Here is a 112,819-nt window from a genome sequence, read left to right as displayed (position 1 = left end):
GCCACTTCACCGATGCGGCCCAGCGCCTGGGTGTCTACACCAGCCAGGATTATACCGACATTCTGGAAGGGCTGATTACCACCTGGAAGATCGACCAGATCAAAGACCTCAACGGTGCCGCCGAAAAGGCCCGTGACTATATCATGGCCCTGCCCGGTCGTCTGCGCCGCGTAGCCGACCGCATGCCCGTGCCCAAGCTGGAGTACAAGTTTAAGTGGATTGAATAATCTGTCTTAGCTTACACAAACAAGGCCCTTGCTCAAGCTGAGCAAGGGCCTTGTTTGTGTAAGCTGGTTGCGAAGCGGGCTAAAATGGCAAGTTATTCCTGCTCGCTGCTTGTTCGGTGCTCCGCTTCGGTAGCCTGCGGCACGCTTACGAGCTGAGCCGCTTCCCAGCCCACCAGGGCCGCCTTACGCGTGGCGCCCCAGCGGTACTGGCCTAGCTCCCCGCCGTTGCGAATCACGCGGTGGCAGGGAATGAGGTAACCCACGGGGTTGGCGCCAATGGCCGTGCCCACGGCCCGCACGGCCGGCCCGTAACCCGCCTGCGCGGCTAGTCCGGCGTAGGTGGTGAGCTGGCCTTCCGGAATCCGCAGCAGCGACTCCCATACCTTAAGTTGAAAATCAGTGCCTTTCAGGTGCAGATTGAGCCGGTCGGTGGGGCCAAATTCGCGGGCAAAGAACCGAGCTACCTGGGCGTGTTCGGGCGAGGCCTGGGCCCGGAGCGTGGCTTGGGGCCATTCCTGGCGCAGTTCGGTTAGCGCCTGGTCCGCATCGTCGGCAAAGTGCAGGCGACAAATGCCTTTGGAAGTAGAGGCTACCAGGTAGGGCCCAAACCGGCTTTCTCCGAAGCTGTAGCCAATCGTGAGGGAGGCGCCGCCCTGGCGGTATTCCCCGGGCGTCATGGCTTCCAGCGTCACGAACAGGTCGTGGAGGCGGCCCGGGCCCGAGAGGCCGGTAGCATAGGTGGCCTCGGCTACGGACGCCTGCCGCTGCAGCAGGTGCTTGGCGTGGGCTACGCTCAGGTATTGCAAAAACTTCTTGGGACTAACGCCGGCCCACTCCTGAAATTTGCGTTGAAAATGAAACGGGCTCCAGTGGGCCTGCTCGGCAATTTGTTCCAGCGTGGGCTGGGCCCGAAAATTATTCTGGATATAGCCAATAGCGGCGGCAATGCGTTGGTAGTCAGTCATGGCAAAGGCAGATTTGTTCTCAAAGCTACGGCCCGAGCCAGCCCCCGAAAACCCGATTCTTGCGCAGGTAGCTGCCGACAAACAAAAAGCCATTGCCCGGCAGGGCAACGGCTTCGTAACAAGGGGCTTGAGGGTTATTGAGCCTGGGCAGCCTCGTTCACCACGCTGACCTGGCGGAAGGTCAGGCTTTTCTCGGGTAGCACATACCGAATGGTGCGGGTGCCGCCGCTGGGGCAGCAGTTGGCGTCGGTGGGGCCGTAAACAGGAAAGGTGCGTACAACCTCCTTACCCTGAAGGCGGAATTTGTCCTGCCCCTGGTAGCCGCGGGCGGCCGGGCCGCTGAGCTTGGGCATGCTCATTCGTTCCCAGTCTTTGCCCCCGAACCAGTAGCCGCGTACCTCCCCATACGAGCCGCTGCCCGCGCCTTCCACGAAAACCAGCAGCTCCGAGCCCGGCCCCGACGTCAGCTTGACCAACTGGGCGTCTTTCACCTCGCCCAGAATCGAATCCTGGGCCGTGGTCAGCTCCTGCCCGTCTTGCTCGGCCCGCACCAGCAACTGGCGCTGGCCCAGCCGGCCGGCCGAGCGGACCACGAACGTATAGGGGGCCGCCGTCAGGGTTTTATTGAAGCCGGGCGGGGGAGCCGGAGTGGCCTCAGGCGCGGCGGAAGTAGTGGGGTTGGGTTGGCCGGTAGTCGTTTCGCGGGCACTGTCGCAGCTGGTGGCGGCCAGCAGGGAAGCCGCCAGCAGCAGGCGGGAAGAGGTACGCATACAAAGGGGTGAAAAAAGGTATAGCTGCCTATACGGCAACGGGAGCGGGGAAGATAGGCTGGCCCGCGGCTTATTCTACCACTTTCACGCCCTTCCAGAACGCTACCCGGTTCTTGATTTCCTTGGCCGCCTCCTTGGGCTCGGGGTAATACCAGGCCGCATCTTTGTTGAGCTCCCCGTTTACGCGCAGGGAATAGTAGCTGGCCCGGCCTTTCCAGGGGCAGGAAGTCTGGGCGATGCTGTCCTCAAAATATTCGCGCTTGATGGCGTCAGCGGGGAAATAATGGTTATTTTCGACTACTACCGTATCGTGGCTTTCCGCAACGACGGTGTTGTTCCAAATGGCTTTCATAGGGGGGTGGTTGGGTTTAACAATCGGCTGCCGTCCTGAAGGCAGGGAAGAACCTTGTCGGATACTGAACGGTTCGGGCTACCGTACCAGGCCCGTTACGGACGCAAAATACCTGACAAAGCACCCCAAACGAACATTGCTGCCGGCCCTATTGTTATCAACGCTCAATCCCTAAGAATATGTCCGCAGGTTTTCGTTTCCGGGATTTCGTGCCCGAAGAGTCGTCCGAGAAAGGCTTCGAGACACTGTTTAAGCTGTTTATGCAACTGGTCACCATCACGTCGGGCGACGTGGCCGAGGCCTTGTCGTGGCTCAACGAGCTCGACAAGCAGTACGGCCTGACCGACAACGAGTACGGGATGGGCAATTTCATCGAGGACCTGAAGAAAAAGGGCTACATCGATGAGAACGAGCAGGAGCGGGGTGCCTTCAAGATTACGCCCAAAACCGAGCAGGGCATCCGCAAAAGCGCCCTGGAAGAAATTTTCGGCAAGCTCAAGAAAGGCAACACCGGCAACCACCGCACCCCCCAGACCGGGCAGGGCGACGAGCTGAGCACCGATATCCGCGACTTCCGCTTCGGCGACTCCCTGGAGCAGATTTCGATGACCGAGAGCATCCGCAACGCCCAGCTCAACCACGGCTTGTCCGACGAGTTCATGTTAGCCGAGGGCGACCTGGAAGTGCGCGAAACCGAGCACAAAACCCAGACCAGCACGGTCTTGATGATTGACATCTCGCACTCGATGATCTTGTACGGCGAGGACCGTATCACGCCCGCCAAGAAGGTGGCCATGGCCCTGGCTGAACTCGTGAAGCAGAAGTACCCCAAAGACTTTCTGGACGTCATCGTGTTCGGCAACGACGCCTGGCCCATTACCATCAAGGATTTGCCCTACCTGGAAGTCGGCCCCTACCACACCAACACGGTGGCTGGTCTGGAGCTGGCCCTGGACCTGCTGCGCAAGCGCAAAACGGCCAACAAGCAGATCTTCATGATAACCGACGGCAAGCCAACTTGCCTGAAGGAAGGCAACGGCTACTACAAAAACAGCTTTGGCCTCGACCGGAAAGTGGTGAACAAGACCCTGAACCTGGCCGCCGCCGCCCGCCGCCTCAAGGTGCCCATCACCACCTTCATGATTGCCTCCGACCCGTATCTGCAGCAGTTTGTGGAGGAGTTTACCCAGGTTAACCAGGGCAAAGCCTACTACAGCAGCCTCAAGGGCCTGGGCCACCTGGTATTTGAAGACTACAAGCGCAACCGCCGCAAAACGCTGTAGATGAAGTCTTGGTAGCGAAAAAATGCCATCATGCTTGCTCTGACAGACGCCAAAGCAAGCATGATGCTCCTTTGCGTTTAGTACCGGCCGAAAAAGAATGATCCGAACCAACCACCCCCTTGGGTAGTTGTACTTTTTGATTGCCTAGCCCTAGCGCCTACCGCCCCGGTTGTTGCGTAGGTACAGCATACTCCCTATCCCCGATATGAAATCAACTGACATCCGTACCCTCGGCGACTTGAAAAAGTCCGGCTACCAGCCCCGTTCCGTGAAGCAGGAGCTACGCGACAACCTGATTGCCAAGCTCCAGGCCAAAGAAGAGGTGTTTCCCGGCATCTACGGCTACGAGGAAACCGTGATTCCCGACCTGCAGCGCGCTATTCTGAGCATGCACCACATCAACCTGCTCGGGTTGCGCGGCCAGGCCAAAACCCGCATTGCCCGCCTCATGGTGGACTTACTCGACGAGTACATCCCCGTCGTGGAAGGCTCCGAACTCAACGACGACCCGCTGGAGCCCCTGAGCATCTACGCCAAAAACCTGATTGCCGAGAAGGGCGACGCCACGCCCGTAAGCTGGCTGCACCGCTCGGAGCGCTACACCGAGAAGCTGGCCACCCCCGACGTATCGGTAGCCGACCTCATCGGCGACGCCGACCCCATCAAAGCGGCCACGCTGAAGCTGCCTTACTCCGACGAGCGGGTAATTCACTTCGGGTTGATTCCTCGCTCGCACCGCGGCATTTTCGTCATTAACGAGCTGCCCGACCTGCAGGCCCGCATTCAGGTGTCACTCTTTAATATTCTGCAGGAAGGCGACATCCAGATCCGGGGCTTCAAGGTGCGCCTGCCCCTGGATATCCAGTTCGTCTTTACGGCCAACCCCGAGGACTATACTAACCGCGGCTCCATCGTGACCCCGCTCAAGGACCGGATTGACTCCCAGATTATCACGCACTACCCCAAAAGCATCGAAATCGGCAAGCGTATCACCAAGCAGGAGGCCCGCATCAAGCCCGAGCAGAAGGGCATGGTGACCTCGAACGAAATCGTGCACGACCTGGTGGAGCAGGTGGCCGTCGAGGCCCGGGGCTCGGAGTTCGTCGATGCCAAGAGCGGCGTGTCGGCCCGCCTGACCATTGCCGCCTACGAAAGCCTGGTGAGTGCCGCCGAGCGGCGCGCCCTGATCAACGGCGAAACGAAAACCTACGTGCGCATCGCCGACTTCCTGGCCGCCGTGCCCGCCCTTACGGGCAAGGTGGAGTTGGTCTACGAAGGCGAGCAGGAGGGGGCTGGTATCGTGGCCGAGAAGCTCATGGGCAAAGCCATCCGCACCTTGTTCCTCAACTACTTCCCCGACCCCGACAAGCAGAAGAAAAAGAAGAACATTCCGAACCCTTACAAGGAGGTACAGGACTGGTTCGGGGCCGGCAACACCGTGGACGTGCTCAACGACGCCTCCGACAAGGACTACCACGCCGCCCTGGAGCAGGTGCCCGGTCTGCGCAACATCGTGACCTTTCTGCATCCCAACGAGGACGCCGACACGACCTGGTTTTTGATGGAATTCTGCCTGCACGGCCTGGCCGAGCACAGCCTGATTTCGCGCAACCGGGTCACGCGCGGTACCCAGTTCAAGGACCTCTTGTCGTCGATGTTCACCATGCCCAGCTTCGGCGGGGAGGATGACGAGGACGAGGAAGACCAGAAGCCCCGCCGCCGCCGGTAGGTATGTTACGGGCGCAGAACAAAACCGGTAATTACCAGTGTCCGTGCTGCGGCTTTTTCACCTTTCGCGTGCCGTAAGAGAATGAAATATGTCAGGTCTGCTTCTGGGAGGATGATAAGTTTCAACTTAACAGCCTTGAGGATCCTGATACAGGTGAGGGTGGTCCAAACACAGTTAGTCTCTTGCAAAGCCGCGTTAATTTCCAAGAGTTTGGCGCGATGGATAGGCAGTTCGTGCGACTAGTGCGGGCTCCCTTGCCGGATGAAAAGCCTGATTAACGCATACTAAGCCCCGCGTGCCGAAAGGTGCGCGGGGCTTTTTGCTATTATGCGTAAGCTTGCAGCTCACCAGCAAGGCGGTTGGATACATGAAACAAAAGAAAATCGGGCTAGTCGGCGGTATCAGCTGGGTTTCAACCCTGGACTATTACCGGCTCATCAACGAGGGCGTGAACGGCCGGCTGGGCGGGCTCAATTACGCCGAGCTGCTCCTTTACTCCCTCAACTTTGCCGATGTGCAGGCCGTCACCTGGGAGCATGCCTACGAGCTGCTGCGCGACGCCTGCCTCAGCCTGAAGCGCGCCGATGCTGAGGCCATTGCTCTGTGCGCCAATACGGCCCACCTGTTTGCCGACCGGCTGGAAGCGGAAGTGCAATTGCCCTTCATCCACCTTGTCACCGAAACGGCCAAGGCCCTGCAGCAGGCCGGCCATGCCACCATTGGGCTGCTGGGAACTAAATTCACGATGGAAATGCCCTTCTACCGGGACCGGTTGGAAGCCTTTGGCATCACCGTGCTGACACCCGCCGCGCAGCACACCCGGGACTACGTGCAGCATACCGTTAAAGAGGAACTGGGCCGGGGAATCATCAACCCGGAAACCAAAGCCCGCTACCTCTCCATTGTGCAGGATTTGGTAAGCAGTGGAGCCACGGCCATCGTCTTAGGCTGCACCGAAATTCCCTTGCTTATTAGTCAGGCCGATATTTCCGTGCCCGTGTTCGACACGGTACAAATTCACGCAGCCGCTATCGTAGACTATATTGTATCGTGAGCGGGCTCGGCCGCTGCTGGTAGTCAAACCGGATGCTGCGTACCGGTTAAGTATAGCCAAGGGGCCTTGCTCCGCTTCGTAGTAGCGTGAACAAGGCTGCCCACCGGGCCGGGAGCTGGTCGAGCAGCCGAAGTGAGTTTATGCTGCTTCTGCGGCAGGGTGCGAAGTAGGGCTTCGTTCTGGTGGCTGAGCCGTTTTCTGGCTGTATTTCAGGCCTCTGTAATCCACTCAGACAGTAAAACCGTTCATTCACCTAAGAAAGGCTGCCATCGGGCGAAACTTTTTCCGCGGCGGGAACCGGTAGTGTTGCTTTGTATCATTCCAACGGCCCAACAGGACTCGGAAAGACTTCGAACAACTCTTCGCTCCAACCTTTTTCTGCCATGTTTACTTCGCTCCTCGCTCGTCTTGCTTCGTTGTTTCTTCTGGTAGCCCTGTTGGTGCCGAGTGCACCGGCCGCAGCAGCGGGTCGTGGACCCTTCGTGCGGAGCGTGAGCAAGGGTCGGCCCACTGTGCACCGGCCCAATTACAAGCAATACAATGCCAACAACACGCGTTGGTTTTTTCAGCGCTGGTAGGCCGCTGCTCTTCTCAAAGAGAAATAACTACCGGTTTTTTTACACACCTGACCTGCGCAACACAGCAAAGCCGACTGACTCCTCAGCCGGCTTTGCTGTGTTTAATAGGGCCCAACCATTACTCGACTAGGCCAAGCCGTCTAAGCCCCGCAGCAGTTGTTCAAGTTGGTGCTGCTCCCGTTGCACGTGGTGGTGGCTGAAGCGGCGAATCATTACCACGGTCAACAACGCCAGACCGGTCGGCAGCACCAGTTGCCAGGCAGGCCGCCCGCGGTAGATGTCCATGAAAAACAGCGCCAGCCCCGTATTCAACAGGATGACGTAGGCTTGGTAAAACGGCAGGCCGTAGCGCTGCTGCCACTGGTAGTAGCGGCGCAGTCGGGCCCCGTAGGCTGGCGGGGTTTCCCGCGCCGGGAAGGTGTAGAATAGGCGCAGGGTCCGTTGCTGCCGCCAGATAGCGCCCAGCAAGGCCCCGCCCGTCAGCAGCAGGCCCGCCGCGCCCAGGGCACCCACCGGGGACGTAAGCCAAACCCAAAGCATCGCCAGCGGTGCTGCCAGCAGGCAGAGCAGGGTAAAGAACTTGCGCAACAGGATATTACGGCGGCGGCTGGCCAGCTGGCGGCGCTGCTCGGCGGCCGGCACTAGGGCTTCCGGCGCGGGCGCGGCTTGCCAGAGGCGGCGCAGGGCCTCGTCGGCGGGGTCAGAGTCGGGAAAGTCAGGCAGCATCGTCTTCGTCGGGTAGGTGGTGCAGGAGCTGGGTGAGGCGCTGGCGGATGCGGTGCAGGCGCACCCGGATGTTGCCCTCGGTCTGGTCGCAGATGTCGGCAATGCGGGCGTAGGGCTGCTCGTCCAGCACCAGCATCATCAGCAGGCGGTCGGCTTCGGGCAGCTGGCCCAGGGCCCGGTGCAGGCGCGCCAGCTGGGCAGCCTGGGGGTCGGGAGGCGGGGCGGGCTGCTCGGGCAGCACGGGCACCGGGGTATCGGGCCGGCGCTTGGTCTGGCGCACCCATTGCAGGCAGGTATTGACCGTAATCCGGTAAAGCCAGGTACTCAGGGCGGCCTCGTGCCGAAACCGGTCGAGGTTGAGCCACACCCGCAAAAAGACTTCCTGCAGCAAGTCGTCGGCCTGCTCGGTGTCGCCGCCACAGTAGCCCAGGCATAGGCGCCACACCCGCCGCTGGTGCGACTGGTACAACTCGTCAAACAGGGCGGTAGTGGCGGCTGACATGCGCAGCAGTTAGGAGAGCCGGGCGGAAGTTAGCGTTTGCTGGGATGAGCGGCCAGATACTGCTCAATGTTGGTCAGCGTCCAGCGTGGGTCGTCGAGCATGATAAACTCCCGGGCCGTGTCGTGGAGGCGAACTTCCCCGCCCGCACCGGCACCGGCGAGTTGCCGCTCAAACAAGGGCTGCACCTGGGCGTGGGTCAGGTCGGGTTTCACGGCTTTGCCGGCCACCCAGATACCCAGCAGCAGCACCGGCACTTGCAGGCGGGGCAGGGCGGGGCGCAGGTCGGTGGTCATGCTCTCGTACACGATGTTGGCCCAGGTGGTGCGGTCGGCCTGGGCAGCCCACCCCAGCAGGCGGCGCTGCTGCAGCGTATCAGTAGCCCAGGTGCTGATAAACATCTGTTGCTGCTGCAGAAACGTGCCCTGAGCCATACTCACCAGGCGGCTGAGCAGCTGCTCCCGGGCCGGCAGCTTCAGTGAATCGGGCGTGAGGCGGGGATTGTGCACGGCAAAGGGCGCGGGCAGCGCTTCCAGCAGGATCAGGCCGCCGAACAGCTCGGGGAAGTCGGTGGCGGCACGCAGCGCCATCATTCCGCCAGTCTGGTGGGCCACCAGCACGGGCTTTTGCAGGTGGTGCTGCTGCACGTAGGCGGCCAGGGCCCGGGCGTAGGTGGCGTAGTAGGAGGCACCAGGAGCCACGGTCAGCGGGGCCATTCCCCCGGTACCGGCCAGCGTCACGACGTGGCACTGGTAGCGCCGGCCCAGCTCAGCGGCTATTTCGCGCCACACTTCCCCCGGGGCCACGTAGCCGGGTACCAGCAGCAGCGGGCGGCCATTCTTTTTGCCCGTTACTTCCACCCGAATAGCCTCGGGGACGTTGGTAGCGGCGGGTTGGGCGGCACAGCCCAAGCTCAGCAACCCCGATAGGCAGGCAAGCAGCAGGAAGCGTTTCATAGCGCAGAAAGGTTTAGTGGTTTTGTCTTTCTGATGCCGGTGGGAGCGGGTTGTTACAGGTAAACTGAAAAATATTTTTCCAGTGGGCCCGCGTGCTTTCCGCTAAAGCGGCCCAGCGGGAGAAGCACCGATCCTGACCACCTAGCCCCGGGCAGTAGCGAGCTTGGCCGGGGCCAGACGCACAAAGCCCCGGCCGTCGCCAAGGACAGCTGGGGCTTTGCTTGAGAAAGGGAAAGCAGGCTTAGGCCTCGTTTACCACAATCTTCTTAATCTCGTCGTTGGCTTTGATCTGGTCGATAATGTCCAGGCCTTCTACCACCTTGCCGAACACGGTGTGGTTGCGGTCGAGGTGGGCGGTCTGGTCGCGGCTGTGCACGATAAAGAACTGGCTGCCACCGGTGTTGCGGCCGGCGTGGGCCATGCTCAGCACGCCACGGTCGTGGTACTGGTTGCCGCCGGTCAGCTCGCAGTCGATTTTATAGCCGGGGCCGCCGGTGCCGGGCATGCCTTTGGCGCCCTCACGGGTGTTGGGGCAGCCACCCTGCACCACGAAATTGGGAATCACGCGGTGAAATTTCAGCCCGTCGTAGAAGCCTTTCTGGGCCAGGTCGGTGAAGTTCTTCACCGTATTGGGAGCATCTTGCTCGAAGAATTCAACTTTCATCACGCCGTGCGTGGTGTGGATTTCGGCAGTTTTCATGCGTTGGAAAAGGGGAATAGGTGGATTGCTTAAAGCGCAAGACCGTGAAAAATGTTTCGGGCGCGGGCAAAGGTAACCAATTCGGCTGCGGGCAAAACATCCGTTCGGGCTCAGGGTTCCGTACAATCCTGCAACAATGTTGGAAGATGAATATTTCGATATTGCCGCAGTACTTTCCCCAGCCACTTCCTAACCCCGTTCACAACCCATGAAAAAGACCCTGAGAAACGCCTCCCTGGCGTTCTGTGCCGCCCTGGCCAGCGCCAGCCTGAGCAGCTGCAACGACAATAAAACCACGGAAAAAGCCACGGCCGAAACCGAAGCCATTGCCACCGTCGACTCGGCCGCCATGCTCTCCGACTCAGCTCGTATGGCCAAGCCCGAAGGCGTTATGGTTGATGGCGTAGCCATGACCCCCGACAAGAACATTATCCAGAATGCCGTGCAGGCTACCAGCGTCAGCACGCTGGTACGGGCCGTATCGGCGGCCGATTTGGGTGGTACGCTTAGCGGCCCCGGCCCGTTCACGGTTTTTGCTCCCACCAACTCCGCCTTTATACAGCTGCCGAAAGGCGCTATGGCCGGCCTGATGAAGCCCGAAAGCAAGGAAAAGCTTAAGGGCGTGCTCACCTACCACGTCATTGCCGGCCGCCTCGTGGCTTCCGACCTGAAAGACGGACAGGAGCTGACGACCGTGAATGGCGAGAAAGTGAAAATCTCGGTGAAGGGCGGTAAAATCATGGTGAACAATGCCACCATCCAGATTCCCGACGTGATTTCCAGCAACGGCGTTACCCACGTGGTAGACCAGGTGCTGCTGCCCCCCGCTCCGAACTTGTAGAGCCCGGGTAATGAGAAAAAAAGCCGTTCTGCTGAGCAAAGCAGGACGGCTTTTTTTGTGCCTGAACGGTCCGCTTACCGTACCAGCCCCGTCCCGGCCGCTACGCGCTGGGCAAAGGAGGTCCAGTCGTGCTGGCCGGGCGGGCGGGCTACGGTGGCCGCCAAATGGTTGCGGATGATGCTGGCAAAAGGCATGCTTACCCCAAGCTCGTGAGCCTCGGTTTGCACCAAGTCCAGATCTTTGCGCAGCACGTAGGGAGCTGAGCCCAAATTCTTGTAGTCCTGCGTCGCTAGTACCTGGCCGTAGCTGCGGTACACCGGGGTGTTGAACAACGTACTGGTGAGCATGTCGTACACCTGCTGGCGGCTCAGGCCACTTTTTTCGGCCAGGCCAAAGGCTTCCGACATGGCTTCGATGGCGGCGCCGAGCAGGAAGTTGCCGCAGAGCTTGACCACATTGGCCGCCCCGGTGTCTTTGCCGAAGTCATGCACGCCCTGGCTAAAGGTAGCCAGCAGCGGCCCCAGGTCCTGCTTGGCCGGCACCGAGCCGCTGGTGCACACCCAGAGCTTGGCTGCCCGGGCCGCCTCGGGCTGGCCGAATACCGGAGCGGCAATCAGGCGGGAGCCCTGGCGGTAATGGGCCCGGGCCAGCTCCCGGGTGGTTTCGGGACCCACGGTACTGCACGAAATGTGCACGGCCTTGGCTGGCATGTTTTGTAGCAGGCCCTCTTTTCCCGTCGTCACCGCCCGCAGGGCCGCGTCATCCGTTACCATTGTGAAGACGAAAGCAGCTTCGGCCACCGCTGCGGCCGGCGTGGCGGCTACTACCGCGCCTCGCTCGCCCAGGTCGGCGGCTTTGGCGGCCGTGCGGTTATACACCGTAAGTGGGTAGCCGGCCTGCAGCAGCTGCTGGGCCATAGCGTGGCCCATGTTGCCGAGCCCAATAAAGGCGACGTGTGGTGTGGCAGTAGGCATGGTCGGGCAGGTTGAGGAGTGGGAAGTAAAAACCCTCCCCGGTATTCGCCGGAGAGGGTAGTTTGGTTGGGTTTTGCGCCGAAAACTTGCGGTTGAGCTAGTGGGGCAAGGCCTAGTGCCGGTTGTCGTCGTCGTTGAGCATGCTCACGTAGCTGTCGTAGCGGGGCAGGGCAATTTTGCCTTTCTCCACCGCTTCCCGCACGGCGCAGCCCGGCTCGTGCACGTGCTGGCAGTTGTGGTAGCGGCACTGGTTGAGCAGGGCGCGCATTTCGGGAAAAAAGTGGGCCAGCTGCCCGGGGGCAATATCGACCAAGCCCAGCTCCTTGATGCCGGGCGTATCAATCAGGTAGGTGCCGGGGCGCACCTCCAGCATTTCGGCGAAGGTGGTCGTGTGCACGCCCTTGTCCGAAAACTCACTGATTTCGGCCGTTTTCAGGTCCAGGTCGGGAACCAGGGCGTTGATGAGCGTGCTTTTGCCCACGCCCGAGTGCCCCGACAGCAAGGAAACTTTGCCATCGAGCAGGGCGTCCACATCGGCCACGCCCTCGCCCGACTGGGCTGAGCAGCGCAGGCCCGGGTAGCCGGTGCGGGTATACATTTTCAGCACCTGGTCCTGGTAGCTGGAAAGGTCCTCATCGAAGAGGTCCGTCTTGTTGAAAATTAGCGTCACGGGGATGCTGTAGGCCTCGGCCGTCACCAGAAACCGGTCGATGAACCCGAACGAGGTAGCCGGCGACACCAGCGTGACGACCAGCAGGGCCTGGTCCAGGTTGGCGGCCACAATGTGGGCGTGCTCGGCCTTGTGCACCGAGCGGCGAATGATATAGTTGCGCCGCGGCTCGATGTGGTGAATTACGCCCGCACCCTCGGTTTGCTCTTCCACGGTAAACTCCACCTGGTCGCCGACGGCCAGCGGGTTGCTTACCTTCAGGCCCTTGTTTTTGAACTTGCCCCGCAGCCGGCAGCGGTGCAACTGGCCCGTAGCCGTTTCGCGCACCAGATACCACGAGCCCGTCGATTTAACTACAATACCGGTCATGGGAATAATGTGCTAATGTGGTTGAATGGGAAGAAAGGGCGGAAGCGGCGCGGGTGCTGGCATGGCGCTGGCTCACCGCTTCACCCCTTGCCCTTCGAGCCAGCGCATGATGAGGGCCGTGGCGCCCGCCTTTTGGTGAACATATTCCAGGCTGAGGTCCTGCACCACGAGGCGGGCGGCTTCGTTGCGAAAGAGGGGCGCAAAGGCGTCTTTCAACTCCTGGGCAGTGCGCACCGGAAAGGCGCACCGCATCTCCACCAGGTCCAGGGCTTCCTGAAACTTGCCGTAGGTTGGGCCAAAGAAGAGGGGTAGGCCAAAGGCGGCCGCCTCCAGCGTATTGTGCAGCCCTTTGCCAAAAGCCCCGCCGATGTAGGCAAAGTGCCCGAACCGGTAAAGCTGGCTAAGCAGGCCCACATTGTCCATCAGCAGCACCCGCGCCTGGCTCACCGTCGCGGCCTGGGCCTGGGAATAGCGCACTACCTGGCCGGGCAGGGCTTCTTCCACCAGGCGCAGGTTGGTTTCACTGATTTCGTGGGGGGCCACGATAAAGCGCAGCTCCTGCTGGTACTGCTGCAAAAGGGGCGTTAGCACGGGCATGTCTTCGGGCCAGCTGCTGCCCACAATGCAAACCGGCACCCAATCATCGGTGAACGCATCGACCAGGGGCAACTCCCGGGGCGGAGCCGAGGCTGTGCGCACTACGGTGTCGAAGCGGGTGTCGCCGGCCACGCTGGCCTGCCCAATACCGGCCTGCCGCAGCAGCTGCACCGAGGCTTCATTCTGCGTGAAAATATGGGTGAAGCACTGCAGCATACGACGGTAAAAACCACCCCAGGGCTGAAAAAACACCTGGCCCGGCCGGAAAATGGCCGATACGCAAATCGTCGGCACCCGGCGGCGGCGCAGGCCGTCGAGCAGGTAGTACCAGAATTCGTATTTCACAAACACGGCCAGCTGGGGCTGGACGGCGTCCAGGAACTCCTGGGCATTGTCGCGGGTATCCAGCGGCAGGTAGAAAACATAGTCGGCGCCCGGCCAGTTGTGGCGCACCGCGTAGCCCGAGGGGGAGAAAAAGGTCAGCACGATTTTATGCTGGGGGTGTTGCTGGGCGTAGGCTTCCATCAGGGGGCGGCCCTGCTCAAACTCGCCCAGGGAGGCGCAGTGAAACCAGACCCGGGGCGCCGGGTCGTCGTGCAGCGTGGTGCGGATGTGTTCCAGCAGGCCCCGGCGCCCCGCTATCCACTGCTCGGCTTTGGGCACGAAGGGTGCTACCAGCCGCAGCAGTAGGGCGTAGAGGTGGAGGCCAATGGTATAGAGAAAACGCAACGGTTTAGCTTAGGTAGAAGGGGCAGCGTGCCGAGGTTGGGAAGGCCCAGCGCAAACTTTCGGCAAAAATAGGCTTTTACCCGCCGACAAACGACAAGAGCCCCAACCGGCTGGTTGAGGCTCTTGCTAGAAGTTGCTTTCGGGCGGCCGGCGCTACCCACTGGAGGTAGCTTACCCGGCCCTGCACTTAGTGGGCCTGCTTGCCCAGGTAGTTTGCCACCCCTTCGCGGGTAGCCTGCATGGCTTCTTTGCCTTCCTCCCAGTTAGCGGGGCATACTTCGCCTTTTACTTCGAAGTACTGCAGAGCATCTACCATGCGCATAGCTTCGTCGATGCTGCGGCCCAGCGGCCCGTCGTTTACGACCTGGTGACGGACGATACCGTCTTTGTCGATCAGGAACAGGCCCCGGTAGGCCAGGGGCGAACCTACGAAGGTCATTTCGCCGGCTTCGTTGTAGTCGTAGTGACCACCCAGCACGTCGTAGTTAGCGGCAATGGTTTTGGTCGCGTCGGCTACCAGCGGGTAGGTTACGCCCTCGATGCCGCCGTTGTCGCGGGGCGTCTGCAGCCAGGCAAAGTGCGAGAAGTGCGTGTCCGTCGAGCAGCCAACAATGGCTACGCCCTTCGCTTCGAAATCGGCCAGACGCTCCTGGAAGGCAATGATTTCGGTGGGGCACACGAATGTGAAGTCGGCGGGGTAGAAGTAGAAGATAACGTGCTTCTTACCCAAGTAGCGGTCCAAAGAGAAATCCTCTTCGAATTCGCCATCAATTACGGCCGTAGCCTTGAAAGAAGGAGCACGCTTACCAACGAGAACTGCCATTGTAGGAAGTGTAAAAATGGAAAAAGGGAAAAGTCAGATAAGAGAACGTAGTGAGGCCACGCTGAGCACAGAATGGGCGAACAAAGGTCTGCCCATCAGCTGCCCGCTCCGGTGCCAAGCACTACTAAGAGGAAGTTCGGGAACCGGCGATATGCAACGAAAAGGAGTGGGGCTCAAAATTGCCCAGGCCGTGGGTCGCAAAGAACTCACGAATCAGCGTGTCCAGCTCGGGGTTGCTGTAGTCAATAATCTCCTTGGTATCGGTGCAGTAGAGGTGATGGTGGGCATTGCAGTCCGAATCGTAGCGGCGGCAGGCCCCATCGGCGGCGGCGACCCGCTTGGTCAGGCCGGCGGCCACAAAGCTGTCCAGGGTCTTGTAAACGGTGCCCAGCGACACCGTGGGCTCGGTCAGCACCACTTGCCGGTGCACCTGCTCGGCCGTCGGGTGGCCCGGTAGCAGCAGCAGGCTCTCCAGAATCAGGATGCGCTGGGTGGTGGCCCGCAGCCCCGCCTTGGCCAAACGCTGCCGTAGCTCGGCCCGGTCGGGCTGGCAGGCAGGGGAAAGAGTATGGTCAGAAAAAGATGTCACAGGTAAGAATGATTCTCCACAAAGGTAATTAGAGAAGCCGTTGCCTGCCAAAAAGGTTTAAAATTGAATTCAAAATCAACTTCTCGCGGCCGGTGCCAGTGTCTAGATCAGGCCCGCAACGGCCGCGCTCCGACACACGAACTGAAAGGTTTGGCGGGTGCGTTGCTCCAGCAGCAGTTCGCGCCCGTCGGTCAGGCGGCGCACACTGGCGCTGTCGTAGTTCTTGATGGTGTACAGCTCCAGCTCCGTGTTGTAGTGAATCGTGAACTGGTCGCGCAGCTGGCCCAGCAGCTTTTCCAGACGGTAGGCCGAAAAGTCGGTGCAGACGGAAAAGGAAATGGCCGAGTTCTGCATCATGTTGATTTTCAGCCGGGCCTGGGCTAGGGCGCCGAAAATCTCCTCCAGGTTTTCCTCCGAAATAAAGGTCAGGTCCTTGGACTCAAACGAAATCAGGCACTGTGCGTCCTTGCGAATAAAGGCCGGGGCCAGCAGCTCGTGCCGACAGTCACCGATGCGGGTGCCCTCGGCCGTGGGGTCGAGAAAAGACTTCACCAGCAGCGGAATGCGCCGCACGGCCAGGGGCTTGATGGTTTTGGGGTGAATCACGGAGGCCCCGTAGTAGGCCATTTCAATGGTTTCCTGGTAGCTTATTTCCGGGTAGCGAACCGTGTCGGCAAAAAACTTGGGGTCGGCGTTGAGCAGGCCCGCCACATCCTTCCAAATGGTCACGGCCTGCGCCTGCAGGCAGTAGGCAAAAATGGCGGCGGTGTAGTCGGAGCCTTCCCGGCCCAGCGTGGTGGTGTGCCCGCTCGGGGTGCCGCCCAAAAAACCCTGCGTCACGACCGGACCCCGCTGCAACAGGGGCGGCAGCTGGTCGCGCACGTTCCACTCGGTAGTTGGCCAGTCGATGCGGCCTTCGCGCCAGGTGTGGTCGGTACGCAGCATGGGGCGGCAGTCGAGCCACTGGGCCTCCAGGGCCCGGGCCACTATGCAGGTCGCCAGCAGCTCGCCGAAGCTGATAATTTGGTCGTAGTGCTGGTCGAAGCTGTCGGCTGGTTGGGGTTCCTGCTGGAGCCTGGCCAGGAGCTGGTCGAGTTGCTCCAGGAGCTGGTGGAGCTGCCTGTGCTCTGCCGCTTGTCCCCCAAACAGCTCCTGGGCGACGCCGGTATGAAAGCCGCGTAGCGCCTGAAGCTGGGGGCCATACTCCTGGGCCGTAAAGGCCAGCTGGAAGATTTCTTCCAGGGCATTAGTGGTTTTACCCATGGCCGACACCACGATGAGCAGCTGGGAGTGGGCCGCCTGCCCGCGCACGATACGGACCAGATTCCGGATAGCCGCCGCGTCTTTCACCGAGGCGCCGCCGAACTTATAGACCTGTAGGGAATGAGGTTCCTGCATGGGCCAAAAGTAGGCAGCAGCCCGCAGATGTGGCGAAAAACCTTAGTTTTGTAGGCCAGAACAACTGCTCACCCACCCACTCTATGGACCACAATAAACTGGCTCTCCCCGTCGGTACCACCCTCGACCGATTCATCATGCGCAAGCAGGAGGACTTCCCCTACGCCACCGGGGAACTCTCGCAGCTGCTGCGCGATATTGCTTTGGCAGCCAAGATTGTAAACCGCGAAATCAACCGCTCCGGCCTGATTGATATTGCCGGGGCCTACGGCAACCAGAACGTGCAGGGCGAAGACCAGCAAAAGCTCGACGTCATTGCCAACATCCGCTTCATCCGGGCCTTGCGCAACGGGGGCGAGGTGTGCACCATCATTTCCGAGGAAGACGAGGACATGATTCAGACCGGCAACAACCAGGGCAAGTACGTGGTGGCCATCGACCCGCTCGACGGCTCGTCCAATATTGATGTCAACGTCAGCATCGGCACCATCTTCAGCATCTACCGCCGCGTGTCGCCCACCGGCACCGAAGGCACGGAGCAGGACTGCCTGCAAACGGGCACCCATCAGGTCGCCGCTGGCTACGTGATTTACGGCTCGAGCACCATGCTGGTATACACGACCGGCAACGGCGTGAACGGTTTCACCTACGAAAACTCTCTGGGCGAATTTTTCCTGTCGCACCCGCAGATCAGCACCCCCAAGACCGGCGCCATCTACTCGATTAACGAAGGCAGCTCGGAGCATTTCTCCGAAGCCACGGCCGCCTTTGTGGCGTATTGCAAGCAGCAGAACTTCTCGGCCCGCTACATCGGCTCGTTGGTAGCCGATTTCCACCGCAACCTGCTCAAGGGCGGCATTTACATGTATCCGGCCACCAAGAAGGCCCCCAACGGCAAGCTCCGGCTGATGTACGAATGCAATGCCCTGGCTTTCATTGTCGAGCAGGCCGGGGGCAAATCCAGCAACGGCCGCAGCCGCACCATGGAAATCGAGCCCAAAGGCCTGCACGACCGGAGCCCGCTGTTTATCGGCTCAACCGAGCTGGTCGAAAAAGCCGAGGAATTTCTGGCCGCTGAGTATTCCGATGCGGTAGCTTCGCTGTAAGCCGCATACCCAACAAAAAAGCCTGGCTGTTGCATCAGCCAGGCTTTTTTGTATTTACCAGCGAAAAACCTACTCGGCTTTCTTCTTGGTTTTTTTAGCTGAGGTAGCGGCCTCTGGGTTGCCGGGAGCAGCTGCCTCCTGTTCCGTTGGAATGATACCGGCGGTGCTCAGGGCTTCGTCAGCGGCTGGTTCTTCCTGCTGCGTACCGGCCTCCGTCGACGCTTTGGTAACCGCTTTCTTCTGGGCCTTGGGCGCGGCTTGCTCCGCCGGTTCAGTGCTGGTTTCAGCGGCGGGCTGCTCAGCTTCGGCAGCCTGGTACTCCAGGCGGCTGCTTACGGCCTTGTACCACGATACGAGCTTCTTGATATCGGACATGTACACCCGCTGCCGGTCGTAGTCGGGAATAATTTCGCCCATGAAAGAGGCCAAATCCCGGTCGTCCGACTTGTTGGTAATGGCCAGATCGGTACCATGCTTCTGGTAAATCCGGTCAAATACTTCAGTCAGCGGAATGGTCTGGTCGTAGTCTTGGGTGTAGATGGAAATCTCCTGCAGCAACGAAACTTTGTTGCGTGCCGAAGCTACCGAGCGGGTGCCGCGTTCATCAAGCGACTCTACAATGACGCCGGCCCGGGTAGGACGCACCAGCCGATAAAGACCGGGCATTCCACTGATAGCGGCAATTTCCTTGAGGTCGTAGGGCATAGAAAAAAGGGTTGGGTAAGAAAATGCAATGTTATTCGGTCGGAGCTGCGGCTGCCTGGCCGGGCGCGGACAGCTTAAAGGTGACGGGTAGGCTGGTCAGCACAGCGTAGTCGGGCTTTTTGAATTTGAGCAGGCGCACCACGCGCAAGGCTTCTTCCCCGCAGCCACCCCCAATGTTCTTCACCAGCTTGATACCCGACATGGTGCCGTCCGTATTCAGGGTGAAGCTGACGATGCAGTTGCCCTGAATCCGGTTGCGACGCGCCATCACCGGGTACTTCAATTCCTTCTCAATGAAGGCATACATGGCTTCCTGGCCGCCTTCGTAATACTCGGCTACCGGAATAGTTTTGACGTGGGCAGGAGCCGCGGCGGCCGGTGCAGCATCGGTGGCTGGGGTCGTAGCCTCGGGCACGGGGCCGTCGGTTTTAACCTTTACTTTCGTTTTTTGGGCAAAGGCCGTCGAAGTACCGGCGAGAAGGCCAAGAGCCAGAATAAATGGGATTTTTTTCATGGAAAAACCAGGGAGAAAAACAGGGAAATGAGAGGCGAATTGTTGGCCGGTGAGCTTGGCAATTACAGGGCCAATCTACGCATTCTCCGCTTGCTGGGCTAATTGCCGGTTTATTTCATCAATAAAACTCAGCAAATCTTCCCGGCCTGTTTTCTCCTCAGCCGATGTAACAAAATGACGCGGCAGCTCGTCCCAAGTTTGCTGCATTTTCTGCAGATACGCACTAATATTCTGTTGGGTGCGGGACGTCGACTGCTTATCGGCTTTTGTGAAAACCATGACAAAAGGAATGCCCTCGGCCCCGAGCATTTCCATAAACTCCAAGTCCGGCGCAAGGGGAGCGTGGCGGGAGTCAATTAGCACAAATACGCAGGCCAGATTTTCCCGGTGCCGCATATAATAGCTAATCATTTTGCCCCAGGTAGCCCGCGACTCTTTGCTGACCTTGGCATACCCGTAGCCGGGCAAATCGACCAGGTACCAGGCATCATTAATTAAGAAATGATTGATTAATTGGGTTTTGCCGGGTAAAGACGAGGTCTTGGCTAACCCTTTGTGGTCGGTCAGCATATTTATTAACGACGACTTACCCACGTTGGAACGGCCAATAAAGGCGTATTCGGGTAGGGTAGGCGCCGGACACTGGTCAACGCGCGAATTGCTCATCAGGAATTTCGCCTCGCGGATAATCATAAGCCAAAAACGTGGGGTACGGCCGCAAAGGTAGCAGATCTGCGCGGGTCCGGCTCAGTCATAAATTTTTACGGGAAATCCTTGTAGTTTACAAAGCACACCTATATTTGCGCGGTTTGCATCCTATTCGGGTACAGTGCTCAGAGAAACGTTTTCTCGCTCGGGATTATGTAAAACTTCTTTACAATTGGATACGGCTAAGGTCGTATTATAAAATTTCTATCTTTGCCCACAACTTGCCTAGTTCCGTAGTGCCAAGCTGGTTCATAAAAAGCGTGAATAGTAATTTTTTAACGCTTTAGGCCAGAAAAATCGGCTGGCAGGCTTAACCCTGGAACAGGTTTTCAGTATAAGAGGCAACTCTTAAAAATTTGCAGCCGCAATTGGCGGTTCCTTTTTCTGCAAACCTCCCTGCAACTCCTTATTCTCAAACCCCCTCCTACAATGGACAACTTAGTCAGAAGGTTATTGAAAGCCTCTTGCACCTTCGCTCTTGCCGCGGCCGTGGCCCAGCCTGCGCTGGCCCAGAGCACCCGCAAGACGCTAAAGACTGCAAACAAGTTCTTTGACCAAGAGAACTACCGGGCATCCATCCCTTTCTACGAGCAGGTGTTGGCCAAGGAGCCGAACAATGCGCTGGCCCTGTTCCGGGCTGGTATTTCTTACATGTCCTTTGACAAGGAAAAGGCCAGCGACTACATCTACAAAGCTCAACGCCTTAAGCCCAAGGTGTCGAAGGACGTGGAGTATTGGCTCGGCCGAGTAGACCACCTGAACTACAACTTCGACGAGGCAATTGCCCACTTCCAGGCCTACAACACGACTCTGGGAAAGAAGGACACCCGTAAAGCGGCTTTGGCTCAGCTGATTCAGCACAGCAAAAACGCCAAGATTCAATTCAACAGCCCCAAGGATATCTTCGTCAAGAACTTGGGCCCCACCATCAACACGGCCTTCTCGGAGCACAGCCCCGTAATCTCGGCCGATGATAAGCTGCTACTCTTTACCTCGCGTGGTGAAAACGTAACCGGGGCTACCGGCTCGACGGCTAACCCCAAGAACAAGAGCGTAGCCGCCGACGGTGAGTACTACGAAGACATCTTCGAAGCCAAGCGCATCGACGACGAGAACTGGGAAAAGCCCCGTTCGCTGAGCGGCGCCCTGAACGGCAAAGGCCACGATGCCTCCATTCAGGTGTTCGACAATGACACCAAAATGCTGATGTACCGTCAGGATGAGAATGGTGACATTTTCTACTCGGAGAAAACCGGTGGTGACTGGACCGAGCCCAAAAAGCTGAACAAGAACATCAACTCTTCTGCCTTTGAGTCGGATGCTTACATCACGCCCGATGGCCTGACCATTTACTTCTCAACCAGCAAGTTCTCGGAGCAGAACACCCTGGATATCTACTACGCTACCCGCACTCCGGGCGGCGACTGGGGCACACCCAAGTCCTTGGGCAACGTGGTAAACACGCCCTACGACGACGACAGCCCCTTCCTGAGCAAAGACGGCAAGACGCTGTACTTCAGCTCCCGCGGCCACAACACGATGGGTGGCTACGATATCTTCAAGTCGGAGTTTGACTCGGTAGGCCGCACCTGGGGCCGCCCCGAGAACATGGGCTACCCCGTGAATACGCCCGACGATGATACGTACTACCGCTTGAGCCCCGATGGCAGCTATGCTTACCTCTCCAGCTACCGCATCGGTGGCTACGGTGAGAAAGACATCTACACCATCAACTACATCAAGAACGCCATCATCCGCGGCAAGGTCTATTCGCAGCGCGACAGCACCATCATCCCCGGCGTGGAGCTGGTATTCTCGGGCACCCAGGCCGACAAAACGGCGCTGAGCTACCGCGACGTGACCAAGCCCGAAACCGGCGACTACCAGGTAAGCGTGCTCTCGGGCCGCACCTACCAGGTAGCCGTATCGAAGGATGGCAAGAGCATCGAAACTCAGGAGTTTGCCGTGCCGATTTCGACCAACGACTCGACGGTAATCGAAAAGAACTTCTACGTGCCGTATATCGATACGACGGGTACGAGCATGTTTGCTTTCAAGAAGATCTACTTCGATACTGACAAGTACAAGCTGCGGCCCGAGTCCATTAAGGAGCTGAACAACATCAGCGGTATCCTGAAGGCTAACCCCGGCGTGAACATCTCGATTGAAGGCCACTGCGACTCGCGCAACACCGACGAGTACAACATGGTACTGGGTCAGAACCGCGCCGATGCGGCCTACAACTACCTGAAGAAAAACGGTATTGCCGAAACCCGCTTGACCACTGTTAGCTACGGCGAGCGGAAGCCTGCCGCCACCAACGATTCGCCGGAAAACATGCAGCTCAACCGCCGCGTCGAGTTCCGCGTGATTCTGAAGGAAGGCGAGGCCATGCCCAAGATGAACGCCGCCGGTACGGGTACATCCGGTGCTGGTAGCACCACAACGGGCAGCAGCACTTCGGGCAGCACCCGCACCAGCGTGCCGCTGACCCCTGGCAAAAGCAAGGTGAAAATGGCCGATGGCACCAAGGTGAAAACCAAAGTGGACGAGGACGACGATAAAGTGAAGGTGAAAACCAAGGGTGCCGCCGGCGAAGAGTCGAAAACGAAGACCAAGGACGGTGCTATTGATGCCAAGACCAAAGACGCCAACGGCGAAAAGACCAAAGTGAAGACGGACAACGACTAAGCCGTCTTCTGACCAGTGTAAAACGGGCCGGGCATTTCGCCCGGCCCGTTTTTTTTCAACATAATGCCGCAGCTAGCGTTATGTTTGGGCAATTCTGCCCTTAAGTCTTCGTTCTTCGTTTTAGAAGTATGACCGTTGTTCCCTACAAAGATGATGCTGCCGGCAAAAAGTCGCAGGTAGCCCAGATGTTTAACAGCATTGCTGGTAAATACGATTTTCTGAACCATTTCCTCAGCGCCGGCACCGACATCTACTGGCGCCGGAAGGCGGTGAACGAGCTGAAGAACCTGCGGCCGGCCCGGATTCTGGACATTGCGACCGGCACGGCCGACTTTGCGATTGAGAGCCTGCGCCTGTCGCCGGAAACCAAGGTGACAGGCGTGGATATTTCGGAAGGCATGCTGGAGGTAGGCCGGCGCAAGCTCCTGGAAAAGGGGCTGGCCAACCGCATCCAGCTAGAGCTTGGCGACTCGGAGAACCTGCCGTTTCCGGACAATCACTTCGACGCCGTAACGGCTTCTTTCGGAGTACGCAACTTTGAGAACTTGCAGAAAGGCCTGGCCGAAATGCAGCGGGTGCTGCGCCCGGGTGGTAAAGTGGTTATCCTGGAGTTTTCCAAGCCCACCGCCTTTCCGATGAAGCAGGCCTATAACTTCTATTTCCGGCATATTCTGCCGGTGTTTGGTAAACTGATTTCCAAGGACCGCGCCGCCTACACCTACTTGCCCGAGTCGGTGCAGGCTTTCCCGGATGGCCAGAATTTCATGGCCATTCTCACGCAGGTTGGTTTTAAAAATCCCTCATGGCAACCCCTCACTTTCGGTATAAGCTCGATTTACACGGCGCAAAAGTAGCGTCGCTGGCCGTGGCCTCTCTGCTGCTGGGCTTGGCCCCCAGTACGGCAACTGCCCAGAAAAAAAGCCAGACGAGTGCCAGCCGAGGTGGCCGCGGACAGGTGAAATCCATTACGGTGAACAACCTGCCGGGCTACGATGATAAATGGTTTCATCCGGGCTTCTACATTGCGCCGAACTTCTCGCGCTACAAGCTCGAACAGTCGCCGGCCTACATTCAGGCCATTCAGAATGGCAGGGGTGTTTCGGCCAATGCGCTGGTGAGCCCGGGCCTGTCGGTAGGCTTTATCGGCGACGTGCGGTTGGCCGATTATTTTAATCTGCGCTTCACTCCGGGCGTTAGTTTTATGACGCGGCGCATCGAGTTTAAACCCTACGGTTACCAGCCCGCCGACTCCATCTTTACCCAGGAAGTGGGCGGCACCCAGATTGATTTGCCCCTGTTGGTGAAATTTCACTCGGAGCGGCGGCGCAACACCCGGGTGTACATGATAGGAGGCGTCCGGTCGAGTGTGAACGTGGGCAACCGGCGCAAGGACCCGTTGCGCAACCGTCTGCAGGCTTCCAGCAACGACTTTGCTATTGAGTATGGCGTCGGGCTCGACTTGTTTTACCCACTCTTCAAGTTTGGGCCCGAGCTACGCTTTTCCCACGGGCTCAACAATCTGTTGCAACCCAATAAGGATGTCTACAGCACCAGCCTGCAGAGCCTGAAAAGCAACACCGTTACGCTGTATCTGAATTTTGAATAAGCCGGCTTTATCGCCGGGGAGCTTTCCTTTATGATCCGTACTGCCTTTGTTACCGGGGCTTCTTCCGGTATTGGCCGCGCCACTGCTTCAGCGTTGGCCCAGGTTGGTTTCCAACTCATTCTCACCGGCCGCCGCCGGGAGCGGCTGGAAGAACTAGCCCGGGAACTGGCCCCGGCTGCTACCCACCTGCTGACCTTTGACGTGCGCGACCGGGCGGCCGTGGAGGCGGCGGTAGCCTCTTTGCCCGCCGAGTTTCAGCAGATTGACGTGCTGGTCAACAATGCCGGTGGAGCCCACGGGTTGGCACCTATTCAGGAGGGCGACCCTGCCGATTGGGACACCATGCTGGACAGTAACGTGAAAGGCTTGCTCAACGTGAGCCACGCCGTGCTGCCAGGCATGACCCAGCGCCGGCAGGGCCATATTATTAATATCGGCTCCATTGCCGGCCACGAGGTGTATGCCAACGGTAACGTGTACTGCGCCTCCAAAGCCGCCGTGGCGGCCCTGACCAAGGCCATGCGCATCGATCTGCTGCCGCTAAACATCCGCGTGGCCGAAGTAAACCCAGGTGCCGTGGAGACGGAATTTTCGCAGGTGCGCTTCAAGGGTGATACGGAACGGGCCGCCAAGGTGTATCAGGGCTACGACCCGCTGAAGCCGGAGGACATTGCCGAGGTTATTCAATTTATGGTAACCCGTCCGGCCAATGTGCACATTGCCGAAATCACTGTCTTTGCCGGGGCGCAAGGTGCCGCTACGCTTATCAACCGCAGCTAACAACCCGATGCGGCCAACAAAAAAAGCCTTCCAGTCGTTGGCAAGGCTTCTTTTGTTAGATAAGGGCTTGATGCAGTCGTTCTAAAACGGGGCCGTTCAGTTCGTGCTTACCGGCAAACCAGATGATTTCCGGCTCGGTCCCCAGGCTTTGCAGAAAGGCTTGTTGCTGGGCTAAGTCGGCGGCGCTGATGAACTCGTCTTGGTCGCCGCACACGAGCGTAACCGGAAACTGATGCAGCAGCCGCGTAGCCACGGTAAATTCCATATCGGCAGGAAAGGCCCCGGCCCACAGCACGAGGCGGGCCGGCCGAAACGGGGCCCGGGCCAACCAGCGGCTCACGGTAGCCGCGCCCTGCGAAAAGCCCAGCACCGTAACCTGCACCTGGGCGCTACAGGCTTGCAGGACGGTGCCGGCTAGCTGGTTGAGGTAGGCAACGTAGTCGTCGATTTCGGCCAGGCGGTCTTCACGCGTCATCCAGGTGGCCCCGATGCGGCCACTGGTGCCTTGCAGATAGAAGCGCGACAAGCCCTCCGGGGCAATAACAACCGTTGTGGGGTCGGCCTGGGTGAGGCGGTGGAAGTGCCGGATGAAATAGGCTGCCAGCTGCCCGTAGCCGTGGCACACAAACCATACCTGGCGCGTAGCCGCGTTTAGCTCGCCAGCCTGGTAGTAGCGGGCCGAGCGGGTAACGGTGAGGTGCCTTTCCTGTGATTCCGGCATACGAGCTAAAAATAGGAAGTGGTGGAGTGGCGAGTTCTTGTTCTAGTGAGGCGCACCAGCGTTAAGCAGGCCATTAACGCACTGTCTCACGGTCTCATGAATTCCCCACCGGAGGCAGGTCGCTGGCCGAGAACTGGAAGGGCAGCAGATCGGCCAGGGAGCGGAAGCGGTAAATGGTATTGTTGGGGCCGGGCAGCAGCAGGGGAATGGGCGTGCCCTGGCGGTTTTCGTACTCGGTCATCACCTGGCGGCAGGCTCCGCAGGAAGTCACGGCCACAAACTCGCCATGGGCGGGGCGGGCGGCCACGGCCATGCACAGAATACGCCGCTCGGGCTGGGAGGCGGCCAGGCCAAACAGCGCCGTTCGCTCGGCGCACAAACCCGACGGGTAGGCCGCGTTTTCCTGGTTGGTGCCTTTGTGAATGAGTCCGTTGTCGAGCAATAAGGCGGTGCCCACGTGAAAGTGGGAGTAGGGGGCGTACGCCTGATCGGTAGCGGCGCGGGCCTGTTGCCAGGTAGCAGCTTCAGCGGCGGATAGTTCGGCTTCAGAGGCCAGCACCTCGACGGTGATGGTGAGATGGAGCGGGTGGGCCATCGGGAGGAAAAAATACAAGATTCGGGTACCGAATAGCGGCCCCGGTGCGGTAAGGGGCGGTGAATGTACTACAATTATCCTTTATCAAATAACATTTGTTGCGTCATGAGCTCCCTGGTTTAAGGCCAGCCCAACGATATTTAGCCCCGGTAGTAGGTTTTTTTACCGATTATTGACCTCGATTCCCACCCCGTTTGGCAGCTGCTCCCAAAATTCCCGCTGCCGAATGCCAATTACTCGCTCTTCCATGGCTCGAATTCTGCTTCTCGGCGCCGGCCGCTCGGCTTCTTCGCTTATCCATTATCTGCTGCGCCACGCGGGTGCTGAAGGCTGGCAACTGACTATTGCCGACGTCGACCCGGCCCATTTGGCCCCGGTGCTGTCGGCCCACGCGGCCTATGCCCAGGCCGTGACGTTTGACATCCAGCAGGAAGTGCAGCTGCACGGGCTGGTACAGCAGGCCGATATTGTTATTTCCATGCTGCCGGCCTTGTTTCACCTACCCGTGGCTAAGGCCTGCGTGCAGTACCGGCGGCATATGGTAACGGCCAGCTACGTATCGGAAGAAATCCGGGCCCTGGATGGGCTGGCTAAGGCCGAAAATATTCTGATTCTGATGGAGTGCGGCCTCGACCCCGGCCTGGACCATATGTCGGCTATGCGGGCCCTGACCGATATCCGGCGCCGGGGCGGACGGCTGACGGCCTTCCGCTCGTACTGCGGGGGGCTGCTGGCGCCCGATTCGGAAGGTGATAATCCGTGGAAGTATAAGTTTACCTGGAATCCGCGCAACGTTGTGCTGGCCGGGCAGAGCACAGCCAAATACCTGGAAAATGGCCACCTGCGCTTTATTCCGTATCAGCAGCTGTTTGCCCGCACGACCCCGATTTCGGTGGCCGGCTACGGTGATTTTGACGGCTACGCTAACCGGGATTCGCTGAGCTACCGCGCCCCGTATGGCCTGGACAATATACCGACAATGCTGCGTGGCACCCTGCGCCGGGCCGGCTACTGCGCCGCCTGGCAGGCCTTTGTGCGCCTGGGCCTCACCGACGACTCCGTGCACCTGAGTAACCCGGCCGACATGAGCTGGGCTGCCCTCATTGAATCATTCCTGCCCGCTGCGGCCGATTCGGCTTCCCTGCCCGAGCGCCTGGCTGCTTACCTGGGTCTGGACCCCGACGGGGCCGAAATGCAGCGCCTGACGTGGCTGGGTATTTTCACGGAGCAGCCCGTAGGCTTAGCCGACGCTACCCCGGCCCAGCTCCTGGAGCGCCTGCTCACCGACAAGTGGCGGCTGCAAGCAACTGACCAGGACATGATAGTAATGCAGCACACGCTGGAGTATGAGCTGGCCGGCGTGCCCCACCGCTGGGAGTCTTCGTTGGTAGTATTGGGCGACGACGCGACCCAGACGGCTATGGCGAAAACCGTGGGCCTGCCCGTCGCCATGGCCGTGCGCCGCCTGGCGGCCGGACTCATTACCCAGCGCGGCGTCGTGATTCCGACCGAGGCCAGCTTGTACGAACCCATTTTGGATGAGCTGGCGGCCGACTATGGTATCCGCTTCGAAGAACACGAAGTAAGCCTGGAGCCCGCCGTACAAGTCTGATCGGGGGCGGGAGTATCTACTGCTTCGAGTCCGGGTCATTGGCCACCAACTCGCTGAACTCGGGTGGGTGCGGCTGCTTCTGCTGGGTACCCTCCCCGAAGCCTGCGACGAAATTACCCTGCTGGTCGAGGGCCGCAGCATTACGTTGTCGCTGAGTTTAGCACACTTACTACCAACCTACTCGATACGCTCTACCAGGATAAGCTGGCCCGGGTAGCGCAGCTCTTGCCCACCACTCAGTAATCTGAAGGCTGCTTAGAAGGCTAGGTAAAAGTCCTGGAGCAAAGCCCGAAACTCGGGGGTATAGGCCTCACTGGTGGCTTCGTGCATGGGCAGGGTGCACTGTTGAGCTGTCTTTGCTTGGCGGCTAAAGCGTGAAATATGGCGTAGAGGCTTGCTACCCGGCCGGTGGCACACCACCAAGCGTGCCTCCGGATACAGGCCGGCCCGGGCCGCTTCCCGCTCAAAATGCTGCATTTCCGGCGGAGGCAACAGGACGGTTAACTTTCCCGCGGCCGTCAGAAATTGCGCTGCAAACCCGGCCAGTTCTCCAAAGGAGAGCGTATCGGCGGCGGTGTGGCGGGCCGTGGTGCGGGCCGCATCGGGGGAGCGGAGGGAGGCCCGGAAGAAGGGCGGATTGCACAGGATATGGTCGAAGGGCAGCGGGAGGGTAGCTGCGTAATCAGCCAGGCTCAGCGGGTGAATCCGGACCCGGTCGGGCCAGGGACTGCGCCCGGCATTGGCCCGTGCCTGTTCGGCCGCCTCGGGTTCCAGTTCCACGGCCTCAATCAGGGCAGTGGGGTTGCGCTGGGCGGCCATCAGCGCCAGCAGGCCGGTACCGGTGCCAATATCCAGAATGCGGCTAGCCTCGGCAAGCTCGGCCGTAGCCCCGAGCACGCAGGCGTCGGTGCACACTTTCATGGCGCAGCGGTCCTGCTCGATGGTGAAATGCTTGAAGCGAAAATAGGAGTTGGCCAAACGGGCGTAGGGCAAAAAAGTAAAGTAAACGGTCTAGCGGCGGGCGGTTTGCCGGTCCCAGTCGCGCAGCAGGCGCTGCAACTCGGCATACTCTTCGGCGTAGGCCCCCTCCAGCGGAAACTTGCTGGTAAACTGCCGGAAGTAGCTGCCGGCCTGTTGGTCGCCGCTGAAGGCGCTAAGTAGCAGCCGGTTGGCCAGCTCAATGCGCTTTTCGGGCTTGGCGGCGCCGGCCGTTTCATAGTCCTTCTTAACGCGGGCTATTTCTTCGGCCGTGTAAGGCCGCAGCTTCTGATTCAGGGAAGACTGGTGTTGCACCTGGCCCTTGGCGGTGAAAAACCGGTCGATACGAAAGGCCACAAACTCATAGGCAAAGTTCTTGCCGGCCGGCAGGTTTTTTACCGACTCGACCGTCAACGTATCCTGGCGGAAGCTCAGGCGGCACTTCTCCCGAATATCCCAGTACTTGAGCACCTTGCGGGGCTGGCAGGTAGAAACGGCGAATTCCGAGAAAAACTCCTGGCGTTTACCCTGCTCCTTATAGCCGCAGACCGACAGCACCGGCCCGGCGGCAAACGCAAACAGGCTGTCGGGCTGGGTGTTGGCCAGGGGCACTTCGGTGGGGCAGCTGCACTGCACGGCCGGCCGAATCGGGACGCTCTGGGCCGTGGCGGGCGTAGAGCTTTCCATCTGCTGCTGGCAGGCACTCAGGAGGCCCAAACCGGCCACCGAAACGAAGAAAAGGAGTGAGTTCATACGTACTACTATACGGCAAGCCGGCCCGCGAAGGCCAGATGTTGATTAGGAAGTTAGGCCGGCTGGGGCTGCTGGCGCCGAGTCGTTGACCGGAGCAGAAACCCGTGAACCGGCTTTTCCACCAGGTAATACAGCCCTACGGACAAAGCCACGGTGAGCAGCCAAACAAGGCCGAACCGAAGCAGGCCGGGCAGCCCGGCCGGCAGCCAGCGCAGCAGCTGGTCGTGCCATACGCCCATGTGGAGCAGGTAAAAGCAGTAGGAGGCCCGGCCCAGCACCTGCAAGGGCGCCGTGCTGAGTGCCCTTCGCAACAAGGTCTGCTCCGAGGCCAGCCCGCTCAGCAGCAGCCCCGTGCCCAGTGGCAGCAGCAGGTTGTTGACCACGACGCCCCCAGCCGTATCGATGCTGACTTTGCCGCTGTAGAGCTGAATGCCGGTAAGGGCTGCCAGGGCCAGCAGCACCAGCAGGCTGCCGGCCCGGGTGGCGCGCTGGGTCACCGCTTCCGCCGGGGTAGCCAGGGCAAACGCCGCGCCGAGCAAAAACTCGGAGCTGCGCCCGAAGAGGGTGGCAATCAGCATGAAGTGCGCCTGCGCAAAATTCAGTTCCCAGCCCGTGCCCGTCCAGGTATAGGCAACGAAGCCGGCCAGCAGCAGGGCCGCGCCGCACCCTGCCCACACCCGCGGGGAGTAGCGCCTACCGAGCCAGAACAGCAGCGGAGCCAGCAGGTAAAAGCACTCTTCCACCGTCAACGACCAAGTTTGCACGATACCCGTGAAGGCCAGCCCGTCCGAAAATCCTTTGAGCAGGGTGATGTTGGCGATATACAGCCAAAGCCCGTTATCAGCCGCGTAGAGCTTGTTGAGCAGAAAAGTGAGGGTCGTGACCAGGAAAAACACCGGATAAATCCGGGCCCAGCGCCGCCGGGCATAGGCCAGCAGCTGCCGCCGCGTGAACTCTACGTGGTAGTAACGCTGGCAAATAAGAAAGCCGCTGAGCGTAAAGAAAATAGAGACGCCAAGGTGACCTTCCCGGCACAGGGCGTGTAGTAGCTGCCCGAGTCCGGAGCCGGAGGCTTCCACCGGGGGGAAATGGAAGAAAAATACGCAGTAGGCCGCTACTGCCCGTAAGCCCGTCAGGGCGGGGAAGTAGGAACCCGGTTTCATAACTGGGCCGCCGCGGCCTCGTAACCGGCATCAATGAGCAGGGGGCCGTGCACGGCGCTGCGCACGGCCAGCTGGTCGCACCGCTCGTTTTCGGGGTGGCCGTTGTGGCCCCGCACCCAGCGGAACTGCACCTTGCGCTGCTTGTAAATCTTGAGAAAGCGCCGCCACAGATCCTCATTAGCTTTCTTGCCGAAGTCCGCCTTGTTGGCCCAGCCAAAGACCCACTTTTTCTCCACGGCATCGACGACGTACTTCGAGTCGGTGGTAACGGTAATCGGAATTTCGGGCCGTGTCACGGCTTCCAGGCCGATGATGACGGCCAGCAGCTCCATCCGGTTGTTGGTCGTGAGGCGGAAGCCCTGGGTAATTTCCTTTTCGTGGGGGCCGTAGCGCAGAATAGCGCCGTAGCCGCCCGGGCCCGGGTTGCCGCGCGAAGAGCCGTCGGTGAAGAGTTGTATCAAGGCAGATGCAGTAAAGGAACGTCATGTCGACCAGCGGGAGACATCTCGCGTGCTGATGATGGCTTACCATTCATACGTCAGCACGCGAGATGTCTCGCGGGGCTCGGAATGACTGCTCTAGGGTTAAAAGTTACTTTTAAACAGCTTGATGGCAATAGCCAGCAGAATCACGCCGAACACGCGGCGCAGAATGTCCTCGCCCGCCTTGCCCAGTTTGCGCTCAATCCAGGCCGAGCTTTTGAGCACGATGAAGACGAAGACCAGGTTGAGGCCAATACCCACCAGCACGTTGGGCAGGGAGTAGGCCGCCCGCAGGGAAAGCAGGGTCGTCATGGTGCCGGCGCCCACGATGATGGGAAAGGCCAGCGGGACAATGGAGCCGGTGCGGGTGGTGGGGTCGTTGCGAAAGAGCTCAATGCCCAGAATCATCTCCATGCCGATGAGAAAGATGATAATGGCGCCGGCCAGGGCAAACGACTGGTAGTCGACCCCAAACAGCGACAGAATGCTCTGGCCTAGAAACAGGAATACCACCATCAGCACGCCCGCCACCAGCGTGGCCTTCTCGGAGTGAATCTTGCCCTCGCGCTGCCGAATCTGGATGATAATCGGGATGGAGCCCAGAATATCAATTACCGCAAACAGGGTAAGCGTAACCGAGAAGATTTCCTTGAGGCTAAACATCTGTGAACTAATGAGATGATGAAATGACGAGGTCGTTGTTCTGATGGCGCAGGTTGCGCAAATGGCGCAGATAGAACATCAACGCACGATTTCACCAGTGCACTATCTCACCTGATTCGCTACGCGAATTCGCGGGCGAAAAACTGGACCAGCTGCTCGTAGGCCGCGTCGGGGATGGCGGGGAAGTTGGCGATGCGCAACGAGTTGGACTTCCAGTTGCCGTAGCCGTTGCCCAGCAGCAGGCCCTGCTCTTTGGCCCGGCGCTTCACCTCGTCGATGAGGGCGGGCGGGCCCTGCAGGCCAATGACGGTCGTGGAGCGGGTTTCGGGGTTGGTCACCAGCGGGGTGAGCTGGGTGGCCTGGTCGAAGTAGTCGTAGAGCTTGGTGGCGCGGTCGAGCAGGTGCTGGTGCACGGCTTTGATGGGCTCCCGGTCCGTGAGCACCCGGCTCAGCAAATAGATGCCGAGCACGTTGGGCGTGTGGGTGGTCTGGAAGTTAAGCATCTTCTCGTACTGGGCCACCAGGCTGTTGTAGTGGCTCCGCTCGTTGATCTGGCGGAAGCGGGCCACCGCCCGCGGCGACAAAACCATAATGCCCAGGCCGGCCGGCATGCCGAAGCACTTCTGCACCGAGCCGTACCAGATGTCGGCTTTAATGTACTTCATCTGAATGCCGCCCAGCGAGGAGGTGGCGTCCACGGCCAGCAGGGCGTTGCCCAGGCGGTTGTAGAGGTTCAGGATGAAGCCGTCGCGCAGCTGGGTAGCGTTGGAGGTTTCGTTCTGGGTGATGCAAACCAAATCGACCGAATCGTCGGGCAGGGGCAGGGTATACACCTCGGGCAGCTCATCGATACCGAACTGCTGGCCGGTGCTGTTGGGGCGCAGGGCCTTGGCGTATTCAAACCACTTTTCGCCAAAGGCGCCGCTGTAGAGGTGGAAGCTCTTGTTCGGGGTCAGGCTCTGGGCCAGCACTTCCCAGCACTCGGTGGCCGAGCTCAGGAAAAACACGGTGTAGTCCTGGGGAATGTTGAGCTTGGTTTTCAGGTCGGCCACGGTCTGGCGCATCAGGCCCGTAAACCGCTCCCCGCGGTGGGGCGCCGAGAGCCAGCCCTCGTCGAAGGCGTCCTGCAAGTAGCCCCGCAGCTCAGGATACACCTGCGAGGGGCCGGGGTTGAATGTATACATAGGTGGAAAAGTCTAGAGGAGGAGCCGCAAAGGTAGGAAAGGTGAAATGGTGAGATAGTGAAATTGTGTCATTGCGAGGAACGAAGCCATCCATCCGCTGAAATGTGCGGCGCCTTCTAAACTGAAAAAAACCCTTTCCTGTTGGCTACGGGAAAGGGCTTGCTGGTGAAAGGACGTTTGTCACGAGCAGAGGGCGGATTGTTTCGCGTTGCTCGCAATGACACAGCTCGCACATTCCCCCACAGTACGCACATTAGCACTGGAGTATATCACACCTTAAACCCCACCCGCTTGGGGCGGATGCCTTCGAAATAATGCAGGGCCAGGCGGTAACTATCCAGCTTGAAGCCGCTGATGCTGCCCAGGCAGTGCTTGCCGATCAGGCTTTTGTGGCGAATTTCCTCGCGGGCGGCCACGTTGGAGAGGTGCACTTCCACGACCGGCGTATTGACGGCGGCCAGCGCATCGGCCAGGGCCAGGCTGGTGTGGGTGTAGGCCCCGGCATTAAGCACGATGCCGTGGTAGGTGAAGCCCACCTCGTGAATTTTGTCGATTAGCTCGCCTTCGTGGTTGCTCTGGAAATATTCCAGGGTGAAGTCGGGAAAAGCTTCGCGCAGCTCGGGTAAATAATCGTCGAAGGAGCGGGTGCCGTAGATACCCGGCTCGCGGCGGCCAAGCAGGTTGAGGTTGGGGCCGTTGATAATTAGGATTTGCATGGACAGGCTGGAAAAACGAGCGAAGCGGCAATATCCGACGAAGCCGGTAAATCCGGACTGGAGGCCAGCAATAAATCGGGTATATTGCTGCGCTATGAGAAAAAAACTACTCCTGCGCTCAGCCTTACTGATGTTTCTCTCGACGGCTTTGCTTCTGGGGAGCACCGGCTGTGAAAAGATTGAGGACATTATCACGCCCAAGCTGCCCGAGGCCACCCAGGAAGGCAAAGGCACGTTCGGCTGCCTGGTCGATAATAAGCTGTGGCTACCCTACGTAGAACACACCCTCGACAGCAAGCTGGAGGCCGATTATGCCCACTCCGGAGGAGGTGTTTTTCACCTGCGCGCCGAGCAGGAGCACGAAGACAAAGCGCCACAGTACATTCATCTGAGCGTACTCAACCAGCCCGGCGTGCTGCTCAAGCCCGGCACCTACACCGCGGCCACCGGCTTTGAGGGGCGCCTGGAAGCCAGCAAGGAGTACATTACCACCCCGGCGGGCCCAGCCACGCTGACTATTACCAAGGTGGAACCCCATACTGAAAAAATGCCCACCGGCGGGGAGGTGCGCTACACCATCGTTTCGGGCACCTTTGAGTTTGAGGCCACCGACGCGGCGAGCGGACAGAAAACCACGATTACCGAAGGTCGCTTCGACGTACAAGCCTTTTAACGCCCACTTTCGCCTTTTTTTCTTCGTGTCCAACTGGTCTGTCAGTATTAAGCAGTTCGAAGGCTACTTGCAGCTGGAAAAGTCGTTGTCGGCTAATTCCGTGGAGGCTTATGTGCGCGATATCGGCAAGCTGCGCCAGTACCTGGAAATCTCGAAGCTGCCCGCCAGCCCGGCCCAGGTGACCACCCGTATCCTGCGCGATTTTCTGGCCTGGCTCGGCGAGCTGGGTATGAGTGCTACTTCCCAAGCCCGCACCTTGTCCGGCATCAAGGCCTTCTACAGCTTCATGATTATGGAGGACCTGCTCACCCTGGACCCCACCGACACGCTGGAAGCCCCCAAAGTAGGCCGCAAGCTGCCCGATACGCTCAGCTACGAAGAAATAACCCGGGTGCTGGAAGCCGTGGACCTGAGTACCAACGAAGGCACCCGCAACCGCGCCATCCTCGAGACCCTGTACTCCTCGGGGCTGCGCGTGTCGGAGCTGACCGATTTGCGCCTGTCCAACCTCTACGCCGACCAGGGCTTTGTGCGCGTGACGGGCAAGGGCAACAAGGAACGGCTGGTACCCATCGGCCGCGACGCGCTGAAGCACATCGGGTTTTATATCAGCGGGGTACGCTGCCACCTCGATATTCAGCCCGGCCACGAGGACTTTGTATTTCTGAACCGGCGCGGCGCGAAACTGTCCCGCATCATGATTTTCAACATCATCAAGGATGTTGTAGACAAGGCCGGGGTGGCGAAGGTGGTGAGTCCGCACACCTTCCGCCACAGCTTTGCCACCCACCTCATTGAGGGCGGGGCCGATTTGCGGGCCGTGCAGGAAATGCTGGGCCACGAAAGCATCACCACCACCGAAATCTACACCCACCTCGACCGGGACTACCTGCGCCAGATTATCACCGAGTTTCACCCGCGCAGCTAGCCGGGCAACCGGGGCCGGGCCAGCTGCCGCTTCGGGTTACGCTACCTGGTCCGATGCCTGGGCCCGGCGGCAGCTGGCCAGCCACTGCTCGGCCTCGGCTAGGGTGCTGAAGATCTGAAGTTCAAATTGTCCGGCAAACGCGTCGGCGGGCGGCAGTACCGACGGAAAATCATTGGCTGGCAAGACGTGGGCCACGTAGCGCAGACCCAGGGCCTTTACCTGGGGAGCCCAGATGTGCTGGAGCCAGTCCACGGAATCGAACCAGGGCCCGGTCACGCCGCTGTTATCGTTGAGGAGCATGGCGCAGGGTACGGCCTGCAGCATTCCTAGATAGGCCGTGGCGCCCTGCACGCCGTCATCGTTGATAACAAAGCCCCGCCAGGTAATGCGGATCCACTCGTTTTCGGGTTCGTACTGGGCAGCGCAGTAGGCGTCCTGAGAGCTGGTGGCAAGCGTGAAGGTAGGGCCGGTCATGTGGGAAGGGGCTGGCGTGGTGCGCTAATAAAATGGTAACTAATAGCCGCTTTCAGTAGCACGGATGCGGCGCGAAAATGTTTGCTGCGGAAGGGGAGGAGGGAGTGCCTATTTTTGCAGCTTGTTTTTCAAGCTCATGCGTACACATCATCGTTTAGTGGGGCCGTTGGGCTGGTCGTTGCTGGCTCTGCTGTTGTTTCTGCTGCCCTTTGCCCTGTTACAGGAAAGGAGCTACGTGACCATCGACGACAACCTGGACGTGGAGCTGACGATACCCTATCTGCTCACGCGCCACCACGTCGCCCTGGATTACGCGCCGGCCACCGTGGTGCCACCCATCATGAATGGGCTGCCGCGCAATGCCCTGCGCCCGGGTCTGAGCCTGACGGTACTGCTCTTTGGCCTGTTCGAGCCCTTACCCGCGTATTTATTGCAGCAGGCTTTGGTGCGCCTGCTGGCCTTGCTGGGAATGTATGTGCTGCTGCGCCGCCACTTGCTGCCCCCCGGGGGCTCGGCCTGGCTGGCGGCGGGCCTGAGCCTGGCCTGGGCCGTACTGCCCTTATATTCCATGTACGGCCTCACCGTGCTGGGGCAGCCCTGGCTGCTCTACGCGTTCCTGAACCTACGGCGGGGCACAGCCCACTGGACCGACTGGCTGTTGATTGCCGCCTTTCCGTTGTGGTCCATGTTTGTCTTTGTGGGGCCGTTTGCGGCCGTGGCCGTTGGGGGCTTGCTCCTGTGGGACGCCGGGCAGGGGCGGTACTGGTTTGGCCGGGCCACGCTGGGCCTGGCCTTGCTGATTGGTATGTATCTGGTGGTCGAATACCCGTTGGTGTACTCCCTGTTTGTGGCTAAGCAGTTTGTGCCCCACCGCTTGGAGTTCGACTTGAGCCAACTGGGCCCCCAGAGCGTGGGGGCCGGGCTGTGGTCGTCGGCTCAGTATTTCTTTCTGGGCCAGTACCACGCCGGCCGCTTTTTTCACGGCGTCATTCTCGTGGCGGCGGCCCTGGCGCTGGGCCGGGCTTCCCTCACCACGCGCCGTAGTTTGCTGCTGCTGCTAAGCACCCTGGTAGTGCTGGCCTTGTTCTGCGGGTTCTACCCCCAGCTCATTGAAAAAGTGCAGAGTAGTGTGCCGGCGTTGCGCACTTTCAACATGAGTCGCTTCAACTTCCTGACGCCGCTGCTCTGGTTTATTGTGCTGGCCCTTAGCCTGCAAGCATTACCTCAGACGAAGCTAGTTAGTGTCCTGGTAATCATGCAGCTATTGGTTGGTATTGTAATGAACACCGAATGGCTGAACAACCTGCGCGAACTGGCTGGCCGCCCTAAAGTCACGGAGCCCAACTACCAGGCCTACGTGGCGCCGCAGCTCTTCCAGCAAGTGCGCCGCACTATTGAGCGGCAGACCGGGCAGCCAGCCTCGCAGTACCGCGTTGCCTGCCTGGGCTTTCCGCCGGGGGTGGCGCAGCTCAACGGTTTCTACACCCTGGACAGCTACCAGAACAACTACGCCCTGGCCTATAAAAAGGCGTTTCGCCCCATCATTGCCGGGGAGCTGGCGAAAAGCCCGGTGCTGCAAACTTACTACGACGCCTGGGGCAACCGGTGCTACTTATTTTCGGCGGAGCTAGGCAAGAATTTCCGCGTTGGGGCGTTTCCGCCGCGGGTTGTGCAGGATTTTGCCTTTAACGCTTCGGCCTTCCGCCAACTCGGCGGCCGTTACGTGCTGGCGGCGGCCCGCTTAGCGCAGCCCGCCCGCAGCGGCTTGACTTTGCGACAGGAGTTTTCGGCTAGGAACGCATTCTGGCACCTGTATCTTTACGAAGTGCAGCCCTAGCCACCCGGCAGCGGCTCCATTCCCGGCGGAACCACCAAACCGCCGAAATTCCCTAGATTTGGCCTTTTAGTGCGTCATAATGGCAAAAAATACGTACAAACAGAATACTCCAGCAGCTCCGAGCCGTGGCAATGAGCCCCGGCCGGCGCGCAATCAGGCCCGGCCCGCTGCCGAGCCTGCCCGGGAGCCCCGGACGAGTGCGCCGAAAGCGGCGGCTAAAACCCCGGGCAAATCCGTTAAGCTACCGTCCATTAAGCTGGGTAACCCCTTTGCTTTTCTGCGCGACCGGCGTTTTCAGTTGTTTCTGGGCTTCTTTTTCCTGCTCAGTTCCATTTACCTGACTATTGCCTTCGTCTCGTTCCTGTTCACCGGGCACGCCGACCAGAGCGTGGTAGAAGGCCTGAGCAGTACGCCCGTAAAGGAAGCCGGCCAGGAATCCGGTAACTGGCTGGGCCTGATTGGGGCCATGCTGGCGCAGGTCCTGATTTACAAAGGGTTCGGCATTGCCGCCTTCGCCGTTATTCCCATTGTGTTTTTCCTCGGCTACAAGATTGTCTTCCGCCGGGCCGAGGTGTCGCTGAGCTACGTGCTGGCCCTGTGCCTGTTCTCTATGGCCTGGCTGAGCATGCTGATGGGCTACGTGGTGCTGTCCTTGAGTGCCCCTGATGCCGACACGGGCCTGGCGCATTCCCTGGACTTTTTGAGCGGGGGTATTGGCTACGAAGCGGCGCTCTGGCTCGACAGCCTTATTGGCTGGGGCACGGTGCTGCTGCTGGCTTTCCTGCTGATTTCCTTTGTGGTCTATTTCTTTAACGTGACGAGTCTGAACCTGCGCCGCAGCGACTCCGAAGAGGCCGAGGAGGAGGCCTTAGCAGGTTACTCCACCGCCGCTACGCGTACCGGGACGGCCGCCAATCACGTGGTAAACCCCTTCGCCGCTGCCGACCAAGAGGAGGAAGAAGAGGATCCAGCTCCCGAAATGACCCTGCGCCGCGTGGGCCCCGTGGCTACGCCGCAAGCTTCTCGGCCAGCCGTGCCGGAGCCTACTGCGGAGCCTGACTACGAGGAAGAAGAGGCCGAGGACGAAGTTGTTGCTACGGGTTCGGTCGCTGCCTCTGGCCCGGCTTTCAGCATTGCGGCTCCCGACCTAACGCCGACCACTACCGCTGCCGCCGCCGCTGTTCCGCTCACCGTGGCGCCCGCCGCTGCTGGTCTTGCCAGTGCCACCGCTACGATAGCCGCCGCTGGTGCCGGCACCCTGGCCAAAGGCCCGAGCTTCTCCTTCGAAACGCCCACCGACCCCGAGCCCGTGGCGGCGCCGTCCAGCATTCCCACGCCTTTGTCGCTGGCCGACCTGGCTGGCGATGATGAAGCGCCGCTGCCGGCTACGCTGCCCCTGCCCGCGCCCCGCGAGTCGGCCGGTCCGGCCCTGCAAATCGAAAGCAAGCCCGGCGAACTGGATCCAGCCGCCGGCGCCGACATGGCGGCCATTGCCGACGATGATGAGGACATGGACACCATGCCCGCCGTCAACTATGACCCTACGCTCGACTTGTCGCGCTATCAGTATCCCACCTTGGAGCTGCTCAACGACTACGGGGTAGCCAAGGCGCAGGTGAGCAAGGAAGAGCTGGAGGCCAACAAGGACCGTATCGTGGAAACCCTGGGTCACTACGGTATCAACATTGCCAGCATCAAGGCCACTATCGGGCCCACGGTGACGCTTTATGAAATTGTGCCCGACGCCGGGGTGCGTATTTCCAAAATCAAGAGCCTGGAAGATGACATTGCCCTGAGCCTGGCCGCGTTGGGTATTCGGATTATTGCCCCCATTCCGGGCAAGGGTACCATCGGTATTGAGGTGCCCAATACCAAAAAGGAAATGGTAAGCATCCGCTCGGTCTTTGCTACCGACAAGTTCATCAACACCGAAATGGATTTGCCGATTTCCTTCGGCCGCACCATTACCAACGAGGTATTCGTGGTCGATTTGGCCAAGATGCCCCACCTGCTCATGGCCGGGGCCACAGGCCAGGGTAAGTCGGTGGGCCTGAACGTAATTCTGGCCTCCCTGCTCTACAAGCGCCACCCCGCCCAGCTGAAGTTCGTGCTCGTCGACCCGAAGAAGGTGGAACTGAGCATCTTCAATAAGATCGAGCGCCACTTCCTGGCCAAGCTGCCCGACACCGAGGAGGCCATTATCACCGATACCAAGAAGGTGGTGAACACGCTCAATTCGCTGTGCATGGAAATGGACAAGCGCTACGATTTGCTCAAGGATGCCGGCTGCCGCAACCTGAAGGAGTACAACCGTAAGTTTATTGAGCGCCGCCTCAACCCCAAAAAGGGCCACCGCTTTATGCCCTTCATCGTGCTGGTTATCGACGAGCTGGCCGATTTGATGATGACGGCCGGTAAGGAAGTAGAAACCCCCATTGCCCGTTTGGCCCAGCTGGCCCGCGCCATCGGTATTCACCTGATTGTGGCCACCCAGCGGCCCTCGGTGAACGTTATTACGGGTATCATCAAGGCCAACTTTCCTTGCCGGATTTCCTTTAAGGTAACCTCCAAAATCGACTCCCGCACCATTCTCGATGCCGGCGGCGCCGACCAGCTCGTGGGCCAGGGCGACATGCTCATTTCCCAGGGATCCGACATCATTCGGGTGCAGTGCGCCTTTATCGACACGCCCGAAGTAGACCGCCTCTGCGACTTCATCGGGGAGCAGCAAGGCTACCCCGACGCCTACCTGCTGCCCGAAGTGGCCGGGGAAAGCGGCGGGGGCAACGGCGGCGACGAAGACTTCGACGCAGCCTCCCGCGACAGTATGTTCGAGGAAGCGGCCCGGGTTATCGTCACCCACCAGCAGGGCAGTACCTCGCTGCTGCAGCGCCGCCTCAAGCTAGGGTATAACCGCGCCGGCCGCCTCATCGACCAGCTCGAACACGCCGGCATTGTAGGGCCATTTGAAGGCAGCAAGGCCCGGGAGGTATTAATTCCAGACGAGTACAGTTTGGAACAGTTGTTGAATAACCTGCCCAAAAGTTAGCCACAGTGCGACAAAAGTGGGTCTGTCAGGGTTATTTATCTGACAAGCCCGCTAAACTAAGTTGCATATTTTGCGTCTAACGCCCTCAAGACACCATCCTTTCCTAATGAAAAAAGTATTCGCCCTGCTCGCCCTTTCGGTTACGATGGCCCACGCGGCCAGCGCCCAGCAGGACCCTAAAGCCGGTAAGATTCTGGATCAGATGAGCGCCAAATACCAGGCTCTGAAGGCTTTCAAAGCTAATTTTACCCAGACCCTGGAGAACGACGCGGCCAAGGTAAAAGAGAACCTGACGGGTGATATCACGGTGAGCGGCCAGAAGTTCCGGCTCAAGCTCAACGGCCAGGAGGTTATCAATAACGGCCAGACCATGTGGACCTACATGAAGGCTGAAAACGAAGTGAATATCTCTGACTTCGACCCCGAAGAGCAGGATGTTTCGCCCACGCAGATCTTTTCGCTCTACAAAAAGGGCTACAAGTATTCCTATGTGCAGGAAACCAAGGAAGCCGGGGAGGCCTGCGACGTCATTGAGCTGTCGCCGGAAAACAAGGACAACCCCGTTTTCAAAGTGCGCCTGACGGTGAGCAAGGCCGATAAATCGGTGAAGAGCTGGAAGATGTTCAAGAAGAACGGCAACCGCTACACGTACACCATCCGCAAGTTCCAGCCCAATCCGCCGGTGGATGCCACGACCTTCAACTTCGACAAAACAAAGTACAAGGGCGTGAAGGTCATTGACCTGCGCTAAACCTAATAGTCTGCCGAAATGTCCGGCCCGCTTCTGCCTCGTGCAGGGGCGGGCCGGTTTGCGTTTGGTAGATTTTGTATACCCGATGCCGTTCGCCGTGGTCGGGCGTGTGCCGAGAATGAGTAAATTCCCCGCCTACGGTTGCTATTCGTATCCTGTTAAGTGTTTTAGCGTGTCCTTATCATGAAAGAAGATTTCCTCCACTATGTCTGGCAGCACCAGTATTTCGATAAAACGGACCTGCGAACCGAAGCCGGGGAACTGATTACCGTGCTGCGGACCGGTCACCGCAATGCCGATGCGGGTCCGGATTTTCTCGACGCCCGCCTGCAGATTGGCGAGGTGGAGTGGAACGGGGCTGTCGAAATTCACCTGCGGGCCTCCGACTGGCTGCGGCACCAGCACCAGACCGATAAGAAATATGACCAGGTAATTTTGCACGTGGTGTATAGCGCCGACCAGGAAATCCGGCGGACCAACGGCTCGGTGATTCCGGCCCTGGTCTTGGCCCCGCGGTTGGATTTGGCTTTGGTGAATTCGTACCAAAACCTCGTGGAGCAGGCTAGCACCAGTCTGCTGCCCTGCGCTTCCATGCTGCCCCGGGTACCCATGATAACGCGCACCATGATGGTCGAGCGGGCCCTGCTGGAGCGGGTTGAGCAGAAGGCCGATGGCTTAGCGGCCCTGCACGAGCAGTTGGGGCAGGATTGGGAAGCCACGGCCTACCACGCCCTGGCGGCGGGGTTTGGCTTTAAGAAGAATACCGAGCCCCTGGCCCGCCTGGCCAAGGCCCTGCCGCTGGCCGTCGTGCGCCGCCACCGCCACGATGAGCGGCAGCTCGAAGCCCTGGTGTTCGGACAGGCCGGTTTCCTGAGTGATACGGAATCTAGCCTTGCCGACCCGTACGTGCAGGAGCTGGGGCGCGAATACGAGTTTCTGCGCCATAAATACCAGCTGGCCCCCGCGGCTATGGCCCCGCACGAGTGGAATTTCCTGCGGTTGCGGCCGGCCAACTTCCCCACCGTGCGCCTGGCCCAGCTGGTGGCGGTCCTGCACGCCCGGCCGGTGCTGTTCAGCGCCCTGCTCACGGCCTCCGATATCCGGACGCTCGAGCAATTTTTCCTGGCTCCCGTACCCACGTACTGGCGGCAGCACTACCAGCCGGGGCGGCCGGGCAAAGTAGCGGCACTTGGCCGTAGTAGCGTACATTTGCTTATTGCCAACGTGGTAGTGCCCCTGCGGGTAGCCTATGCGCGCTACGTGGGCCAACCCGAACTCATCGAATCAGCCGTGGCCTTACTCGAACACCTGCCTGCCGAGCACAACCACATTACGGATGTCTACCAGGGCGTCGGGTTCGGCCACCGCTCCGCCGCCGATTCGCAAGGGTTGCTGGCCCTGAGCCGCGGCTACTGCCAGCCCCGCCACTGCCTGCGCTGCGCTATCGGGAGCCGCATTCTGCAGCAAAATCTGGTTGTCGGGTGAAACTACTGGTGGCCCTGGGCCTGAATTGTGTACTGCTCTGGTTACTCTTTGGCTGGGTTCAGGCCCACTATCGTAGCGCGCCCCTGGGCCGGTGGCTGCTGCCCTTGCTCGGGCTAAAACTGCTGGCGTGTGCCGTAGCGTGCTACCTGCTCACGGATGACGCCGCTTATTATCAGCACTGGGGGCGGCAGCTCACGGCCCAGCTCTGGGATGAGCCCGGCAAGTGGCTGCAGACGCTCGGGGGCAACTATTTCTGGCACGGCCAGCAAAGCCTGACTTTTCACGGCTACTCCAACACGTTTTTCCTGATTAAGCTGCTATCCGTGTTCAATCTGGCGTCGCTGGGCAGCGTGGTGCTCAACGGGGTGTACCTGTCCTTATTCTGCTTTGTTGGGAGCTGGCAGTTGGCCGTAGCTGTGGCCAAGGTGTTTCCTGAGACGCCGCCCGGGGCACCGGTCGTGGCATTCCTGCTCTGGCCCACCGTGGCGTACTGGACGGCGGGCCTGACCAAGGAAGCGGTGCTGCTGGGCAGCAGTAGCTGGCTCGTGGCCCTGGTGCTACGCTGGCTCTACGGCGCCGGGCGGGGGCGGGTCGGGGCGGTGGTGGGCGCCGTTCTGCTGGCTTTGCTACACTTTAAAATGCGGTTTTTCTTTGCGGCACCTCTGTTGGCTGCCCTGGCTGGGCTGGCGGTTGTCCGGCTACTACAGCACTTACTGGGTCGGGCCCTGCCTCGGGTGGCGCAAGCCGCGCTGTTTGCCGTATGCCTAGCCGGGGGGGGCTGGGTGAGCAGCGAAGTCAGTCCGGTATTTCGCGTGAATAAGTTTACCAACCAGCTGATTCGGGTGCACTCCGACTTGCAGCAGAACTCCGAGAACCAGCCCCACATTATGTTCGACCATCTGGCTCCTACCGTGGAAAGCATTCTGCACAACACGCCTAAGGCCACGTTCAGCGCCCTTGTGCGGCCCCTGCCCTGGGAGGCTCCGGGCCGCCCCCGCTACCTGGTGGCCGGGCTGGAAAACGTGGTGCTAATCGTGCTGCTGCTTAGTGCGCTGGTGGCCGTGGGGCGGGCCAAGGCCGGTGAGCTGCCCTTTGCCGTGGTGCTGGCCCTGTTGTTCTACTGCCTGGTGCTGGCCGCCCTGCTGGGCCTGAGTACCCCCAACCTGGGGACGCTAAACCGCTACCGCGCCGTAATGCTGCCGTATCTGGTGCTGCTTACCCTGCAGCACCCCTACGCGGCCCGTTGGCTTACGAAGCTCGGCTTATAAAAAGCCCAGCTTGGCACTGCTTGCCGCGGAAGCTTGTTGCAGGCCAATAGCCGTTGTATCTTTGCGGTTTGGTTTAAAAGCACAGCCGGCACCCGGCTTTCATTTGTCTGCATGGAAAATCCTGTCATTATTCTGGGGGCCCAAAGCCTCGGCACCACGGCCCTTGATGCCTTCACCAGCAATGATGTAGTGGTCTACTGCTTGCTCGACGACGATGCCAAGCTGCAAAACTCGGAGCTGAACAATGTGCCCGTCATGGGCAACACCGACGACAAAGAGCTCCTCAAGCTGCTGGGCAAGAAATGTGAGGTATTCGTGGCCACGGAAGATTCCGCTAGTCGCCGTAGCCTGACCAACATGCTGCGCGATGAGTACGAAGTAGTGCCCGTCAACGCCATTCACGCCCGCGCCAGTGTGGCCGAGCATGCCTGGCTGGGTCATGGCAACCTCATCGGGGCCGGGGCGGTAGTAGCCAGCAATGCCAAGCTGGGCAACGGCTGCCTCATCGGGGCCAACGCCGTGGTGGAAGTAGGCGCTGAGCTGGCCGATTACGTGCAGGTAGGCGCCGGCGCGGTGCTCAACCCCGGCGTGAAAGTGGAGGAGCAGGCCTTTATCGGCTCGGGGGCCATTGTCGTGGCCGGCGTTAAGATTGGGGCCAAGGCCCGTATTGGGGCCGGTTCGGTTGTCGTGGCCGATGTACCCGCCAACCAAACCGTCTTCGGCAACCCCGCCCAGAAAGTATAATGGTAGCGCTTGGAGCTGTAGGCTTACCGCTCAGCAGTGCTGCCATAGCGGACTTGGGGTCTACATCTTGGCTCTAACTTCTTAGTTCTCAGTTTTTCAATATGGATTACCGCGTTCTACTGTATTACTGCTACTCGCCCATCGAAGATCCGGTGGCGTTTCGCGACGAGCATCACCGGCTGTGCCTGCGCCTGAACTTGCTGGGGCGCATTATTGTGGCCCACGAAGGGCTGAATGGTACGGTCTCGGGCCTGGCTGCCGACTGCGAGGAGTATATGCGTATCGTGAAGGCTGATCCGCGCTTTGCGGCCCTGGAATTCAAGGTTGATGAGGCGCCGGAGCATGCTTTTCAGAAGCTACATGTGCGGGTGAAGCCCGAAATCGTGCACAGCAGCCTGCACCACGTGCGGCCCCACGAAAAGACCGGTCAGCACCTCTCGCCCGAGGAGTTTAAAGCCCTCAAAGACCGCGACGACGTGGTTATCGTGGACGTGCGCTCCGATTACGAGTACAACGTGGGCCGCTTCAAAAATGCCGTAACCCTGGACATCGAGAATTTCCGCGACTTTCCCGACCGGGTAGAGCGCCTCAAGGAGTTCAAGGACAAAAAGATTCTGACGTACTGCACCGGCGGGGTGAAGTGCGAAAAGGCCAGCGCCTATTTGCTCGAGCAAGGGTTCGAGAATGTCTACCAGCTGCACGGGGGCATTATTAAGTACGGCATTGAAGCCGGTGGCGAAGACTTCGAAGGCAAGTGCTACGTGTTCGACAACCGCGTGACGGTGGATGTCAACCGCGTGAATCCCAGCATCATTGCTCAGTGCCACCATTGCGCTACGCCCTCCGACCGGATGATCAACTGCGCCAATCCGCACTGCAATGCGCACGTGGCCTTGTGCGAAGCCTGTGGTGAGCAGCTCGACGGGGCTTGTTCGCCGGCCTGCCAGGAGCACCCCGACAAGCGCCCCTACGACGGCACGGGTACCTACCCCAAGCTGAGCAACCATTACAACCCCGAACAAGGGCTGCTGTCGTACCGGCCCCCGGTGGCCTAGCCCGCCGCCCTATTGCCGCCTCCACAGGCGGACCAGTGAAAAGGCCGGAAGCTGAGTAGCTAGTTTCCGGCTTCTTTCGTTAAAGACTTTTCGGCGACTCGTTCGCACGCTCTTGGGTTGAAAACCGCGTGCCGGACGGCGGCTCCCGCATCCACCATATTTCCCTCACCCAAAACAGCCTTTCCCATGCCTATTCCCGAATCGGAGCTGATCATCAACCGCGACGGTAGCGTGTACCACCTGAACCTGCTGCCCGACCATATTTCCGATACCATTATTACCGTCGGCGACCCGGAGCGGGTGCCGCTGGTAAGTCAGCACTTCGATTCCATCGAAACCCAGATTCACAAGCGTGAATTCGTGACCCACGTGGGCTACTACAAGGGCAAGCGCCTGACGGTGATTTCCACGGGTATGGGCACCGACAACATTGACATTCTGATCAATGAGCTGGACGCGCTGGTAAACATCGACTTTGTGACCCGGGAAGCCCGCCCTCTGGAGGAGCGCATTGCCCTGCGCATCGTGCGCGTGGGCACCAGCGGAGCCCTGCAGGCCGATATTCCGATTGGCTCCCACCTGGTGACCGAGCACGCCGTGGGCCTGGACTCGCTGATGCAATTTTATCCGCTGGTGGAAACCGGCTTGGAAGTAGAAGTGGCTACCGGTATTCAACAGAGCCTGGATTTGGCTTACCGGCCCTACTGCGTGCGGGGCTCCGACTTGCTCCGTGAGCAATTGGGGGCAGGTATGGTTGTGGGCAATACGCTCACCTGCCCCGGGTTCTATGGCCCCCAGGGCCGCGTCCTGCGCCTCGATCTGCGCCACCCCGACCTGATTAGCCGCTTTCAAAATTTCCGCTACCAGAGTGCCGAAGGTGAGTTCCGCCTGACGAACTTCGAGATGGAAACGGCCGGCTACTACGGGCTGGGACGTATGCTAGGGCATGAAGTGGTGTCGCTCAATGCTATTGTCGCTAACCGGGCCACTGGGGAGTTTGCCACCAATGCCGAAGCTACGGTCAACGATTTGATTGTCAAAACCCTCGACCGGGTCTAGAAACGCTGCTAGCAGAATAGTTACAGTTTTGCTGGAGTGCTCAGGAAAACTAATGAAGCAAAAAAAGTCCCGGCCTACCTAGGCCGGGACTTTTTTTAGTGCAATTGGCGAAAACTGTTGCAGCAGTGAAATTTCGCCGGAGTCAAATGAACCTCTGGAGTTAGTAAAAGTCGAAGCCGACTACTGAGCGCAAGGGCAAAGCCGCCCCTGATTTCAGCGTGAGATATTCCGAATCACAGGCCCACACCGTCGTGTAAAGCCGCTTTGTCTCGCCGGTAGCCGTTTGAAAGTAGATGTCGACCTTACTGTGGTAACCGTTGCCGAGCGTGGTAGCCCGCTCCGCTTCGTAGCGCCGCCACTGCCGTTGGGCGGGTAAGGACAGAACATCGTGGGCTGGAAAACGAAGCGTGCCCAGATTTTCTTTGGCCACCAGTTCTGGGGATTGTTCAAGCGTTTGCATATAGGGTGAGAAGGTTGGTAAGAGCCTTATCAACTTGGGGAAACGGTTTGAATAATCCTATTAAAGAAAAGTTAAAATGTAAAAATTGTTGCTTAAGTTCTACTCGCTGTTTTTATCAGCCTATTTCGGCGAGAAAAGCCATGGTATCAATGCCATCAGCGTAGTCGCTGACCTTGGGAAACTGGGCCTGTCCGAAAGCAAAGCTACCGGCGTAACGCGCTCCGTCGGACACAATACACTGGATTTGCTCGGCTATATCGGTCAATTGATCCACTAGGTCTACCTCGCTGCCATAAGTGCCGTAGTGCAGCACCGAAATTGACGAAACCAAGGCTCCCCCTTCGGTGATGAGCAGGAACCCGTTGTCGTAGTGAGGCACGCTGTTGACCAGCAGCAGGCTTTTATTGTAGTCGTAGTTGTTTTGGTAGCGGTTGTGGTTCAGAACGGTTTGCCAGGGCTGAAGCGCGTCGAGCAATGGCGTGAAGGAGTAGCCCTCGGGCACGTAGAGCTTCGACACATTGCGGCAGCCCAGGCCATAGTACTGGAAAATGTCGCGGCCTAGTGCGGCCAGGGTTTCTGGGGTTTCCTGCCCGCTCAGAATGGCCAGGCTGCTGCGGTTGCGCCGGATCAGGTTGGGCTTTTTGCTGAAGTAATACTCAAAGTAGCGGGCCGTGTTGTTGGAGCCGGTGGCAATGAAGGCATCGGCTTCGTTGAGGCGCTCTACAAAGGAAATCCGCTCGGCAAAGCGGGGCTCTATCGTAAGTAGCTCCTGAGCTACCCAGTTCATCAGCACCTTGTCGTCGGCGCTGGGCTTAGCCAGCAGGTAATGGCCGCTGAGGAGCACGCAAAGCAGGTCGTGAAAGCCGACCAGGGGAATATTGCCGGCCATGACCACGCCCACGCGGCGCGCTTGGGCAGGCTCGGCGGGGTAGCGCCCGGCCCAGGTGCGCAGGGTGTCTTCTTCCAGAAGATGAGCTACTCCCTGCAGGGCCATGGTTACATTGGGCGCGTCAAACCAGTTGTTGCCATTGCGTGCCCGCGATACGAGGCTGTCCAATTCATCGGCGGGAAGGGTTTGCAGGCGTAGGCCCAGAGCAATAAAAGCGGCCAGACGTTCGGAGTGATTCATGGGAAGGAGAGAAGGAGAAACCGACCAACTACGCGGGTGTGGCGGCCGCCACAGTGGTCCGGAAGGTCGAATGACTAAAAAACTCGCAAGAGTACGGGTTAGTTTCTACTTTTGCGTGCCCCAACGAATTACTGCCCGCGCATTTCTTGCGTATAGGCAGTACGTATTTGATTAACTCAACCCCGAGGAACACGGCTATGGCCATCATGATAACCGACGAGTGCATCAACTGTGGTGCCTGCGAACCAGAATGCCCCAACACCGCTATTTATGAAGGGGGCGCCCAATGGCGCTGGGCTGATGGCACGACGCTGAAGGAAGTACAGGTAGATGGAGGCGCCGTGGTAGCTGGTACAGCCCCGCAAACTCCCGTGTCCGACGAGTACTACTATATCGTGTCCGACAAATGCACCGAGTGCGTGGGCTTCCACGAAGAACCTCAGTGCGCGGCCGTCTGCCCCGTAGACTGCTGCGTAGACGACCCTGACTACCGCGAAAGCCAGGAAAAGCTCATCAGCAAAAAAGAATGGCTGCACGCCGGCGCATAAGTTTAATGCGCGAAGAGGGAGGAATAGGCTGATGCGCTAAACCCGTTTCATGGCGAGCAGCATGAAGCCATTCGTCCTCTGCGAAGGCAGCCCTGACCTTTTACCAGAAAGCCCTTTACTCCAGCTGGAGTAAAGGGCTTTCTGGTAAAAGGGCTTAGTACGTAGTATTTCACATGACCCTTAGGTGCCGCAGTTGAAATACTTGTCGTAGGCTGACTCCGGAATCAGGTTCAGGCGGCTCAGGACCTGAATCGGCCAGCGCAGGCGGCGAATCAGGTGGTAGTTGTTGGGGTAGTCGTGAAAGGTGCGGGGTGGGGTGGCCACAATCCGGTCGAATTCCTCCCGGCTGAGGCCCAGGCGCTTGATGCACAAATCAATTACCCGCGGGTCTTCGATGGAGTTGATCTGACTGGTGCGCTCCAGGGCAGTTGCACGGCTCATCTGCCCGGAGCGAATCAGGGCCGAGTAGTTGAACAGGCGCCGGTCGATGTTGAATTTGGTGCGGTTCAGGTAGTAGATGACGCTCTGATATAAGTCGTCGAAATAGTGGGCCCCGGGATTTTTCCAGTCCAGCTCCCGCGCCAGCAGTTCATCGACCTCACTGCGCACGTAGTCGACGTGGTAGAGCAACGTGACGGTCTTGATGCGGCGCACGAAGGCGTAGTAGAACATTTCCTTCAATCCCAGATTAAAGCCCGGGTCGTTGGGCGACCAGGGCCGCAGGGGTACCGAGCCAAAGCGCTGGTGTACGGCCTTCAAGTATTTGCCATCGAGGTAGTTCCACGACAGGGGTGCAATGCCTTCCGTCCGAAACGATTGCCCAATGATGATGCGCTGAATGCCTTCCTTGGCCGCTACGCCATACAAGGCCGTGGCAATTCCCACGTCGGTACCTTCCTCCATATCGGGAGTAGAGGCCTTTAGGAACGCTATTTTCAGGTCCTTGGATTCGCGCCAGTCGGACGTAATGGTGCGCATTTCCACGCCCAGCTTGCGGCAGGCTTTGAGCATGTTTTCCCCCGCCACGGGGTTGCCAAAACCGTCGTTGAAATGCACGGCCAAGGGGCGCAGGCCGAGCTGCGTAACGCAATACCACAGGGTGAAGGAACTGTCGCGCCCCCCGCTCACGCCGAGCACACAGTCGTACTTGCGGCCTTTTCCGAGCTGTTTGATGTCGGCGGCCAGCTCCTGAACTTTCCTGCGGCCGGCTTCGCCCAGGGGGAAAGCGCGGTCCATGTTGTCGTGAAGCTGGCAGAAGTTACACTCGCCGTGCGCATCAAACCGGATACCGGGGACGGTAGTGTCCATGATGCAGCGGGTGCAGCGCTGAAAATCGGACGTCATTGGGGAAGGTAGTGGTTCAGCAATAGGAGCAGGGCTGGGTGGAAAGGAAGACAAGGATGAAAAGAAGTTAAGGTTAAGCGGGTAGCTCGTCGAAGCGGTATCCCTTGCGGCGCAGCATCTCGCCAATGGCGGTGCCCTGCTCGGGCCGCAGGGGCCGCGGAATGTCGGTGACGATGAGCTGCCCGGCAAATTCATTGAACGCACCCTGGGCCCGCACCCCGGAGGCGTCGACAGCCAAAGAGCAGCCGATGCTTTTTTTGCCTTCGTAGGGGCCGCCCACGATGTAGCCCACCGAGGTGGTGCTGAGCACGGCCACGTTGTAGAGCTGGGCCAGAATGGAGAAGGGGCGTACCCACTTCTGCTGGTACGGATCGTTTTCCTCCGTAATCGAGTAATCGACGGTCCAGGAAGCAGGGGCCAGGATGAATTCAGCACCCATGCGGGCCAGCGTGTGGCCAATGGCCAGGCCATCGAGGTAGTTGTCGGCGCACACATTGACGCCGATTTTGCCCAGGGGGGTGTCTACCACATTCAGCGTCTGGCCCACGGCGTAGAACGGCTGTTCCACGCCAAGCAGGTTGATCTTGTGGTATTTAACTAGAATTTCGCCCTGGGCACTGATGAGAATGGCCGCGTTATAATTGCGCCCGTTGAGCCGCTCCGTCAGCCCGGCGCACACCATAATGTTGTGGCGGGCAGCTTCCTGGCAAAGTAAGTCGCTGAAGGCCCCGGGAATGGGCTGCGCCTCGTGCAGGGCACTGGGGTGGGTCCAGGCAAAATCCAGGGTTTCGGGTAGTAGTACCAGGTCGCAACCCTGCTGGGCGGCGTCGGCAATCATCAGGGCGGCCCGTTCGAGGTTGCGTTGGGGTTCGCCGCCTTCTACCAACAGCTGGCCCAGACCAAAGCGGATGCTGGTAGTTGAGCAAGAAGAGGTCGGCGGGGAAACGGGTGGAACAGCCGGTTTCTTTGTTTTCAGAAAGGACAGGAGCGAAGCCATAACGGCAAGGGGGCAGGGGAAAAATTCTCAGAAGGTATCAAAATCTGATTAAACCTTCACAGAGTTTTTTTGTCGGCTCCAAAGGTAGCTTGATTTCAAGTATATAGGCGATATCGGATAAGCTTAATGTGCAGCTTGCCTGGAATGCCGGCCCTGATATAGGGGCGAATTTCCCGTACCGCCCTGAATTACCTACTTTTGCCCCATTCTGAACCGCTATTCCCCGTTGACGATGTCTATCGCCAAAACCTATACTCCCGCCGACGTTGAAGCCAAATGGTATCAGCGTTGGCAGGAGCAGGGCTTCTTCAAAGCCAAACCCAACCCGCGCAAGCCTGCCTACTCCGTCGTGATTCCGCCGCCCAACGTGACGGGTGTGCTGCACATGGGCCATATGCTCAACAATACGATTCAGGACGTGCTGGTGCGCCGGGCCCGCATGCAGGGCAAGGAAGCCTGCTGGGTGCCCGGCACCGACCACGCCTCCATTGCCACCGAGGCCAAGGTAGTAGCCCTGCTCAAGGAGCAAGGCATTGAAAAGCGCGACCTGAGTCGGGAAGAGTTTCTGACCCACGCCTGGGACTGGAAGGAAAAGTACGGCGGCATCATCTTGGAGCAGCTCAAGAAGCTGGGCGCCTCCTGCGACTGGGACCGGACCCGCTTCACGATGGAGCCCGAGTTGACCGAGGCCGTGCTGCGCGTGTTCGTGGACCTCTACCAGAAGGGTCAGATTTACCGTGGCATCCGGATGGTCAACTGGGACCCGCAGGGCCGCACGGCCATCAGTGACGAGGAAGTTATTGCCAAGGACACCGTAGCCAAGATGTACTACCTGCGCTACGAAGTGGTAGGTGGTGAGAACTCAGCGGTTAAAACTGAGAACTTAGAAACAGAAGGCGCCGAGCAGCACGAGGCTCAGCTCTCAGCTCTCACTTCTAAGTTCTTACTCATTGCTACCTCGCGGCCCGAGACGATTATGGCCGACGTGGCCGTGGCCGTGAACCCCAACGACGAGCGGTACACCCACCTGCACGGGCAGAAAGTGCGCATTCCGCTGCTGGGCCGCGAAATTCCGGTGATTCTGGACGAGTATGTGGCCATGGACTTCGGCACCGGCGGCCTGAAGGTGACGCCGGCCCACGATTTGAACGACTACGAGCTGGGCATCAAGCACAACCTGCCCGTTATTGACATTCTCAACGACGACGGCACGCTCAACGAAAAGGCCCAGCTCTACGTCGGGCAGGACCGGTTTGCCGTGCGCAAGCAGATTGCCAAGGATTTGCAGGAGGCCGGCTTGCTGGAGAAGATTGAGGACTACAACAGCGTGCTCCAAACCTCCGAGCGGACCGGTGCCGTCATCGAGCCCAAGCTCAGCCTGCAGTGGTTCTGCAAGATGGACCACATGGCCAAAAAGGCCCTGGAAGTCGTCGAAAACGACGAAATCAAGCTGCACCCGCCCAAGTTCAAGAACATGTACCGGGTGTGGATGGAGAACGTGCGCGACTGGTGCATTTCCCGCCAGCTGTGGTGGGGCCAGCGCATTCCGGCCTACTACCTGCCCGACGGCTCGTTTGTAGTAGCACTGAACCAGGAGCAGGCCTTGGAGCAGGCGCGCGAGCAAAGCGGTAACGCCAACCTGCAGCTCACGGACTTGCGCCAGGACGAGGACGTGCTCGATACCTGGTTTTCGTCGTGGCTGTGGCCCATTTCGGTGTTCGATGGGTTCAAGGACCCCGACAATGCCGACATCAATTATTTCTACCCGACCGACGACCTGGTAACGGCTCCCGAAATCCTGTTTTTCTGGGTGGCCCGCATGATTATGGCCGGCCTCGAGTATCGCAAGGAAGTGCCTTTCCGCAACGTGTACCTCACCGGCATCGTGCGCGACGACCAGGGCCGCAAGATGAGCAAGCAACTCGGCAACTCGCCCGACCCGCTCGATTTGATTGCCACCTACGGCGCCGACGGGGTGCGGACGGGCATGCTGTTTTCCTCGCCGGCCGGCAACGATTTGCTGTTCGATATCAAGCTCGTCGAGCAGGGCCGCAACTTCACCAATAAGCTCTGGAACGCCTTCCGCCTAACCCAGGGCTGGGAGGTAAATGCTGAGCTGCCCTTTGCTTCGGCCAAGGCCGTGGAGTGGTTCGGGGCCAAGCTGCAAGCCACCGTGGCCGAGCTGGACGAGCACTTTGCCAAGTTCCGGATGAGCGACGCGCTGATGACCGTCTACAAGCTGGTGTGGGACGACTTCTGCTCGGTGTACCTGGAAATGGTGAAGCCCGCCTACCAGGCCCCCATCGACGCCGAAACCCTCAAGCATACCATCGGCTACCTCGAAACCCTGCTCAAGCTGCTGCACCCCTTCATGCCCTTCATCACCGAGGAAATCTGGCACGAGCTAAAGGAGCGGGGCCCCAAGGAGTACCTCTGCGTGGCGCCCTGGCCCAAGCTGGCCCCGGTGGCCGGCGGCGCCGAGCTGCTCAGCCGCATGGACAAAGCCCTGGACATCGTGGCCGGGGTGCGCAACATTCGCAACCAGAAGGGCCTGGGGCCCAATAAGCCCCTGACTCTGGCGGCCAAAACCGACGATGCCCAGCTCCTGCAGGACTACGACGGCATCATCCGCAAGCTGGCGGCGCTTACCGAAGTGACCCTCACCGACGCGGCCCCGGCGGCTTCGGTGGGCTTCGTGTCGGGCGGTAGTGAGTTCTTCGTGCCGCTGGAAGGCCAGATTGACCTGGGTGCCGAAAAGGCCCGCCTGGAAAAGGAGCTGGAATACACCCGGGGCTTCCGCGACACGGTGCTCAAAAAGCTCAGCAATGAGAAATTCGTGCAGAATGCCAAGCCCGACGTGCTGGAGCGGGAGCGGCAGAAGCAGACCGACGCCGAATCGAAAATTGCCGCCCTGGAGCAAAGCCTGGCCGCCTTGTAAGAGGTGCTTAGGAGCCCGGAAATAAAAAAGCCGCCCACGCATGGGCGGCTTTTTTTGTGCTTATTCGGCCCAGGTGATGGCGCCGTATCTAGCGTTTTTTGGTGGCGCTCAGCTGGTTCTGTAGCTGAAAGGTGACCTGCTGGCAGTCCGTGAATTTCTGTTCCGCCTGGTGCAAGGCTTCTTCCGTGGCCGTGAGCTTTTGGTAGAGAAACAGAATGCAGCCCAGGGATACGACTAGGGCAATGAGGTAAATCGTGTTCTTCATACAAAGTTGATTATCAAAAAGAAAAGCCCGTCGAGCTGACGGGCTTGTTCTGGTGAGTAAGAGGATTGCCCGTGCCGCTTAGATAGCCGTATTCGGGTCGAACTGTTCGAGGTAGTCGGCCACTTTGCGCACGAACATACCGCCTAGCGAGCCATCGACTACCCGGTGGTCGTAGCTGTGCGAGAGGAACATGAAGTGGCGCACCCCGATCAAATCACCCTGGGGCGTTTCAATCACGGCCGGCTTCTTCTTGATAGCGCCCACGGCCATGATGGCCACCTGGGGCTGCATGATAATGGGCGTGCCCATCACGTTGCCGAAGGAGCCCACGTTGCTCAACGTATAGGTACCGCCTTCCAGGTCTTCGGGCTTGAGCTTGTTGGCCCGGGCCCGGGTGGCGAGGTCATTCACGCGCTTGCTTAGGCCGTTCAGGTTCAGCTGGTCGGCGTTGTGAATGACGGGCACAATTAGATTGCCCGAGGGCAGCGCTACCGCCACGCCAATGTTAATGTCGCGCTTCTTGATGATGTAGTCCCCATCTACCGACACGTTGATGTTGGGGAAGTCCTGAATGGCGCGGGCCACGGCCTGGATGAAGATGGGCGTGAAGGTCAGGTTCTCGCCTTCCCGCTTCTTGTAGGCATCCTTGTGCTTGTTGCGCCAGTTCACGAGTTCGGTCACGTCGGCCTCCACGAACGAGGTAACGTGGGGCGAAATGCGCTTCGAGTCGACCATGCGCTGGGCAATCATCTTGCGCATGCGGTCCATTTCGATCAGCTCGTTGTTGCCGCTCACCGAAGGAGCCGGCTTGCTGGCTACGGCCGTGGGGGCGGGCTGTGCCGCTGGTGCCGGAGCGGGAGTGGTCTGAGGCTGCGGGGTTGATTGCGCAGGAGCAGGCGCAGCTGCAGCTTGCGCTACTGGGGCAGCCTGCGTCAGCGGCTGTTTGCCGTTCTCTACGTAAGCCAGAATGTCCTGCTTGGTCACGCGGCCTTCCTTGCCGGTGCCGGGCAGATATTCCAGGTCGGCCATCGAAATACCTTCCTGGCGGGCAATGCTCAGGACCAGGGGCGAGTAGAAGCGGCCGGGCTGGGCCACGGCTAGGCGCTGCTCAGCCTGCGGGTCATGCTGCTCGGGCAAATACGGAACATTGGTTTCCGCGCCGTTCAGGGAAGGAGACGAAGTTTCTTGCGCCGTTACTGGGGCTGCTGTGGGTGCAGCAGCGCCGGCCGAGGCAGCGTCGGTTTCGATAACGGCAATTGGGGCGCCCACGGCCACGACTTGGCCTTCCTGCACCAGGATTTCCTGCAATACTCCGGCGTGAATGGCGGGCACTTCGGTATCTACCTTATCCGTTGCCACTTCCAGCACCGATTCGTCCTGCTCGATGGCGTCGCCGACTTGCTTGAGCCATTTCAGAACGGTGCCTTCCATAATGCTTTCGCCCATTTTGGGCATCACCATTTCCACTCGTGCCATGCGGTTGTTGGGTTGTTGGGGGTTGTTGGGTGGGAGATTGAGGCCTCAAAGGTAACAGAAAGCCGCAAGCTGCCCGCTTTTCGGCTGCGGCAATGACGACGGAAGAGCTACGGCCCGCCCAGTGGCCAAAAAACCTTCGCCAAAGCCATAACTGGCAATGTAATGGCTGGTGCCTGGCAAAGGTAAAAAGCCGCTGCTCCACAAGGAACAACGGCTTTCGTACCCGGCAGTGGTTAGGGCAAGCTTACTCGACCACCAGCCGGACGGCTTGCGAGCCGGCACGGCGGTGCACCGGCTGAAACAGTACTAATCGGTGGCATCAAACGAGCCATTAGCGCCGGTGCGCACTGTGCCATCGGGCAGGAGGATGGTGCTTACCGGCGGGGCCGTGCGGGTAGCCGGGGCCTGGGCCTGGGCCTGGGCCAGCTCGGGCAGCAGAGTCAAAAGAAGCCCGAGCAGGCGGGTATAAAAATGAAGGGGGCGGGTCTGGTCGGCCCGCAATACCAGTGGGGATACGTGCTGCATGCAATAGGAGGAGTGCCAACTCCGGTAGTAAGACGTGGATGAGGGGTGCGTCAGGCGCTTGCTCAGCCAGAAGGATATCGAGAAAAAGCAGGGTAAATATAGGTGCCGACCTGACAGTTGCACTATGTGAAGGTCGGTTTGTATAGGGTAGTGCCAGTTTCTACAATGCTGGTTATCAGGCTGTGCAGCAGAGCTGGCATCCTTAGGCCGGGGCTACATGGCGGCTACTCACCAAAAAGCCGCCGGCCCGGGTGGGGCGGCGGCTTGATTAAGTAGGCCGAAAATGAGAAATAAGGAAGTCACCGTAGTGCAAACAGTGCCTTGCCGAATTCCGCTGGGCTGTCGAGCGTGGCGCGCCCTCGCCCAGCGCAGGTATTACTGCGGGGCCAAGGGCGGTAGGCTCTGGCGTAGCAGATTCAGCACACTGGTAGTAGCATACTCAATATTGAGCTGCCGGCCCCGGTTGAAGGTGATTTTGCGGGCTACCGTCTGGTGGTCGTCGGCGTAGGCCAGCCAGAAAGTGCCCACGGGTTTTTCCTCGCTGCCGCCGTCGGGGCCGGCAATGCCGCTAGTGGCAATGGCTACATCTACCCCCAGCCGGCGGCGGGCCCCTTCGGCCATCTGGCGCACCACTTCTTCGCTTACCGCCCCATGTGCAGCAAGGGTTTCAGGTAACACGCCCAGCTCATTGATCTTGATGTTGTTATGATACGAAACAATGCTGCCCAAAAAGTAAGCGGAACTGCCCGGAATGCTGGTCAGCTTGTGGGCTACGTAGCCGCCGGTACAGCTTTCGGCCGTGCCGATAGTCAGGCCCCGCGCCAGCAGCAGCTGCCCTACGGCAGCTTCGAGGGGTACTTCGCCTTCGGCAAAGAGATGGTCGCCGAGCAGGGCGCGCAGCTCGGGCATCCGGGCTTCCATGCGGCCACGCAACTCGGGCTGACCATCGTCGGAGCCGGTCAGGCGCAGGCGTACCCCGCCCAAATACGGCAGGTAGGCCAGCTTCATGTTGCTCGGCAACGCGTCTTCCCAAGCCGCAATTTTTTCGGCCAGAAACGACTCGCCCAGGCCCACGGTCTGCACGACGATGTGCTCGATGGGCGGGGTCTGAAAGTGGCGCTTCAGGCGGGGCAGCACCGTGTCGGTCATCATCCGCTTCATCTCAAACGGCACGCCGGGCATCGACACAAATACCACGCCTTCGTCCTCGAACCACATGCCCGGGGCCGTCCCCACCACATTGCGCACGGGCGTGCAGGAAGCGGGCAGGAAGGCCTGTTGGCGGTTTACTTCCAGCATGGGTCGGTTGAAGCGGGCAAAAATGGCTTCCACGTCGCGCAGGGAAGCTTCATTGAGCACCAGCTCGGTACGGAAGTAGTCGGTCAGGATGTTTTTGGTCAGGTCGTCTTTGGTCGGGCCCAGGCCCCCGGTGATGAGCACGACCTGGGCCCGGGTCCGGGCCGCGTCCAGAGCCTGCACGATTTCGTCGGCGCGGTCGGAAACACTCGTTATCTGGCGCACCCGAATGCCGAGCTTGCCCAGCTCCTGGCCCATAAAAGCGGAATTGGTATCAATGACCTGTCCATAGAGGAGCTCGTCGCCAATGGTAATGATTTCTGCGTCTGGAATGTGGGACATGGAACCGGTGTTAGGAAGGAGAGGGAATTTGGTGCAATTTGGGGCCAACGCGGATAAGACGCTCACTAAGGGCTTCGGGTTTTTCGCTTTTTTCTCTGCTATGCTTCGTTTCCGCATTCTTGTTGCCGCCCTGATCTGTACCCTGGCCGGTGCCCAAGCCGTTCAGGCCCAGACCAAGACCACCGCCAAAAAGACCACGACGAAAAAAACCACGGCCAAGGCCCCGGTTAAAACCACGACCAAGACCACGACCAAGGTAACGACCCCGGCCGTCGTGACACCGCCCGCCCCGCTGACCGTAGCCGAAGCCAATACCGGGCTCAAAGAAGCACTAACGCAGAGCGTAACCCGCGCCGTGGACATTGCTGGCTCCGCCGAAGGCTTTAATGCCAACGAGGATATCCGGATTACCTTCCCGGCCGAGGCCGAACTAGTGGCTACCACCCTGCGGGGACTACGCATGGGGGCCCTGGTCGATAAATTTGAAGTGGTGCTCAACCGTAGCGCTGAAGCGGCCGCGGCTCAGGCCAAGCCTATCTTCCTGGGAGCCGTTCAAAACCTAAGCTTTGCCGACGCCATGGCCCTGGTCACGACCCGGGAGCCCGACGCGGCCACGCTCTACCTGCACCAGAACACGGAGGCCCAGCTGCTGACGGCTCTTAAGCCCATTGTGCAGCAGTCGTTGGAACAAACCGGTGCTACCAAGCTCTACGCCGAGATGATAGCCCGCTACAACAAGATTCCGCTCGTGACGCCGGTAAATGCCGACCTGACGGCCTATGCCACCCAGAAAACCTCCGATGGTATTTTCTCCCTGATGGCCGCCGAGGAAGGCCGTATCCGCCTGAACGCAGCGGCCCGGGGCTCGGCCGCGCTGAAGCGGGCTTTTGGCAAATAGGTCCACCCTCAGGCCCGGCTTACCCAGCCCAGTTGGCTTCTTCGGCCAGCTGGGCTTTTTTTGTGCCGCCCGGGCAGAAAACTGGATTGAATAAAATTGGCCAGGTTTGTGTTTTACGAATGACGTCGGCCAGGTTGGCCGGGTTTTTCGCTCCTGTGCATCATGAAAAAGAAGAGCTCCTTTCTCCTGCTCCTGGCCCTGACGGCCCTCAACTTCTCTGCTTCCGCCCAAAAGATTGATTTGTCGAAAATCGGCCAGATCCTAACCAATCGGGCGGGTACGGCGGCCAAAACCAGTTCTACCTCGGCTGGGAGCGTAAGCCAAACGGAAGCGGCTATGGGGCTCAAGGAAGCCCTGACCCAGGGTATCACCAAAGGCGCCGACCAGGCCTCCAAGCAGGACGGCTTTTATCTGAACCGGCTCATCCGCATTCCTTTCCCGCCCGATGCTCAGCGGGTCGCCACTTCGCTGCGGGCCATTGGGCTGGGCTCCCAGGTCGATAAGTTCGAGCTTTCCCTGAATCGGGGTGCCGAAGATGCGGCCCGGAGTGCTAAGCCTATCTTTTTGTCGGCCATCAAGAGCCTCACGTTTAAGGACGTCTGGGGCATCCTGACCGGGGAAAAAGACGCGGCTACCAACTACCTGAAGCGCACGACCACCTCCCAGTTGACGACGGCCTTCAAGCCCATCATTCAACAGTCCTTGGACAAAGTGAATGCCACGCGCTACTACACCGATTTGACCACCCGCTACAACATGATTCCCCTGGTCAAGCCCGTGCAAACAGATCTGAATCAGTACGCCACGGACAAAGCCATTGGCGGCTTGTTTACGCTGATTGCGCAGGAAGAAGCCAACATCCGGGAAAACCCGGTGGCCCGTACTACCGAGCTGCTGCGCCGGGTGTTTGGCGGCAAGCAGGGCTAGGCTGTCCGGAATTACCACAAAAAAGTCCGCCTGGAATGCTCCAGGCGGACTTTTTTGTTGGTTAGTAGCTGCTACCAGCAGCTACATTAATAGTCGTCATCATCGGAGTAGCGCGAGCCCCGGCTGCCGCGGCTGCTACCAAACGAGTCGTCGTCGTCGTCATCGAAGTCATCGTCATCATCCAGGCTGGAGAAGCCCCCGCCGCCATCCGGATCTTCGGCGGCTTCAGCGGTAGTGTATTCCTCTTCCGTCATGTTGGCCAGGTCCAGGGCTTCGTCGTGAGAGGAGCCCGTATCGCGCCACATCAGATAATCGGCGTACTTGGCACTAAGGCGGTCTTCGTCGTTGCCGCGGGTTTTGCTGCCGCCGGTTTTGGCGAAAGTATCCAGCTCATCGTCATCGTCGAGGAAGTCGTCGTCGAGGTCGTCGTATTGTTTCATGGCCTTGTCAGGGCTGTAAAGTGGGAAATATTGAAGAAGCTAGCGAAACAGGTCCGGCTGCGAAGATACGGGTGCCGCGGCCGGAGGTTGGACATGCAAGGTAAAAATCGACGGGAAAATTCCCGGCTTATTCCTCTTCTCGGCAAGTTGGCTGAACAATCCTTCAGCTTACGAGAAAGGGGATTTTCATCCGAATTAACGAGTTATACCCAGTAAGCGAAGAGGTTAGGCCCAATCCTGCGAGGCTGGTCAAGCCCGGGCAGAAAAGCACCAAAAGCCATAAAGATGTAAGTTGGCGGCGGGCGGCTTCGGAGCTGTCAGCGGGCGGCTTTGGCCCCAAAATCGGTCACGCTGAGCTGCTGCTGGCAGAAGCCATATTCCTCCGGCACGTTGGAGCTGACTAGCACCAGCCGGTTGGTCACGCTAACGGCGACATGCTCTAGGTACCACTCTACGCCGGTGCGGTCCAAGTTGGTAGTCGGCTCGTCGAGCAGCAGCAGGGGCGAGTCGGCATACAGGGCCAGGGCCAGCTTGAGGCGTTGCTTCATGCCGGAGGAAAAGTCGCGTACCAGCTTGTGGCGGGATTTTTCCAGGTACATCAGCTCAATCAGCCGCGTGGGCGTAATGCCGGGCCGTAGCGGCTTGAAGCGGGTGTGAAAGTGCAGCAGCTCGGTTAGGGTCAACTCCTCAATCAACTCGAGGTAGGGGGCGCAATAAGCCAGCCGGCGGGGCACCTCTTCTACCGGTACTACCTGCCCGTCAACGGAGTAGGTCAGCGTACCCTCCGTCGCCAGGATTTGGCCCGAAAGCGTGTTGAGCAGGGTGCTTTTGCCCGAGCCGTTGGGGCCCAGCAGCGCCGTGGCCGTGCCGGGGCGAAACAGGTGGGTCAGGCCGCGAAAAATCCACTCCCGATGGAAGCGTTTGCCGAGCCCGTTTGCTTCAATCTGCACCGTTGCCGTTGCGGGAATAGCCCTTAATCACCCCACGGCCGGAGTTGCGCACGAAGTTCACGACTTCGTCGCGCTCAGGAGAGGGCAGCAGCTCCAGCTCAATCTTGTCAAGGGCATCGTTGTTGTTCAGGCCGCTCAAAAACAGCAGCCGGTACAGCTGCTGAATCTCGCTGATCTTCTGGTCGGAAAATCCGCGGCGGCGCAGCCCGATAGAGTTGATGCCGCTGTAGGTGAGGGGTTCCCGGCCGGCCTTGACGAAGGGCGGTACGTCTTTCCGCACGAGCGAGCCGCCCGAAATCATGGCGTGAGGGCCTACTTTCACAAACTGGTGCACGGCCGAGGTGCCGCCGATGATGGCATGGTCGCCGATTTCGACGTGGCCGGCCAGCTGCACGCCGTTGGCCAATACGCAGTGGTTGCCCACGATGCAGTCGTGGGCTACGTGCACGTAGGCCATCAGCAGGCAGTTGCTGCCTACGACGGTCTTAAGCCGGTCGACGGTGCCCCGGTTTACCGTCACGCACTCCCGGATAACGGTGTAGTCGCCGATGTGAACGGTGGTTTTTTCGCCCGCAAACTTGAGGTCCTGGGGCATGGCGGCAATCACGGCGCCAGGGAAAATCTTGCAGTTCTTGCCAATGCGGGCTCCCGACATAATCGTTACGTTGGGGCCAATCCAGGTGCCTTCCCCGATTTCCACATCCTTGTCGATGGTAGTGAAGGGCTCCACTACCACGTTTTGGGCGATTTTGGCTTCGGGGTGAATATAGGCGAGCGGCTGGTTCATTCGTTGGTTAATTAGTAATTAAGAATTAATAACTAAGAAGGTTCTCAACGTTGCGGGAGCCGCTTTTCGTCCGAGAGTCAGACATTCTTACTTACTAACTGCTAATTGAAAATTAGGCGTCTTTGCGGACAATGGCCGCGCTCATCTCCGCTTCCATGACCACTTTTCCGTTGACGAAGGCCTGGCCTTTCATCTTGGCAATGCCCCGCTTGATAGGAGACAACAGCTGACAGCGGAAAATGATAGTGTCGCCGGGGGTAACACGCTTGCGGAAGCGGCAGTTCTCGATGCCCAGGAAGTAGGTCCAGTAGTTTTCGGGGTCGGGTACGGTGTTGAGCACCAGGATGCCGCCGGTCTGGGCCATGGCTTCGATCTGCAGCACGCCGGGCATCACCGGGTTGCCGGGAAAGTGCCCCGGGAAGAACGGCTCGTTGATAGTCACATTCTTGATGCTGGCTACCGTGTTGGCATCCAAGTGAATGATCTTGTCGATGAGCAGGAAAGGGTAGCGGTGGGGCAGGGTCTGGCTGATCTGGTTGATGTCCATCACCGGCTCGCGGCCCGGGTCGTAGGTCGGCACCGAGGAGGTGTTGGCCTCCATCATCTTCTTCTTGATCTTCTTGGCAAAGGCCACGTTGGCCGCGTGGCCGGGGCGGGCTGCCAGGATCTGACCTTTCAGCGGCCGGCCCACCAGGGCCAGGTCACCGACCATGTCGAGCAGCTTGTGGCGGGCGGGCTCGTTTTTGTAGCGCAGATCGACGTTGTTGAGAATGCCTTCCTTCTTGACGGCCACTTTGGGCTTGCCCAGCATGGTGGCCAACTCGCTCAACTCCTCGTCGCTCACCACCCGGTCTACCACGACTATGGCATTGCTCAGGTCGCCGCCCTTGATCAGGTTGGACTTGTAGAGAGCCTCGAGCTCGTGCAGAAAGCAGAAGGTGCGCGAGCTGGAAATTTCGGAGGTGAACTGGGTGATATCCGTCAGGGAGGCGTGCTGGGAGCCCAGCACGGGCGAATTATAGTCCACCATTACCGTCAGGCGGTAATCGTTCAGGGGCAGGGCGGCAATTTCCACGGCCCGGGCATTGTCCACGAAGCGGATTTCCTCGGGAATCTCGAAGTAGTTGCGCAGCGCGTTTTGCTCTTCCAGGCCCACAGCCTGAATAGCCTGGATAAATTCAAACGAGGAGCCGTCCATGATGGGAGGCTCGGGCCCGTCGAGCTGAATCAGCACGTTATCGAGTTGCAAGCCCACCAGGGCGGCCAGCGTGTGCTCTACCGTATTCACCCGGGCGCCGTTCTGCTCGATGGTCGTGCCACGGGAGAGGTCCACCACGTTGTCGACGTCGGCATCCACAATGGGCTGGCCGGGCATATCCACGCGCTGAAACTTATAGCCATGATTAACCGGCGCGGGGCAAAACGTCATGTTGGCCGAAACGCCGGTGTGCAGGCCAATGCCGCTCACGGTCACCGGCGCCTTGATGGTATGTTGCTTGTCGTTCATTGGAAGAGTTGTCAGCTAGCAATTGTCGGTGGTCCGTGAGCAGGCAGTCTCAATGGAACTGGCCGGACAACGGACAACAAGCGACTGATAGCTAAATAGGCTGCAAAGCTAGGACTTTTCCGACATGGATGAGTTTCGCTCCAGGTCGCTCAGGCGGCGCTCTATCTCCGGCAGGTGGCGGAAAATGGCGTTGGCGCGCAAACTGTCGCGCAGATTAAACGCCGGGGAACCCTGCAGCAGTACGCCTTCGGCCTTGATGGACTTGCCCACGCCTGACTGCGCCGTCACGGTAGTGCGGTTGGCCAGCGTGAGGTGGCCGGCCACGCCGGCCTGCCCGGCCAGGACGCAGAAACTGCCAATCTTGGTGGAACCGGAAACGCCGGTTTGGGCGGCAATAACGGTGTGGCTGCCTACTTCCACGTTGTGGGCAATCTGGACCAGGTTGTCGATTTTGGCGCCTTCCCGGATGATGGTCGAGCCCATGGTGGCGCAGTCGATGGTGGCATTGGCGCCCACGCTCACATTGTCTTCCAGCACCACGTTGCCGATCTGCGGAATGGTTTTGTAGGAGCCGTCGGGCTGAGGAGCAAAGCCGAAGCCATCGGAGCCAAGGACGGCGCCGGCGTGAATGGTGCAGCGCGCCCCGATAACTGTTTCGGCGTAGATTTTAGCGCCGGCGTAAATAATGGTGCCGTCGCCAATCACGCACCGGTCGCCGATGTAGGCCTGGGGGAAAATCACCACGTCGCGGCCGATGCGGCAGTCCTGGCCGATGTAGGAAAAAGCCCCGCGGTAGTGGTTGTCGCCAATGGTGGAGCCCGTGCCCATGAAGGCGGGCTCCTCCACGCCGCGCCGGCCGGTGCGGGTGGCCTGCTGGTAGAATTCGAGCAGGGTAGTGAAGCTGGTATACGGGTCGTCGACGCGAATCAGGGCCGCGGGCACGGCTTGCTTCAGGGTCAGGGTTTTACTGACAATAACGGCCGAAGCGCCCGTCGTATACAGGTGGGGTTCGTACTTCAGGTTCGACAGGAAGGAGAGGGCCCCGGCCTGCGCTTCTTCAATTTTTGCCAAGCGGTCAATGCGCAGCGAGGCGTCGCCTTCGACGACGCCGTGCAGCACTTCCGCAATCTGGCCTACCGTAAATTCCATTGCGCAAAAGTAGCGGTTGGTTTTTGGTTTTTGGTTTTTGGTCGTTGGTTATCCCCTAAGGCATTGCTGCATTGCGCTTAAACTCAGCCGGAGTGCCAAAAACCATAAACCAAAAGCCAAAAACTCGTTTAGTGGGCAATTTCTTTGGGGTAGCAGATGTAATGCTTCTCGACGCGCTGGCCCAGGGCCCGGATGTTGGGCAGGTCGGAGGCTTCGGCCACGTTGACAACCCGGCCGCTCTTGGTCAGCACGTCGATGGTGTCTTTGCCGGCCGCGTCGTAGGCGTTGTTGCTGATGCGGCCGGCGAGCATCAGCTGGCTGGCATCCTGGGGCGAAAGGTCGAATTTCTCGGCAATGAGTTCAATAACGCCCAGACCCAAATCGTCGTCGAAAGGCTCACTCTGCAGAATAATCTTGAACAGCTTGCGGTCCAGCATGCTGCGCGACATGTAGCTGAGCACCTTGTCGGGGTGCTGGGCCCACATTTTTACCGCACTCCACACGTCGGTGTCGTCGAGCTGCACGAAGCGCTGCAGAATGCTCTCGTCCTGGGAGAAGTTCAGGATGCTGACCGGCTTGGCCAGGAAATAGTGCAGGTCGGGGGAGGCGGGTACTTCGTGGCCGGAGCGGACCAAATCCCGGGCCCGCTGAATGATGCGGATAATCATTTGCTCGGCCGAGGTGACGGTTTTGTGCAGGTAGACCTGCCAGTACATCAGGCGGCGGCTCACCAGAAAATTCTCGATGCTGTAGACGGCCTTTTCCTCCAGCACCAGCTTTTCGTCGACTACGGTCAGCATCTTGATGAGGCGGTCGGCCCCGGGGCGGCCTTCCTGCACGCCGGTATAGAACGAGTCCCGGTTGAGGTAGTCGAGGCGGTCCATGTCGAGCTGGGAGCTGACGAGCTGGTGGAAAAACGGCCGCTCGTAGGTGCCCTGGAAGATGCGAATGGCCAGGTCCAGGGCGCCGTCGTGCTCCTTATTGAGCTTCTGCATCAAAAACAGGCTGAGCTGCTCGTGGGGCACTTCGTGAAAAATGGCGTGCTCCAGGGCGTGGGAGAGCGGGCCGTGGCCGATGTCGTGGAGCAAGATGGCCATCAGGGCCGCTTCGCCTTCCCGGGCCGAAATCTTGACGCCTTTGTCCTTGAGCGTGCGCAGAGCCAGGGTCATCAGGTGCATGGCGCCCAGGGCGTGGTGAAAGCGCGTGTGCAGGGCGCCCGGGTACACGAAGCCGGTGAGCCCCAGCTGCTGGATGCGGCGCAGGCGCTGGAAGTAGGGGTGCTCAATCAGGTCGAACAGCAACTCGGTGGGCACCGTGACAAAGCCGTACACCGGGTCGTTGAAGATTTTCTTTTTGTTCAATGCAGAAAGCTGTAGCGCGCCGCGGGTGGGCACGAAGGCGGAACATATAGCAGGCAGAAAAGTTGAGATACAACAACCTGCGAGGCCAGGCGCGGAACCCAACTCAACAATTTTTGGCTTCTTTACGGCGGAGTTCGGCGGCTGAATATCGGATTGCCGTAATTTTTCAGAACCAAAAACCGGGTATTGGGAGTAAAGCTACTTACGAAACGTCATTTGCAACCTGCTTGCGCCATTTGCCCTCTTTGAGGTCTACACCTGGTAACGGGCCGGTTTGTCTGAATGTCCCCTTTCTGAAACGCCGGGCGGGTTTGCCGGGCGCGACCTTTTCAAGATTCCCAACATCCTTATATGCAACGGTACTCCATCCTCTGGGCCGACGACGAAATCGACCTGTTGAAACCCCACATTCTCTTTCTGACCGAAAAAGGCTACGACGTAACGGGCGTGAATTCCGGCGCCGACGCCATTGAGCAGGTCCAGGAGCAGAATTTCGACATTGTCTTCCTCGACGAGAACATGCCCGGCCTGACCGGCCTAGAAACTCTGACCGAAATCAAGACGGCCAAGCCTACGCTGCCCGTTATTATGATTACCAAGAGCGAGGAAGAGCACATCATGGAGGACGCCATCGGCTCCAAGATTGCCGACTACCTCATCAAGCCCGTCAACCCGAACCAGATTCTGCTCAGCGTGAAAAAGGTGCTGGACAACAAGCGCCTGATTTCGGAGAAAACCAACAGCAGCTACCAGCGCGACTTCCGCCAGCTGGGCATGCAGCTCGGCGACCGGCTGAGCCCCTCAGAATGGGCCGACGTGTATAAAAAGCTGGTGTACTGGGAGCTCGAAATTGATGAGACGGAAGGCAAGAGCATGGCCGAAGTCTTCAATATGCAGAAGGACGAGGCCAATAACTACTTCTGTAAGTTCATCATGGACAACTACGAGGAGTGGGTCAATAACGAGGCCGACGACGCGCCCATGATGTCGCACGAGCTGTTTCAGAAGCGGGTGTTTCCGCTGCTGAAGGAAACCGGCGACACGCCTGTCTACTTCCTGCTCATCGACAACCTGCGCTACGACCAGTGGAAGATTCTGGAGCCCATCATTGCCGACCTGTTCACCGTGGACCAGGAGGAAATGTACTACTCGATTCTGCCCACTACCACGGCCTACGCCCGCAACGCCATCTTCTCGGGCATGATGCCCGGCGAGATTCAGAAGAAGTACCCCAACCTGTGGGTCAATGACGACGACGACGAGGGCAAGAACCTGAACGAGGCCGAATTCATGGAAATTATGTTCCAGAAGGCCAACCAGAAGCACAAGTTCAGCTACAACAAGGTTACCAACCTGCAGGCCGGCAAAGACCTGCTGGGCAAGATGAGCAACCTGCACAACAACTATAAGTGCAACGTCATCGTCTACAACTTCGTGGACATGCTCTCGCACGCCCGCACCGACATGGCCATGATTCGGGAGCTGGCCGCCGATGAGTCGGCCTACCGCAGCATCACCCGATCCTGGTTCCTGCACTCGCCCCTGTACGAGATGCTGCAGGTTATTGCCGAGAAAAAAGGCAAGCTCATCATCACCACCGACCACGGCACCATCCGGGTGAAGCGCCCCTTCAAGATTGTGGGCGACCGGAACACGAACACCAACCTGCGCTACAAGCACGGCAAAAACCTGGGCTTCACCGACAAGGATGTGTACGTGGTACGCAAGCCGGAGCGCATCTTCCTGCCCCGCGAAAACGTGAGCACCGCCTACGTCTTCACCCTGGGCGACTATTTCTTCGCCTACCCCAACAATTACAATTACTACGTGAACTACTACAAGGACACGTTCCAGCACGGCGGTATCTCCCTGGAGGAGGTGATTATTCCGTTTATCACGCTCACCTCGAAGGCGTAGCGGGAGTGGATTTTGAATACCTTAGGTAGCGGCGGGTTTCTTCGGAGGCCCGCCGCTATTGTGTTTTTAATAGATTGAGCCTGATGAGAGCAGCAGTTATAGTATGTCTGATTCTAATTAGTGGTTGCAATTCGCAGGAAGGTAAGATAAAGCTGAAAGTTCCTACGGCCACTACCTCGATTCACGAACAAGAGACGAAAATAACCCTGACGGATTTTGCAGTCATTCCAAACTTCCAACCTAACCCTGTTTCGGTGGCCGAGCTAAACCAAGTGGATGCCTTATTAAGAGCCTGCGTCACCGAGTTCAATAAGGCTGCGGAAGCCGACTATGCCGATATGCAAAAGGCTCATCCGGAAATACCGTTTCGAAAGGAGAATTACGTTATTGACCTTGCCCGCTACAGAAAACAATTGGTTGTAAACGTAAATAGCCAAGGTGCCAAAATAGTATGGGTCAACTGCTTCTGTGGTGATGAAGCAGACTTTCCATACTGGAAAAAGCGGATCGTAGACGTAACAGACGGGGGTAACTGCTTTTTCAACGTCCGGTTGAATCTGACTAAAGGCACGTGGGAGGACCTACGAACAAATGGAGTGGCGTAAACACAAAGGGCCGCCCAACTGGGCGGCCCTTTGTGTTAAGTACAATCCCAGTGCGCGGAGTACTTATGCTGATACGGAAACCGGACTTCCGTTTCCTCGGCGCCCTGCCGAAGCTGGTGGAGGGCTGTGCGGGTTTGCATGCGGTGCTGGCTCCAAAGCCGTTCTCGGAAGAATCGGCTAGGCTGATAGAGCCGATATGCGAAGCTGCTGTAGAGCCGAATCCGGCCGCATTGCCGGGCCGTCCAGGCCCAGCGCTTTTTAGGTTGTTTCATGCGAGTTGTAGGGTGGTACCTACAGCTCGTGACAAGTGGTGCGGTGGCGTTTCATGTAATTTAAGGAGCGGACAGCCGGCTAGTTCTGTAGAGGTACTTTTGTAAAGGTGCCCGTGGCCGTAACGGTGGTAGTATTCTCGACGTAGGACGCGCTGAACGAGCCGCTGCGCAGGTTGCTGCCGTCTTCACGCAGGCTGTTCAGCTTGCTGTCCGGGTGGCTGGGGCTGACTGTTGAAAGGGACTTGCTCTTGGTTAGATCTTGCTCCGGAAAATAGGTGATGGTGGTTAGATACGTGGCCGACATGGGCGCCCCTTTGTCTCGCATAAAGCCCAGCAGGATAGAGGGATACTCGTTGCGCGAATACACCAGCGTGGAAGTCGAGCCATCGGAGTTCAGGGTTTCCGTAAACACGGCATTGCACTGCACCGGCTGGCCTTTAATGGTAAAGGTCATGTTGTAGGCCGGCGGCTGCGGATCCGAATTCTTCTGGCGGCATCCGCCCAGCAGGATAGCGCCCACCAGCAAGGCACTGTATAAAATCTTCATAGGATACTGCGTTGGAAAAAAAGCGAGGTGTAAACTTACCTGAATACTGCGCAACTCCGCTGGTTCATCTACCCGGAAACCTTAGTTGGCAACCGGCTTATACCGGCGCGTGGTCGTGATGAGTATCAACCCATTGGCCGCGCGGGTGCCGCCAATAGCGGCGGCCGAGGTACCGGTCAGCACCTCTACTTTCTTCACGTAGCGGCCTGGTATATCTTCGGGCTGAAAAGCTGGTCCCATCGGTACTCCATTTACCACGAACAGGGGCTTTGGCGGGTCAACTGATGAGGCGCTGATCATGCGCAACGGGCGGCGCTTCAGCGAATCGACATTCGTAACCGGCATCATGCACGCCCGCGTGAAGCTTTGCGCGTGCGCCTCGAAGCCAGCAAGCAGGAGGCTGGCTGCCAGAAGGTGAAATCGTAAAGGTGTGGTTAGTAGGGTTATAGACATGCAGCAACGAAATGAGGGTAGCGCCTTTCGGTACGGATTCTACCAGGGTTGATGCCGGAAGGAGCAAGAATGCACAAGGACGCAACTATATTTATTTCAACCGGCGGGGCGGCCAGATGCCGCCGCCCGTCGTAGCTTACGCAGCTTTTACCCGCAACCAGTCCGCATGCCCTACTCCTTGTTGCTCTTCGATTACGACGGCACGCTGTGCGACACCCGCCAGGCCATTGTCTACGGCTTTGAGCGCACCTTCGACCATTACCAGGTGCCCCAGCCCAACCCCGAAGTGGTGTATTCAATGATAGGGCGGGGGCTGGTGCTGGGCCAGATGCTGCGCGAGCTGCGGCCGGAGCTGTCGGAGCCGGAAGTGGCGGAATGGGTCGTTACCTACCGCGAAATCTACGCCCGGGAGGCCGAGCCCCTGGTGACGCCCTTTCCCGGGGTCCACGACCTGTTTGCCCAGCTTACGGCCCAGGGCGTCATCATTGGGGTGCTCAGCAACAAGGGCGCGGCCGTGCTGGAAGCCTCCCTGGCCCAACTCGGGCTCTTGCCCTTCGTGGCCCTGGTCATCGGCGACGGAACGATGCCGGAAAAGCAGCTGGCCAAAAAGCCCGACCCCATGGTGTTTCACGAAGTAGTGCAGCCCCGCTTCCCGGAAGTGCCCGCGCACAAAATTCTGATGATCGGCGACACTCCTGCTGATTTGCAGTTCGCCCGTAATAGCCGCATCGACTCCTGCTGGGTCACCTTTGGCTTTGGCGAGGCCGCGCAGTGCCGGGCCCTGCAGCCCACCCATACGGTAAGTCACCTGCTGGAAATACCCGCTCTGCGCCGCGTGCCGGTTTTGTAGCCGGCAGCTGGTCGAACTATCTAAAGACGCCTGCTGGCGTTTCCTTGCGGGCCAATCGGCTGCCGGGAAACGTCGGCAGGCGTCTTTGCTGCTTGTTTATGGTCCGGAACCGGTAAGTCCTGACTCGGGTCCGCAGGCGCGCGGGGTAGAGCCGCGCGCCTGCGGTCGACTTGCGGTGCCCGGCGGGGGTGATAGAAGGGTGGGGCAGCGGTGAAATGGATTTCGCCGAAAGCTCGGCATTGCGGTCCTGCCGAAACGGGTTTCGGCAGGACCGGCCCTGATACGCTGGAAACGGGCTTGGGCAGGCTGGCACTGGGTTTGGAAAAGGGGAGAGGCACAGATTCTTCACCCTAACCACTTGTCAGTCATGCACAATATTGATCGGACCCTCCAGGAGCTGGAGTCGAGCGCCACCACCGGCGAGTATGAGAATAGCTTCGAGTTTGAGTCGCAGGGCGAATACGGCCAGGAAATGGAGCAGGAGTTTGGCCAGGAGTACCGTGGCGAAATCAGCCAGCAGGAAAACCAGGAGTTGGAAATGGCCTACCAGCTGCTCGAAATCAGCAACGAGCAGGAGCTGAACCTGTTTCTAGGTGATTTGCTGAGCAAGGCCGCCAGCGCCGTGAAGGGCGCGGCCACCAACTTCGTGGCCTCGCCCACGGGCCAGAGCGTGGGCAAATACCTAGTGGATGTGGGCCGTAACACCCTGCCCCAACTGGGCGCGCAGGTGGGCAGCCAAGCCGGCGGCGCCCTCGGCAGCCGTGCCGGTAAAGCCCTGGGAGGCCGACTAGGGCCCCTGGGGGCCAAGGCCGGCGGCTTTCTGGGCAACCAGGCCGGTAAGGCAGCCGGCGGAGCTGTAGGGGGCTGGGCCGGTACGCAGGCCGGCAACTGGCTGGCCAATAATGCCCAGCGCATCTTCAACCTCGAATTCGAAGGCCTAAATCCCGAAAGCCAGGAGCTGGAAATAGCCCGGGCCTACGTGCGCTTTGCCTCCGATGTGAGCCGGCGCGCCGCCCGCCTGTCCCGCCAGAATCCGCGCCTGACGCCGGCCCAGCTGGGCCGCCAAGTGCTGGGCGCAGCGGTGCCGCAGCTGGCCCCCGGCCTGGCCGACGGCATCGGCAGCTTCGGTGGCGCGGCCCGCTCCAACAGCGGCACTTGGGTTCGGCAGGGCCGCACTCTGGTCCTGTATGATGCCTAGGGGCAGCGTACGGGTGCGCTGGTGCGTTGTCGTTCGGTTTGCGCCGGGTGCGCACCACGCTCCCCAGTTCGCCATTTCACTCTTTTCTATTTCACCACTTCACCCTTTCCGCCATGTACAACAATGAGTTTTCGCAGGAATTTGAGCAAGCCCTCGGCCAGGAGCAGGAGTATGGCAGCTCGCAGGAGACGTTTGAGTTCAATCCCGAATTCATGGGCGAAATGAACGGCGAGTCCTATGAAATGAACGGGGAGCTTCAGGAAACCCAGGAAATGGAGCTGGCCCACGAGCTGCTTGAAGTCAGCAACGAGCAGGAGCTCAACCAGTTTCTGGGCAAGCTGATTAAAAGCGCGGGCCGGGCCGTGGGTAATTTTGCCAACTCCTCGGTGGGCCGCGCCATTGGCGGCGCCCTCAAGTCGGTGGCCAAAGTCGCTATTCCCATTGCCGGCAAGGCCCTGGACTCCTTCGTGGGCGGCCCCGTGGGCGGCATGATCGGGGGCAAGCTGGGTTCGATGGCCACCAACCTGTTTGAATTGGAACTGGAGGGCCTTAGCCCCGAGGACCGCGAGTTTGAAACCGCCCGCGCCTATGTGCGCTTTGCCAACTCGGCCATACGCCGCGGGGCCAGCCTGCAACGGCAGCGCCCGGGCGTGCCGGCTCCCACGCTGGCTCGCACCGCCCTGGGCCAGGCGGCCCGGCAGCACGCGCCGGGCTTGCTGCGCAGTGGCAACCAGCGCAGCCGCGGCGCCAACGGCCGCTTTAGCAGTCCGGGCCGCCGCGGAAGCCGCTATGGCTACGCCGGTACCGGGGGCGGCAATCTGAACGTGAGTGGGGGCTTTGCCCAGGATCAGGATCAGGACGGGCCAGGGGATGATGGAGCCGGCTTCGACGGCGGTTTTGGCCAGGATGGCGGCGAGCAGGACTATGCCCCCATGCCCATCGGCCGCGCCTCGCGCGGGACGTGGCAGCGCCGGGGCCGCACACTCGTTATTCAGCTCTAGGCCATGCGCAGCGCCGCCGACACGCAGTTTCTGGTGAACGAGGCCCTGGCCTTGTTCAGCCGCCTCCAGACGGTGCGCTCCTTCTCGCTCAACACGCCCATGGTGCTGGCGGCGGCTGTTTCGGCCCCGGCCCAATCAGCCATCAACGACCACCTGGCCCGTATTGCCTTCGATTTGCGGCGCCGCCTCCAGGAGTTTGTGCGCTGGATGCAGGGCCCCGACAGCCAGGGCCTGAGCACGGCCGAGGCCCAGGCCAAGTTTGTGCTGCTCAAGCTGCGCTTCAACAACCTGCTCGACCAGGTCGACATCTTTGCCGACGTGCTCAGCCAGCGCGGGGAGCACGGCACGGGCACCTGGCTGGCGGGCCTCGACGTGCTGGCCGAAGACGCCCTGCGTTTGCCCGGCAACTACTTCGAAGCGCCGCCGCTCATCTGCTTTGCCGAGCGCGGGCACGGGGCGGCCATCCGAAGGGCCCGCACCCGCCTGCCCGGCGGCGACGACAACCCGGTGGGCGTCATCCAGATTCCGCGGGAGCGGATGGTGGGCAGCGGCATTGCCTCGTCGCTGATTCACGAGGTGGGCCACCAGGGCTCCGAGCTGCTGGAACTGACTAAAACCATTCGCCTGGAGCTGGACAAGGAAGCGGCCAAAGGCGGGCCCGAGCAACTCGGGTGGCTGTTGCTCAACCGCTGGCTCAACGAAATCCTGTCCGACTTCTGGGCGCTGGGCCACCTGGGCATCGGGGCTACCTACGGGCTGATGAGCGTGGTGAGCCTGCCCAGCTACTTCGTCTTCCGTATCGGCACCGACGGCCCCCACCCGTTTCCCTGGATTCGGGTGCGCCTGAGCCTGGCCCTGGGCGAGGCCCTGTATCCGCACCCGCAGTGGGCGGCCCTCACGCGGCAGTGGCAGGCGTTGTACCCCACCGACGGGCTGACGGCCAGCAAGCAGAAGCTGATTCGGATGCTAGTAGACCTGCTGCCGCGCTTTGCCCAGCTCGTGCTCAACCACCGCTCCCAAGCCTTGCGTGAGCAGCGCCTGGCCGACTTGTTCCCAATTGCCGAGCGCCAACCGGCTCAGCTGCAGGCCCTGTTCCGACAGTGGCAGCAGCAACCCGCGCTGCGCGAGGCCGCGGCCCCGTCGCTGGTCTTTGCCGTCATCGGGCAGGCCCGGGCCGATGGGCAGCTGAGTCCGCCCCAGGAATACCAACTGCTGGCCCGGCTGCTGACCCGCTGGGCCCTGAACCGGGCCCGCAACTACGGCCTGGCGCCGCCGCGCGTGCCGGCCCCACCCTCTCACTCTCTAACCACTTGAATCCATGAACCGCGAACTAAGCATTGACGCTACCCATGTCTCGCTCGGCGACAATTCGTTGCTAACGCTGGAGCTGAGCACGGAGCCGACGGAAAGACGCCTGCTAAAGGATGTGCTGGGCACGCCCGGGCAGATTCGTCTGACCATCGACAACCTCAGTACCGATGACCCGGTGCAAATCTTTCACTACACCTACACGATCAAAAACGACGTTCTCATCCTGACCAAAGTCGAAGTTGAGGACAACCGCCAGGACAAGCTTTTCGACCAGCTTAAGCTGAAAAAGGAAAGCATTTCGGTGCTCGACAAGCAGAGCATTGCCATTGTCTGGACGCTGAGCGAGTGGGACAAGGTGGGCACGTACCACATCAAAGGCTACGTGAACGACGCCAGCCGCGACTTTGGCCCCTGGAAGCTGGTGGTGATGGAAGATGAGGTAGAGCGGCCCGTGCGCGTGACCCTGGGCGAGGCCAAGCGCGAGGAAACCAACGACCAGCCGCTCTGGTCCCTGATCCGGCACCGCACCATCGACTTCAACCGCTACCGCGCCTTCGTCGACAGCGTGCTGTGCGTGCGCAACCCCAACCAGCAGGAAAGCCTGCTGTCGGCCAGCAACACCCGCCTGTTCTTGCCTTTCAACCGCTTGGCCTCCTACGCTATGCTTAAGGCCGCTACCGAGGCCTACCTGATGCAGGAAGTGGGCATGGCCATCGAGCGGGACCGGCCCGGCGGCTCGGGCAACCTGAACCTGCACCCCAACCGCGACGCGACGGAAGCGCGCCGCCTGGGTGGGTTTCAGTTCAGCCCCGGCGACCTGCGCGAAGAGTACCTGGAGCAGCTGGAGAATGAGGAAGGCAAAGTGCTGCCCTACTTCAAAATCATCCGCGAGAAGCTCTCCGAAGTGCCCCTCAAGGATGTAGGCGACATCACCGGCATGGGCACCGACGTCTGCTACGGCATTCTTAAGTCGAAGCTGCAGGCCCCGCCCCTGATGGAGTTGATCTGGTCGTACTGGCACGAAGAAGGCGGCTTGGTGCAAACCATGAACGCCATTAGCCTGCGCTTCCAGAACGTGCGCCAGGGTGGCCCCGGGCAGGACCCCTTGGCCAACCTGAACCTGGACCCGCTGCGGCCCTTGAACAACCTGATCTGGGGCTACATCGAGGACGAGCGGTTCCGACTGAGCATGAATCGCCGCAACCTGGAGTACCGCTACGAATACGGCTTCGGACTGATGGGGCGCGGCGTGCAGGATATTCCGGTGGCCGAGTCGCGGGCGTTTTTCCTGCGCGGCTTCCATAGTCTGCTGCGGGCCGCCACCGAGTTCTACCAGCAGGCCAACTTCACCACCGTGATTCCCGACGGCTTCCCGATTCTGAACCACCTGCGCGAAGTGCACCTGACCCTGGCCGAAGGCGCCCACAACCAGTACGGCGACCTGCCCTGGACGGCCCGCTCGGAAATGCTGGTGCAGCAGTGGCTGCTGGCCCGCCCCGAGGTGCGCGAGTTCCTGGGGGGGCGCATTATGGTGCCCTACGCCGAGCCCTGGATGGACCGCGTCGACAACATGAAGCAGCTACAGGGCTGGAACCCGGCCAACATCAGCCACTTCCACGATCTGGGCACGTTTGGCGAGCAGCTTCTGCTTAGCATCCGCTACGGCTCCTGGAATAGCCCCGGCGTAGGCGCTACCAATGCGGCCAACTGGGCCTATTACTGGCGGGAGGAAATTCAGCGCTACATCCACGCCTACAAGGCCGTTACCGGGGTCGACCTGGCTTCCGACATTGTGGATGCCCGCCTGAATGTGCCCGATAATGAGGAGCGCTACCTGCAGCCGGCCGAGCTGATTGAGCGGCAAACGGCCCTGCAGCACCAGCAGCTGCGGCGGCGGGGGCAACTGGCTCCGGCGGCGCGGCTCAACGCACTGGCGCCCAACCGCCCGGCCGGCGCGCCGGTGCCGCGCCGCAACGCCCTGCCCGATTGAGGCCACCGGGGCCGGCAGCCGTTTTTTAGAATCCGGTGGCCGCCCCCGGTGCTTGTAGTTTGCCGGGTATGGTAGACTTCACTTCGGCCCATTACCTGGGTGCCCGTCCGCTGCAGTTGCCGGCCGGTTTGCCCCTGAGCACGGGGCGGCCGGCCGCCTTGCAGGAGCCTGGCTGGCACCGCCGGGTGGCCCGGGAAGTAGCGCACCGCCAAGGCCTGGAAGCGGGCCTGCTGGCCCCTTCCTCGCTGCACCTGTTCTGGGATGTGCTGGCCCTGCTGCCCCGCTCGGGGGTGGTGTTTATCGACCAGGCCATGTACCCAGTGGGGCAGTGGGGCGCGGCCCGGGCCCTACTGCGGGGCCTGCCCGTCGTGCCGTTTTCCGCCACCGACCTGCCCGCCCTGGCCCGGCGGCTGCACACCTACCGCCAGCAGGGCCGCCCGGCTTGGCTGCTCACCGATGGCTGGCAGCTGCCCGCCGAAGGCCCGGCCCCGCTGGCCCGCTATCTGGAGCTACTGGTTCCCGACCCGCAGGCAGTACTACTCATCGACGATACGCAGGCTTTTGGAATTCTGGGCCGCCAACCCACCGTCCGTGCGCCGCTGGGGCAGGGCGGGGGCGGCTGTCTGCCGTTTCTGGGCCTGCACCACCCGCAGATCCTCACGATTACCTCCCTGGCGAAAGGGCTGGGGGTGCCGGTGGCGGTACTGGGCGGCTCCCGCCGCTGGCTGGCGCGCTACGAGCAGCGCAGCACCGTGCGCGTGCATACCAGCCCGGTATCGGGGTGGCACGCCTGGGCCGCGGGGCTGGCCTTGCAGCAGGACGCCCGGCACGGGGCCGCGGCCCGGCAGCAACTTACAAGCCTCCTCCGGCAGTTTCGGCAGGAGGTAGCGGCGGCCGGGCTCCGGCCGCGGGGTGGGTGGTTTCCGGTGCAGAAGTTGGTGCTGCCCCGGGCCTCGGCTAGCCTGGGCCTGCATCAATTGCTGCGGGAACAAGGCTTCCAAACCCTGCTGCTTGCCGATAGGGCCCGGCCCACGGTGCCCCAGGTGGCCTTTTGCCTGCGCGCCGACCACTGCCCAGCCGACCTGCGCCGCCTGACTGACCTGCTAGCCCACCTGGCCCGGCACTCCGACTGGTTTTTTCCGGCTTCTCACCCTCAACCGCTGCTTTTGCCATGAATCTGCCCCTGCTACTGCCGCTCCCGGCCACCCGCCACCCGGCGCCCGAGTCCGCGGCCCCGTCCGACCGCGCTACCGTGTATACCCGGGGTGGAGCAACGCTGCGCGTACCACTCTTGCCGGCTCCACTGGCCCGGGGGTGCGCCGGTCACCCCGAATTTCAGCTCATGCGCTGGCTCCAGCGCCGCGCTGCCGCCGAGCCCGGCTTCCCGGTTCGGGTGCGGAGCGTGCTGCTGGTCGTGAGCCGGCAGGGCTGCCCCCGCTGCCGGGAGGCGTTGCAACAGTTTCTGAACCGGTTTCGACTCGGCACGAAGCTGCGGCTGGTGCGCACCGGCCAGCATGTGGGCGGGTGCTGCGGGTGCCGGCACTGCCAGGAACGCAAGTCCCGGGCGCTGCTGGACGAACTGCTCGGTGAAACCGGGCTGGCCTGGGAAGACCCGTATGCGCCGCTGCCCTCGGCTGGTATTCCGGAGGGCGACGGGCAGCGGCCCTCGGTGGGCAACAGCCTGCACGCCACGGCGCCGCAGGCTCGTCAGGCCGCGCTGGCCGAAGCTGCCCGCCGCAACGCGGCTAGTGCCAAGGGGCCTGCCCGGTTTCGCTACCGCGTGGCCCACCACGCTGCCAAGCAGCCCCAGGACGCGCCGCACTATCACCTTATTGACGAGCAGGGCAACCAGGTGTCGGGCCATTATTTCTACGGCAAACAGCCTATCCGAATCCGGAAAAAGGACCGCCCCACGGCTCCGTCTTACGACCACGCCACCCCGTACCCCGGTGCCGACCCCACGACCAGATACAGCCAGTACCGCACCGAGTGGCACGGGGCGCGCACCCAAAAGGCCGAGGGCCGGCAGCGCCGCCGCCTGCAAAAAGGCTACGAGCTGGCGCGGTAAAGCAGCGGGCGGCAAACCTGCCAGGTTTGGGGTGAACTCATTGCCGTAGCCCACCAGGTGTGTGTACAGCGGCCAAGCTGGCGGCGGGAAACTATCCGGATTCGAACTAATGAAAACAACCGCCGCATCTTTCGAGGAATTTTCGCCGGCTTGGTCGCAGAAGGCCCTGGCGGAGCTGCGGGAGCTGGTGGGGTTTGCTAGCATCAGCACCGCCCCGGCCCATACGGGCGCCGTGCGTGGGTGCGCCACCTGGCTGGCCCGGCACCTGCGCGGCATCGGACTGGACGCGGTGCAGGTATTCGAAACGCCCCGCCACCCGATTGTGTACGCTGAAAAGCGCGTGGACCCGGCCCGGCCCACGCTGCTCATCTACGGGCACTACGACGTGCAGCCCATCGAGCCGGCCGCCGCCTGGACCGTGCCGCCCTTCGGCGCCCGTATCCGCGACGACAAGCTGTACGGCCGCGGGGCTTCCGATGATAAAGGCCAGTTTTTTGTGCACCTCAAGGCGTTGGAGCTGTTGCTAAGCCAGAACGGGCCGTTGCCGCTGAACGTGAAAATCCTGCTGGAAGGCGAGGAGGAAATCGGGAGCCCCAACCTGGGTGAGTTCATCCGCCGCTACCGCCGCCTGCTGCGCGCCGACTGGGCCGTGCTGTCGGATACCAACTTGCTGTCGGCCCAGCAACCGGCCCTGACCTACGGCCTGCGCGGCTCCCTGGCCGCCGAGCTGACCGTCATCGGGCCCCGGGCCGAGCTGCACTCCGGGGTGTTTGGCGGGGCTGTCCTCAACCCGTTGCAAGCCCTGAGTACGCTGCTGGCCGCCCTGCACGACGCTACTGGCCGGGTTGCTATTCCCGGATTTTACGACCCGGTACGGGCTGCTTCCGCCGAGGAAAGGGCCTACCTGCGGCGCTACGGTCCGTCCGAGGCTCAGCTGTTGCGCGAGGCCCAGGTGGCCCAGGGCTGGGGCGAACCAGGCTACACCCTGTACGAGCGCACCGTGCTGCGGCCTTCCCTGAGCATTACCGGGCTCAGGGGCGGCTACCAGGGCGCGGGCGTGCAGTCGATAGTGCCGGCCCGGGCCAGTGCCAAGCTCAGCTTCCGGCTGGCCGAAGGCCAGGACCCTCACCAGGTAGAAGAGCAGCTGCGCCGATACCTGCGGCGGCTCACTCCGCCCCAGGTGCAGGCCACGCTCCGGGCCCAGCTGCACGCGCCGCCCTATACCGTGGCGCCCACGCTGCCGGTGATGCAAGCGGCGGCCCAGGCCTACGCCCGCGGGTTTGGGCGGGCCCCGGTGCTCCAACGCTCGGGCGGCACCATTCCGGTTGTCAGCCTTTTTGAGCAGCACCTAGGCATTCCGACGGTGCTTATGGGCCTGGGCCTGCCCGACGACCACAAGCACGGCCCCGACGAGTTTCTGTTTTTGCCCAACTTCTGGCGCGGCATCCGCACCAGCCTGTTTTTTCTGCGCCGCCTCGGCCAGCTCACTTCCCCAACTCCCTGGCTATGCTCATCATCGACTGCCACTGCCACGCGGGCCAGGGCGACGGCCTGACCGGCCCCTGGGATACCGACGCGCCCCTGGAACCCTACCTGGCCTGGGCTGACGAGGCCGGCATTCAGCGCACGGTGCTCTTCGCCGCCTTTCACTCCGATTACGCCGTGGCCAACCGGCAGGTGGCCCGCCTGGTGCGCCAGCAGCCCGGGCGGTTCTACGGGTTTGCCTTTGTGCACGCCCAGCGCGACCGGGGCCGCATTCGGGAACTGGTGACGACGGCCGTGCAGCAGTACGGTTTCTGCGGCATCAAGTCCCACCGCTTCGATGCCCGCATCAGCCGGGAAATCTGCGACGTGGCCCGCGCCTTTCGGCTGCCGGTGCTCTACGATGTGGTAGGTGAAATAGCGGTGGTAGAGCTGCTGGGCGAGCAATACCCCGACGTGAACTTCATTATTCCGCACCTGGGCAGCTTCTCCGACGACTGGCGGGCCCAGGCTGGCCTCATCGACCACCTTGTGCGCTTTCCCAACATCTACACCGACACCAGCGGGGTACGGCGCTTCGATATTCTGCAGCGGGCCGTGGACCGGGCCGGCGCCCATAAGTTTCTGTTCGGCTCCGATGGGCCCTGGCTGCACCCCGGCGTGGAGCTGGCCAAAATAAGGGCGCTGCACCTGGGAACGGAGGAAACCCGGCAGGTGGTAGCCGGCAACCTGCTGCGCCTGCTGGCTACGGTGCGGCGCCACCCGCTGCCGGGCGCCTTGCAGCAGGTGGCCGTGCCGGCCGCCGAGCTGAGCAATGCGTGGCGGGACCCGTGGCTGATGCGGCCCTGAGCCAAGCGGCTCACTGGCCCAGGCGGCGCCCTGGGTTTCGACGCGCTTGCTCTTCCGGTTGGTTTTGCCCAGGTTGTCGGTGAAGGGCAGGCGCACGCGGCGGAAATCGTTGTAGTTGCTGCTGCTGTTGTCCACCGGCACCACGCTGGAAGTAACCCGGAAGTTGAGCTGGTAGAACAGGTTAACGATGTCGAGCTTGGGCGGGGCTTTCTTCTGCCAGAAGCTCTTTTTGACCGGTAGCATCACGTAGGAATAGACGTCGTAATCAGTCAGGCCGTTGAAGAAGGGCGAGCTGTAGAGGGCATAAATGTGAAAAAGCCCTTTGCCGTGCTGACAAAGGGCCTTGCGTATTGAATCAGGATTGGCCTTCAGGGGAGAAGGGCCCTTTGCTTTGCGTACGCCTGATGCAGGAGAGCAAACCAAACAACGGGCCGCTTAGTAGGCGCGGCTGGCGGTGGTTTCGGGAATGATGACCAGATAGTCGTAGCCTTGCAGAACCAGGGCCAGGGCGTGGCGGCTCACCTGGAGCTTGTCGTTGAGCAGGGCGCGGCGCAGGGGGCGCAGGTCGAATACCTGCCAGGGGCCGCTGGCGGGCGTGGCCGCAGTGAAGGGCTGGAGCATCGGGTTCTTATCGTTGGAATACGACATTACGCTCTTGGAGAGGTCGTCCGGGTTGGTGGGGCCCGACTTGGTGCCTTGCTTGCCGATGATGAAGATGTGCAGGGACTTTTGGTCGTGGGCGTCGGCCAAGTTCAGGGCCAGGCTGCCGATATCAAACACACCGCCCGTCAGGCTCATGCCCCGGGCCGTGTGCGCCGCCCCGAACTTGAAGAGCATCTTGGGCAGGGGCTGGCCGGGCTTGTCGTAGGGCCGCAGGCTTTCCAGCAGGTTGCGCTTCATCAGGTTGATGCGCATCTGGTGACTTTTCAGGCCCTGGGTTGCGTAGAGGGTGTAGATAGTGCTGCTCAGGACAAAGTCGCGTACCATCTGCTGCACCGCGGGGCTTTCCTGGCTGGTAATGGCGCGCAGGCTGTCCAGGGAAGCGGGGCGCTGGTAGATGCTGTAGTGGCTGGTGCCTTCTACCAGGGCGCGGCGGTCCTGGGCCTGGTAGGGCGCCACGCGGCTTTGCAGATAGGCCTTGGCGGCCTTGCCCTGGGCCTGCGCGGCCATGCGCTCAAACAGGCTGCCGGTGGCCATCAGGCTTACCTGGTCGATGCCGATGATGGGCACGCGCTGGGCCCGCAGGGCGCGGGCCAGCTCGAATTCCTCGGCCCAGCTGTAGAACGTGAGGCCCATCGGGTGCTGCCGGTTAAAGGCAGTGGGCAGGCCGGGCTGGGCGGCCAGGCGGCTCAGGTCCTGGGCCTGATACTGGTCGATTTCGGCAATGTAGAGGGCGGGCTTCAGTTCCCGGGCTACGGCTGCCGCAAACGTCGGAATCTGGGCCATGCCGTGGTCTTCGCCCAGCAGCACCAGCGGACTTTGCTGGAGGTCCTGCTGCAGCCTGTCCCAGCCCGGGCCGCTGAATTGCGCGCCGCTGGGGCTCATCGCAAACGTGTTTTTGCGCAGCAGGCGAACAAAGGTAGTGTCGGTTTCCTGGGCCTGGACCGTGCCGCCGAGCAGGCCGGCCAGCACCACCAGGGCCAGCTGGCGGGCACGACGCACGAAGCAGCAAGCAAGGGCAGGCGTGGAGCGGGAAGAAAGCATCGGGTAGTTTCTTGGAGTGGGGGGTGAATCTGGGTCAAAGAAATTACGCAGCTTTAGGAGCCCGAACTTTATTCGACCAAATCACCACGCCACACCACCAAAGAAGGAAGTGGTCAGCTTTTGTGCATGTCTGAAACCATCCGCCGCTTTGCTTTCCGCTGGCAGAGCCTGAGTGCCCGCACCACGGCCGTGCTGCTGCAGGCGCTGCTTTGGGTGCTGCTTACCGGGTTTTACCTGGCCTGGTACAACCGCACCAACTACCACTTCAACGGGCCCAACTGGTCGTTGGTGCTGCTGCGGCTGGTTTTTGCCATCGGCCTGTTCAATGCCCTGGTTTACCTGATTATTCCGCGCTGGCTCCAGCAGGGGCGCTACGGGCGGGTGGCCCTCAGTGCGGTGGGACTGGTGTATGCCTTCGGCCTGTTCAACTACTACGGCTACCAGCTGGCCGCAGCGTACCTGGACCCGCCCGCCCGGCTGGCGCAGTTCTACCACGAATCGACCCAGCCGGGCCTGCAGGCCACGGTGTTTAGCTGGCCGGGGTTGCTGAGCATGGTGCTGGGGCTGCAGGCCGAGATGATGTTCCCTATTATTGTGAGCTTTCTGGCCTACGCTCAGGTAGTAAACCGGCGCCGCCTGGCCCTGGAGCGCGACCAGCTGAGCCTGGAGCTGCGCTACCTCAAGGCCCAGATCAATCCGCAGTTTCTGTTTTATACCCTGGGCAGCCTGCACGGCTTCACTCGCCACCACGACCCGCGCGCCGGCGACATGGTGCTGCACCTGGCCGACTTGATGCGCTACAGCCTGTACGAGTCGGATACCGAAACTGTGCTGCTGAGCCGGGAGCTGGAGTTTCTGGCCGACTACCTGGCCCTGGAACGCCTGCACGGCCGGCCGGGCGTCCGCATCGAGCAGGCCGTGAGCGGGCCGGTAGCGGGGCAGCGTATCACGCCGCTGGTACTCTACCCGTTTCTGGAGCGCCTGTTCGTGGGGCTGCCGGCGGCCGAGGCCACTCTTACCGCCACGCTGCACATCACCGAGCACGCGCTTGCGGCTACTTTCTGCCGCTTCAGCTCTGCCCCACCCGTGGCGGCCTACCGCTCCGATCCGGTGGTAGCGGCGGCCCTGCGCCGCCTGCAGCTGCAGTATCCCGACCGGCACCGGGCCCAGGTGACGGAGGACGCGGCCGGCGTGCGGGTCGAACTTCACCTTGATTTATAAGCGCATGACGGTTTCTGCTGCATCGGCCCGGCACGCCTGGTTTCCGCTGCGCCCGGGGCGCGGGCGGGTGGCGCTGCACCTGCTGCTGTGGGCCGCGTTTGTGGTCTTCCAGTGCCTGATCTACCAGCTCCAGCCCACGCTGCCGGCCATCCGGCTGGCCTTCATCATCAAGGATCTGGTGGCCAGCGTTATCAGCTTTTACTTTTTCTCCTACGTCGTGCTGCCGCGTTTTATTGTGCGCCGCCGCTGGCTGCTGAGTGCCCTGGGGCTGTTGGCTATTTACTACCTCTGGGCCCTGCTCTCACACCTAAGCTACTCTCTGCTCGACTACTACCGCGTGCCCATGGGCGAGTGGGCCGACTACATGCACCGCACCCTCGACCGGGGCCTGTGGGTGGGCGTGTTTTCGTGGTACGGGGTCAGCATGGGGCTGAGCGACTTCTTCATTATTCCCATGCAACCCATTTTGCTGCGCTGTATCGTGTTTTTGCTCACGGCCAGCAACCAAAGCCTGCGCCTGCAGCGCGAAAACCTGAACCTGGAAGTAAGCTTCCTCAAGGCCCAGGTGAACCCGCACTTTCTGTTCAACACCCTGAACAACATCTACACCATGGTCGTGAAGCAGGACGAGCGGGCCCCCGCCATGGTGCAGCACCTCACCGGCCTGATGCACTACACGGTGTACGAGTCGGATGCGGCGCTGGTGCCGCTGCGCCGCGAAGTCGGTTTTCTGGAAGACTACCTGGAGCTGGAACGCCTGCGCTACGGCCAGAAAGTCAGCATTCGCTACCGCAAGGCCGGGCCGCTGGCGCAGTTTCGCATCACGCCACTGCTCTTCTTTCCCTTCGTGGAAAATGCCTTCAAGCACGGTGTCGACAGCAGCCTGGATGCCTCCTGGGTGGATATTACGCTGGAAGCAACAGACGGGCAGCTGCACTTCGCAGTCCGCAACAGCCTGCCGCCCACCGCAGGCCCCCGCGACTTTGGCGGGGTGGGCGTGGCCAACGTGCAACAGCGCCTGGCCCTGCACTACCCGCCTGATGACTACCAGCTCAGTATCGGCCCCGCTCCCGACGGGCAAACCTACCGCGTGGCCCTGACGCTGCGCCTGCACCCGGCCACCAGTGGAAGCTAACCTAAACGACAGCTCGAACGAAGTGGGGCCGGAGTGCTCCTGAAATAAGTGGTGCCCCCGCTGCCGCGCCCGTCTATGATCCTTTGCAAGCCCAGGATAACCGTTTAAACACCCCAGATACCCACACCCGGCATGATTAACTGCCTCATTATCGACGATGAGCCCTTCGCCCGCGAGTTGCTCGAAGGCTATATCCGTCAGATTCCCTCGCTCACCCTGCTGGCCAGCTGCGAGCATGTTTTCGATGCTCTGGAAGTGCTGCAGCAACAGAAAATCGACCTGATTTTCTCCGACATCAACATGCCCCAAGTCAACGGCATCGAGTTTATCCAGTCCTTGCACAACCCGCCCTACGTGGTGTTCGTCACGGCCTACCCCAACTTTGCCCTCGACGGCTTCGAGCTCGACGCGCTAGACTACATTGTGAAGCCCGTCTCGTTTCCGCGCTTTCTCAAGGCCGTCAACAAGGCCCAGCAGATCATTAACAGCCGCCCGGCCACCCCGGTGCCGGCCGCTCCGCAGTTTCTGTTCGTCAAGGAAGGCCACAGCCTGCAGCGGGTGCTATTCGACGAAATCTACTACATCGAGGGCATGAGGGACTACATCAAAATCATTCTCAAAAACCGCGTCATCATCACCTATCTGCGCATGAGCCGGGTGGAAGACCAGTTGCCGGCCGAGCGTTTCACCCGCATTCAGAAGTCTTACATCGTGCGCATGGACGCCATCAAAGCCATCAGCGGCAACGAAGCCGAGCTGTATGACTTGCCCGAAAAGCTGCCCATCGGCAAGCAGCACAAGGAGGCGCTGCTGGCGCGGTTTGGGTTGAGTTAGGAGGGGGCATTGGTATACCGAGCTTCCTATACTAGGTGAAATCAGGCATTAAACAGGCTTTGGCGTGGGATTTCTACTCCTGCGGCCCCCGCCGCTTCCGGTTCGCCGCGCCGGTGCATCTGCAGGATTCTCTCGCTGCAGCCCAGCCGATGCGCGGCCAGCTTCAGGTTGCCGTTTTCGTGGGTAATGGCCACTTTCTTGGCTATTTCGGTCACCTGGTCCTTGATTTCCTTGAGGCCCAGGCCCTGGTACAAAAGGCCCTTTACGCCGGCTTCCAGGTCGCTGCCCTGCAGGGTAGGACCCAGGCGGGCAAAGTCGGGCCAGTCGGAGCGCGGAATGTCGCCGATGGTAATGGGGCCTTCGCCCAGGTGCTTGTTGGCAATGCGGTTGATGAGCTGCTGCAACTCGCGCACGTTGCCGGGGTAGTCGCGCAGCAGCAGAAAGTCGTACACTTGCCGGTCTACGGGCTGGTGAATGTGGTGCTGCTGGCGGAAAAAGTGCTCGGCCAGCACCACGATATCCTCTTTTCGCTCGCGCAGGGGTGGTAGCTGGCACGTCCAGCCCGACACGCGGTAATACAAATCCTGCCGGAAGGTGCCCTTGTGCACTTCGGCCAGCAGGTCGCGGTTGGTGGCGCTTACCAGCCGGAAGCTGGCTTTGCGCCAGGTATTGCTGCCCACGCGCTTGTAGGTGCCTTCCTGCAGGGCCCGCAGCAGCTCGGCTTGCAGGGGCAGGGGCAGCTCGCCCAGCTCGTCCAGAAACAGCGTGCCCTCGTGGGCCAGGGCCAGCGCCCCGTCGCGGGTGCTGATGGCGTTGGTAAACGCGCCTTTCTCGTGGCCAAACAGCTCGGAGCCCGACAGACCCGGAATCAGGTTGGTACAGTCCACCACCACACAGTCGCGCTTGTCGGGGCGGGTGTCGAGCTGGTGAATCTCCTGGGCTACCAGCTCCTTCCCGGTCCCGCTTTCCCCCATAATCAGCACCTGGCAGTTGGAAAGGGCCATGTCCACCACCTGGCGCAGCGTGTTAAGCCAGCAGCGGCTGCTGCCCACCATGCGCTGCTGCAGGTAGGCCACCTTTTCCTCCAGCGTGTGCCAGTAGCGCAGGCGGGAGAGAATAATCTGCACGGGCTTCTCGACTTCAAACCACGAAAAAACTTCCACCACGCCGCTGCGCAGCAGGGCCCAGGTGCTGGAAGTAGGCAGCAGGCTCACGGCTACGGCAATGATTTTGGTGTCGGCGTAGAGCGTGTAGGCCTCCAGCGTTTCCTGAATGTCTTCCAAGGGCGCCTGATGGTCCAGAAAGATGATGCCCGCGCCCTGGGGCGTGTCGCCCAGGTGCACGGCCTGCAGCTCTACCCCGGCCTGCTCCAGCGCGTCGAGGACCCGCAGCAGCCGTTCGTTCTGCGCGGTAAACGGCTTAAACCATACGGTGAATTCAGCCATGGCAAAGAAGGGGTAGCAGGACAGCCGAGTCCCGGGCCAGCACAGGCAGACATTGCCGCCAACGTTCTTTGCAATAAGGCGGAGTTGAGGTCGGGCAGAGCGGATTACATTGCCGGGGCGGCAAGTCAACTCATTGCCCGGTAGGGCAGGGGCAGCGAAGCAAGGGAATGAAGATACGCAATACGGCGTTGATATAGAATAACATATATATGTGATATGAGCCCAATATGCCCGGCTGCGCCCTCAGACAAGGTATAAACTTACGGCCGCGTATTCGCTGGGAATACGCGGCCGGCTACCGGGTCGCAGACGCGGGGTAGTCTACGAGCCCCCGGCCCGGCGCTTCTCGTCTTCGGCCCCGCCGCTGCGGCGGCGGGAGGGAGCCAGCTTATCGTTGCCGAAGCGGTAAGTGAAAGAAAGCGTAGCCACCCGGAAGTCGCCGCGCTGGTAGAAGCGCTCCACGTAGTTGTCGTAGGTGGAGGTGGCCCGGATGGCGCCGGTGTAGAAGGCGTCGGTGACGTTGAGCTTGAGGTTGCCTTTCCGTTCCCACAGGCTTTTCTGCACCCCGAAGGCCACTTGGCCCAGCGGGCGGGTGTCGAAGAAGGTGTAGAGTTCCCGCGACTGGTAGTTGGCATTCAGGTCGGCGCTCCAGCCTTTGCCGAAGGTGAAGGTGCTGTTGCTGCTGAGCGTGAAGGCCGGGCGGGCGTTGTTGGCGCCCAGGGTAGTGCCGGCAATGCTGCCCACGAAGCGGCTGTAGTAGAGCACCCCGTTGTTGTACACGTTCCACCACTTGGCCAGCTCCACCGGGGCCGTCAGCGTGAGGGCGTAGTAGTGCTGGGAGCCCAGGTTCTGGCTTGTCGATACCACCGTGCGGCTGTTGGCGTTTTCGGGCTGCACCGTCCCGATGATGGGGTCGGAGGTGCGGCTGTAGCTTACCCCGATGCTGTACTTCTGGCGGTAGGTATGGGTCAGCTCCACGTTGTAGCTGGTTTGGGGCCGCAGGTTGGGGTTGCCCGCCCCGTAAGTAGTGGCATCAATGTAGGAGCGGAACGGGTTGAGCTGCCCGTACGAAGGCCGGTCGATGCGCCGGCTCAGCGACACGGCCGTTTCGTGCTTGTCGGTGAAGGTGTGCTTCAGGGCCGCGCTGGGAAAGAGCTGGAAGTAGTTGCGGCTAAAGCCCGGCTCCACGCCCTCCTGTAGCACGTCCTGCTTGCCCGTGGCCTTGGTTTGTTCCCCGCGCAGGCCCGCTTGCAAGGTCCACTTGGGCAGGGTATGGTTAACGTTGATGTAGGCCGCGCTGATGTTTTCGTCGTAGCGGAACCGGTTCGAGCGGTTCTGGTCCCGCACCAGATTCAGCAGGTCGGGGGCATTGGTCGACGGGTCCCGGAAAGGCGTCTTGAACTCCACGTCGTTGTCGGAGTGCACCCAGCTGAGCTTGGCGCCCATATCCAGGCGGGTTTGCTTGCTGAGCGGATGCACGTAGTCCGTCTTCACCGACTGAATGGTGAGCCGGCCTTCCTGGTCGCCGTTGAGCCGGTCGAAGAGCTGCATCGGCTGCCAGTCGTAGTACGTGTTCAGGAATTGCAGGCGGCTGGTGCGGTAGCGGGCGTAGTCGGCGTCGGCCGTCAGCTCCCGGTTGCCGACCGAGTCCTGGAAGGTGTGCTTAAAGTTCACGTTGCCGGCCACGTTGGGAAACGCCGCGTCCCGGTCGTTGGTCGAGTTGTAGCCCCGCAGCGGGTTGCCGCCGGCGTCGGTCAGCGTTGTCAGGTTGGTGCCTTCCTGCACGCTGCGGGTTTGCAGGCCATTCACGGTAAAGCCTAGTACCGTGTTTTCCGAAAGCGTGTAGTCCAGCCCGGCCTTCCAGCTGTGCGACTGGTTGTGGCCCACGCTGTAGTTGTCCTGGTCGGTACTGCCGGTGTAGGTTTTGCTCAGGTCGGTGGGCAGGTAAAAGTCGCGGTGGATGGTCAGGGCCCCGAAGTTGCGGCGGTTGGCGTAGGTGTACGAGCCGAAGGTGTTGGTTTTCTTGGTGCGGTGGTTCAGCGTCAGGCCCGAGGTAAACTTACCGAAGCGCCCGCGCCCGTAGCTGCTGCTCACGCTGCCGTTGGTGCCCACGCGCTGGTCCTTCTTCAGGTTGATGGCAATGATGCCGGCGCTGCCCTGGGCTTCATACTTGGCGGGCGGGTTGGTAATGAGCTCAATGCTCTTGAGCTGCTCGGCCGGCAAAGCCCGCAGGTAGTCGGCCAGCTCGGCGCCCGTCATGGGCTGGCGCTTGCCGTCGATGAGCACCAGCACCCCTTGGCGGCCCCGCAGCCCGATGTTGTCGTTGCCGTCCACGGTTACGCCGGGCGAGCGGCTGAGCACGTCCAGGCTGGTATTGCCCGCGGCCAGGGTCGAGCCTTCCACATTCACGATGGTGCGGTCGGCTTCCCGCTCAAACAAGGGTTTCTGCCCCACCACGGTTACTTCCTTCAGGGTCGTAGCCCCGCTGGCGGCCAAGGTCAGGACGGGCAGGGCCACCGTTTCGGCCCCCGTGGTGAAAGCCTTGCTCCAGGTGCGCACAAAACCCACCTGCGAAGCCGACACCAGGTAGGTGCCCGCCGGCGTCTGCTCGAAGCGGTAGGTGCCTTTCTCGTCGCTGAACTCCGATTTTACCACCGTCGAGTCGGTCGCGCGGTGCAGCGTGACGGTGGCAAAATCGATGGGCGCCCCGCTGGCGGCCGTGAGCTGCCCGGTTACCGTCGTGCGGGTTTGGGCCAGCGCCGGGGTAACCAGTAACACGCTCACGAGCAGGCACAGCCAGGAGGGCCGGCGTAGCCGCCGCCCGGGTAGGGGTGTTTTCATAAGAAGAGGACGTTGAGACGAAGGCGCCGGCGCGGCAGTCAGGGGATGCGCCGGCGCCGGCAGAAAGCAGAAAAAAATACCGGTTACGCCCCACCACCGGGGCGGCTCCTGCCCGGTCCACGGCCGAGGAACCCGGGAGGACGAGGTACGAATTATTTCGTAGTAAACATACGAATGATTTCGTATATTCAAACTGTCCGATGAATATTTTTTGTTTTACCCGCTCAGCTTCCTGCAGCTAGTGCCTTAGGAGGCCGGGGTGCAGTTCAGGTAAATACGCTCCAGTAATTGGTGGAGCAGGGCATTATCCTCCTGAGAAAGTCCCTGTAGGGCAATGCGGCGGTTGTTGAGCACAATGGGGTGTACCGCATCCAGAATGCGCTGCCCTTCCTCGCTCACGCGCAGCTGGGTGCGGCGCCCGTCGTGGGGGAGGGCCTCGGCCACCAGCATTCCCCGCTCCAGGAGCAGGCGAATGATGCGGGCCACCGACGCCTGGTCCTTAAAGACCCGGTCGCCGATTTCGGTTTGGGTCAGGTCGTCATTTTCCAGAATCACGCGCAGCACCAGCCACTGGTCGATGGTAATAGCGATGCCGGCTCGGTCGATGTTGGCTTGGGCAAAGCGCCGGTATTGCTTGATGGCCTTGTCGAGCGAGTAGAAGAGTACATTAGAAAGCATGGGAAGATATCCAGCGATACAAAATAGATGTATGATATATCATGAAGGTTGCCTCATGACGAAAAGATTTTTCGGGCAAGCCCGCAAAAGGGGCGGCCGTAAACAAAATTGGGGCTGAGGGCACTAGCTTTTCAGGGCCCCCAGCACCCGCTTGATGAGTTCATTGGGGCTGCCGTTGTGCCAGCGCCACACAATGACGAGGTCGTGCTCGGGGTCAATCCAGATGGTGTTGGAGCCCGCGCCCAGGGCGGCGTAGCTACTGGCCGGGGCATCGGGCCAGGCCTTGCGCTGGGTGTTGAGCCACCAGAGGTAGCCGTAGTCGGGGCCTACGGGACCGGGCGCGGTGGCCTGCTGCACCCAGGCGCTGGGCACGAGCTGGCGGTTTTTCCAGCGCCCCTGGCGCAAAAACAAGTAGCCGAAGCGGGCCTCGTCGCGGGCACTGATCCATAGGCCGCCGCCCCAGCGCGTGCCCCCGCTTACCGAAGCCAGAGGCTTGCCCTCAATTGGCACCGTGGAATTGGCGTAGGGCACCCACTGCCAGGAATCGGAGGCCCCAATCGGGTTCATGATTTCGGTGCGGAACACCTCCGGCAGCGGCTTGCGCCAAAGCTGCAGCAGCGAGAGGGCGAAGCGGTTGATGCGCACGTCGTTGTATTCATAATAGGAGCCGGGCTCCTGCAGGGGCCGGGGTTTCCGCTCGCCCTTACCGAAGGCTTCGTGGCCCACGAAATCGGCGTTTTTGCCCCACAGCTCGCCTTCCCACTCGCTGGTCTGGCGGGCGTGGTGCTCCCAGGTTATTTTCCGGTTCTGGGGCGAGTCGTAGCCTCCGTCGTGGATGTACTCTACCACCGGGTCGTGAATATCTTTAATCAGGCCTTTCTCCAGCGTGAGGCCCAGTAAGGTCGACAGCACGCTTTTGGCCACGCTGTAGGTCGGGTCGGCCCGCTCGGTTTCGCCCCACTCGGCCACGATGTAGCCATGGCGCAGGATCAGGCCGTTGGTGGCGGCCCGGCTGGCGGGCAAGGGGCCCAGGGGGTTGCCGAAAATTTCTTCCTGGGTAGAAAAGTTGGGCGTCATCTGAGTCGTTTCTTGCTGCCGGGCCCAGGCTACGGCTTCCCGCAGGCGGGCCGGCTCGAAGCCGGCCTGCTCGGGCTCCCGGTGCTGCCAGTTGGCGCCCGGCCCCGGAAAATACGCCGCAGATGGGGCGGCGGTAGTGGCCGCCGGGGGCTGGGCCAGGCGGGAGCAGGCTATGGCTGGCAACAGCAGCAACAGAAACCAAGAACGACGCAGGAGCATACAGGAGAAATAAGCCGGCTACCGGTGACCGATTGGTAAAGCTACAACTCCTACTGCTGGGGCAGATGCAACAGAATGCTAAACTTGCGCCGGCAAACCTTGTTCTTATGCCCGTGACTGAAATTACCATCCCGACCCTGGGCCACCTGCCCCAGGCCGCTGCCCAGGTGGCCGCCCTGCTCGCCGACCACTCCATCGTGGTGTTTGAAGGGGAGATGGGGGCCGGCAAAACCACTTTTATCAAGGCGCTGGGCCAGGCGCTGGGCGTGGCCGACGACGTAAGCAGCCCGACCTTTGCCTTGGTCAATGAATACCGCGACGGCCGCGACCAGCCGATTTATCATTTCGATTTCTACCGGATTGAGGACCCCAGCGAGGCCCTGAACATTGGCGCGCTAGAGTACTTTGATTCTGGCTATCTTTGCCTGATAGAGTGGCCAAGCCGCGTGGAGGCGCTTTTGCCCCCGAAGAGGCTACTCGTCACGCTCACGGTCACCGGTCCCGAGTCGCGCCTGTTGCAACTCGAGCCGCTGGCCGACTGAGCCGCTGAACTACTATCCGCCCAATGCCCGAAGCAATACCCCCCGGATTTGAGTCGCTGGCCACGAGCCGCGCCTTCTACACGCAGGAATCCATGCTGGCCGTGGAAACGCGTAAGCGTAAGCTGTTTATCGGCTTGCCCCGGGAAACCTCGTTGCAGGAAAACCGCATCTGCCTGACCCCCGAAGCCGTGAAGCACCTCGTCAACGAGGGCCACGAGGTGGTGATGGAAAGTGGGGCCGGGGAGCCCAGCAAATACTCCGACCACGACTACTCCGAGGCGGGTGCTACCATTGCCTACTCCCAGAAGGAAGTCTACGAAGCCGACCTGATTCTGAAAGTGGCCCCGCCCACGCAGGAGGAAATCGAGTTTCTAAAGTCCAACCAGACCCTGATTTCGGCTTTGCAATTCGGCTCCCTCACGGCCGACTACATCACGGCCATCCTGCGCAAGAAGGTGAATGCCATCAGCTTCGAGCTGATCAAGGACCCCTCGGGGGCCCGGCCGGTGGTGCGGGCCATGAGCGAAATTGCCGGCTCCACCGTTATGCTGGTGGCCGCCGAGTACCTGGCCCGCTCCAATGAGGGCAAGGGCGTTATTCTGGGTGGCATTACCGGCGTGCCCCCGTCCCAGGTCGTGATTCTGGGGGCCGGCACCGTGGCCGAGTATGCCGCCCGGGCGGCCACGGGGCTGGGCGCCGAGGTGAAGGTGTTCGACAACCACCTCTACAAGCTGCGCCGCCTGAAGGAGAACCTGGGCACCATGCTCTACACCAGCACCCTGGATACGTTCGTGCTCAACCAGCAGATCCGCCGGGCCGACGTCGTAATTGGGGCCCTGAATGCTGAGGAAGGCCGGATTCCGTTTATGGTGCCCGAAAGCGTGGTGGCCAGCATGGCGCCCGGCTCGGTGATTATCGACGTGAGCATCGACCAGGGTGGCTGCTTCGAAACCTCGGAAATGACCAGCCACAGCAAGCCCGTGTACCGCAAGTATGACGTGGTGCACTACTGCGTGCCCAATATTGCTTCCCGCGTACCCCGCACCGCTACCAACGCCCTGAGCAACATCTTTACGCCCATTCTGCAGGAAATCAGCCAGCACGGGGGCATCAACGAGGTGCTGTTTACCAACGAGCATTTCCGTTCGGGCGTCTACGTCTACAAAGGCTCGTTGACCAATGCCTCTATTGCCAAGAAGTTCAACATGCGCTACAAGGAACTGGGCCTGATGATAGCCGTGCGAAATTAGAGGCTGTTATTACGGATTCGACGAAGTTTACAGAGCCATTGGATCTGGTAATTGAACCCCAATAAGTAAAAGCCAGCATTCCGGTGCGGGCTTTTTACTTTTTTAGCGGCTTCAACGTCTCTTCTATGGATTCTGCTCCCAACTCCGCCCTCATTACGGCCCGCCCCGTTCTCGACTTTCCCTCCGCCCAGGTCACCGAGGCCATGAACCGCTCCTTCGAGGAGTACTTCGTGCCCCTGGTCTTCACACCCGAAACCTTCGAGCGGCGCTTTCGCTCGGAACACCTCGATGCCCAAGCCAGCAAGCTCTGGTTTCAGGGGGAAGAGCTGGTGGGACTGGTGCTCATTGCCCGGCGGGGCTATACGAGCCGGGTGGCGGCTATGGGGCTGGTCATTGAAGCCCGGGGCCGGCGCTACGGCCGGCAGATGCTGCAAACGGCCCTCGACGAAGCCCACGCCCGCGGCGACCGAAGCGTGCTGCTGGAAGTATTCGTGCCCAACGAGCGGGCCCGCCGCCTCTACGAGCGGCTGGGCTTCCGCAACACCCGGGAGCTGTTTACCTTCCGCCGCGTGCCGCAGCCGGTGAAAGCTGCCGCCCAGCTCACCGAAATCGACCAGCTGGCAGTAGCTTACTTGGTAGCCCGCGAAGGGGAGCAGAACCTGCCTTGGATGATTACGGCCGAGTCGCTGATGGCGGCCGCCGCACCTTCGCGGGCTTTTGGCTTGGAGGAGAAAGCCTTTATCGTGCTGCGCCCCGAGGCCGAGCGGACCTTGGTGCAGTCCATTATTGTGCGCCGGGAATTCCGGCGGCAGGGCTGGGGACAGCGGCTCCTGCAAGCCGTGGAGGTGGCCTTCCCAGAGCAGCCGCTGATGATGCCCATGGTAACGCAGGGGCCGGGCTACGACTTTCTACGGGCGGCCGGGTGGGAGCCGCTGGAGTTGTCGTTGTATGAAATGGAGTGCCCGTTGTGATGTAGAGACGCATACTTGCGTCTCTACGATACACAATAATCGTGGCGACAAGCAACGTCTGCAACGATTGAGACGCAAATAAATATGCGTCTCTACATCACGCTACTGCTTACTCGGCCAGCAGCAGTACTTTCCAGGCTGCCAGGAGCTGGCCTTCTTCCAGGTACTGCTTGCCCAGCAGCGTTAGCTGCTTTTTTAGCTCCAGAGGTTCGTCGCGGTGCTTGTTGAGCGTGTAAGCTACCAGGGGCTCTTGTCGGAACGCCGCTACCTGCTCGGGCGTGGGCAGGGCTTCACGCTCGATATTTCCCAGGCGGCCCAGATTGTTGCCCGTGAGCAGGTCGGAGGTGCGCAGGTGCTCGGGGAGCTGGTCGTAGCCGATGCCCATGTTGCGGTTGGGCTTGGGTACTTCAAACAGGCTGCTGCCCGCCGCCCGGCAGTACCAGTCGCCGCCGAGGCGGGCAATGGCGTCGAGCTTGAAGGGGTCGATGCCCAGGCCCGAGGGCAGCACAATGTCTTCGCGGAAGTGGGCCAGCACCACCCGGCAGATGATCAGGTTGCCGGCCCCGTTGTTCTGGCCCAGCTCAATGATCTGCTCGACCACGCACTCGAAGGCGGCCGGGGCTTCGGCCACGCGCGGGGGCTTAACTTTTTGGCTGGGTACCTCGGTAAAGCCGGCTTTGACGAACTCATTGACGCCCTTTGCATACTCGGTGCTGGCCAAGGACATCTGCTCGACCATGGCGTAGTCGCAGATGTGGATGACGACTTCGGGCACCTCGCGCACGTTTTGCAGGGTGTGCTTCTGCGAGTTATCGCGCACCCGATTGGCGGGCGAAAACACCAGAATCGGCGGGTTGGAGCCGAAGCAGTTGAAGAAGCTGTAGGGACTCAGGTTCACGCTGCCGTCGGCGGCAATGGTGCTGGCAAAAGCCACCGGCCGCGGGGCCACGGCGCCCACCAGAAACGGGTGCAGCTCACTGGGCTTAATCAGGGCGGGGTCGATGGTGCGGAACGGGGTGGGGAGAGCAGTGGGCATGGCAGGGGAGACGTTGGGCGGGCGAAGTTCAGGGTTTATGGGCAAATAGTTGTCGTTTGAACGTCCTATCGAGCCCTGCGAGACATTTCGCGTGCTTCGTTGCCAAGCTAACTGGGGTTTCCCGTCTGTCATCCTGGGCCTGCAAAGGGCTTTATAAGAGAGAAACGACCGGCGTAACGGCGACCAGTGCCCGCTGGCTAAGGTCCTGCACTGCGTTCAGGATGACAGCCGATTAATGCAAACACCCCATAATATTCCGAACTATAGATACTTTTACCCGCGCGCCACCCTCTTCACCACGCCTGTTATGTTCGGAATAAACCATATCAAGTTCGATTCGATGACCTACGCCATTCACTACAAGAATGGCCGCATTGCCAAAGAGGGGCGGGGGTTGTCGTTCTATTATTTCTCGCCCAACAGCTCCATTGTCGCTATTCCGATGGGCAGCAACGACCTGCCTTTTATCTTCAACGAAACCACTCACGACTACCAGACCGTCTCGATTCAGGGGCAGATAACCTATAAGGCCGGCAACCCCAAGCAGCTGGCCGAGGTGCTCGATTTCACCGTCGACAGCCGGGGCGTGTACAAGAAAAACGACCTGGAAAAGCTCCACCAGCGCATCATCAACGAGGCCCAGACCGCCACGGCCACCTTCGTGCAGAGCCTGGGGCTGAAGGACGCCATGCGGGCAGCCAAGGCCATTGAGGTCCATATCGTGGAGGGCTTGGCCGCCTCCAAGGCCGTGGGGCTGCTGGGCATCGAGGTGCTGGGCGTGAATATTCTGGCCGTGAAAGCCACCCCGGAAATGGGCCGGGCCCTGGAAACCGAGACCCGGGAAAAGCTGCAGCAGGAAGCCGACCAGGCCGTGTTTGAGCGCCGCAACTTCGCCGTGGAGCAGGAGCGCAAAATCCGGGAAAGTGAGCTGAACACCGAAATTGCGGTGGAGGAAAAGAACAAGCAGATTGCCGAGAAGAAAATCGAGGGCGAGATGCAGAAGGCCAACAGCACCCGCAAGCTGCGCGAAATGAAGGTGCAGGCCGACATTGCCGTGGAAGAGCAGCGCAAATTGCTCATCGAGCAGAACGCCGAAAACCAGCGCCGCGAAGCCGAAACCCGCGGCTACGTGCTCGAAACCACCCTGCGGCCCTACAAAGACATGGACTGGAAGCTGCTGGTGGCCCTGAGCAACAACCCCGACCCCAAGTTCAACATTGCTCTGGCCTTCCGCGAGCTGGCCGAAAATGCCGCCAAAATCGGTACCCTCAATATCTCGCCCGACCTGCTCGACTCCCTGGTCAGCGACCCGGCCGACAAGTCCCACCCTAGTTCGCAAAACCCGCAGCCCCGGCGATGAGCGGCATCGACTACGCCATTCTGGTGCGCAACAAAACCCGGCTCGAGCAGCTCATCGAGCGGTTTAATACCCCCGCCCAGGCCCGGTTCTACATCGAGAGTATGGGCGGGGAGTTTGCCGAATACGAGCAGGAAAACGCCCGCTTCCAGGAGTCGTTTTCCCTGGTGCAGCGCCGTCTTTCGTCGGTTATCAAAAACAAGGTGGTGGAGCGGGCCTACCTGCCCTCCTTCCTCTTCAATCCCAAGCAATTGGTGGTGGTAGTGGGCCAGGATGGGTTGGTGGCCAACACGGCCAAGTACGTCGGCGGCATCCCGATTATTGCCGTCAACCCCGACCAGGAGCGCTACGACGGGGTGCTGCTGCCCTTCACGCCCCAGGACTTTCTGCGGGCCGTGGAGCGGGTGCTGGCCGACCGGTATAGCGTGCGGGAAGCGGCCCTGGCCGAGGCCCGCCTCAACGACGGGCAGCGCCTGCTGGCTTTCAACGACCTCTTTATCGGGGCCGCTTCCCACGTCTCGGCCCGCTACCGGATTGGGTTCGGCGAAGAGGCGGAAAACCACTCGTCGTCGGGGGTTATCGTGTCGACCAAGTCGGGTTCGACGGGCTGGCTCAGTTCTATTTTCAACATGACGGCCGGCATGGCCCGGTTTCTGGACGGGGATGAAATACCGGCGCCGCAGCCCTCGTTAGCGGAGAACGAGCTAATGTTTGTGGTGCGCGAAGCCTTTCGCAGCAAGCGCACCCAGGCCAGCCTCACCGCCGGCATTCTGGGCGAATACGAGCCACTGCTCATCGAGTCGTTTATGCCCAGCAACGGGGTAATCTTTTCCGACGGCGTGGAAACCGATTTTCTGCAGTTCAACGCCGGCGCCATTGCCACCATCGGCGTAGCCCCGGAGAAGGCCCGGCTGGTAGTAAAAGGGTAGGGCCGGCCTGGCTTTATTGAGGTATATTCAATCTGCTGCTGATGTCTGCAAAGTCGTACTTCGTCCGGGTGCTGTTGGCCCTGCTCACTTTAATCGGGCTCAGGGCCCACGGCGCGGCTCCCGCTGCCGATACCCTGCGCCTGCGCCGGCACCTGCTGGCCCTTACGGCCACGCCCCAGCCCCGCAACTATCAGCACCTAGCTAGTCTTAACCAGGCCGCCAGCTACATTCAGCAGCACCTGCTCAGTGCCGGGGCTCGTTTCGCCGAGCAGCCCTACCAAGTGCAGGGCAACACGTACCGCAACCTCATTGGCTCTTTCGGGCCCGAAAACGGCCCTCGCCTGATTATTGGAGCCCACTACGACGTGTGTGGCGAGCAGCCCGGGGCCGACGACAACGGCACCGGCGTAGCCGCCCTGCTCGAGTTGGCCCGCCTGCTGGGCCAGCAGCCCAGCCTGTCCTACCGCATCGACCTGGTAGCCTACACGCTGGAAGAGCCACCGTTTTTCCGCACCAAGAACATGGGTAGCTACGTGCACGCCAAGGCCTTGCACGAGGCCGGGGTAGACGTGAAAGGCATGGTGGCCCTGGAAATGCTGGGCTACTACGACGACCGGAAAAAGACTCAGGATTATCCCTTCGGCCCCCTGAGACTGGTGTACGGCAGCCGGGGCAACTACGTCACGGTGGCTCAGAAATTCGGCAACGGCCGCTTCGGCCGGCAGTTTGCCCGGCATTACAAACGCGTGGCTACGCTGCCCGTGAAGCGTTTTAAGGCGCCGGCCTGGCTGCCCGGCATCGACTTCTCCGACCACCTCAACTACTGGCAGTTCGACTACTCGGCGGTCCTGCTTACCGACACGGCCTTTTACCGCAACAAGCACTACCACGAGCCCACCGACACCGTCGGCCGCCTGGATATGCACCGCCTGGGCCTGAGCGTGGAAGCGCTGTTGGCCGTTGTGTTGGCGCTCTAGCCGTTAGGCCGTAGCGGGTAACTGCCCCACCCATACCCAGCCGGTTTGTACGGCTAAAAATGTGCGGTTCGGCAACTGGTATTCGCGGTGAGGAAGGCGCAGCAGGGTTTGCGGCCAGCCCTCGGAGTACTCATCCGCTTCGTACATCACCTCCCAGGGATGCGCTTCCCAGGCAAGCCGGTCGGCACCGGGCAGGCGGTAATACGCCGGCGGGAGGGCGGGGGCGTCTGAGTCAGATGAGGGCCCCCAGTTCTGGTAGGCCGCTATACGCTCCTGGATGCCGACCACAACCTGAGAACTGTGGGCAAACTCGGGACCGACAAGCCAGTCGGCGCAATAGGCAGGTTCGGCCAAGGCGGCCAGTTGCCGCTGCCAGGCAAAAAAGGTGGTAAGTAGGTGCCGAACGGCCCATTGACGAATCGGGCAGGGCGGCTGCCGATGATGCCAGTGCCCCAGCCCCAGTTTCTGATAAAAGTAATGCTGCCTCCGCAGGGTAGCAAGTTGTAACTCGCCCGGTACACTGCTCGCTCGCTGCAGCCGTCGTAGATGCCGCTTGCCGCCGCGGGCTTTTTTTCGAGACGGGCTGCTGGCCGTGCGGTAGGAAATCATAGTTGCTAAATTACTATATATTTACTAATTACGTATAGTCTGTACGTAAGTATTCACTCACCCAGCTATGACCAAGCCCGCCTGCCCCAAATGCGAATCAACGGAAGCCACCAAAAGCGGTATTGTTGGCGGCCGTCAGCGGTTTAAATGTAAAAAGTGCGGCTACCACTTCTCCGTAGCCAAAGTCGGGCGGGAGGTCGATACCTATTACGTTATCAAGGCGTTGCAGCTGTACGTGGAAGGCGTGAGCTACCGGGAAATTGAACGGCTGCTGGGCGTCAGCCACGTGAGCGTGATGAACTGGGTGAAGAAGTATGGCATGAAGGCTCCCCGGCAAACGGATTACCATCCGACGTATAAAATTCTGAATCAAAAGGAATTAGCGGAGTTCTTTCAGAATCCGCAGAATGTGAAAGGAGCCGGGCTGATGGTGACCGAACTCGGAGACAAGTACATGATGATTCGGTGGGAGCGTTTTAAAGGAGGTTGAGCTATAGTATTTAGCGGAAATATAGCAAGTATATGACTTCCGGCGGCTGGTTTTGCTATTTGGTCGGGCCGCAGCGCAGAGGATGAGCAGCTGTGCCGCGGCGGCCGACCTTCTCTTACTCACAACCCGCCAATCTGATGAGGACTATTTCTTACGCGCTGGGTATTAGCATGCTGTTGGCAGCTGCCAGTAGCGCCACCGCCCAGGTACAACCACCGCCCGCCACCTCTACGCCGGCCCCGCCGCCGGCTACCCCAGCCCCACCACCCGCCACGCCGGCGCCGGCCGTGTCGGCTCCCTACGGACCGGGCATGAAAGTGAATATCTCCCCCGACGGCTCCAAGTACCTGCGCTTCATGACCTGGCACCAGGTGTATGTGCGCTACAATGAAAATAATACGGGCACGACGCGGGCCCCGGGCCAAGCCAAGGACAGCCAGCTTGATTTTGGCATCCGTCGTTCCCGCCTGCTCATTCTGGCCCAGCTTAATCCTCGCTTTCTGATTTATACTCACCTGGGTATCAACAACCAGAACGTAGTGAGTGGGGGAGCCCCGGGGCAGCCCAATGAGCCCGGTAAAAAGCCCCAGTTCTTTATTCACGAGGCCGTGACGGAGTATAAGGTCAACAAGTACCTGAGCCTGGGCGCGGGCCTGCACTACTTCAACGGTATTTCCCGCCTGACCAATGCCAGCACCACCAGCATGCTGGCCATGGACTTCCCGCTGACCAACTTCCCTACCATCGAGCTAACCGACCAGTTTGCCCGCTGGCTGGGCATCTACGCCAAGGGGCGGGTGGGTAAGTTTGACTACCGGGTGAGCATGAGTGACGCCTTTCTGACCAACCTGGCCAGCACCCCCCTGAGCCTGGGCGTAACAACGGCCGGGGTCAGTACCGGTACCGGGGTGGCCACCTACAATCCGCAGAACACCGGCCACGTGTACCAGGGCTACTTCAGCTACAACTTTCTGGAGCCCGAAGCCAACCTGCTGCCCTATATGACGGGTACCTACCTGGGGACCAAGCGGGTATTCAGCATCGGGGCGGGCTTCCTTTACAACAAGGACGCCATGTACTCGCGCCCGACCTCCAGCGTGGTGCCCGTCACGGCTGCCGTGACGGCCGACCCCTTTGGCACTGTGCCCACGACCAAGCACGACATGAAGCTTTTTGGCGTGGATGCTTTCTACGACGTGCCCCTGGACACGGCGGCCCGCACGGCCATTACCCTGTACGGGGTGTACTACAACTACGACCTGGGGCCTAACTACGTGCGCTTTGTAGGGCCCGAAAACCCGGGCTACGGGGTGGTAGCGGGCAACGCGGCCGTGCGCGGCAACGCCTACCCACAGTCGGGCACGGGCTCTTCCCAGTACCTGAACGCGGGCTTTCTGCTGCCTAAAAATACCCTGGGCCCCAAGGTGCGCCTGCAGCCTTACGTAGCCTACCTGCACAGCAGCTACGAAGGGCTGCGCGACCGGGACGGGGAACGCAAAGGCATGAATATGTACGACGCCGGGGTGAACGTGCTGATTGACGGGCACAACGCCAAGGTGACGCTCAACTACCGCGCCCGACCCGACTTCACCGACGTGAACAGCATCCGGTACCGCCCCGAAATAACCCTGCAAACCCAGGTGTTCCTCTAAGCCCTGAAGGGCGCTGTCTGGTCTACATTCCTCACCTTCTCACCCGTTTTCCTTCATTATGGAACACAGCCTGAACACTCCCGGCATCGGAGCGGCGGCCGACGCGCCGGTAGCGCACGATAACAATGCCGTGTCGACCAGCAAGATCTGGCAAGTCATTACGGCTTCTTCGGTCGGTACCGTCATCGAGTGGTACGACTTCTACATCTTCGGCTCCCTGGCCGCCATTATCGGGCCGGTGCTGTTTGGCTCCACGGGCAAGATCGAAGATACCATTCTGGGGACGCTGGCCGTATTTGGGGCCGGCTTCGTGGTGCGGCCCTTCGGGGCCCTGTTCTTCGGCCGCATCGGCGACATGATCGGGCGCAAGTACACCTTCCTGCTCACGCTGCTCATTATGGGTGGGGCTACCTTCGTCACGGGCCTGATTCCGAGCTACGACAAAATCGGGCTGGCCGCGCCCATCATCGTGACCATTCTGCGCCTGCTGCAGGGCCTGGCGTTGGGGGGCGAATACGGCGGGGCCACCACCTATGTGGCCGAGCACTCGCCCGACCATAAACGGGGCTACTACACCAGCTTTATTCAGATTACGGCCACGGCCGGTCTGCTGCTGAGCGTGCTCGTCATTATTGCCACCCGCAAAACCATGGGCGAAGCGGCCTTTAAGGAGTGGGGCTGGCGTATTCCCTTCCTGCTCTCGGGCCTGCTCGTTATTGCCTCCTACTACATCCGCCGCAAGCTGCACGAGTCGCCCTTGTTTGCCAAGGCCAAATCGGAGGGCAAGACTAGCACCAACCCGCTGCGCGAATCCTTCGTGAACCCCGTAAACCGCCGCCTGGTGCTCATTTCCCTGTTTGGCGCCACCATGGGCCAGGGCGTGGTGTGGTACACGGGCCAGTTCTACGCCTACTCCTTTATGCAGAACACGCTGAAGCTGGACTTGGTTGACGCCAGCCTGGTGCTGTGCAGCGCCCTGATTCTGGCCACGCCCTTCTTCGTGTACTTCGGCTCGTTGTCGGACCGCATCGGGCGCAAGAAAATCATCATGATGGGCCTGCTCTGCGGGGCGCTGTTCAGCTTCCCGATTTTCTACGGCCTCAAGCAGTTTGCGGGCCCTATTACGGAGGTGACGGCCGCAACTGTGGATGCTACGGGCAAGGCCGTGCCGGCCGTGATGAAGGCCCTGCAGCCCAACCTGCTGGCCATGACGGCCCTGGTCTTCTGCCTGGTCTTGTTCGTGACGATGGCCTACGGGCCTATTGCGGCCTACCTCGTGGAACTGTTCCCGACCAAGGTGCGCTACACGTCGCTGTCGTTGCCCTACCACATCGGCAATGGCGTCTTCGGCGGCTTTGTGCCCCTGATTGCCACCGCCCTGACGCTGCGCGCCGCCGCCTCCGACACGCCCTTTATCAAGGAGCACAGCACGTTGGCTGGCCTGGTGTACCCAGTGGGCATTGCCCTGATCTGCTGGATTATCGGGCAGGCTCTGATGAAGGACGTGCGCAACGTGAAGCTCATGGACGAGCAGTAGGAACTTTGCAAAGAGTTGATTTGGTGAAAAAGTCCGCTGCGCCCCTGGTTCGGCGGACTTTCCAACGTCTGACCCCAGGCCTTTGACGTGCAAAACAGCCGGATTTCGCTTATTTTCCGACTTCTCCACTTTCCCACTCTCCACCTTTTGTCTAGCCGATGGCTGCCATGTCGCCCCAGGAACAAGCCGAGCAGCGCCGCGGGCAGCGCCTGCTGTTTGTAAGCCTGCTATTTGGGGTCCTGCTCAATTTTCCGCTGTTGGCCGTATTCGACCAGGGCGGGCGGGTGGGCAGCATTCCGGTGCTTTACCTCTACGTGTTGCTGACCTGGTGCCTGCTCGTGCTGCTGACCTGGCGGCTGGTAAAGGTGAAATAACCGGCTGGCCGCGTCGGCAGTAGCGCCGCTGTCAGTTAGTCTTATGCCGCCGCTCCGGCTGGCCGTTGTTTAGATTCTGCTTTCTTCCTTCCTCACAACTTCGTCTTTGAACAAGCTGCTGGTTATCGGCTTTTCGGTGGGCTACCTGGCCTTGCTGTTTGGGGTGGCCTACGCCGCCGAACGGCGCTCGGCTGAGCGCCGCAGCTTGGTCAGCAACCCCTACGTGTACGCCCTGAGCATGGCCGTGTACTGCACCGCCTGGACTTACTACGGCAGCGTGGGACGGGCCGCGCACTTTGGGCTGGAGTTTGTGGGTATCTACCTGGGCCCCACGCTGCTGGCCCCGGCCTGGTGGCTGGTGCTGCGCAAGATTATCCGCATCTGCCGCCTGCAGCGCCTCACCTCCATTGCCGACTTTATTTCGGCCCGCTACGGGAAAAGTGCCTCCTTGGGCGCCTTGGTTACGGTCGTCAGCGTGCTGGGTATTGTGCCCTACATTTCCCTGCAGATCAAAGCCATAGCCTCTTCGTTCGATATTATAACCGGGGGAGGGGGCAGCGGCTTTGCCCGGCAGTCGGGTAGCGCGGCCGGCTCGGCGCTGTATACCACGGCGGCTCTGGCCTTTTTTACCATTATTTTCGGGGTGCGCAGCGTGGAAGCCACCGAGCGCCACGAAGGTATGGTACTGGCCGTGGCCCTGGAGTCCTTAGTGAAGCTGGTAGCCTTTCTGGCCGTGGGCGTGTTCGTGACGTACGGGCTCTACGACGGCTTCGGCGACGTATTCGAAAAGGCCGCCGCCGTGCCGGCCCTCAGCCGCTTGTTTACCCTGCACGGCGCCGGTACGAGCAGCCCGCAGTGGTTTACCCTGCTCGTGCTCAGCGTGGCCGCCATTGTGCTGCTGCCCCGGCAGTTTCAGGTGGCAGTGGTCGAAAACGTGAATGAAGACCACTTGCGCAAGGCCATGTGGCTGTTTCCGCTCTACCTGATTATTATCAACCTGTTTGTGCTGCCCATTGCCTTCGGGGGCGCTTTGCTCTACGCCGGCCGCAGCTTCGATGCCGACACCTTCGTGCTGGCTCTGCCCCTGGACGCGGGCCAGCAGTGGCTGGCCTTGTTCACCTACCTGGGCGGCTTGTCGGCAGCCAGTAGCATGATTGTCGTCGAAACCATTGCCCTGAGCGTGATGATGAGCAACAGCCTGCTCATGCCCCTGCTGGTGCGCATGCCCGCGGCCCGCGCCGGGGATGGGGCGCGGTGGTTTGCCTACCTGGGCCAGGCCGCCCTGCAAAGCCGCCGCCTGGCCGTGGTGCTGGTGCTGCTGCTCGCCTATGGCTACTACAAATTCATTGGTCATACCCTGTCGCTGGTCAATATCGGGCTGGTGTCGTTTGCCGCCGTGGCGCAGTTTGTGCCGGTAGTGCTAGGCAGCCTGTACTGGAAGGGCGGCACCTACCGCGGAGCCACGGCCGGCATTCTGGCGGGCTTTCTGGTGTGGTTCTTCACGCTGGTACTGCCCACCATGGTCGGCCCGGGCCTGTTGCCCACCGGCCTGCTCGAGGAAGGCGCCTTTGGCTGGAGCGGCCTGCGGCCTTTTGCCCTGTTTGGACTAGAGGGCCTGGATTATCTCTCGCACGGGCTGTTTTGGAGCTGGTTTTTCAATATCGGCTGCTACGTGGGCTTCTCGTTGCTGAGTGAGCCCACGCCGCTGGAGCAGCGCCAGGCCGACGTGTTTGTCGATGTATTTCGCTACCGCAACGTGTTTGAGGGTCCGGCCGGCTGGCAGGGCGGGGCGGCCCTGCCCGACGTGCGGGCCCTGCTCACCGGCTTTCTGGGAAAGAAGCGCACGGCCCAGGCCCTGCACGCCTTCTCCGACCGGTTTCCCGACGCCCATCCTTCCGAAACCACGGCCACGGAGGCCGACCCGCGCCTGCTGGCCTACGCCGAAAAGCTGCTGGCCGGTTCTATCGGGCCCGCTTCGGCCCGCCTGCTCATGGCCTCGTCGGTGGGCGTGGAGGACATCAGCTTCGACAACGTGGTGGGCATTCTGCGCGAGTCGCAGCAGCTGCTCGAGGCCAACCGCCAGCTCCAGAAACAGTCGCGCCAGCTTCAGCGCCTCACCGACCAGCTGCAAGTGGCCTACGACCAGCTCCAGGCCCTTGACCACCAGAAAGACGAGTTTCTCTACACCGTGACCCACGAGCTGCGCACGCCCCTGACCAGCATCCGGGCCCTGTCCGAAATTCTGACCGATAACCCCGACATTGCGGAAGCCGAACGGAATCATTTTCTGCAAACCATTACCAAGGAAGCCGAACGCCTGAGCCGCCTGATTACGCTGGTGCTCGACCTGGAAAAGTATGAATCGGGGCAGGCCACGCTGGAGTGCGCCCCGCTCGACGTGGCCGAGGTCGTCAACGACGCCACGGACGCCGTTGGTCAGCTCGTGCGGGCCAAGAGCATTCAACTCGACGTGGTGGTGCCGCCTGGCCTGCCCCGCCTGCCCGGCGACCGGGACCGGCTGATGCAGGTACTGGTCAACCTGTTGTCCAACGCCGTCAAGTCGTGCCGGGCCGATGGGCTCGGGCGTATTGCGGTGGTAGCCGAGGCGAGCCGGGCGGGCGTGCTGCGCCTGAGCGTGCGCGACAACGGCAAGGGCATCGACCCGGCGTATCACACCCTGATTTTCGACAAGTTCTTCCAGGCCAAAAACCAGACGACCCGCAAGCCGGAGGGCTCGGGCCTGGGCCTGGCCATCACTAAAAAGATTGTGGAACTGCACGCCGGCCGCATCTGGGTGGAAAGCCAGCCGGAACAGGGGGCCTGCTTTTCGCTGGAGCTGCCCATTACTTCGGCCCCCATCTGAGGTTGTTTTCCCTTGTTTCCGCCCCGTTTTCCCACGCCTTTCCCAACGCTGAGCTATGAGTGCCCCGCAGATTCTGATTGTTGATGACGAACCCAACATCGTGATGTCCCTCGAATTTCTGATGCGCAAAAGCGGCTACCAGGTCGGCATTGCCCGCAACGGTACTGAGGCCCTGGAGGCCATCGACCACACGGCCTTCGACGTGATTCTGCTCGATATCATGATGCCCGACGTCGACGGCTACCACGTGTGCCAGCACGTGAAAAGCCGCCCCGACCGGCAGCGCACCAAAGTGATTTTCCTTAGCGCCAAGAGTAAGGAGGCCGATATTCAGCGCGGCTACGACGTGGGGGCCGACCTCTATATTCCCAAGCCCTTCAGTACCCGCCAGCTGATGGAAAAGGTAAAGGAGCTGGTGGCCGCGCCGGCTTCCAGTACCTAAATCCTGAGTCCCAACCCACTAAAGCAGCTGCCCCGGCCGTTCGGGCCGCTGTCCCGTTTTATACTCCCCCATCAACCCCCTAATTACCTGCCGTATGCCCCTTCAACATCCCCGCATCCGCACTTTCGAAGACTACCAGGATGCCTACCAGCGCAGCATTGAGAATCCGGAGCAGTTCTGGGCCAGCGTGGCCGAACCCTTCACCTGGCGCCGCAAGTGGGAATCGGTTTGCAAGCCGGACCTGGTCGATGGCCACAATGAATGGTTTAGCGGGGCCAAGCTCAACATCACCGAAAACTGCCTGGACCGTCACCTGGCCACTCGGGGCAATAAGCTGGCCCTGATCTGGGAGCCCAACGACCCCAAGACTCGCCAGATTCGCTACACCTACCGGGAGCTGCACCAGCAGGTGTGCCAGTTTGCCAACGTGCTGCTCAACAACGGCGTGGAAAAGGGCGACCGGGTGTGCCTCTACATGCCCATGATTCCGCAGCTGGCCATTGCCGTGCTGGCCTGCGCCCGGATTGGAGCCGTGCACTCGGTTATCTTTGCCGGCTTCAGCAGCACCGCCATTGCCGACCGCGTCAACGATGCTCAGGCCTCGGTGGTACTGACCTCCGACGGCCTCAACCGCGGCCCCAAGCAGATTCCGGTGAAGCGCGTGGTCGACGAGGCCCTGGAAAGCTGCCCCTCGGTGCGCCGCGTGATAGTAGTAGAGCACCTGGGCTGGCCCGTGCACATGGAGGAAGGCCGCGACGTGTGGTACCACGAAGAAGCCCAGGACGCGGCCAAAACCTGCCCGGCCGAGGAAATGGACGCCGAAGACATGCTCTTCATTCTTTATACCTCGGGCAGCACCGGCAAGCCCAAGGGCGTGGTGCACACCACGGCCGGCTACATGGTGTGGGCCGACTACACCTTCCGCAACGTGTTTCAGGTCGAGGAAAACGACATTTACTGGTGCACGGCCGACATCGGCTGGGTCACGGGCCACTCGTACCTGCTCTACGGGCCGCTGCTGAACGGGGCCTCCACGCTCATGTTCGAAGGCGTGCCCACGTATCCCGACGCGGGCCGCTTCTGGGAAGTAATTGACAAGCACGGCGTCAACGTGTTTTACACCGCGCCCACCGCTATCCGCAGCCTGATGGCTACGCCCCTGGACAACGTGCTCAGCTACTCGCTCGATTCGCTGCGGGTGCTGGGTTCGGTGGGGGAGCCCATCAACGAGGAAGCCTGGCACTGGTACCACACCCACGTGGGCAAGGAGCGCTGCCCGGTGATTGATACCTGGTGGCAAACCGAAACCGGCGGCATCATGATTTCGGCCCTGGCCGGGGTGTCGCCCACCAAGCCGGCCCACGCGGGCCAGCCTCTGCCGGGCGTACAGCCCGTGCTGCTCACCCAGGAAGGCCAGGAAATCGAAGGCAACAACCAGGAAGGCTACCTGGCTATCAAAGCCTCCTGGCCCGGCATCATCCGCACCACCTACGGCGACCATGAGCGGGCCAAGCAAACCTACTTTGGGCCTTATCCGGGCTACTACTTCACCGGCGACGGGGCCCGGCGCGACGAAAACGGGCTCTACCGCATCATCGGCCGCGTCGACGACGTGATAAACGTGAGTGGGCACCGGTTTGGCACCGCCGAAATTGAAAACGCCATCAATGAAAACGACAACGTGGTGGAAAGCGCCGTCGTGGGCTACCCGCACGATGTGAAAGGGCAGGGCATTTACGCCTTCGTTATCTGCCGCGACGGAGCCTGCGCCAACGAGGCCGACAAGCCCCGGGTGGAGGCCAGCATCATCGAAACCGTGGTGGCGCAGATTGGCAAGATTGCCAAACCCGACAAGATTCAGCTGGTCTCGGGCCTGCCCAAAACCCGCTCGGGCAAAATCATGCGCCGCATCCTGCGCAAAGTGGCCGAAGGCGAAACCAGCAACATCGGCGACGTGACCACCCTGCTCGACCCGGCCGTGGTCGACGAGATTATCAGCGGCCGAAAGTAAGCTCCGCGAAGGACCCAAGCCCGGCTGGTAGTCTTACCGGCCGGGCTTTTTGGTGCCGCCAAACTCCGCTAGACCACGTATCTTCGGTTGTTTTTGCCGCTCGGGGCGGCCTTGCAGCATGGATATTTACCTGATTCGACATACCAGCGTGGCCACTGCCGCCGGCATTTGCTACGGGCAGAGCGACGTGGCCCTGAGTGAGCGGTACGAGCAGGAAAAGAACCGCCTGTGCCGGGTGCTGGCTGCCGGGCTGGGGGCCGGGGCCGTGCGTGCCTACGCCAGCCCGCTGTCGCGCTGCCGGATTCTGGCCGAAGACGTGGTGGAAGGGCCCATCTGTCTGGATGAGCGCCTGAAAGAGTACCACTTCGGGGAATGGGAGCTGCAGCCCTGGGCCGAGCTACCGGCCCAGGAGCTGGCCGCCTGGAAGGCCGACTTTGTTGAGCTGCCTGCCCCGGGCGGCGAGTCGTTTGCCGCGGTGCAGCAGCGCGCCGTAGCGTTTCTGCGTGAGCTGCTGACCGAGCCGGAAGCGGCTGAGGACGTGGTGGTGTTTGCCCACGCCGCCCTGATTCGCACTTTGCTGTGCCATTGTTTGGGCCTGCCGCTGGCCAATGCCTTCCGCCTCAATATTGACTACGGCTCGGTAACCAAGCTGCGTTACCAGCAGGGGCAGTTTCTGCTGGACTACGTGAACCGCTAAACTGCTTCAGACAAGAAAAAGCCCGCCTGGTTATCTACCAGGCGGGCTTTTTCTTGTCTGAAACGGAGCAACTACCGTGGGCGGGCCGCTGACTTATAACGGCCTTTGGCTTCGTACGAGTTCTTCTTTTTACCTGCACTAAGCCAGATGATAGTGCCGGCCGTCAAGGCGGCAATAGTGGCCATCTTGGTTACGAAGGCAGAGCGGTTGTGCTTCCACTCCATATCGTAGCCTTTCTCGGCCCAAATGTTGGGCACTTTTCCGTGCACCAGGTCGCCTAGCACCCCTTCTACCACCTGCACCCGGTCGGCCACAATCAGGGGCAGCCAGTGGCGGTAGCGGTTTTCGCTGTACTTGAAGGCCAGCCGGCGGATAGCCCCACTCAGTCCCATGGGCGGAACCGTGGTGCCATATACGGCCGATACATTGGGCCGCTCAATGGAGCGCAGCTTCTCGACTTCCAGGGGCTGCAGCGAGTCGGGGCGGTGCTTGGGGTCCGGGTCCTGGGCCACGTTCATGCGGGCCCGCATGGGGTAGGTCGGGTCGTTCTTAGGGTCGGCATCCACGCCCCAGCCGGGGATTTGCTTGGGGTCGATGGGCGTATTTACTGCGTTATTTTCCATGGTCGGGGCGGCGTTACAGGGTGACGGATGGGGGCAGCAGGACGGTCTTGATGTTGTTATCCAGCTTAGCGGAGAACATCCGGTAGCCGTCGGCTACTTCTTCCAGGGGTAAGCGGTGAGTAATCAGGCCTTTGGGATTGAGCACGCCGTTCTGCACGTGCTCGATCAAACGGGGCAGCAGGCGCTTCACCGACGACTGGTTGCCCCGAATGGTGAGGCCTTTGTTCAGCACGTTGCCAATCGGAATCAGGTTGTCGGTGGGGCCGTATACGCCCACAATCGACACCACGCCGCCTTTTTTCACCGAGTTGATGGCCCAGTGCAGGGCCGTAGCCGAGCCCGCCTGCAGCAGCAGCTTGCGGCCCGTAATGGTTTGCATGGCGTTGCCGGCCGCCTCAGCACCCACGGCATCGATAACCACGTCAGCCCCAATCCAGTCGGTGATTTTCTTGATGAACACCACCGGGTCGCCGATTTCCTCGAAATTATAAGCCTCGCAGTAAGAATAGTTGCGGGCAAAGTCCAACCGATATTCCTCTTTATCAATGATGATAACGCGGCCGGCTCCAAAGAGCCAGGCGCAGCGAGCAGCCATGATACCAATAGGGCCCGCCCCGAACACCACCACGGTGTCGTTGGGCTGAATCCCGGCCATTTCAGCGGCCTGGTAGCCGGTCGGCACTACGTCGGTGAGCAGCACGGCGTCGTCCAGGTCCATGCCCTCGGGAATGATGGTCGGGCCCACGTTGGCGTAGGGCACCCGGGCGTATTCTGCCTGGCCCCCGTCGAAGCCGCCAGCCGTGTGGGAGTAGCCGAAAATGGCGCCTACGGCCGTGGCCTCGGTGTTGGATTCGTGGCAGTTGCCAAACATGCCCTGCCGGCAGAAATGGCACTCGCCGCAGGCAATGTTGAAGGGTACGATGACCCGGTCGCCGGTCTTTACTTTCGTTACTTCGGAGCCGACTTCCACCACTTCTCCGATGAACTCGTGGCCAAAAGTGGAGCCTACGCGCGTGTCGGGCACGTTGCCGTTGTATAGGTGCAGGTCGGAGCCGCAGATGCAGGTGCGCAGCACCCGAACAATGGCATCCTGGGGATGCTTGATTTCCGGCATTGGCTTCTGCACGGCACGGACCCTTTTGGGGCCCCGATATTCCATTGCTAACATAGGAGTCTTGGTTGGTTAGTGGTGGATGGAGTAAGGAAAGCAGCGGCACCCGTGAGTAGTACATACTGATCCGGAGCCGCCAACGCAACAAAAGGGTGTACTGACCTAGGGTTATAGAGTTTAAAGTTTAAGTACAACAGGTTGGAAATAGGTATTTCTCTCAGGGTGGGTTCGGGATAAATACGTAGTGCCGGGCTTGGGTCTGTACTGCTGTGTGTATACGGCGGGAGCAAGGGAGGCTACTCAAGAGACCCAATGGCTGTGTACACAACCCCGGTTAGTTCTCCCCAGCGGGTACATATTTAGCGGGCGGCCATTGATGTGCAGTAGCAGCACCCAAAACAGGAAGTGTAGAAAACCGTTTGCCCCGGGGCCAGTATACGCTACTAGCGCCCACCTTTTTCTGCCACACGCATGAACTCCTCCCCAAACGACCCCGATGTTCCCGCCGAAAACCAGCCCGAAAGCCTGGAAGAATCGGTAATGGCTTCCCTGAATATGTTTGACCCTGCCACGGCTATTTACGAGCTGGAGCGTCTGGACGAAGACGCCGATGAGCTGCGGCCCGCCACGGCCCCGCCCGCGCCGGATGAAACCAAGCCGGGCGTGTAGAGAGAAGGTCATAAAAAAAGCCTCCGCTTCGTTTTAGCGGAGGCTTTTTTGTATGGCTTAGGTTGGCTTACAGTGGGTTGGCCGGCAGCACCGTGCCCCGCACTTCGCCAAAGCCAATGCGGATACCGTCTTTTTCGGCAAAGCCGCGCATGGTTACCGTGTCGCCGTCCTGAATGAACTTACGCTCCGAGCCGTCGGCCAGGGGCAGGGGCTTGGTGCCCTTCCAGGCCAGCTCCAGCATCGAGCCAAACGAGTCGGGGGTGTGGCCGCTGATGGTACCGCTGGCGTACAGGTCGCCGACTTGCAGGTTGCAGCCGTTGCTGGTCTGATGGGTTAGCTGCTGGGCCATGCTCCAATACATATACTTGAAGTTGGACCGGCACACGGTGGTTTCGGGGCCACCAGCGGGCTGAATAGCGACTTCCAGGTTCAGGTCGAAGTTGTGGGCGTCGGGCTGGCGCAGGTAGAGCAGGGGCTCGGGCTCCTGCACCGGCCCGGCCGTGCGGAAGGGCTC

108 protein-coding genes (2 of these 108 running past the window's edge) are annotated in these 112,819 nt (G+C 60.5%); 55 read left to right on the top strand and 53 right to left on the bottom strand.

The features are described 5' to 3' along the window. A protein-coding gene (locus E5K02_RS05360; protein ID WP_135392800.1) for an acyl-ACP desaturase crosses the window boundary here: on the top strand, positions 1–227 show its end. 751 nt of this gene lie to the left of the window's left edge; only the last 227 of its 978 coding nucleotides appear in the window; its start codon lies beyond the left edge, outside the window; its stop codon occupies positions 225–227. A gap of 92 nt (positions 228–319) precedes the next feature. Here E5K02_RS05360 and E5K02_RS05355 read toward each other — a convergent pair whose 3' ends face one another. From E5K02_RS05355 to E5K02_RS05345, 3 genes are all read right to left on the bottom strand, one after another. Then, complete coding sequence (locus E5K02_RS05355; protein ID WP_135392798.1) at positions 320–1,192, bottom strand: bifunctional transcriptional activator/DNA repair enzyme AdaA; 873 nt, start codon at positions 1,190–1,192, stop codon at positions 320–322. Positions 1,193–1,326: 134 nt separating this feature from the next. Continuing rightward, on the bottom strand, positions 1,327–1,962 hold the full coding sequence (locus E5K02_RS05350) for a hypothetical protein (RefSeq protein WP_135392796.1): 636 nt from the start codon (positions 1,960–1,962) through the stop codon (positions 1,327–1,329). A gap of 70 nt (positions 1,963–2,032) precedes the next feature. After that, positions 2,033–2,314 (bottom strand): DUF427 domain-containing protein, encoded by a 282-nt coding sequence (locus E5K02_RS05345; RefSeq protein ID WP_135392794.1) that lies wholly within the window; start codon positions 2,312–2,314, stop codon positions 2,033–2,035. Positions 2,315–2,493: 179 nt separating this feature from the next. Between E5K02_RS05345 and E5K02_RS05340 the strand changes: the two genes are divergently transcribed. From E5K02_RS05340 to E5K02_RS05325, 4 genes are all read left to right on the top strand, one after another. Next, the gene (locus tag E5K02_RS05340) at positions 2,494–3,597 is read left to right on the top strand and encodes a vWA domain-containing protein (RefSeq protein WP_135392792.1); all 1,104 of its coding nucleotides are present in this window, start codon (positions 2,494–2,496) and stop codon (positions 3,595–3,597) included. A gap of 205 nt (positions 3,598–3,802) precedes the next feature. Next, complete coding sequence (locus tag E5K02_RS05335; protein WP_135392790.1) at positions 3,803–5,326, top strand: sigma 54-interacting transcriptional regulator; 1,524 nt, start codon at positions 3,803–3,805, stop codon at positions 5,324–5,326. 86 nt (positions 5,327–5,412) lie between these two features. Next, a complete protein-coding gene (locus tag E5K02_RS26220; RefSeq protein ID WP_206025941.1) occupies positions 5,413–5,604 on the top strand; it encodes a CPCC family cysteine-rich protein in 192 nt (63 codons plus the stop codon). A gap of 89 nt (positions 5,605–5,693) precedes the next feature. Further along, the gene (locus E5K02_RS05325; RefSeq protein WP_135392788.1) at positions 5,694–6,380 is read left to right on the top strand and encodes an aspartate/glutamate racemase family protein; all 687 of its coding nucleotides are present in this window, start codon (positions 5,694–5,696) and stop codon (positions 6,378–6,380) included. A gap of 704 nt (positions 6,381–7,084) precedes the next feature. Here E5K02_RS05325 and E5K02_RS05320 read toward each other — a convergent pair. The 4 genes from E5K02_RS05320 to E5K02_RS05305 all read right to left on the bottom strand — a co-directional run bounded on the left by E5K02_RS05320 (position 7,085) and on the right by E5K02_RS05305 (position 9,839). Continuing rightward, positions 7,085–7,684, bottom strand: a complete 600-nt coding sequence (locus E5K02_RS05320) for a hypothetical protein (protein ID WP_135392786.1) — start codon at positions 7,682–7,684, stop codon at positions 7,085–7,087. After that, complete coding sequence (locus E5K02_RS05315; RefSeq protein ID WP_135392784.1) at positions 7,674–8,186, bottom strand: RNA polymerase sigma factor; 513 nt, start codon at positions 8,184–8,186, stop codon at positions 7,674–7,676. The genes E5K02_RS05320 and E5K02_RS05315 overlap by 11 nt, the downstream gene beginning before the upstream one ends. A gap of 29 nt (positions 8,187–8,215) precedes the next feature. Further along, entirely contained in the window at positions 8,216–9,139 is a 924-nt protein-coding gene (locus E5K02_RS05310) for an alpha/beta fold hydrolase (RefSeq protein WP_135392782.1), read from the bottom strand. 241 nt (positions 9,140–9,380) lie between these two features. Continuing rightward, positions 9,381–9,839, bottom strand: coding sequence for a peptidylprolyl isomerase (locus tag E5K02_RS05305; protein WP_135392780.1), 459 nt, complete (start codon positions 9,837–9,839; stop codon positions 9,381–9,383). Positions 9,840–10,047: 208 nt separating this feature from the next. On the opposite strand from E5K02_RS05305, the gene E5K02_RS05300 reads away from it, so the two are divergent. Next, positions 10,048–10,680, top strand: coding sequence for a fasciclin domain-containing protein (locus E5K02_RS05300; RefSeq protein ID WP_135392778.1), 633 nt, complete (start codon positions 10,048–10,050; stop codon positions 10,678–10,680). 74 nt (positions 10,681–10,754) lie between these two features. Here the strand turns inward: E5K02_RS05300 and E5K02_RS05295 are convergent, their stop codons facing one another. From E5K02_RS05295 to E5K02_RS05270, 6 genes are all read right to left on the bottom strand, one after another. Further along, a complete protein-coding gene (locus tag E5K02_RS05295; RefSeq protein ID WP_135392776.1) occupies positions 10,755–11,654 on the bottom strand; it encodes an NAD(P)-dependent oxidoreductase in 900 nt (299 codons plus the stop codon). A 112-nt stretch (positions 11,655–11,766) separates the two neighbouring features. After that, positions 11,767–12,693: a ribosome small subunit-dependent GTPase A gene (gene rsgA / locus E5K02_RS05290; RefSeq protein WP_135392774.1), complete on the bottom strand. Its 927-nt coding sequence runs from the start codon at positions 12,691–12,693 to the stop codon at positions 11,767–11,769. Between the two features lie 72 nt (positions 12,694–12,765). Then, a complete protein-coding gene (locus E5K02_RS05285) occupies positions 12,766–14,019 on the bottom strand; it encodes a 3-deoxy-D-manno-octulosonic acid transferase (RefSeq protein ID WP_135392772.1) in 1,254 nt (417 codons plus the stop codon). A 187-nt stretch (positions 14,020–14,206) separates the two neighbouring features. Next, on the bottom strand, positions 14,207–14,842 hold the full coding sequence (locus E5K02_RS05280) for a peroxiredoxin (RefSeq protein ID WP_135392770.1): 636 nt from the start codon (positions 14,840–14,842) through the stop codon (positions 14,207–14,209). Between the two features lie 124 nt (positions 14,843–14,966). Next, complete coding sequence (locus tag E5K02_RS05275) at positions 14,967–15,431, bottom strand: Fur family transcriptional regulator (RefSeq protein WP_167856291.1); 465 nt, start codon at positions 15,429–15,431, stop codon at positions 14,967–14,969. 102 nt (positions 15,432–15,533) lie between these two features. Next, positions 15,534–16,829, bottom strand: a complete 1,296-nt coding sequence (locus E5K02_RS05270; protein ID WP_135392766.1) for an aspartate kinase — start codon at positions 16,827–16,829, stop codon at positions 15,534–15,536. Positions 16,830–16,912: 83 nt separating this feature from the next. Here E5K02_RS05270 and fbp point away from each other — a divergent pair, with 83 nt between their 5' ends. Then, positions 16,913–17,935 (top strand): class 1 fructose-bisphosphatase, encoded by a 1,023-nt coding sequence (gene fbp / locus E5K02_RS05265; protein ID WP_135392764.1) that lies wholly within the window; start codon positions 16,913–16,915, stop codon positions 17,933–17,935. Between the two features lie 69 nt (positions 17,936–18,004). Here fbp and E5K02_RS05260 read toward each other — a convergent pair whose 3' ends face one another. From E5K02_RS05260 to yihA, 3 genes are all read right to left on the bottom strand, one after another. After that, positions 18,005–18,640: a DUF5606 family protein gene (locus E5K02_RS05260; protein ID WP_135392762.1), complete on the bottom strand. Its 636-nt coding sequence runs from the start codon at positions 18,638–18,640 to the stop codon at positions 18,005–18,007. A 31-nt stretch (positions 18,641–18,671) separates the two neighbouring features. After that, the gene (locus E5K02_RS05255) at positions 18,672–19,154 is read right to left on the bottom strand and encodes an energy transducer TonB (protein WP_135392760.1); all 483 of its coding nucleotides are present in this window, start codon (positions 19,152–19,154) and stop codon (positions 18,672–18,674) included. 75 nt (positions 19,155–19,229) lie between these two features. Further along, positions 19,230–19,847, bottom strand: a complete 618-nt coding sequence (gene yihA, locus E5K02_RS05250) for a ribosome biogenesis GTP-binding protein YihA/YsxC (protein ID WP_135392758.1) — start codon at positions 19,845–19,847, stop codon at positions 19,230–19,232. A gap of 444 nt (positions 19,848–20,291) precedes the next feature. On the opposite strand from yihA, the gene E5K02_RS05245 reads away from it, so the two are divergent. The 4 genes from E5K02_RS05245 to E5K02_RS05230 all read left to right on the top strand — a co-directional run bounded on the left by E5K02_RS05245 (position 20,292) and on the right by E5K02_RS05230 (position 24,939). Then, complete coding sequence (locus E5K02_RS05245) at positions 20,292–22,553, top strand: OmpA family protein (RefSeq protein ID WP_167856290.1); 2,262 nt, start codon at positions 20,292–20,294, stop codon at positions 22,551–22,553. A gap of 128 nt (positions 22,554–22,681) precedes the next feature. Then, positions 22,682–23,407, top strand: coding sequence for a bifunctional demethylmenaquinone methyltransferase/2-methoxy-6-polyprenyl-1,4-benzoquinol methylase UbiE (ubiE, locus tag E5K02_RS05240; RefSeq protein WP_135392756.1), 726 nt, complete (start codon positions 22,682–22,684; stop codon positions 23,405–23,407). Then, a complete protein-coding gene (gene porT, locus E5K02_RS05235; protein ID WP_135392754.1) occupies positions 23,356–24,159 on the top strand; it encodes a type IX secretion/gliding motility protein PorT/SprT in 804 nt (267 codons plus the stop codon). The genes ubiE and porT overlap by 52 nt, the downstream gene beginning before the upstream one ends. 30 nt (positions 24,160–24,189) lie before the next feature. After that, entirely contained in the window at positions 24,190–24,939 is a 750-nt protein-coding gene (locus E5K02_RS05230; RefSeq protein ID WP_135392752.1) for an SDR family NAD(P)-dependent oxidoreductase, read from the top strand. Positions 24,940–24,994: 55 nt separating this feature from the next. On the opposite strand, the gene E5K02_RS05225 is transcribed toward E5K02_RS05230, so the two are convergent. After that, entirely contained in the window at positions 24,995–25,660 is a 666-nt protein-coding gene (locus E5K02_RS05225; protein WP_135392750.1) for an alpha/beta hydrolase, read from the bottom strand. A 94-nt stretch (positions 25,661–25,754) separates the two neighbouring features. Beyond that, positions 25,755–26,255 (bottom strand): cytidine deaminase, encoded by a 501-nt coding sequence (locus tag E5K02_RS05220; RefSeq protein ID WP_135392748.1) that lies wholly within the window; start codon positions 26,253–26,255, stop codon positions 25,755–25,757. 247 nt (positions 26,256–26,502) lie between these two features. Here E5K02_RS05220 and E5K02_RS05215 point away from each other — a divergent pair, with 247 nt between their 5' ends. After that, positions 26,503–27,867, top strand: a complete 1,365-nt coding sequence (locus tag E5K02_RS05215; RefSeq protein ID WP_135392746.1) for a saccharopine dehydrogenase C-terminal domain-containing protein — start codon at positions 26,503–26,505, stop codon at positions 27,865–27,867. A 255-nt stretch (positions 27,868–28,122) separates the two neighbouring features. On the opposite strand, the gene E5K02_RS05210 is transcribed toward E5K02_RS05215, so the two are convergent. The 7 genes from E5K02_RS05210 to aroQ form a co-directional block, all read right to left on the bottom strand. Beyond that, positions 28,123–28,860: a tRNA1(Val) (adenine(37)-N6)-methyltransferase gene (locus tag E5K02_RS05210; protein WP_240737158.1), complete on the bottom strand. Its 738-nt coding sequence runs from the start codon at positions 28,858–28,860 to the stop codon at positions 28,123–28,125. 18 nt (positions 28,861–28,878) lie between these two features. Next, the gene (locus tag E5K02_RS05205) at positions 28,879–29,598 is read right to left on the bottom strand and encodes a hypothetical protein (protein ID WP_135392744.1); all 720 of its coding nucleotides are present in this window, start codon (positions 29,596–29,598) and stop codon (positions 28,879–28,881) included. A gap of 53 nt (positions 29,599–29,651) precedes the next feature. After that, the gene (locus E5K02_RS05200) at positions 29,652–30,761 is read right to left on the bottom strand and encodes an acyltransferase family protein (protein WP_135392742.1); all 1,110 of its coding nucleotides are present in this window, start codon (positions 30,759–30,761) and stop codon (positions 29,652–29,654) included. Continuing rightward, positions 30,758–31,222, bottom strand: coding sequence for a ribonuclease HI (gene rnhA / locus E5K02_RS05195; protein WP_135392740.1), 465 nt, complete (start codon positions 31,220–31,222; stop codon positions 30,758–30,760). The genes E5K02_RS05200 and rnhA overlap by 4 nt, the downstream gene beginning before the upstream one ends. Before the next feature lie 123 nt (positions 31,223–31,345). Further along, positions 31,346–31,906, bottom strand: a complete 561-nt coding sequence (locus E5K02_RS05190) for a MarC family protein (RefSeq protein WP_135392738.1) — start codon at positions 31,904–31,906, stop codon at positions 31,346–31,348. Positions 31,907–32,025: 119 nt separating this feature from the next. Next, on the bottom strand, positions 32,026–33,090 hold the full coding sequence (locus E5K02_RS05185) for an aminotransferase class V-fold PLP-dependent enzyme (RefSeq protein ID WP_135392736.1): 1,065 nt from the start codon (positions 33,088–33,090) through the stop codon (positions 32,026–32,028). 269 nt (positions 33,091–33,359) lie between these two features. Continuing rightward, a complete protein-coding gene (aroQ, locus tag E5K02_RS05180; protein WP_135392734.1) occupies positions 33,360–33,806 on the bottom strand; it encodes a type II 3-dehydroquinate dehydratase in 447 nt (148 codons plus the stop codon). Between the two features lie 94 nt (positions 33,807–33,900). On the opposite strand from aroQ, the gene E5K02_RS05175 reads away from it, so the two are divergent. Both E5K02_RS05175 and xerD read left to right on the top strand, forming a co-directional pair. After that, positions 33,901–34,479 carry a hypothetical protein gene (locus tag E5K02_RS05175; protein WP_135392732.1) on the top strand — a complete coding sequence of 193 codons (579 nt, stop codon included), beginning with the start codon at positions 33,901–33,903 and terminating at the stop codon, positions 34,477–34,479. A gap of 25 nt (positions 34,480–34,504) precedes the next feature. Next, positions 34,505–35,407 carry a site-specific tyrosine recombinase XerD gene (gene xerD, locus E5K02_RS05170; RefSeq protein WP_135392730.1) on the top strand — a complete coding sequence of 301 codons (903 nt, stop codon included), beginning with the start codon at positions 34,505–34,507 and terminating at the stop codon, positions 35,405–35,407. Positions 35,408–35,443: 36 nt separating this feature from the next. Here xerD and E5K02_RS05165 read toward each other — a convergent pair whose 3' ends face one another. Further along, on the bottom strand, positions 35,444–35,881 hold the full coding sequence (locus tag E5K02_RS05165) for a hypothetical protein (protein ID WP_135392728.1): 438 nt from the start codon (positions 35,879–35,881) through the stop codon (positions 35,444–35,446). 136 nt (positions 35,882–36,017) lie between these two features. Between E5K02_RS05165 and E5K02_RS05160 the strand changes: the two genes are divergently transcribed. The 8 genes from E5K02_RS05160 to E5K02_RS05125 all read left to right on the top strand — a co-directional run bounded on the left by E5K02_RS05160 (position 36,018) and on the right by E5K02_RS05125 (position 47,129). Further along, the gene (locus E5K02_RS05160) at positions 36,018–37,718 is read left to right on the top strand and encodes a DUF6044 family protein (protein ID WP_135392726.1); all 1,701 of its coding nucleotides are present in this window, start codon (positions 36,018–36,020) and stop codon (positions 37,716–37,718) included. A gap of 79 nt (positions 37,719–37,797) precedes the next feature. Further along, the gene (locus E5K02_RS05155) at positions 37,798–40,767 is read left to right on the top strand and encodes an FtsK/SpoIIIE family DNA translocase (RefSeq protein ID WP_135392724.1); all 2,970 of its coding nucleotides are present in this window, start codon (positions 37,798–37,800) and stop codon (positions 40,765–40,767) included. A gap of 106 nt (positions 40,768–40,873) precedes the next feature. Next, positions 40,874–41,518, top strand: coding sequence for a LolA family protein (locus E5K02_RS05150; RefSeq protein WP_135392722.1), 645 nt, complete (start codon positions 40,874–40,876; stop codon positions 41,516–41,518). Positions 41,519–41,701: 183 nt separating this feature from the next. After that, a complete protein-coding gene (locus E5K02_RS05145; RefSeq protein ID WP_135392720.1) occupies positions 41,702–43,003 on the top strand; it encodes a DUF2851 family protein in 1,302 nt (433 codons plus the stop codon). Next, a complete protein-coding gene (locus E5K02_RS05140) occupies positions 43,000–44,271 on the top strand; it encodes a hypothetical protein (RefSeq protein ID WP_135392718.1) in 1,272 nt (423 codons plus the stop codon). The genes E5K02_RS05145 and E5K02_RS05140 overlap by 4 nt, the downstream gene beginning before the upstream one ends. A gap of 111 nt (positions 44,272–44,382) precedes the next feature. After that, the gene (locus E5K02_RS05135; protein WP_135392716.1) at positions 44,383–45,015 is read left to right on the top strand and encodes a NeuD/PglB/VioB family sugar acetyltransferase; all 633 of its coding nucleotides are present in this window, start codon (positions 44,383–44,385) and stop codon (positions 45,013–45,015) included. 101 nt (positions 45,016–45,116) lie between these two features. Beyond that, complete coding sequence (gene trhO, locus E5K02_RS05130; RefSeq protein WP_135392714.1) at positions 45,117–46,070, top strand: oxygen-dependent tRNA uridine(34) hydroxylase TrhO; 954 nt, start codon at positions 45,117–45,119, stop codon at positions 46,068–46,070. Positions 46,071–46,256: 186 nt separating this feature from the next. Continuing rightward, the gene (locus E5K02_RS05125; protein ID WP_135392712.1) at positions 46,257–47,129 is read left to right on the top strand and encodes a nucleoside phosphorylase; all 873 of its coding nucleotides are present in this window, start codon (positions 46,257–46,259) and stop codon (positions 47,127–47,129) included. Positions 47,130–47,289: 160 nt separating this feature from the next. Here the strand turns inward: E5K02_RS05125 and E5K02_RS05120 are convergent, their stop codons facing one another. Together E5K02_RS05120 and E5K02_RS05115 are read right to left on the bottom strand one after the other, a co-directional pair. After that, positions 47,290–47,589: a hypothetical protein gene (locus E5K02_RS05120; protein ID WP_135392710.1), complete on the bottom strand. Its 300-nt coding sequence runs from the start codon at positions 47,587–47,589 to the stop codon at positions 47,290–47,292. Positions 47,590–47,704: 115 nt separating this feature from the next. After that, on the bottom strand, positions 47,705–48,718 hold the full coding sequence (locus tag E5K02_RS05115; RefSeq protein ID WP_135392708.1) for an acyl-CoA reductase: 1,014 nt from the start codon (positions 48,716–48,718) through the stop codon (positions 47,705–47,707). Between the two features lie 197 nt (positions 48,719–48,915). On the opposite strand from E5K02_RS05115, the gene E5K02_RS05110 reads away from it, so the two are divergent. Beyond that, positions 48,916–49,266, top strand: a complete 351-nt coding sequence (locus E5K02_RS05110) for a 4Fe-4S binding protein (protein ID WP_135392706.1) — start codon at positions 48,916–48,918, stop codon at positions 49,264–49,266. Between the two features lie 180 nt (positions 49,267–49,446). Here E5K02_RS05110 and E5K02_RS05105 read toward each other — a convergent pair whose 3' ends face one another. Both E5K02_RS05105 and E5K02_RS05100 read right to left on the bottom strand, forming a co-directional pair. Next, positions 49,447–50,610 (bottom strand): N-acetyl sugar amidotransferase, encoded by a 1,164-nt coding sequence (locus tag E5K02_RS05105; RefSeq protein ID WP_167856289.1) that lies wholly within the window; start codon positions 50,608–50,610, stop codon positions 49,447–49,449. A gap of 73 nt (positions 50,611–50,683) precedes the next feature. After that, complete coding sequence (locus E5K02_RS05100) at positions 50,684–51,607, bottom strand: carbon-nitrogen hydrolase family protein (RefSeq protein ID WP_135392702.1); 924 nt, start codon at positions 51,605–51,607, stop codon at positions 50,684–50,686. Between the two features lie 232 nt (positions 51,608–51,839). On the opposite strand from E5K02_RS05100, the gene E5K02_RS05095 reads away from it, so the two are divergent. Beyond that, positions 51,840–54,545 carry a valine--tRNA ligase gene (locus E5K02_RS05095; RefSeq protein WP_135392700.1) on the top strand — a complete coding sequence of 902 codons (2,706 nt, stop codon included), beginning with the start codon at positions 51,840–51,842 and terminating at the stop codon, positions 54,543–54,545. Between the two features lie 88 nt (positions 54,546–54,633). Here the strand turns inward: E5K02_RS05095 and E5K02_RS25460 are convergent, their stop codons facing one another. The 4 genes from E5K02_RS25460 to E5K02_RS05080 form a co-directional block, all read right to left on the bottom strand. After that, positions 54,634–54,810 (bottom strand): hypothetical protein, encoded by a 177-nt coding sequence (locus E5K02_RS25460; protein WP_167856288.1) that lies wholly within the window; start codon positions 54,808–54,810, stop codon positions 54,634–54,636. Positions 54,811–54,888: 78 nt separating this feature from the next. Further along, the gene (locus E5K02_RS05090; RefSeq protein ID WP_135392698.1) at positions 54,889–56,286 is read right to left on the bottom strand and encodes a dihydrolipoamide acetyltransferase family protein; all 1,398 of its coding nucleotides are present in this window, start codon (positions 56,284–56,286) and stop codon (positions 54,889–54,891) included. Between the two features lie 306 nt (positions 56,287–56,592). Further along, positions 56,593–56,811, bottom strand: coding sequence for a hypothetical protein (locus tag E5K02_RS05085; protein WP_135392696.1), 219 nt, complete (start codon positions 56,809–56,811; stop codon positions 56,593–56,595). Positions 56,812–57,186: 375 nt separating this feature from the next. After that, complete coding sequence (locus E5K02_RS05080; RefSeq protein ID WP_135392694.1) at positions 57,187–58,449, bottom strand: competence/damage-inducible protein A; 1,263 nt, start codon at positions 58,447–58,449, stop codon at positions 57,187–57,189. A 100-nt stretch (positions 58,450–58,549) separates the two neighbouring features. On the opposite strand from E5K02_RS05080, the gene E5K02_RS05075 reads away from it, so the two are divergent. Further along, positions 58,550–59,347, top strand: a complete 798-nt coding sequence (locus E5K02_RS05075; protein ID WP_167856287.1) for a DUF4197 domain-containing protein — start codon at positions 58,550–58,552, stop codon at positions 59,345–59,347. 162 nt (positions 59,348–59,509) lie between these two features. Then, positions 59,510–60,274, top strand: a complete 765-nt coding sequence (locus E5K02_RS05070) for a DUF4197 domain-containing protein (RefSeq protein WP_135392690.1) — start codon at positions 59,510–59,512, stop codon at positions 60,272–60,274. 86 nt (positions 60,275–60,360) lie between these two features. Here the strand turns inward: E5K02_RS05070 and E5K02_RS05065 are convergent, their stop codons facing one another. From E5K02_RS05065 to E5K02_RS05040, 6 genes are all read right to left on the bottom strand, one after another. Continuing rightward, positions 60,361–60,714: a hypothetical protein gene (locus E5K02_RS05065; protein ID WP_135392688.1), complete on the bottom strand. Its 354-nt coding sequence runs from the start codon at positions 60,712–60,714 to the stop codon at positions 60,361–60,363. Positions 60,715–61,031: 317 nt separating this feature from the next. After that, positions 61,032–61,664, bottom strand: coding sequence for an ABC transporter ATP-binding protein (locus tag E5K02_RS05060; protein ID WP_135392686.1), 633 nt, complete (start codon positions 61,662–61,664; stop codon positions 61,032–61,034). Next, positions 61,654–62,451 carry an acyl-ACP--UDP-N-acetylglucosamine O-acyltransferase gene (gene lpxA / locus E5K02_RS05055; protein WP_135392684.1) on the bottom strand — a complete coding sequence of 266 codons (798 nt, stop codon included), beginning with the start codon at positions 62,449–62,451 and terminating at the stop codon, positions 61,654–61,656. The genes E5K02_RS05060 and lpxA overlap by 11 nt, the downstream gene beginning before the upstream one ends. A gap of 112 nt (positions 62,452–62,563) precedes the next feature. Beyond that, on the bottom strand, positions 62,564–63,958 hold the full coding sequence (locus tag E5K02_RS05050; protein ID WP_135392682.1) for a bifunctional UDP-3-O-[3-hydroxymyristoyl] N-acetylglucosamine deacetylase/3-hydroxyacyl-ACP dehydratase: 1,395 nt from the start codon (positions 63,956–63,958) through the stop codon (positions 62,564–62,566). Positions 63,959–64,066: 108 nt separating this feature from the next. Further along, the gene (gene lpxD / locus E5K02_RS05045; protein ID WP_135392680.1) at positions 64,067–65,107 is read right to left on the bottom strand and encodes a UDP-3-O-(3-hydroxymyristoyl)glucosamine N-acyltransferase; all 1,041 of its coding nucleotides are present in this window, start codon (positions 65,105–65,107) and stop codon (positions 64,067–64,069) included. Positions 65,108–65,235: 128 nt separating this feature from the next. Beyond that, positions 65,236–66,468 (bottom strand): HD domain-containing protein, encoded by a 1,233-nt coding sequence (locus tag E5K02_RS05040; RefSeq protein ID WP_135392678.1) that lies wholly within the window; start codon positions 66,466–66,468, stop codon positions 65,236–65,238. A 351-nt stretch (positions 66,469–66,819) separates the two neighbouring features. On the opposite strand from E5K02_RS05040, the gene porX reads away from it, so the two are divergent. Beyond that, a complete protein-coding gene (gene porX, locus E5K02_RS05035) occupies positions 66,820–68,385 on the top strand; it encodes a T9SS response regulator signal transducer PorX (RefSeq protein ID WP_135392676.1) in 1,566 nt (521 codons plus the stop codon). 83 nt (positions 68,386–68,468) lie between these two features. Next, positions 68,469–68,990, top strand: a complete 522-nt coding sequence (locus E5K02_RS05030) for a hypothetical protein (protein ID WP_135392674.1) — start codon at positions 68,469–68,471, stop codon at positions 68,988–68,990. Between the two features lie 35 nt (positions 68,991–69,025). Here the strand turns inward: E5K02_RS05030 and E5K02_RS05025 are convergent, their stop codons facing one another. From E5K02_RS05025 to E5K02_RS05015, 3 genes are all read right to left on the bottom strand, one after another. Beyond that, positions 69,026–69,262, bottom strand: a complete 237-nt coding sequence (locus E5K02_RS05025; protein ID WP_135392672.1) for a hypothetical protein — start codon at positions 69,260–69,262, stop codon at positions 69,026–69,028. Between the two features lie 79 nt (positions 69,263–69,341). Continuing rightward, complete coding sequence (locus E5K02_RS05020; RefSeq protein ID WP_135392670.1) at positions 69,342–69,809, bottom strand: hypothetical protein; 468 nt, start codon at positions 69,807–69,809, stop codon at positions 69,342–69,344. Between the two features lie 81 nt (positions 69,810–69,890). Then, positions 69,891–70,157: a TonB-dependent receptor plug domain-containing protein gene (locus E5K02_RS05015; RefSeq protein ID WP_167856286.1), complete on the bottom strand. Its 267-nt coding sequence runs from the start codon at positions 70,155–70,157 to the stop codon at positions 69,891–69,893. Positions 70,158–70,428: 271 nt separating this feature from the next. On the opposite strand from E5K02_RS05015, the gene E5K02_RS05010 reads away from it, so the two are divergent. The 9 genes from E5K02_RS05010 to E5K02_RS04970 all read left to right on the top strand — a co-directional run bounded on the left by E5K02_RS05010 (position 70,429) and on the right by E5K02_RS04970 (position 81,011). Next, positions 70,429–71,112, top strand: a complete 684-nt coding sequence (locus tag E5K02_RS05010; RefSeq protein WP_135392666.1) for an HAD family hydrolase — start codon at positions 70,429–70,431, stop codon at positions 71,110–71,112. A 367-nt stretch (positions 71,113–71,479) separates the two neighbouring features. Then, entirely contained in the window at positions 71,480–72,310 is an 831-nt protein-coding gene (locus E5K02_RS05005) for a hypothetical protein (RefSeq protein WP_135392664.1), read from the top strand. Between the two features lie 113 nt (positions 72,311–72,423). Continuing rightward, positions 72,424–73,311: a hypothetical protein gene (locus E5K02_RS05000; protein WP_135392662.1), complete on the top strand. Its 888-nt coding sequence runs from the start codon at positions 72,424–72,426 to the stop codon at positions 73,309–73,311. 3 nt (positions 73,312–73,314) lie between these two features. Further along, the gene (locus E5K02_RS04995; RefSeq protein WP_135392660.1) at positions 73,315–74,625 is read left to right on the top strand and encodes a hypothetical protein; all 1,311 of its coding nucleotides are present in this window, start codon (positions 73,315–73,317) and stop codon (positions 74,623–74,625) included. 4 nt (positions 74,626–74,629) lie between these two features. Continuing rightward, positions 74,630–76,612 carry a hypothetical protein gene (locus E5K02_RS04990; RefSeq protein ID WP_135392658.1) on the top strand — a complete coding sequence of 661 codons (1,983 nt, stop codon included), beginning with the start codon at positions 74,630–74,632 and terminating at the stop codon, positions 76,610–76,612. 68 nt (positions 76,613–76,680) lie between these two features. Next, positions 76,681–77,787 (top strand): PLP-dependent aminotransferase family protein, encoded by a 1,107-nt coding sequence (locus tag E5K02_RS04985; protein ID WP_135392656.1) that lies wholly within the window; start codon positions 76,681–76,683, stop codon positions 77,785–77,787. After that, the gene (locus E5K02_RS04980) at positions 77,784–78,680 is read left to right on the top strand and encodes a hypothetical protein (RefSeq protein WP_135392654.1); all 897 of its coding nucleotides are present in this window, start codon (positions 77,784–77,786) and stop codon (positions 78,678–78,680) included. Before E5K02_RS04985 ends, E5K02_RS04980 begins: the two co-directional genes overlap by 4 nt. 109 nt (positions 78,681–78,789) lie before the next feature. Next, positions 78,790–80,235: a dipeptidase gene (locus E5K02_RS04975; RefSeq protein ID WP_135392652.1), complete on the top strand. Its 1,446-nt coding sequence runs from the start codon at positions 78,790–78,792 to the stop codon at positions 80,233–80,235. Then, complete coding sequence (locus tag E5K02_RS04970) at positions 80,187–81,011, top strand: amidohydrolase family protein (protein WP_135392650.1); 825 nt, start codon at positions 80,187–80,189, stop codon at positions 81,009–81,011. Before E5K02_RS04975 ends, E5K02_RS04970 begins: the two co-directional genes overlap by 49 nt. Before the next feature lie 435 nt (positions 81,012–81,446). Here the strand turns inward: E5K02_RS04970 and E5K02_RS04965 are convergent, their stop codons facing one another. Then, complete coding sequence (locus E5K02_RS04965) at positions 81,447–82,673, bottom strand: hypothetical protein (protein ID WP_135392648.1); 1,227 nt, start codon at positions 82,671–82,673, stop codon at positions 81,447–81,449. 168 nt (positions 82,674–82,841) lie between these two features. Between E5K02_RS04965 and E5K02_RS04960 the strand changes: the two genes are divergently transcribed. The 3 genes from E5K02_RS04960 to E5K02_RS04950 all read left to right on the top strand — a co-directional run bounded on the left by E5K02_RS04960 (position 82,842) and on the right by E5K02_RS04950 (position 85,905). Further along, a complete protein-coding gene (locus E5K02_RS04960) occupies positions 82,842–83,936 on the top strand; it encodes a sensor histidine kinase (RefSeq protein WP_135392646.1) in 1,095 nt (364 codons plus the stop codon). A gap of 4 nt (positions 83,937–83,940) precedes the next feature. Beyond that, complete coding sequence (locus tag E5K02_RS04955) at positions 83,941–85,071, top strand: sensor histidine kinase (protein ID WP_135392644.1); 1,131 nt, start codon at positions 83,941–83,943, stop codon at positions 85,069–85,071. 132 nt (positions 85,072–85,203) lie between these two features. Beyond that, positions 85,204–85,905 (top strand): LytR/AlgR family response regulator transcription factor, encoded by a 702-nt coding sequence (locus tag E5K02_RS04950; RefSeq protein WP_135392642.1) that lies wholly within the window; start codon positions 85,204–85,206, stop codon positions 85,903–85,905. 41 nt (positions 85,906–85,946) lie between these two features. Here E5K02_RS04950 and E5K02_RS04945 read toward each other — a convergent pair whose 3' ends face one another. From E5K02_RS04945 to E5K02_RS04930, 4 genes are all read right to left on the bottom strand, one after another. Further along, complete coding sequence (locus E5K02_RS04945; protein ID WP_135392640.1) at positions 85,947–87,350, bottom strand: sigma 54-interacting transcriptional regulator; 1,404 nt, start codon at positions 87,348–87,350, stop codon at positions 85,947–85,949. 321 nt (positions 87,351–87,671) lie between these two features. Further along, complete coding sequence (locus tag E5K02_RS04940; protein ID WP_135392638.1) at positions 87,672–90,191, bottom strand: TonB-dependent receptor domain-containing protein; 2,520 nt, start codon at positions 90,189–90,191, stop codon at positions 87,672–87,674. A gap of 246 nt (positions 90,192–90,437) precedes the next feature. Beyond that, the gene (locus E5K02_RS04935) at positions 90,438–90,869 is read right to left on the bottom strand and encodes a MarR family winged helix-turn-helix transcriptional regulator (RefSeq protein ID WP_135392636.1); all 432 of its coding nucleotides are present in this window, start codon (positions 90,867–90,869) and stop codon (positions 90,438–90,440) included. 123 nt (positions 90,870–90,992) lie between these two features. Beyond that, positions 90,993–92,165, bottom strand: coding sequence for a serine hydrolase domain-containing protein (locus E5K02_RS04930; RefSeq protein ID WP_135392634.1), 1,173 nt, complete (start codon positions 92,163–92,165; stop codon positions 90,993–90,995). 107 nt (positions 92,166–92,272) lie between these two features. Between E5K02_RS04930 and tsaE the strand changes: the two genes are divergently transcribed. The 3 genes from tsaE to E5K02_RS04915 all read left to right on the top strand — a co-directional run bounded on the left by tsaE (position 92,273) and on the right by E5K02_RS04915 (position 94,928). After that, complete coding sequence (gene tsaE, locus E5K02_RS04925) at positions 92,273–92,707, top strand: tRNA (adenosine(37)-N6)-threonylcarbamoyltransferase complex ATPase subunit type 1 TsaE (RefSeq protein ID WP_167856285.1); 435 nt, start codon at positions 92,273–92,275, stop codon at positions 92,705–92,707. 23 nt (positions 92,708–92,730) lie between these two features. Continuing rightward, entirely contained in the window at positions 92,731–93,957 is a 1,227-nt protein-coding gene (locus tag E5K02_RS04920) for an alanine dehydrogenase (protein WP_135392632.1), read from the top strand. 125 nt (positions 93,958–94,082) lie between these two features. Continuing rightward, the gene (locus E5K02_RS04915) at positions 94,083–94,928 is read left to right on the top strand and encodes a GNAT family N-acetyltransferase (RefSeq protein ID WP_135392630.1); all 846 of its coding nucleotides are present in this window, start codon (positions 94,083–94,085) and stop codon (positions 94,926–94,928) included. 109 nt (positions 94,929–95,037) lie between these two features. Here E5K02_RS04915 and E5K02_RS04910 read toward each other — a convergent pair whose 3' ends face one another. Then, the gene (locus E5K02_RS04910; RefSeq protein WP_135392628.1) at positions 95,038–95,964 is read right to left on the bottom strand and encodes a flavin reductase family protein; all 927 of its coding nucleotides are present in this window, start codon (positions 95,962–95,964) and stop codon (positions 95,038–95,040) included. Positions 95,965–96,271: 307 nt separating this feature from the next. On the opposite strand from E5K02_RS04910, the gene E5K02_RS04905 reads away from it, so the two are divergent. Genes E5K02_RS04905 through E5K02_RS04895 form a run of 3 tightly spaced genes read left to right on the top strand, consistent with a single transcriptional unit; the run spans position 96,272 to position 99,227 of the window. Continuing rightward, positions 96,272–97,324 (top strand): SPFH domain-containing protein, encoded by a 1,053-nt coding sequence (locus E5K02_RS04905; RefSeq protein WP_135392626.1) that lies wholly within the window; start codon positions 96,272–96,274, stop codon positions 97,322–97,324. Beyond that, the gene (locus E5K02_RS04900; protein WP_135392624.1) at positions 97,321–98,250 is read left to right on the top strand and encodes an NAD(+)/NADH kinase; all 930 of its coding nucleotides are present in this window, start codon (positions 97,321–97,323) and stop codon (positions 98,248–98,250) included. Before E5K02_RS04905 ends, E5K02_RS04900 begins: the two co-directional genes overlap by 4 nt. Before the next feature lie 41 nt (positions 98,251–98,291). Further along, positions 98,292–99,227: a M28 family peptidase gene (locus E5K02_RS04895; RefSeq protein WP_135392622.1), complete on the top strand. Its 936-nt coding sequence runs from the start codon at positions 98,292–98,294 to the stop codon at positions 99,225–99,227. Positions 99,228–99,230: 3 nt separating this feature from the next. Here the strand turns inward: E5K02_RS04895 and E5K02_RS04890 are convergent, their stop codons facing one another. Beyond that, positions 99,231–99,836, bottom strand: a complete 606-nt coding sequence (locus tag E5K02_RS04890; RefSeq protein ID WP_135392620.1) for a hypothetical protein — start codon at positions 99,834–99,836, stop codon at positions 99,231–99,233. A 67-nt stretch (positions 99,837–99,903) separates the two neighbouring features. On the opposite strand from E5K02_RS04890, the gene E5K02_RS04885 reads away from it, so the two are divergent. From E5K02_RS04885 to E5K02_RS04850, 8 genes are all read left to right on the top strand, one after another. Further along, positions 99,904–100,326: an IS1/IS1595 family N-terminal zinc-binding domain-containing protein gene (locus tag E5K02_RS04885; RefSeq protein ID WP_135392618.1), complete on the top strand. Its 423-nt coding sequence runs from the start codon at positions 99,904–99,906 to the stop codon at positions 100,324–100,326. 137 nt (positions 100,327–100,463) lie between these two features. Then, on the top strand, positions 100,464–101,978 hold the full coding sequence (locus tag E5K02_RS04880; protein ID WP_240737157.1) for a hypothetical protein: 1,515 nt from the start codon (positions 100,464–100,466) through the stop codon (positions 101,976–101,978). A gap of 58 nt (positions 101,979–102,036) precedes the next feature. Then, positions 102,037–103,515 carry an MFS transporter gene (locus E5K02_RS04875; RefSeq protein ID WP_135392616.1) on the top strand — a complete coding sequence of 493 codons (1,479 nt, stop codon included), beginning with the start codon at positions 102,037–102,039 and terminating at the stop codon, positions 103,513–103,515. A 158-nt stretch (positions 103,516–103,673) separates the two neighbouring features. After that, a complete protein-coding gene (locus E5K02_RS04870) occupies positions 103,674–103,889 on the top strand; it encodes a hypothetical protein (RefSeq protein ID WP_167856284.1) in 216 nt (71 codons plus the stop codon). 106 nt (positions 103,890–103,995) lie between these two features. Beyond that, positions 103,996–106,752, top strand: a complete 2,757-nt coding sequence (locus tag E5K02_RS04865) for a sensor histidine kinase (protein ID WP_135392612.1) — start codon at positions 103,996–103,998, stop codon at positions 106,750–106,752. Between the two features lie 55 nt (positions 106,753–106,807). Next, a complete protein-coding gene (locus tag E5K02_RS04860) occupies positions 106,808–107,194 on the top strand; it encodes a response regulator transcription factor (RefSeq protein ID WP_135392610.1) in 387 nt (128 codons plus the stop codon). 94 nt (positions 107,195–107,288) lie between these two features. Further along, complete coding sequence (gene acs, locus E5K02_RS04855; protein ID WP_135392608.1) at positions 107,289–109,205, top strand: acetate--CoA ligase; 1,917 nt, start codon at positions 107,289–107,291, stop codon at positions 109,203–109,205. Between the two features lie 118 nt (positions 109,206–109,323). Further along, positions 109,324–109,902: a histidine phosphatase family protein gene (locus E5K02_RS04850; RefSeq protein ID WP_135392606.1), complete on the top strand. Its 579-nt coding sequence runs from the start codon at positions 109,324–109,326 to the stop codon at positions 109,900–109,902. A 71-nt stretch (positions 109,903–109,973) separates the two neighbouring features. Here the strand turns inward: E5K02_RS04850 and E5K02_RS04845 are convergent, their stop codons facing one another. After that, positions 109,974–110,525, bottom strand: a complete 552-nt coding sequence (locus E5K02_RS04845) for a hypothetical protein (protein ID WP_135392604.1) — start codon at positions 110,523–110,525, stop codon at positions 109,974–109,976. A 13-nt stretch (positions 110,526–110,538) separates the two neighbouring features. Then, positions 110,539–111,693 (bottom strand): zinc-dependent alcohol dehydrogenase, encoded by a 1,155-nt coding sequence (locus E5K02_RS04840; protein ID WP_135392602.1) that lies wholly within the window; start codon positions 111,691–111,693, stop codon positions 110,539–110,541. 414 nt (positions 111,694–112,107) lie between these two features. Here E5K02_RS04840 and E5K02_RS04835 point away from each other — a divergent pair, with 414 nt between their 5' ends. Further along, positions 112,108–112,305, top strand: coding sequence for a hypothetical protein (locus E5K02_RS04835; protein WP_135392600.1), 198 nt, complete (start codon positions 112,108–112,110; stop codon positions 112,303–112,305). Positions 112,306–112,372: 67 nt separating this feature from the next. Here E5K02_RS04835 and fahA read toward each other — a convergent pair whose 3' ends face one another. Continuing rightward, a protein-coding gene (gene fahA, locus E5K02_RS04830; RefSeq protein WP_206025922.1) for a fumarylacetoacetase crosses the window boundary here: on the bottom strand, positions 112,373–112,819 show its 3' portion. The gene runs 837 nt beyond the window's last position; 447 of the gene's 1,284 nt are visible here — the last part of the coding sequence; its start codon lies off the right edge, out of view; the stop codon is at positions 112,373–112,375.

It is taken from the genome of Hymenobacter metallicola (assembly GCF_004745645.1).
GTDB lineage: Bacteria > Bacteroidota > Bacteroidia > Cytophagales > Hymenobacteraceae > Hymenobacter > Hymenobacter metallicola.
This window is presented reverse-complemented; position numbering and strand designations above follow the sequence as displayed.

Bases quoted from the DNA above. Each gene is read 5' to 3' on its own strand.
- E5K02_RS05355 (WP_135392798.1), bottom strand. From the start codon at position 1,192: ATGACTGACTACCAACGCATTGCCGCCGCTATTGGCTATATCCAGAAT.
- E5K02_RS05350 (WP_135392796.1), bottom strand. From the start codon at position 1,962: ATGCGTACCTCTTCCCGCCTGCTGCTGGCGGCTTCCCTGCTGGCCGCC.
- E5K02_RS05345 (WP_135392794.1), bottom strand. From the start codon at position 2,314: ATGAAAGCCATTTGGAACAACACCGTCGTTGCGGAAAGCCACGATACG.
- E5K02_RS05340 (WP_135392792.1), top strand. From the start codon at position 2,494: ATGTCCGCAGGTTTTCGTTTCCGGGATTTCGTGCCCGAAGAGTCGTCC.
- E5K02_RS05335 (WP_135392790.1), top strand. From the start codon at position 3,803: ATGAAATCAACTGACATCCGTACCCTCGGCGACTTGAAAAAGTCCGGC.
- E5K02_RS05325 (WP_135392788.1), top strand. From the start codon at position 5,694: ATGAAACAAAAGAAAATCGGGCTAGTCGGCGGTATCAGCTGGGTTTCA.
- E5K02_RS05320 (WP_135392786.1), bottom strand. From the start codon at position 7,684: ATGCTGCCTGACTTTCCCGACTCTGACCCCGCCGACGAGGCCCTGCGC.
- E5K02_RS05315 (WP_135392784.1), bottom strand. From the start codon at position 8,186: ATGTCAGCCGCCACTACCGCCCTGTTTGACGAGTTGTACCAGTCGCAC.
- E5K02_RS05310 (WP_135392782.1), bottom strand. From the start codon at position 9,139: ATGAAACGCTTCCTGCTGCTTGCCTGCCTATCGGGGTTGCTGAGCTTG.
- E5K02_RS05305 (WP_135392780.1), bottom strand. From the start codon at position 9,839: ATGAAAACTGCCGAAATCCACACCACGCACGGCGTGATGAAAGTTGAA.
- E5K02_RS05300 (WP_135392778.1), top strand. From the start codon at position 10,048: ATGAAAAAGACCCTGAGAAACGCCTCCCTGGCGTTCTGTGCCGCCCTG.
- E5K02_RS05295 (WP_135392776.1), bottom strand. From the start codon at position 11,654: ATGCCTACTGCCACACCACACGTCGCCTTTATTGGGCTCGGCAACATG.
- rsgA (WP_135392774.1), bottom strand. From the start codon at position 12,693: ATGACCGGTATTGTAGTTAAATCGACGGGCTCGTGGTATCTGGTGCGC.
- E5K02_RS05280 (WP_135392770.1), bottom strand. From the start codon at position 14,842: ATGGCAGTTCTCGTTGGTAAGCGTGCTCCTTCTTTCAAGGCTACGGCC.
- E5K02_RS05270 (WP_135392766.1), bottom strand. From the start codon at position 16,829: ATGCAGGAACCTCATTCCCTACAGGTCTATAAGTTCGGCGGCGCCTCG.
- fbp (WP_135392764.1), top strand. From the start codon at position 16,913: ATGGACCACAATAAACTGGCTCTCCCCGTCGGTACCACCCTCGACCGA.
- E5K02_RS05260 (WP_135392762.1), bottom strand. From the start codon at position 18,640: ATGCCCTACGACCTCAAGGAAATTGCCGCTATCAGTGGAATGCCCGGT.
- E5K02_RS05255 (WP_135392760.1), bottom strand. From the start codon at position 19,154: ATGAAAAAAATCCCATTTATTCTGGCTCTTGGCCTTCTCGCCGGTACT.
- yihA (WP_135392758.1), bottom strand. From the start codon at position 19,847: ATGATTATCCGCGAGGCGAAATTCCTGATGAGCAATTCGCGCGTTGAC.
- E5K02_RS05245 (WP_167856290.1), top strand. From the start codon at position 20,292: ATGGACAACTTAGTCAGAAGGTTATTGAAAGCCTCTTGCACCTTCGCT.
- ubiE (WP_135392756.1), top strand. From the start codon at position 22,682: ATGACCGTTGTTCCCTACAAAGATGATGCTGCCGGCAAAAAGTCGCAG.
- porT (WP_135392754.1), top strand. From the start codon at position 23,356: ATGGCAACCCCTCACTTTCGGTATAAGCTCGATTTACACGGCGCAAAA.
- E5K02_RS05230 (WP_135392752.1), top strand. From the start codon at position 24,190: ATGATCCGTACTGCCTTTGTTACCGGGGCTTCTTCCGGTATTGGCCGC.
- E5K02_RS05225 (WP_135392750.1), bottom strand. From the start codon at position 25,660: ATGCCGGAATCACAGGAAAGGCACCTCACCGTTACCCGCTCGGCCCGC.
- E5K02_RS05220 (WP_135392748.1), bottom strand. From the start codon at position 26,255: ATGGCCCACCCGCTCCATCTCACCATCACCGTCGAGGTGCTGGCCTCT.
- E5K02_RS05215 (WP_135392746.1), top strand. From the start codon at position 26,503: ATGGCTCGAATTCTGCTTCTCGGCGCCGGCCGCTCGGCTTCTTCGCTT.
- E5K02_RS05205 (WP_135392744.1), bottom strand. From the start codon at position 29,598: ATGAACTCACTCCTTTTCTTCGTTTCGGTGGCCGGTTTGGGCCTCCTG.
- E5K02_RS05200 (WP_135392742.1), bottom strand. From the start codon at position 30,761: ATGAAACCGGGTTCCTACTTCCCCGCCCTGACGGGCTTACGGGCAGTA.
- E5K02_RS05190 (WP_135392738.1), bottom strand. From the start codon at position 31,906: ATGTTTAGCCTCAAGGAAATCTTCTCGGTTACGCTTACCCTGTTTGCG.
- E5K02_RS05185 (WP_135392736.1), bottom strand. From the start codon at position 33,090: ATGTATACATTCAACCCCGGCCCCTCGCAGGTGTATCCTGAGCTGCGG.
- aroQ (WP_135392734.1), bottom strand. From the start codon at position 33,806: ATGCAAATCCTAATTATCAACGGCCCCAACCTCAACCTGCTTGGCCGC.
- E5K02_RS05175 (WP_135392732.1), top strand. From the start codon at position 33,901: ATGAGAAAAAAACTACTCCTGCGCTCAGCCTTACTGATGTTTCTCTCG.
- E5K02_RS05165 (WP_135392728.1), bottom strand. From the start codon at position 35,881: ATGACCGGCCCTACCTTCACGCTTGCCACCAGCTCTCAGGACGCCTAC.
- E5K02_RS05160 (WP_135392726.1), top strand. From the start codon at position 36,018: ATGCGTACACATCATCGTTTAGTGGGGCCGTTGGGCTGGTCGTTGCTG.
- E5K02_RS05155 (WP_135392724.1), top strand. From the start codon at position 37,798: ATGGCAAAAAATACGTACAAACAGAATACTCCAGCAGCTCCGAGCCGT.
- E5K02_RS05150 (WP_135392722.1), top strand. From the start codon at position 40,874: ATGAAAAAAGTATTCGCCCTGCTCGCCCTTTCGGTTACGATGGCCCAC.
- E5K02_RS05145 (WP_135392720.1), top strand. From the start codon at position 41,702: ATGAAAGAAGATTTCCTCCACTATGTCTGGCAGCACCAGTATTTCGAT.
- E5K02_RS05135 (WP_135392716.1), top strand. From the start codon at position 44,383: ATGGAAAATCCTGTCATTATTCTGGGGGCCCAAAGCCTCGGCACCACG.
- trhO (WP_135392714.1), top strand. From the start codon at position 45,117: ATGGATTACCGCGTTCTACTGTATTACTGCTACTCGCCCATCGAAGAT.
- E5K02_RS05125 (WP_135392712.1), top strand. From the start codon at position 46,257: ATGCCTATTCCCGAATCGGAGCTGATCATCAACCGCGACGGTAGCGTG.
- E5K02_RS05120 (WP_135392710.1), bottom strand. From the start codon at position 47,589: ATGCAAACGCTTGAACAATCCCCAGAACTGGTGGCCAAAGAAAATCTG.
- E5K02_RS05115 (WP_135392708.1), bottom strand. From the start codon at position 48,718: ATGAATCACTCCGAACGTCTGGCCGCTTTTATTGCTCTGGGCCTACGC.
- E5K02_RS05110 (WP_135392706.1), top strand. From the start codon at position 48,916: ATGGCCATCATGATAACCGACGAGTGCATCAACTGTGGTGCCTGCGAA.
- E5K02_RS05105 (WP_167856289.1), bottom strand. From the start codon at position 50,610: ATGACGTCCGATTTTCAGCGCTGCACCCGCTGCATCATGGACACTACC.
- E5K02_RS05100 (WP_135392702.1), bottom strand. From the start codon at position 51,607: ATGGCTTCGCTCCTGTCCTTTCTGAAAACAAAGAAACCGGCTGTTCCA.
- E5K02_RS05095 (WP_135392700.1), top strand. From the start codon at position 51,840: ATGTCTATCGCCAAAACCTATACTCCCGCCGACGTTGAAGCCAAATGG.
- E5K02_RS25460 (WP_167856288.1), bottom strand. From the start codon at position 54,810: ATGAAGAACACGATTTACCTCATTGCCCTAGTCGTATCCCTGGGCTGC.
- E5K02_RS05090 (WP_135392698.1), bottom strand. From the start codon at position 56,286: ATGGCACGAGTGGAAATGGTGATGCCCAAAATGGGCGAAAGCATTATG.
- E5K02_RS05085 (WP_135392696.1), bottom strand. From the start codon at position 56,811: ATGCAGCACGTATCCCCACTGGTATTGCGGGCCGACCAGACCCGCCCC.
- E5K02_RS05080 (WP_135392694.1), bottom strand. From the start codon at position 58,449: ATGTCCCACATTCCAGACGCAGAAATCATTACCATTGGCGACGAGCTC.
- E5K02_RS05075 (WP_167856287.1), top strand. From the start codon at position 58,550: ATGCTTCGTTTCCGCATTCTTGTTGCCGCCCTGATCTGTACCCTGGCC.
- E5K02_RS05070 (WP_135392690.1), top strand. From the start codon at position 59,510: ATGAAAAAGAAGAGCTCCTTTCTCCTGCTCCTGGCCCTGACGGCCCTC.
- E5K02_RS05065 (WP_135392688.1), bottom strand. From the start codon at position 60,714: ATGAAACAATACGACGACCTCGACGACGACTTCCTCGACGATGACGAT.
- lpxA (WP_135392684.1), bottom strand. From the start codon at position 62,451: ATGAACCAGCCGCTCGCCTATATTCACCCCGAAGCCAAAATCGCCCAA.
- E5K02_RS05050 (WP_135392682.1), bottom strand. From the start codon at position 63,958: ATGAACGACAAGCAACATACCATCAAGGCGCCGGTGACCGTGAGCGGC.
- lpxD (WP_135392680.1), bottom strand. From the start codon at position 65,107: ATGGAATTTACGGTAGGCCAGATTGCGGAAGTGCTGCACGGCGTCGTC.
- porX (WP_135392676.1), top strand. From the start codon at position 66,820: ATGCAACGGTACTCCATCCTCTGGGCCGACGACGAAATCGACCTGTTG.
- E5K02_RS05030 (WP_135392674.1), top strand. From the start codon at position 68,469: ATGAGAGCAGCAGTTATAGTATGTCTGATTCTAATTAGTGGTTGCAAT.
- E5K02_RS05025 (WP_135392672.1), bottom strand. From the start codon at position 69,262: ATGAAACAACCTAAAAAGCGCTGGGCCTGGACGGCCCGGCAATGCGGC.
- E5K02_RS05020 (WP_135392670.1), bottom strand. From the start codon at position 69,809: ATGAAGATTTTATACAGTGCCTTGCTGGTGGGCGCTATCCTGCTGGGC.
- E5K02_RS05015 (WP_167856286.1), bottom strand. From the start codon at position 70,157: ATGATGCCGGTTACGAATGTCGATTCGCTGAAGCGCCGCCCGTTGCGC.
- E5K02_RS05010 (WP_135392666.1), top strand. From the start codon at position 70,429: ATGCCCTACTCCTTGTTGCTCTTCGATTACGACGGCACGCTGTGCGAC.
- E5K02_RS05005 (WP_135392664.1), top strand. From the start codon at position 71,480: ATGCACAATATTGATCGGACCCTCCAGGAGCTGGAGTCGAGCGCCACC.
- E5K02_RS05000 (WP_135392662.1), top strand. From the start codon at position 72,424: ATGTACAACAATGAGTTTTCGCAGGAATTTGAGCAAGCCCTCGGCCAG.
- E5K02_RS04995 (WP_135392660.1), top strand. From the start codon at position 73,315: ATGCGCAGCGCCGCCGACACGCAGTTTCTGGTGAACGAGGCCCTGGCC.
- E5K02_RS04990 (WP_135392658.1), top strand. From the start codon at position 74,630: ATGAACCGCGAACTAAGCATTGACGCTACCCATGTCTCGCTCGGCGAC.
- E5K02_RS04985 (WP_135392656.1), top strand. From the start codon at position 76,681: ATGGTAGACTTCACTTCGGCCCATTACCTGGGTGCCCGTCCGCTGCAG.
- E5K02_RS04980 (WP_135392654.1), top strand. From the start codon at position 77,784: ATGAATCTGCCCCTGCTACTGCCGCTCCCGGCCACCCGCCACCCGGCG.
- E5K02_RS04975 (WP_135392652.1), top strand. From the start codon at position 78,790: ATGAAAACAACCGCCGCATCTTTCGAGGAATTTTCGCCGGCTTGGTCG.
- E5K02_RS04970 (WP_135392650.1), top strand. From the start codon at position 80,187: ATGCTCATCATCGACTGCCACTGCCACGCGGGCCAGGGCGACGGCCTG.
- E5K02_RS04960 (WP_135392646.1), top strand. From the start codon at position 82,842: ATGTCTGAAACCATCCGCCGCTTTGCTTTCCGCTGGCAGAGCCTGAGT.
- E5K02_RS04955 (WP_135392644.1), top strand. From the start codon at position 83,941: ATGACGGTTTCTGCTGCATCGGCCCGGCACGCCTGGTTTCCGCTGCGC.
- E5K02_RS04950 (WP_135392642.1), top strand. From the start codon at position 85,204: ATGATTAACTGCCTCATTATCGACGATGAGCCCTTCGCCCGCGAGTTG.
- E5K02_RS04945 (WP_135392640.1), bottom strand. From the start codon at position 87,350: ATGGCTGAATTCACCGTATGGTTTAAGCCGTTTACCGCGCAGAACGAA.
- E5K02_RS04940 (WP_135392638.1), bottom strand. From the start codon at position 90,191: ATGAAAACACCCCTACCCGGGCGGCGGCTACGCCGGCCCTCCTGGCTG.
- E5K02_RS04935 (WP_135392636.1), bottom strand. From the start codon at position 90,869: ATGCTTTCTAATGTACTCTTCTACTCGCTCGACAAGGCCATCAAGCAA.
- E5K02_RS04930 (WP_135392634.1), bottom strand. From the start codon at position 92,165: ATGCTCCTGCGTCGTTCTTGGTTTCTGTTGCTGCTGTTGCCAGCCATA.
- tsaE (WP_167856285.1), top strand. From the start codon at position 92,273: ATGCCCGTGACTGAAATTACCATCCCGACCCTGGGCCACCTGCCCCAG.
- E5K02_RS04920 (WP_135392632.1), top strand. From the start codon at position 92,731: ATGCCCGAAGCAATACCCCCCGGATTTGAGTCGCTGGCCACGAGCCGC.
- E5K02_RS04915 (WP_135392630.1), top strand. From the start codon at position 94,083: ATGGATTCTGCTCCCAACTCCGCCCTCATTACGGCCCGCCCCGTTCTC.
- E5K02_RS04910 (WP_135392628.1), bottom strand. From the start codon at position 95,964: ATGCCCACTGCTCTCCCCACCCCGTTCCGCACCATCGACCCCGCCCTG.
- E5K02_RS04905 (WP_135392626.1), top strand. From the start codon at position 96,272: ATGTTCGGAATAAACCATATCAAGTTCGATTCGATGACCTACGCCATT.
- E5K02_RS04900 (WP_135392624.1), top strand. From the start codon at position 97,321: ATGAGCGGCATCGACTACGCCATTCTGGTGCGCAACAAAACCCGGCTC.
- E5K02_RS04895 (WP_135392622.1), top strand. From the start codon at position 98,292: ATGTCTGCAAAGTCGTACTTCGTCCGGGTGCTGTTGGCCCTGCTCACT.
- E5K02_RS04890 (WP_135392620.1), bottom strand. From the start codon at position 99,836: ATGATTTCCTACCGCACGGCCAGCAGCCCGTCTCGAAAAAAAGCCCGC.
- E5K02_RS04885 (WP_135392618.1), top strand. From the start codon at position 99,904: ATGACCAAGCCCGCCTGCCCCAAATGCGAATCAACGGAAGCCACCAAA.
- E5K02_RS04880 (WP_240737157.1), top strand. From the start codon at position 100,464: ATGAGGACTATTTCTTACGCGCTGGGTATTAGCATGCTGTTGGCAGCT.
- E5K02_RS04875 (WP_135392616.1), top strand. From the start codon at position 102,037: ATGGAACACAGCCTGAACACTCCCGGCATCGGAGCGGCGGCCGACGCG.
- E5K02_RS04870 (WP_167856284.1), top strand. From the start codon at position 103,674: ATGGCTGCCATGTCGCCCCAGGAACAAGCCGAGCAGCGCCGCGGGCAG.
- E5K02_RS04860 (WP_135392610.1), top strand. From the start codon at position 106,808: ATGAGTGCCCCGCAGATTCTGATTGTTGATGACGAACCCAACATCGTG.
- acs (WP_135392608.1), top strand. From the start codon at position 107,289: ATGCCCCTTCAACATCCCCGCATCCGCACTTTCGAAGACTACCAGGAT.
- E5K02_RS04850 (WP_135392606.1), top strand. From the start codon at position 109,324: ATGGATATTTACCTGATTCGACATACCAGCGTGGCCACTGCCGCCGGC.
- E5K02_RS04845 (WP_135392604.1), bottom strand. From the start codon at position 110,525: ATGGAAAATAACGCAGTAAATACGCCCATCGACCCCAAGCAAATCCCC.
- E5K02_RS04840 (WP_135392602.1), bottom strand. From the start codon at position 111,693: ATGTTAGCAATGGAATATCGGGGCCCCAAAAGGGTCCGTGCCGTGCAG.
- E5K02_RS04835 (WP_135392600.1), top strand. From the start codon at position 112,108: ATGAACTCCTCCCCAAACGACCCCGATGTTCCCGCCGAAAACCAGCCC.